Annotated in this window: 106 protein-coding genes, 2 tRNA genes and 1 pseudogene (1 of these 109 cut by a window edge); 43 read left to right on the top strand and 66 right to left on the bottom strand. The window is 70.7% G+C overall.

The annotated features are described in order from the left end of the window. Window positions 1-475: 475 nt before the first annotated feature. The gene (locus RH864_RS08155; RefSeq protein WP_310517034.1) at window positions 476-1,306 is read right to left on the bottom strand and encodes an aldo/keto reductase; all 831 of its coding nucleotides are present in this window, start codon (window positions 1,304-1,306) and stop codon (window positions 476-478) included. Between the two features lie 24 nt (window positions 1,307-1,330). On the opposite strand from RH864_RS08155, the gene hrpA reads away from it, so the two are divergent. The 8 genes from hrpA (at window position 1,331) to RH864_RS08115 (ending at window position 12,077) form a co-directional block, all read left to right on the top strand. Next, window positions 1,331-5,440, top strand: coding sequence for an ATP-dependent RNA helicase HrpA (gene hrpA, locus RH864_RS08150; RefSeq protein ID WP_449224132.1), 4,110 nt, complete (start codon window positions 1,331-1,333; stop codon window positions 5,438-5,440). 115 nt (window positions 5,441-5,555) lie between these two features. After that, window positions 5,556-6,764, top strand: coding sequence for an MFS transporter (locus tag RH864_RS08145; protein WP_310517032.1), 1,209 nt, complete (start codon window positions 5,556-5,558; stop codon window positions 6,762-6,764). Window positions 6,765-6,818: 54 nt separating this feature from the next. Continuing rightward, on the top strand, window positions 6,819-7,646 hold the full coding sequence (locus tag RH864_RS08140; RefSeq protein WP_310517031.1) for an aldo/keto reductase: 828 nt from the start codon (window positions 6,819-6,821) through the stop codon (window positions 7,644-7,646). A 148-nt stretch (window positions 7,647-7,794) separates the two neighbouring features. After that, window positions 7,795-8,814, top strand: coding sequence for a DUF4349 domain-containing protein (locus tag RH864_RS08135; protein WP_310517030.1), 1,020 nt, complete (start codon window positions 7,795-7,797; stop codon window positions 8,812-8,814). Between the two features lie 76 nt (window positions 8,815-8,890). After that, window positions 8,891-10,048 (top strand): acyl-CoA dehydrogenase family protein, encoded by a 1,158-nt coding sequence (locus RH864_RS08130; RefSeq protein WP_310517029.1) that lies wholly within the window; start codon window positions 8,891-8,893, stop codon window positions 10,046-10,048. A 111-nt stretch (window positions 10,049-10,159) separates the two neighbouring features. Continuing rightward, window positions 10,160-10,336 (top strand): hypothetical protein, encoded by a 177-nt coding sequence (locus tag RH864_RS08125; protein WP_310517028.1) that lies wholly within the window; start codon window positions 10,160-10,162, stop codon window positions 10,334-10,336. A gap of 42 nt (window positions 10,337-10,378) precedes the next feature. Continuing rightward, window positions 10,379-10,873, top strand: a complete 495-nt coding sequence (locus RH864_RS08120) for a cation:proton antiporter regulatory subunit (RefSeq protein ID WP_310517027.1) — start codon at window positions 10,379-10,381, stop codon at window positions 10,871-10,873. A 13-nt stretch (window positions 10,874-10,886) separates the two neighbouring features. Next, complete coding sequence (locus RH864_RS08115) at window positions 10,887-12,077, top strand: cation:proton antiporter (RefSeq protein ID WP_310517026.1); 1,191 nt, start codon at window positions 10,887-10,889, stop codon at window positions 12,075-12,077. Window positions 12,078-12,138: 61 nt separating this feature from the next. Here the strand turns inward: RH864_RS08115 and RH864_RS08110 are convergent, their stop codons facing one another. Continuing rightward, window positions 12,139-13,191, bottom strand: coding sequence for an LLM class flavin-dependent oxidoreductase (locus tag RH864_RS08110; RefSeq protein WP_310517025.1), 1,053 nt, complete (start codon window positions 13,189-13,191; stop codon window positions 12,139-12,141). 231 nt (window positions 13,192-13,422) lie between these two features. Between RH864_RS08110 and RH864_RS08105 the strand changes: the two genes are divergently transcribed. From RH864_RS08105 to RH864_RS08095, 3 genes are all read left to right on the top strand, one after another. Next, the gene (locus RH864_RS08105) at window positions 13,423-14,076 is read left to right on the top strand and encodes an NADPH-dependent F420 reductase (protein ID WP_310517024.1); all 654 of its coding nucleotides are present in this window, start codon (window positions 13,423-13,425) and stop codon (window positions 14,074-14,076) included. A gap of 111 nt (window positions 14,077-14,187) precedes the next feature. Next, the gene (locus RH864_RS08100; protein WP_310517023.1) at window positions 14,188-15,552 is read left to right on the top strand and encodes a M20/M25/M40 family metallo-hydrolase; all 1,365 of its coding nucleotides are present in this window, start codon (window positions 14,188-14,190) and stop codon (window positions 15,550-15,552) included. Between the two features lie 419 nt (window positions 15,553-15,971). Further along, window positions 15,972-17,456, top strand: a complete 1,485-nt coding sequence (locus RH864_RS08095) for an MFS transporter (protein ID WP_310517022.1) — start codon at window positions 15,972-15,974, stop codon at window positions 17,454-17,456. A 43-nt stretch (window positions 17,457-17,499) separates the two neighbouring features. Here RH864_RS08095 and RH864_RS08090 read toward each other — a convergent pair whose 3' ends face one another. After that, window positions 17,500-20,304, bottom strand: coding sequence for an RHS repeat-associated core domain-containing protein (locus RH864_RS08090; RefSeq protein ID WP_310517021.1), 2,805 nt, complete (start codon window positions 20,302-20,304; stop codon window positions 17,500-17,502). Window positions 20,305-20,537: 233 nt separating this feature from the next. Continuing rightward, the gene (locus RH864_RS08085) at window positions 20,538-22,010 is read right to left on the bottom strand and encodes an MFS transporter (RefSeq protein ID WP_310517020.1); all 1,473 of its coding nucleotides are present in this window, start codon (window positions 22,008-22,010) and stop codon (window positions 20,538-20,540) included. A gap of 240 nt (window positions 22,011-22,250) precedes the next feature. On the opposite strand from RH864_RS08085, the gene RH864_RS08080 reads away from it, so the two are divergent. Beyond that, complete coding sequence (locus tag RH864_RS08080) at window positions 22,251-23,231, top strand: 1-phosphofructokinase family hexose kinase (RefSeq protein ID WP_310517019.1); 981 nt, start codon at window positions 22,251-22,253, stop codon at window positions 23,229-23,231. Next, the gene (gene surE / locus RH864_RS08075; protein WP_310517018.1) at window positions 23,228-24,019 is read left to right on the top strand and encodes a 5'/3'-nucleotidase SurE; all 792 of its coding nucleotides are present in this window, start codon (window positions 23,228-23,230) and stop codon (window positions 24,017-24,019) included. The genes RH864_RS08080 and surE overlap by 4 nt, the downstream gene beginning before the upstream one ends. A gap of 185 nt (window positions 24,020-24,204) precedes the next feature. Here the strand turns inward: surE and RH864_RS08070 are convergent, their stop codons facing one another. Continuing rightward, on the bottom strand, window positions 24,205-24,555 hold the full coding sequence (locus RH864_RS08070) for a Fic family protein (RefSeq protein WP_310517017.1): 351 nt from the start codon (window positions 24,553-24,555) through the stop codon (window positions 24,205-24,207). Window positions 24,556-24,794: 239 nt separating this feature from the next. After that, entirely contained in the window at window positions 24,795-24,989 is a 195-nt protein-coding gene (locus RH864_RS08065; RefSeq protein WP_310517016.1) for an antitoxin VbhA family protein, read from the bottom strand. A 214-nt stretch (window positions 24,990-25,203) separates the two neighbouring features. Here RH864_RS08065 and RH864_RS19205 point away from each other — a divergent pair. Next, window positions 25,204-25,380: pseudogene (locus RH864_RS19205) on the top strand (helix-turn-helix domain-containing protein); the annotation flags it as partial. A gap of 58 nt (window positions 25,381-25,438) precedes the next feature. On the opposite strand, the gene RH864_RS08060 reads toward RH864_RS19205, so the two are convergent. The 4 genes from RH864_RS08060 to galU form a co-directional block, all read right to left on the bottom strand. Continuing rightward, window positions 25,439-25,514 (bottom strand) — tRNA-Ala (locus RH864_RS08060). Window positions 25,515-25,575: 61 nt separating this feature from the next. After that, window positions 25,576-26,565, bottom strand: coding sequence for a hypothetical protein (locus RH864_RS08055; RefSeq protein WP_310517015.1), 990 nt, complete (start codon window positions 26,563-26,565; stop codon window positions 25,576-25,578). 92 nt (window positions 26,566-26,657) lie between these two features. Next, window positions 26,658-27,323 carry a GNAT family N-acetyltransferase gene (locus RH864_RS08050; RefSeq protein WP_310517014.1) on the bottom strand — a complete coding sequence of 222 codons (666 nt, stop codon included), beginning with the start codon at window positions 27,321-27,323 and terminating at the stop codon, window positions 26,658-26,660. A 2-nt stretch (window positions 27,324-27,325) separates the two neighbouring features. Beyond that, window positions 27,326-28,240, bottom strand: coding sequence for a UTP--glucose-1-phosphate uridylyltransferase GalU (gene galU, locus RH864_RS08045; RefSeq protein ID WP_310517013.1), 915 nt, complete (start codon window positions 28,238-28,240; stop codon window positions 27,326-27,328). 55 nt (window positions 28,241-28,295) lie between these two features. Between galU and RH864_RS08040 the strand changes: the two genes are divergently transcribed. From RH864_RS08040 to mscL, 3 genes are read left to right on the top strand one after another with little or no spacing between them, the layout of a single operon-like run. After that, window positions 28,296-28,877, top strand: a complete 582-nt coding sequence (locus RH864_RS08040) for a 5-formyltetrahydrofolate cyclo-ligase (protein ID WP_310517012.1) — start codon at window positions 28,296-28,298, stop codon at window positions 28,875-28,877. 50 nt (window positions 28,878-28,927) lie between these two features. Then, window positions 28,928-29,257, top strand: coding sequence for an FmdB family zinc ribbon protein (locus tag RH864_RS08035; protein WP_310517011.1), 330 nt, complete (start codon window positions 28,928-28,930; stop codon window positions 29,255-29,257). Window positions 29,258-29,306: 49 nt separating this feature from the next. Beyond that, a complete protein-coding gene (gene mscL, locus RH864_RS08030) occupies window positions 29,307-29,813 on the top strand; it encodes a large conductance mechanosensitive channel protein MscL (RefSeq protein WP_310517010.1) in 507 nt (168 codons plus the stop codon). Window positions 29,814-29,985: 172 nt separating this feature from the next. Here the strand turns inward: mscL and RH864_RS08025 are convergent, their stop codons facing one another. Together RH864_RS08025 and RH864_RS08020 are read right to left on the bottom strand one after the other, a co-directional pair. Next, window positions 29,986-30,324 carry a hypothetical protein gene (locus tag RH864_RS08025; RefSeq protein WP_310517009.1) on the bottom strand — a complete coding sequence of 113 codons (339 nt, stop codon included), beginning with the start codon at window positions 30,322-30,324 and terminating at the stop codon, window positions 29,986-29,988. Continuing rightward, the gene (locus RH864_RS08020) at window positions 30,321-33,989 is read right to left on the bottom strand and encodes an AAA family ATPase (RefSeq protein ID WP_310517044.1); all 3,669 of its coding nucleotides are present in this window, start codon (window positions 33,987-33,989) and stop codon (window positions 30,321-30,323) included. Before RH864_RS08020 ends, RH864_RS08025 begins: the two co-directional genes overlap by 4 nt. 184 nt (window positions 33,990-34,173) lie before the next feature. Between RH864_RS08020 and RH864_RS08015 the strand changes: the two genes are divergently transcribed. Next, window positions 34,174-34,497, top strand: coding sequence for a rhodanese-like domain-containing protein (locus RH864_RS08015; RefSeq protein ID WP_310517008.1), 324 nt, complete (start codon window positions 34,174-34,176; stop codon window positions 34,495-34,497). A gap of 118 nt (window positions 34,498-34,615) precedes the next feature. Here the strand turns inward: RH864_RS08015 and ald are convergent, their stop codons facing one another. After that, complete coding sequence (ald, locus tag RH864_RS08010; protein ID WP_310517007.1) at window positions 34,616-35,713, bottom strand: alanine dehydrogenase; 1,098 nt, start codon at window positions 35,711-35,713, stop codon at window positions 34,616-34,618. A 131-nt stretch (window positions 35,714-35,844) separates the two neighbouring features. On the opposite strand from ald, the gene RH864_RS08005 reads away from it, so the two are divergent. Next, a complete protein-coding gene (locus tag RH864_RS08005; protein ID WP_310517006.1) occupies window positions 35,845-36,396 on the top strand; it encodes an Lrp/AsnC family transcriptional regulator in 552 nt (183 codons plus the stop codon). On the opposite strand, the gene RH864_RS08000 is transcribed toward RH864_RS08005, so the two are convergent. Continuing rightward, window positions 36,393-37,472, bottom strand: a complete 1,080-nt coding sequence (locus RH864_RS08000) for an ATP-dependent DNA ligase (RefSeq protein WP_310517005.1) — start codon at window positions 37,470-37,472, stop codon at window positions 36,393-36,395. The two genes, RH864_RS08005 and RH864_RS08000, sit on opposite strands and share 4 nt — an antisense overlap. A 124-nt stretch (window positions 37,473-37,596) precedes the next feature. On the opposite strand from RH864_RS08000, the gene RH864_RS07995 reads away from it, so the two are divergent. The 4 genes from RH864_RS07995 (at window position 37,597) to RH864_RS07980 (ending at window position 39,650) form a co-directional block, all read left to right on the top strand. Next, complete coding sequence (locus RH864_RS07995; RefSeq protein ID WP_310517004.1) at window positions 37,597-37,761, top strand: hypothetical protein; 165 nt, start codon at window positions 37,597-37,599, stop codon at window positions 37,759-37,761. Next, the gene (locus tag RH864_RS07990; RefSeq protein WP_310517003.1) at window positions 37,758-38,024 is read left to right on the top strand and encodes a hypothetical protein; all 267 of its coding nucleotides are present in this window, start codon (window positions 37,758-37,760) and stop codon (window positions 38,022-38,024) included. The genes RH864_RS07995 and RH864_RS07990 overlap by 4 nt, the downstream gene beginning before the upstream one ends. Before the next feature lie 101 nt (window positions 38,025-38,125). Then, complete coding sequence (locus RH864_RS07985) at window positions 38,126-38,815, top strand: TMEM175 family protein (protein ID WP_310517002.1); 690 nt, start codon at window positions 38,126-38,128, stop codon at window positions 38,813-38,815. A gap of 91 nt (window positions 38,816-38,906) precedes the next feature. Then, window positions 38,907-39,650: an SDR family NAD(P)-dependent oxidoreductase gene (locus RH864_RS07980; protein ID WP_310517001.1), complete on the top strand. Its 744-nt coding sequence runs from the start codon at window positions 38,907-38,909 to the stop codon at window positions 39,648-39,650. 37 nt (window positions 39,651-39,687) lie between these two features. On the opposite strand, the gene RH864_RS07975 is transcribed toward RH864_RS07980, so the two are convergent. Further along, window positions 39,688-40,617: an NAD-dependent epimerase/dehydratase family protein gene (locus RH864_RS07975; protein WP_310517000.1), complete on the bottom strand. Its 930-nt coding sequence runs from the start codon at window positions 40,615-40,617 to the stop codon at window positions 39,688-39,690. 137 nt (window positions 40,618-40,754) lie between these two features. On the opposite strand from RH864_RS07975, the gene RH864_RS07970 reads away from it, so the two are divergent. Continuing rightward, entirely contained in the window at window positions 40,755-41,699 is a 945-nt protein-coding gene (locus RH864_RS07970) for an AvrD family protein (RefSeq protein ID WP_310516999.1), read from the top strand. A 42-nt stretch (window positions 41,700-41,741) separates the two neighbouring features. Here the strand turns inward: RH864_RS07970 and RH864_RS07965 are convergent, their stop codons facing one another. From RH864_RS07965 to RH864_RS07910, 12 genes are all read right to left on the bottom strand, one after another. Next, window positions 41,742-42,416 carry a ScbR family autoregulator-binding transcription factor gene (locus tag RH864_RS07965; protein WP_310516998.1) on the bottom strand — a complete coding sequence of 225 codons (675 nt, stop codon included), beginning with the start codon at window positions 42,414-42,416 and terminating at the stop codon, window positions 41,742-41,744. Window positions 42,417-42,523: 107 nt separating this feature from the next. Further along, complete coding sequence (locus RH864_RS07960) at window positions 42,524-43,276, bottom strand: GntR family transcriptional regulator (RefSeq protein ID WP_310516997.1); 753 nt, start codon at window positions 43,274-43,276, stop codon at window positions 42,524-42,526. 37 nt (window positions 43,277-43,313) lie between these two features. Beyond that, on the bottom strand, window positions 43,314-43,886 hold the full coding sequence (locus RH864_RS07955; RefSeq protein ID WP_310516996.1) for a GntR family transcriptional regulator: 573 nt from the start codon (window positions 43,884-43,886) through the stop codon (window positions 43,314-43,316). 167 nt (window positions 43,887-44,053) lie between these two features. Then, a complete protein-coding gene (locus tag RH864_RS07950; protein ID WP_310516995.1) occupies window positions 44,054-44,782 on the bottom strand; it encodes an SDR family NAD(P)-dependent oxidoreductase in 729 nt (242 codons plus the stop codon). Continuing rightward, window positions 44,779-45,507, bottom strand: a complete 729-nt coding sequence (locus RH864_RS07945; protein WP_310516994.1) for an ABC transporter ATP-binding protein — start codon at window positions 45,505-45,507, stop codon at window positions 44,779-44,781. The genes RH864_RS07950 and RH864_RS07945 overlap by 4 nt, the downstream gene beginning before the upstream one ends. Beyond that, a complete protein-coding gene (locus tag RH864_RS07940) occupies window positions 45,479-46,258 on the bottom strand; it encodes an ABC transporter ATP-binding protein (protein ID WP_310516993.1) in 780 nt (259 codons plus the stop codon). The genes RH864_RS07945 and RH864_RS07940 overlap by 29 nt, the downstream gene beginning before the upstream one ends. Continuing rightward, a complete protein-coding gene (locus tag RH864_RS07935; RefSeq protein WP_310516992.1) occupies window positions 46,255-47,166 on the bottom strand; it encodes a branched-chain amino acid ABC transporter permease in 912 nt (303 codons plus the stop codon). The genes RH864_RS07940 and RH864_RS07935 overlap by 4 nt, the downstream gene beginning before the upstream one ends. A 2-nt stretch (window positions 47,167-47,168) precedes the next feature. Beyond that, window positions 47,169-48,068, bottom strand: coding sequence for a branched-chain amino acid ABC transporter permease (locus RH864_RS07930; protein ID WP_310516991.1), 900 nt, complete (start codon window positions 48,066-48,068; stop codon window positions 47,169-47,171). Window positions 48,069-48,171: 103 nt separating this feature from the next. Continuing rightward, window positions 48,172-49,335 (bottom strand): ABC transporter substrate-binding protein, encoded by a 1,164-nt coding sequence (locus RH864_RS07925; RefSeq protein ID WP_310516990.1) that lies wholly within the window; start codon window positions 49,333-49,335, stop codon window positions 48,172-48,174. Between the two features lie 137 nt (window positions 49,336-49,472). After that, complete coding sequence (locus RH864_RS07920; RefSeq protein ID WP_310516989.1) at window positions 49,473-51,098, bottom strand: class I adenylate-forming enzyme family protein; 1,626 nt, start codon at window positions 51,096-51,098, stop codon at window positions 49,473-49,475. Between the two features lie 59 nt (window positions 51,099-51,157). Beyond that, window positions 51,158-53,128: an oxidoreductase gene (locus tag RH864_RS07915; RefSeq protein WP_310516988.1), complete on the bottom strand. Its 1,971-nt coding sequence runs from the start codon at window positions 53,126-53,128 to the stop codon at window positions 51,158-51,160. An 85-nt stretch (window positions 53,129-53,213) separates the two neighbouring features. Further along, entirely contained in the window at window positions 53,214-54,002 is a 789-nt protein-coding gene (locus tag RH864_RS07910) for an ester cyclase (protein ID WP_310516987.1), read from the bottom strand. A gap of 94 nt (window positions 54,003-54,096) precedes the next feature. Here RH864_RS07910 and RH864_RS07905 point away from each other — a divergent pair, with 94 nt between their 5' ends. Together RH864_RS07905 and RH864_RS07900 are read left to right on the top strand one after the other, a co-directional pair. Then, window positions 54,097-54,534 carry a hypothetical protein gene (locus RH864_RS07905; protein ID WP_310516986.1) on the top strand — a complete coding sequence of 146 codons (438 nt, stop codon included), beginning with the start codon at window positions 54,097-54,099 and terminating at the stop codon, window positions 54,532-54,534. After that, window positions 54,531-54,920, top strand: coding sequence for a MaoC family dehydratase (locus RH864_RS07900; RefSeq protein WP_310516985.1), 390 nt, complete (start codon window positions 54,531-54,533; stop codon window positions 54,918-54,920). Before RH864_RS07905 ends, RH864_RS07900 begins: the two co-directional genes overlap by 4 nt. Here the strand turns inward: RH864_RS07900 and RH864_RS07895 are convergent, their stop codons facing one another. The 9 genes from RH864_RS07895 to fabG all read right to left on the bottom strand — a co-directional run bounded on the left by RH864_RS07895 (window position 54,921) and on the right by fabG (window position 63,962). After that, window positions 54,921-55,964 (bottom strand): MBL fold metallo-hydrolase, encoded by a 1,044-nt coding sequence (locus tag RH864_RS07895; protein ID WP_310516984.1) that lies wholly within the window; start codon window positions 55,962-55,964, stop codon window positions 54,921-54,923. It lies immediately after the preceding gene. Between the two features lie 2 nt (window positions 55,965-55,966). Continuing rightward, window positions 55,967-57,130 carry an acyl-CoA dehydrogenase family protein gene (locus RH864_RS07890; protein ID WP_310516983.1) on the bottom strand — a complete coding sequence of 388 codons (1,164 nt, stop codon included), beginning with the start codon at window positions 57,128-57,130 and terminating at the stop codon, window positions 55,967-55,969. Window positions 57,131-57,156: 26 nt separating this feature from the next. Then, window positions 57,157-58,131, bottom strand: a complete 975-nt coding sequence (locus RH864_RS07885) for a zinc-binding dehydrogenase (RefSeq protein WP_310516982.1) — start codon at window positions 58,129-58,131, stop codon at window positions 57,157-57,159. 88 nt (window positions 58,132-58,219) lie between these two features. Further along, complete coding sequence (locus RH864_RS07880; RefSeq protein WP_310516981.1) at window positions 58,220-58,969, bottom strand: enoyl-CoA hydratase/isomerase family protein; 750 nt, start codon at window positions 58,967-58,969, stop codon at window positions 58,220-58,222. 5 nt (window positions 58,970-58,974) lie between these two features. Beyond that, on the bottom strand, window positions 58,975-60,147 hold the full coding sequence (locus RH864_RS07875) for a thiolase family protein (RefSeq protein ID WP_310516980.1): 1,173 nt from the start codon (window positions 60,145-60,147) through the stop codon (window positions 58,975-58,977). Beyond that, a complete protein-coding gene (locus tag RH864_RS07870; RefSeq protein ID WP_310516979.1) occupies window positions 60,140-61,213 on the bottom strand; it encodes a CaiB/BaiF CoA transferase family protein in 1,074 nt (357 codons plus the stop codon). The genes RH864_RS07875 and RH864_RS07870 overlap by 8 nt, the downstream gene beginning before the upstream one ends. Beyond that, the gene (locus RH864_RS07865; protein ID WP_310516978.1) at window positions 61,210-62,340 is read right to left on the bottom strand and encodes an acyl-CoA dehydrogenase family protein; all 1,131 of its coding nucleotides are present in this window, start codon (window positions 62,338-62,340) and stop codon (window positions 61,210-61,212) included. Before RH864_RS07865 ends, RH864_RS07870 begins: the two co-directional genes overlap by 4 nt. Window positions 62,341-62,344: 4 nt before the next feature. Next, a complete protein-coding gene (locus tag RH864_RS07860; protein WP_310516977.1) occupies window positions 62,345-63,109 on the bottom strand; it encodes an SDR family NAD(P)-dependent oxidoreductase in 765 nt (254 codons plus the stop codon). A 94-nt stretch (window positions 63,110-63,203) separates the two neighbouring features. Next, a complete protein-coding gene (fabG, locus tag RH864_RS07855) occupies window positions 63,204-63,962 on the bottom strand; it encodes a 3-oxoacyl-ACP reductase FabG (RefSeq protein WP_310516976.1) in 759 nt (252 codons plus the stop codon). 144 nt (window positions 63,963-64,106) lie between these two features. On the opposite strand from fabG, the gene RH864_RS07850 reads away from it, so the two are divergent. The 5 genes from RH864_RS07850 to RH864_RS07830 all read left to right on the top strand — a co-directional run bounded on the left by RH864_RS07850 (window position 64,107) and on the right by RH864_RS07830 (window position 67,277). Beyond that, window positions 64,107-64,898, top strand: a complete 792-nt coding sequence (locus tag RH864_RS07850) for an SDR family NAD(P)-dependent oxidoreductase (RefSeq protein ID WP_310516975.1) — start codon at window positions 64,107-64,109, stop codon at window positions 64,896-64,898. Window positions 64,899-64,963: 65 nt separating this feature from the next. Beyond that, window positions 64,964-65,593 carry a TetR/AcrR family transcriptional regulator gene (locus RH864_RS07845; protein WP_310516974.1) on the top strand — a complete coding sequence of 210 codons (630 nt, stop codon included), beginning with the start codon at window positions 64,964-64,966 and terminating at the stop codon, window positions 65,591-65,593. Next, window positions 65,590-66,399, top strand: coding sequence for a nuclear transport factor 2 family protein (locus tag RH864_RS07840; protein WP_310516973.1), 810 nt, complete (start codon window positions 65,590-65,592; stop codon window positions 66,397-66,399). The genes RH864_RS07845 and RH864_RS07840 overlap by 4 nt, the downstream gene beginning before the upstream one ends. A 126-nt stretch (window positions 66,400-66,525) precedes the next feature. Next, window positions 66,526-66,954: a nucleotidyltransferase family protein gene (locus RH864_RS07835; RefSeq protein ID WP_310516972.1), complete on the top strand. Its 429-nt coding sequence runs from the start codon at window positions 66,526-66,528 to the stop codon at window positions 66,952-66,954. Further along, the gene (locus RH864_RS07830; RefSeq protein WP_310516971.1) at window positions 66,951-67,277 is read left to right on the top strand and encodes a HepT-like ribonuclease domain-containing protein; all 327 of its coding nucleotides are present in this window, start codon (window positions 66,951-66,953) and stop codon (window positions 67,275-67,277) included. The genes RH864_RS07835 and RH864_RS07830 overlap by 4 nt, the downstream gene beginning before the upstream one ends. Here RH864_RS07830 and RH864_RS07825 read toward each other — a convergent pair. From RH864_RS07825 to RH864_RS07790, 8 genes are all read right to left on the bottom strand, one after another. Further along, window positions 67,230-68,639 carry an NtaA/DmoA family FMN-dependent monooxygenase gene (locus RH864_RS07825; RefSeq protein WP_310516970.1) on the bottom strand — a complete coding sequence of 470 codons (1,410 nt, stop codon included), beginning with the start codon at window positions 68,637-68,639 and terminating at the stop codon, window positions 67,230-67,232. The two genes, RH864_RS07830 and RH864_RS07825, sit on opposite strands and share 48 nt — an antisense overlap. Continuing rightward, window positions 68,636-69,853 (bottom strand): acyl-CoA dehydrogenase family protein, encoded by a 1,218-nt coding sequence (locus RH864_RS07820; RefSeq protein WP_310516969.1) that lies wholly within the window; start codon window positions 69,851-69,853, stop codon window positions 68,636-68,638. The genes RH864_RS07825 and RH864_RS07820 overlap by 4 nt, the downstream gene beginning before the upstream one ends. A gap of 80 nt (window positions 69,854-69,933) precedes the next feature. Then, a complete protein-coding gene (locus RH864_RS07815) occupies window positions 69,934-70,761 on the bottom strand; it encodes a carbohydrate ABC transporter permease (RefSeq protein WP_310516968.1) in 828 nt (275 codons plus the stop codon). After that, a complete protein-coding gene (locus RH864_RS07810) occupies window positions 70,758-71,726 on the bottom strand; it encodes a carbohydrate ABC transporter permease (RefSeq protein WP_310516967.1) in 969 nt (322 codons plus the stop codon). The genes RH864_RS07815 and RH864_RS07810 overlap by 4 nt, the downstream gene beginning before the upstream one ends. Continuing rightward, window positions 71,723-72,982 (bottom strand): ABC transporter substrate-binding protein, encoded by a 1,260-nt coding sequence (locus RH864_RS07805; RefSeq protein WP_310516966.1) that lies wholly within the window; start codon window positions 72,980-72,982, stop codon window positions 71,723-71,725. The genes RH864_RS07810 and RH864_RS07805 overlap by 4 nt, the downstream gene beginning before the upstream one ends. Before the next feature lie 247 nt (window positions 72,983-73,229). Further along, the gene (locus RH864_RS07800; RefSeq protein ID WP_310516965.1) at window positions 73,230-73,565 is read right to left on the bottom strand and encodes a HepT-like ribonuclease domain-containing protein; all 336 of its coding nucleotides are present in this window, start codon (window positions 73,563-73,565) and stop codon (window positions 73,230-73,232) included. Between the two features lie 13 nt (window positions 73,566-73,578). After that, entirely contained in the window at window positions 73,579-74,040 is a 462-nt protein-coding gene (locus RH864_RS07795) for a helix-turn-helix domain-containing protein (RefSeq protein ID WP_310516964.1), read from the bottom strand. Window positions 74,041-74,072: 32 nt separating this feature from the next. Then, window positions 74,073-74,144: transfer RNA gene (locus RH864_RS07790), tRNA-Arg, on the bottom strand. A 78-nt stretch (window positions 74,145-74,222) separates the two neighbouring features. On the opposite strand from RH864_RS07790, the gene RH864_RS07785 reads away from it, so the two are divergent. After that, window positions 74,223-75,236, top strand: a complete 1,014-nt coding sequence (locus RH864_RS07785) for a lactonase family protein (RefSeq protein WP_310516963.1) — start codon at window positions 74,223-74,225, stop codon at window positions 75,234-75,236. Between the two features lie 13 nt (window positions 75,237-75,249). On the opposite strand, the gene RH864_RS07780 is transcribed toward RH864_RS07785, so the two are convergent. Beyond that, window positions 75,250-76,113 (bottom strand): CHAP domain-containing protein, encoded by an 864-nt coding sequence (locus RH864_RS07780; RefSeq protein WP_310516962.1) that lies wholly within the window; start codon window positions 76,111-76,113, stop codon window positions 75,250-75,252. Between the two features lie 300 nt (window positions 76,114-76,413). Continuing rightward, window positions 76,414-81,447 carry a GDSL-type esterase/lipase family protein gene (locus RH864_RS07775; protein ID WP_310516961.1) on the bottom strand — a complete coding sequence of 1,678 codons (5,034 nt, stop codon included), beginning with the start codon at window positions 81,445-81,447 and terminating at the stop codon, window positions 76,414-76,416. A gap of 137 nt (window positions 81,448-81,584) precedes the next feature. Here RH864_RS07775 and RH864_RS07770 point away from each other — a divergent pair, with 137 nt between their 5' ends. Continuing rightward, on the top strand, window positions 81,585-82,616 hold the full coding sequence (locus RH864_RS07770; RefSeq protein ID WP_310516960.1) for a LacI family DNA-binding transcriptional regulator: 1,032 nt from the start codon (window positions 81,585-81,587) through the stop codon (window positions 82,614-82,616). Here RH864_RS07770 and RH864_RS07765 read toward each other — a convergent pair. From RH864_RS07765 to RH864_RS07730, 8 genes are all read right to left on the bottom strand, one after another. Further along, a complete protein-coding gene (locus RH864_RS07765) occupies window positions 82,613-83,527 on the bottom strand; it encodes a glycoside hydrolase family protein (protein ID WP_310516959.1) in 915 nt (304 codons plus the stop codon). The two genes, RH864_RS07770 and RH864_RS07765, sit on opposite strands and share 4 nt — an antisense overlap. Further along, window positions 83,514-84,992, bottom strand: a complete 1,479-nt coding sequence (locus RH864_RS07760) for an alpha-N-arabinofuranosidase (protein ID WP_310516958.1) — start codon at window positions 84,990-84,992, stop codon at window positions 83,514-83,516. The genes RH864_RS07765 and RH864_RS07760 overlap by 14 nt, the downstream gene beginning before the upstream one ends. Before the next feature lie 20 nt (window positions 84,993-85,012). Further along, a complete protein-coding gene (locus tag RH864_RS07755) occupies window positions 85,013-85,882 on the bottom strand; it encodes a carbohydrate ABC transporter permease (RefSeq protein WP_310516957.1) in 870 nt (289 codons plus the stop codon). Beyond that, the gene (locus RH864_RS07750; protein ID WP_310516956.1) at window positions 85,872-86,810 is read right to left on the bottom strand and encodes a carbohydrate ABC transporter permease; all 939 of its coding nucleotides are present in this window, start codon (window positions 86,808-86,810) and stop codon (window positions 85,872-85,874) included. Before RH864_RS07750 ends, RH864_RS07755 begins: the two co-directional genes overlap by 11 nt. Window positions 86,811-86,891: 81 nt before the next feature. Further along, on the bottom strand, window positions 86,892-88,124 hold the full coding sequence (locus RH864_RS07745; protein WP_310516955.1) for an ABC transporter substrate-binding protein: 1,233 nt from the start codon (window positions 88,122-88,124) through the stop codon (window positions 86,892-86,894). Window positions 88,125-88,368: 244 nt separating this feature from the next. After that, window positions 88,369-88,863, bottom strand: coding sequence for an HNH endonuclease (locus RH864_RS07740; RefSeq protein ID WP_310516954.1), 495 nt, complete (start codon window positions 88,861-88,863; stop codon window positions 88,369-88,371). A 362-nt stretch (window positions 88,864-89,225) separates the two neighbouring features. Then, window positions 89,226-90,065, bottom strand: coding sequence for a C40 family peptidase (locus tag RH864_RS07735; RefSeq protein WP_310516953.1), 840 nt, complete (start codon window positions 90,063-90,065; stop codon window positions 89,226-89,228). Window positions 90,066-90,358: 293 nt separating this feature from the next. After that, window positions 90,359-91,051, bottom strand: a complete 693-nt coding sequence (locus RH864_RS07730; RefSeq protein WP_310516952.1) for a metal-dependent transcriptional regulator — start codon at window positions 91,049-91,051, stop codon at window positions 90,359-90,361. A 103-nt stretch (window positions 91,052-91,154) separates the two neighbouring features. Between RH864_RS07730 and serC the strand changes: the two genes are divergently transcribed. Both serC and RH864_RS07720 read left to right on the top strand, forming a co-directional pair. Beyond that, window positions 91,155-92,270 carry a phosphoserine transaminase gene (serC, locus tag RH864_RS07725; RefSeq protein WP_310516951.1) on the top strand — a complete coding sequence of 372 codons (1,116 nt, stop codon included), beginning with the start codon at window positions 91,155-91,157 and terminating at the stop codon, window positions 92,268-92,270. Between the two features lie 5 nt (window positions 92,271-92,275). After that, the gene (locus RH864_RS07720; protein WP_310516950.1) at window positions 92,276-92,539 is read left to right on the top strand and encodes a DUF2530 domain-containing protein; all 264 of its coding nucleotides are present in this window, start codon (window positions 92,276-92,278) and stop codon (window positions 92,537-92,539) included. A gap of 12 nt (window positions 92,540-92,551) precedes the next feature. Here the strand turns inward: RH864_RS07720 and RH864_RS07715 are convergent, their stop codons facing one another. The 3 genes from RH864_RS07715 to RH864_RS07705 all read right to left on the bottom strand — a co-directional run bounded on the left by RH864_RS07715 (window position 92,552) and on the right by RH864_RS07705 (window position 97,103). Then, window positions 92,552-95,536 (bottom strand): RHS repeat domain-containing protein, encoded by a 2,985-nt coding sequence (locus RH864_RS07715; protein WP_310516949.1) that lies wholly within the window; start codon window positions 95,534-95,536, stop codon window positions 92,552-92,554. Window positions 95,537-95,926: 390 nt separating this feature from the next. Continuing rightward, a complete protein-coding gene (locus RH864_RS07710) occupies window positions 95,927-96,730 on the bottom strand; it encodes a DUF3027 domain-containing protein (protein WP_310516948.1) in 804 nt (267 codons plus the stop codon). Beyond that, window positions 96,723-97,103, bottom strand: coding sequence for a cold-shock protein (locus RH864_RS07705; RefSeq protein WP_308799078.1), 381 nt, complete (start codon window positions 97,101-97,103; stop codon window positions 96,723-96,725). Before RH864_RS07705 ends, RH864_RS07710 begins: the two co-directional genes overlap by 8 nt. 105 nt (window positions 97,104-97,208) lie before the next feature. Here RH864_RS07705 and RH864_RS07700 point away from each other — a divergent pair, with 105 nt between their 5' ends. From RH864_RS07700 to RH864_RS07690, 3 genes are read left to right on the top strand one after another with little or no spacing between them, the layout of a single operon-like run. Further along, window positions 97,209-97,484 (top strand): multidrug ABC transporter ATPase, encoded by a 276-nt coding sequence (locus RH864_RS07700; RefSeq protein ID WP_310516947.1) that lies wholly within the window; start codon window positions 97,209-97,211, stop codon window positions 97,482-97,484. A 39-nt stretch (window positions 97,485-97,523) separates the two neighbouring features. Further along, a complete protein-coding gene (locus RH864_RS07695) occupies window positions 97,524-99,356 on the top strand; it encodes a helicase-associated domain-containing protein (RefSeq protein ID WP_310516946.1) in 1,833 nt (610 codons plus the stop codon). Between the two features lie 47 nt (window positions 99,357-99,403). After that, window positions 99,404-101,050 carry a DNA repair helicase XPB gene (locus RH864_RS07690; RefSeq protein ID WP_310516945.1) on the top strand — a complete coding sequence of 549 codons (1,647 nt, stop codon included), beginning with the start codon at window positions 99,404-99,406 and terminating at the stop codon, window positions 101,048-101,050. Between the two features lie 15 nt (window positions 101,051-101,065). Here RH864_RS07690 and RH864_RS07685 read toward each other — a convergent pair whose 3' ends face one another. From RH864_RS07685 to folP, 3 genes are read right to left on the bottom strand one after another with little or no spacing between them, the layout of a single operon-like run. After that, window positions 101,066-101,434 (bottom strand): hypothetical protein, encoded by a 369-nt coding sequence (locus RH864_RS07685; protein ID WP_310516944.1) that lies wholly within the window; start codon window positions 101,432-101,434, stop codon window positions 101,066-101,068. 59 nt (window positions 101,435-101,493) lie between these two features. Further along, window positions 101,494-102,204 (bottom strand): pyrimidine reductase family protein, encoded by a 711-nt coding sequence (locus RH864_RS07680; protein WP_310516943.1) that lies wholly within the window; start codon window positions 102,202-102,204, stop codon window positions 101,494-101,496. Window positions 102,205-102,218: 14 nt separating this feature from the next. After that, window positions 102,219-103,106 (bottom strand): dihydropteroate synthase, encoded by an 888-nt coding sequence (gene folP, locus RH864_RS07675; RefSeq protein WP_310516942.1) that lies wholly within the window; start codon window positions 103,104-103,106, stop codon window positions 102,219-102,221. A gap of 117 nt (window positions 103,107-103,223) precedes the next feature. Between folP and RH864_RS07670 the strand changes: the two genes are divergently transcribed. The 3 genes from RH864_RS07670 (at window position 103,224) to RH864_RS07660 (ending at window position 106,435) form a co-directional block, all read left to right on the top strand. Continuing rightward, window positions 103,224-103,916 (top strand): response regulator transcription factor, encoded by a 693-nt coding sequence (locus RH864_RS07670; protein WP_308799071.1) that lies wholly within the window; start codon window positions 103,224-103,226, stop codon window positions 103,914-103,916. A gap of 74 nt (window positions 103,917-103,990) precedes the next feature. Continuing rightward, complete coding sequence (locus RH864_RS07665; protein ID WP_310516941.1) at window positions 103,991-105,769, top strand: sensor histidine kinase; 1,779 nt, start codon at window positions 103,991-103,993, stop codon at window positions 105,767-105,769. Between the two features lie 375 nt (window positions 105,770-106,144). After that, window positions 106,145-106,435, top strand: a complete 291-nt coding sequence (locus RH864_RS07660; RefSeq protein WP_310516940.1) for a WXG100 family type VII secretion target — start codon at window positions 106,145-106,147, stop codon at window positions 106,433-106,435. 224 nt (window positions 106,436-106,659) lie between these two features. Here RH864_RS07660 and groL read toward each other — a convergent pair whose 3' ends face one another. The 5 genes from groL to RH864_RS07635 all read right to left on the bottom strand — a co-directional run bounded on the left by groL (window position 106,660) and on the right by RH864_RS07635 (window position 110,979). After that, window positions 106,660-108,279, bottom strand: a complete 1,620-nt coding sequence (gene groL, locus RH864_RS07655; protein WP_310516939.1) for a chaperonin GroEL — start codon at window positions 108,277-108,279, stop codon at window positions 106,660-106,662. 155 nt (window positions 108,280-108,434) lie between these two features. Beyond that, a complete protein-coding gene (locus RH864_RS07650; protein ID WP_310516938.1) occupies window positions 108,435-109,481 on the bottom strand; it encodes a DUF3048 domain-containing protein in 1,047 nt (348 codons plus the stop codon). Window positions 109,482-109,583: 102 nt separating this feature from the next. Continuing rightward, window positions 109,584-109,787 (bottom strand): cold-shock protein, encoded by a 204-nt coding sequence (locus RH864_RS07645; RefSeq protein WP_310516937.1) that lies wholly within the window; start codon window positions 109,785-109,787, stop codon window positions 109,584-109,586. Window positions 109,788-110,073: 286 nt separating this feature from the next. Then, a complete protein-coding gene (locus RH864_RS07640; RefSeq protein ID WP_310516936.1) occupies window positions 110,074-110,619 on the bottom strand; it encodes a LytR C-terminal domain-containing protein in 546 nt (181 codons plus the stop codon). A 27-nt stretch (window positions 110,620-110,646) separates the two neighbouring features. Continuing rightward, window positions 110,647-110,979, bottom strand: coding sequence for a DUF3263 domain-containing protein (locus RH864_RS07635; protein WP_310516935.1), 333 nt, complete (start codon window positions 110,977-110,979; stop codon window positions 110,647-110,649). A 266-nt stretch (window positions 110,980-111,245) separates the two neighbouring features. Between RH864_RS07635 and msrB the strand changes: the two genes are divergently transcribed. Together msrB and RH864_RS07625 are read left to right on the top strand one after the other, a co-directional pair. Continuing rightward, on the top strand, window positions 111,246-111,707 hold the full coding sequence (gene msrB / locus RH864_RS07630; RefSeq protein ID WP_310516934.1) for a peptide-methionine (R)-S-oxide reductase MsrB: 462 nt from the start codon (window positions 111,246-111,248) through the stop codon (window positions 111,705-111,707). Between the two features lie 3 nt (window positions 111,708-111,710). After that, window positions 111,711-112,256 (top strand): nitroreductase family protein, encoded by a 546-nt coding sequence (locus RH864_RS07625; protein ID WP_310516933.1) that lies wholly within the window; start codon window positions 111,711-111,713, stop codon window positions 112,254-112,256. A gap of 6 nt (window positions 112,257-112,262) precedes the next feature. Here the strand turns inward: RH864_RS07625 and RH864_RS07620 are convergent, their stop codons facing one another. Continuing rightward, window positions 112,263-113,153, bottom strand: the 3' portion of a protein-coding gene (locus RH864_RS07620; RefSeq protein WP_310516932.1) for a DMT family transporter. 243 nt of this gene lie beyond the right edge of the window; the window shows 891 of its 1,134 coding nt (coding positions 244-1,134); its start codon lies beyond the right edge, outside the window; the stop codon is at window positions 112,263-112,265.

Genomic DNA, 113,153 nt, shown 5'->3' with positions numbered 1-113,153 from the left:
TCAAAAATTGGCATTGAACATAGTGCACGCTGTTGAGTTCTCAAGAAACGGACGCACCCGAGTTTCAGCCTCGCGGCCTGCCCTCAGGGCAACCTGTCTACCGTACCACAACCGAGTGGACTCACGACCGAGGGCCGAGGTTCAGAACCCCGACGAGCGGAGTTCTCGCACGACCCGAGGGCCATGCTCACTGATGAGGTGGATTTTCCATCTTAGGCTTGAAATCACCGAGTCGCAATGAGCTCATACGAGCGCTGCGCCTTCGAGGTTATTTGGCTAAGATCGTCATTCCCGTCGGCCCGTTTCGCTTTTCGCTTTCCGGCCCGCCGCGGCGACATGTATGAATTTACGTGGATGTCACGTCCGCACCAAATTCGGCTCGCATCCCGGGCGTGTCGCGTGCTCCCCCGGGTACGGCAAAGGGCCTCCAGCGAACGCCGAAGGCCCTGGTCACCGCGGTTTCCGATCAGTCCGATCAGTTGATCTCGTCGGGGTTTCCGCCGACGCGGCCTTCGCGCTCGAGACCCGTGATCGCGTCCATCTCGTCGTCGGTGAGCGCGAAGTCGAAGACGTCGAAGTTCTCCGCCATGCGCTCACGACGGTTCGACTTCGGGATCACGATGTTGCCGCGCTGCAGATGCCAGCGCAGCACGACCTGCGCAGGCGACTTCCCGTGCGCCTCCGCGGCCGCCGTCACCTCGGGCAGCTCGAACAGCGGGTACTTGCCCTGCCCCAGCGGACCCCAGGCCTCGATGCGGATCTGGTGCTCATCGGCGAACGCCGCGGTCGCCGGCTGCTGGTGGTACGGGTGCAGCTCGATCTGGTCGACCGCGGGCACCACGTCCGTCTCCGTCACCACGCGCTCGAGGTGGTGGGCGAGGAAGTTCGAGACACCGATCGAGCGCACGCGCCCCGACTCGCGCAACTCCACGAGCGCCCGCCAGCTCTCGATGTACCGATCGTTGGCCGGGGTCGGCCAGTGGATCAGGTACAGGTCGACGTAGTCGAGCCCGAGCCGCTCGAGACTCTGCTCGAACGCGGCGGGCGCGGTGTCGGCGCCCTGGTCGTCGTTCCACAGCTTCGTGGTGAGGTACAGCTCCTCGCGCGGGATGCCGGAGGCGGCGATCGCACGCCCCACGCCCTCTTCGTTGCCGTAGATGCGCGCCGTGTCGATGTGACGGTAGCCGGTCTCGAGCGCATCGGTCACGATGCGTTCGGTCTCGGCCGGGTCCACCTTGAAGACCCCGAACCCGAGCTGCGGGATGGAGTGGCCGTCATTGAGCTGAATGCGGGGAACACGCGTCATAGGCCTTATCCCATCACGACCGACGTGACCAATCCGCGTGCGTTCGCCCGCCGCGATCAGGTCCCTCGAAATGGCGCATCCGACCGCGCCGTACGATACAAGGGCATGTTGGCGACCATCTCGTACCCCCCTGAGCTGCCGGTCTCGGCGCAGCGCGACGAGATCGCACGCGCCATCCGCGACCACCAGGTCGTCATCGTGGCCGGCGCGACCGGCTCCGGGAAGACGACGCAGCTGCCGAAGATCTGCCTCGAGCTCGGACGCGAGTCGATCGCGCACACCCAGCCCCGCCGCATCGCGGCACGCACGATCGCCGAGCGCATCGCCGAGGAGCTCGGCAGCGAGGTCGGCGACCTCGTGGGCTACCAGGTGCGGTTCACCGACCGGGTGAGCGACTCCACGCGCGTGAAGATCATGACCGACGGGATCCTGCTCAACGAGATCCACCGCGATCGCGAACTCCGCCGCTACGACACGATCATCATCGACGAGGCGCACGAGCGCAGCCTCAACATCGACTTCCTGCTGGGGTACCTGAAGCAGCTGCTCCCGCGCCGGCCCGATCTGCGCGTCATCGTCACGAGCGCGACCATCGATCCCGAGAGCTTCGCCACACACTTCGCGGATGCCTCGGACGAGCCCGCACCGGTGATCGAGGTGTCCGGGCGCACGTACCCGGTCGAGGTGCGGTACCGGCCGATCGGCGAGGCGGCCGCGAACCCCGAGACCCGAGAGACGAGCGACGACGAGGGCGCCTCCGCCGACGACCGGGACGTGCAGCGCGGCATCATCGACGCGCTCGACGAGCTCGACCGTGAGGCCCCGGGCGACGTGCTCGTGTTCCTCTCGGGCGAGGGCGAGATCCGCGATGCCGAGCAGGCGGTGCGCGCGCACACCGCGAAGCGCGGTGCCGCCGGAGTGACCGAGGTGCTCCCCCTGTACGGGCGGCTCTCGGCGGCCGATCAGCACCGCGTCTTCGAACGCTCGAAGGTCGCCGGGCTCCGCCGCCGCGTCGTGCTCGCGACGAACGTGGCCGAGACGAGTCTCACGGTGCCCGGCATCCGATACGTCGTCGACGCGGGCACGGCGCGCATCAGCCGGTACTCCGCGAGGTCGAAGGTGCAGCGACTGCCGATCGAGCCGATCTCGCAGGCCTCGGCGAACCAGCGGTCCGGGCGATCCGGCCGCACGAGCGACGGCATCGCGATCCGGCTGTACGCGGAGGACGACTTCGAACGCCGTCCCGAGTTCACCGATCCCGAGATCCTGCGCACCAATCTCGCGGCGGTGATCCTGCAGATGGCCTCGCTCGGGCTCGGTCCGGTCGAGGAGTTCCCGTTCCTCACGCCGCCGGACAGCCGTGGCATCCGCGACGGGCTCGACCTGCTGCGCGAGCTGGGCGCGCTCGAGGATCTCGATACGCGTCCTCCTTCGTCGGGCGAGACCTCGATACGCTCCGCTCCCCGATCGGCGGATGCGCGCGGCCCGCGTCTCACGCGCATCGGCCGCCAGCTCGCTCGGCTGCCGATCGAGCCGCGCTTCGCGCGCATGGTGCTGGAGTCGAAGGCGCAGGGCGTGTCGCGCGACGTGATCGCGATCGTCGCGGGCCTGACGATCCAGGATCCGCGTGAGCGCCCGCTCGAGCGTCGCGAGCTCGCGGACGCCGCGCATGCCAGGTTCGCCGACCCGACCAGCGACTTCCTGTCCCTGCTGAACCTCTGGAACCACCTCGAGCAGCAGCAGCGCGAGCTCGGCAGCAGCGCGTTCCGGCGCCTCTGCAAGGCCGAGTTCCTGAACTACCTCCGGGTGCGCGAGTGGCAGGATCTCGTCCGGCAGCTGGTCCGGCTCGCCAAGCCGCTCGGCCTGCACGTGGCGGGCGAGCCCGGCTCCCCGAACCCTGACGGCATCCATCGCGCGCTGCTGTCGGGTCTGCTGTCGCACATCGGCCTGCGCGACGACTCGCGGACCTCGACCGGCCGCGGCGGCGCCGGGCAGGCGCGCGACGCCGAGCGAAAGGGCCGCCGTCAGCAGGCCGAGTTCCTCGGGGCGCGCGGCGCGCGCTTCGTGGTGTTCCCGGGTTCCGCGCTCGCGAAGAAGCCGCCCGAGGCGATCATGAGCGCCGAGCTGGTCGAGACGAGCCGGCTGTTCGCACGCATGAACGCGGCCATCGATCCGGCGTGGGCCGAGCCGCTCGCGGGCTCGCTCGTCACGCGGACGTGGAGCGCCCCGCGCTGGGAGCGCCGGCAGGGCGCGGCGGTCGCCGATGAGAAGGTCACGCTGTTCGGCGTGCCGATCGTGCCGAAGCGGCGGATCCAGCTCGCACGCATCGACCGCTCGCTCGCGCGTGAGCTGTTCGTACGGCACGCGCTCGTCGAGGAGGACTGGGACGTCAGCCGGCTCGACAAGCGGGTCTTCGGGTTCGTCCGGCGGAACCGCGAGCTGAGGCGCGAGCTCGGCGAGCTCGAGGAGCGGACGCGCCGTCGCGACATCCTCGCGGGCGACGAGGCCGTGTTCGGGTTCTACGACGCTCGCGTCCCGGCCGACGTGACCGATGTGCGCGGGTTCGAGCGGTGGTGGCGCGACGCGCACCGCGCGGAGCCCGAGCTGCTGACGATGACCTCGGCCGACCTCGTCGAGGAGGAGGCGGGCACCCCCGACGCGGGGTTCCCGGATCGCTGGCGGCAGGGCGACCAGACGCTGCGATTGCGCTATCGCTTCGAGCCCGGTGCCGACGACGACGGCGTCACCGTGGTCGTCCCGCTCGTGTTGCTGCCGCGCCTCGAGCCGACCGGGTTCGACTGGCAGGTCCCGGGGCTTCGCGACGAGCTCATCACGGCGATGCTGCGGACGCTGCCGAAGGTCCTGCGCCGTCAGGTCGTGCCCGCGGCCGAGTGGGCCGCCAAGATCTCCGCCGAGCTGCCCGCGGGACCGGAGTCGGGCACGGCACGCGAGCCGTTCGCCGAGGTGGTCGCCGCGACGATCAAGCGGCTCACGTTCGCGCCGGTGACGGCGGGCGACTTCGACCTCGAGCGCGTGCCGCCGCATCTGCGGGTCACGTTCCGCGCGGTCGACGACCGCGGCAAGGTCGCGGGCCGCGACAAGGATCTCGCGGCGCTGCAGGCGCGGCTCGCCGACCGCGCGGGGCGCGCGGTCGCGTCGACGTTCGGTGGCGCGGATGCCTCGGGCGGCGCGCGCGGCACGGATGCCTCGGGCGGGGCCCGTCCGGGCCCCGGCACCGCCGCAGCTGCGGACGTCCCGCCCGAGTTCGCCGAGCGCAGCGGCCTCACGAACTGGGAATGGGACCGCGTGCCCGCCCACGTCGACACCCGGCAGGCCGGCAATGTGATCCGCGCCTACCCGGCGCTCGTCGACGACGGCGGTTCAGTGTCGCTCAGGTTGCTGCCCACGGCGGAGGATCGCGATCGGGCATCGCGCCGAGGCATCCGCCGTCTGCTCGTCTTGGCGACCCCGTCGCCGGTGGCGTATGTGCAGGAGCACCTGTCGAACGAGGAGAAGCTGCAGCTCGCGGCGAGCGCGTACCCGGGGCCGCGCGCGCTCCTCGACGACGTGCTCGCTGCGGTGGTCGAGGCCGAGCTCGTGGCGAGGCATCCGAGCGGGTTGATCGCGACGCGGGCGGAGTTCGAGTCGGTCCGCGACGCGATCGGCGCGACCGTGATGGAGCGCATGTTCGAGACCGTGGGACTCGTCGCGCGCATCCTCCGCCTCGCGCGCGAGGCGGACAAGGCGATCTCGAAGGCCGCGAGCCTCGCGCTCATGTCGCCGCTCGCCGACGCGCGGGCCCAGCTCGAGGCGCTCGTGCCCGCGGGGTTCGTCTCGGCGACGGGGATCGACCGCCTCCGCCACCTGCCGCGCTACCTCGAGGGCATCGTGCTGCGGGTGCGCAAGCTGCAGGACGATCCCGGACGCGATCGCCGGTTCATGACCGAGTTCGAGACCGCCTTCGCGACCTATGCGCGCGCGGGCGGCACCGTGCCGATCGACGCCGAGGCCGGCGCGCACCTGGTGCGCGCACGGTGGCTTCTCGAGGAGCTGCGGATCGGCCTGTTCGCGCAGGAGTTGCGTGCTGCGGAGCCGGTGTCGCCGCAGCGGATCGCCAAGGCCCTCGCGGGCTGACGCGGCCGGTCGCGAGCCGACCAGCGGGCGTCTTGACACCGCGTCGAATCGCGTGCCGGTGAATGGCCGCCGCGTCGGGTCGCCGGCCGTCCGCACGCGGCTAGCATGGCGTCTCGTGGCCAGCTACTCCGATCTCCTGAAGACGCCGGGCGTCGCGCGCATCATCGCGGCGCAACTGACGGCGCGCTTCCCGTCGGGCATGCTCTCGCTGGCCTTCCTGCTGCACGTCGAACGCGAGACCGGCTCGTACGGCGCCGCGGGGCTCGTGCTCGCGGCGACGTCGCTCGGTCAGGCGGTCGCGGGGCCGATGACGAGCCGGCTGATGGGCCGGTTCGGGATGCGGCCCGTGCTCATCACGACGCTCGTGATCTGCGTGACCGCGGTCGTCGCGGTCGGTGTGCTGCCGCTCACGGTTCCGGCCTACATGGGCGTCGGCCTCATCGCGGGACTCGCGAACCCGCCCGTGCAGCCGGCCGTGCGGACGATCTACCCGAAGATGGTGAACTCGCGGCAGCTCACGCCGCTGTTCTCGCTCGACGCGTCGGCGCAGGAGATCATCTGGGTCGTCGGGCCGGTCGTCACGACGTTCGTGTCGACGCAGATCGGCACGGTCTGGGGCATCCTGCTCGCGGCCGCGCTCATGGTGGTCGGCGGGGTCTGGTTCATCTCATCGCCAGAGCTCGGGCGCGTGCGCATCCCGCGTTCGAAGCGGCGGTTCGGCGTCGTGCTGGGCCGGCCCGCCGTGCTGCTCGCGACCGTGGTCGGGTTCTTGCTCATCGGCGCGGTCGCCGCGATCGAGGCCGGTGTGGTCGCCGTGTTCGGGCACGACGGGGCCGAGGCCGGCATCGTCCTCGCGATCTTCGCGCTCGGCTCGCTCGCGGGCGGGCTCGGGCTCGGCCACGTGCCGATCGGACCGTGGTCGACCGCGCGACGCACGCTCATCGTGTTCGTCGGCATCGCGCTCGCGGCCGTCGCCATGGACTTCTGGTGGCTCGCGGCCACGCTGTTCATCGCGGGGCTCGGCATCGCCCCCGCGCTCGCGGTGCTGTTCGCAATCGTCTCGGCGAGCGTGAAGTTCTCCGACACCGCCGAGGCGTACGGCTGGGTCGGCACCGGCCAGCTGATCGGGGCGGCCATGGGGTCGGCGCTCGCGGGGTTCCTGATCGACGGCGCGGGCGCGCAGGGCGCATTCTGGGTGGCCGCGGTGCTCGCGCTGGCCGGCGTGCTGGTCGCGTCGTTCGGCAGTCGCTGGCATCCTGATCTGCGGGGCCGTGACGCGAGCCCCATGCCGGACACCGAACCGGTGCCCGTCACGCCGAGCTGACCCGGCGGCGGCCCGCACGGCCGGCATCCCGGGCACGTCAAGGAGAGGACCCGCATGTCCGAGCTCACCGCCCCTCGCCTGCCGCTCACGGACGGCGCCGCCATCCCGCAGGTCGGGTACGGGCTCTACAAGGTGCCGGCCGCCGACGCGCGGCGACTCATGCTCGAGGCGATCGACGTCGGGTACCGGCACCTCGACACCGCGGCCTTCTACGGCAATGAGCGGGAGGTCGGCGAGGCGGTGCGCGATGCGCCCGTGGCGCGCGACGAGCTCTTCGTGACGAGCAAGGTCTGGAAGTCCGACAACGGGTTCGACGAGACGCTGCGCGCATTCGACGAGTCGATGGACCGCTTCGGGCTCGAGCAGCTCGACCTCTATCTCATCCACTGGCCCGTGCCGTCGACCGACCGCTACGTGGACACGTGGCGCGCGCTCATCCGGCTGCAGCAGGAACGCCGGGTCCGCTCGATCGGCGTCGCCAACTTCCACGCGCACCACATCCGGCGGATCGTGGACGAGACCGGCGTCTGGCCGGTCGTGAACCAGGTCGAGCTGCACCCCTGGCTGCCGCAGACCGAACTGCGCGAGTTCGACGACGAGCACGAGATCCGGACCGAGGCGTGGTCGCCGCTCGCGCGCGGACGCGTGCTCGACGACACCACGCTCGCCGCCATCGGCGCCAAGCACGCCCGCACACCGGCGCAGATCGTCCTGCGCTGGCACGTGCAGCTCGGCAATGTCGTCATCCCGAAGGCCTCGTCGGCCGCGCGCCTCCGCGAGAACCTCGACGTGTTCGGCTTCACGCTCGATGCCGAGGACCTCGCCGCGATCGCGGCCCTCGAGAGCGGCGAACGCACGGGCCGCGACCCCGACCTCGATTGAGCCGCAGCGGTCCTCGAAGACCGTAACGAGCCGTGACGCCCCGGCGTTGTGGCCGCCAAACGACTCTCAGGGAACCGCAATTCGATCGTGATCCGACTCCCAGGGCGCATCCAGACATGCGGATCACGCTTCGCCCTAGCCTGAGCGCATGTCTCGACTTCCGCGCCCCCGGTCCGTCCGAAGCCGTCACCTGACCCGGTTCACCGCCGCCGCCGGCGCGGTCGCGATCGCCGCGCTGGTGTTCGCCGGCTGCACCGCCCAGCCCGGTGCGCACACCGGAACCTCGGCACCCATGATGCCGAACGAGCTCGCGACGCCCGACGGGCCGGTCGAGATGCTGCCGAGCGAGGTGCTCCCCGGCGATGCGGCGAGCGGCGAGATGGGCCGAGACCTGGCCAGCGGCGAGGCATCCGATCGCAGCGTGATCACGACGGGGCACGTCGCCGTGACCGTCGACGACCCGATCGCGACCGCCGAGGACGTCGCCGGACTCGCGACCGCCGCGGGCGGTCGCGTCGACAACCGGACCGAGACGCCCGGCACCGACACCCAGCCCGCGAGCGCCCAGCTCATGCTGCGCGTGCCGGCCGACCAGCTCGACGCCGTGATCGAGGACCTGCGCGGGCTCGGCACGGTCACGTCGGTCTCGCTCAACGCATCGGATGTCACGCAGCAGCGCCAAGACCTCGACGCGCGCATCGACGTGCTGACCGCGTCGATCGCCCGGCTCACCGAGCTCCTCGCCCAGGCGACCTCGACCACCGACCTGATCGCGATCGAGTCGGAGCTCACCACCCGGCAGGCCGAGCTCGATAGTCTCACCCAGCAGCGCGACTGGCTCGTCGACCAGGTCGACTTCTCGACGCTCACGGTAGACCTCGCGACCGAGGCGACCGCACCGGAGGCGCGGCCCGACGACTTCTGGGGCGGCGTCGTCGCGGGCTGGAACGGGCTGCTGAGCTTCCTCTCGGGTCTCGTGGTCGTGTTCGGGGTGGCGGTGCCGTGGATCGTGGCACTCGCTGTGGTCGCCGCGATCGTGCTCGTCGTGGTACTTCTCGCGACCCGCGGGGCACGCCGCCGGGCCGCGAAGTCCGCGCCCGCTTCGCCCGACTCCGCTTCGGCCGAATCCGCTTCGCCCGAGGCCGCTTCGCCCGAGTCCGCCGAGTAGCCCCGCCTCCCCGTCTCCACCCCTCCCCGTCTCCACCCCTCCTCCCCCTCCCCGGAGCGGGGCGTAGGCTGGCGCCGTGACCCCAGAGACGCTGCTCAGCGACGACCTCATCGAACGCATCAGGGAACGCGCCGCCGGTTACGACGAGCACAACGCGTTCTTCGACGAGGACCTCGCCGAGCTCGCCGAGGCCGGGTACCTGCGGGCGCTCGTCCCCACCGAGCTCGGCGGCCTCGGCTGGTCGCTCGACGACGCGGTCCGTGCACAGATCCGGCTCGGCGGCGCGGCGCCGGCCACCGCGCTCGCCGTGAACATGCACCTCGTGTGGACCGGCGTGGCGAAGGTGCTCCGCGACCGCGGCGACGACTCGCTGGACTTCGTGCTGCGCGAGGCCGCGGCGGGCGAGGTCTTCGGCTTCGGCATCAGCGAGGCCGGCAACGACCTCATGCTGTTCGGGTCGCGGACGGTCGCCGAGCCGCTCCCCGCCGGCGGGTACCGCTACACCGGGCGCAAGATCTTCACCTCGCTGTCGCCGGCCTGGACCAGGCTCGGCACCATGGGCCTCGACTCCGCCTCCGACGACGCGCCGAAGCTCGTGTACGGATTCATCGATCGCGACGACCCCGACGTCCGGATCCTCGACGACTGGGACACCATGGGCATGCGCGCGAGCCAGAGCCGCACGACCGTGCTCGACGGCGCGTTCGCCGCGGCCGACCGCATCGTGCGCCGGCTCGACCCCGGTCCGAACGCCGACCCGTTCGTCTTCGGCATCTTCGCGTGCTTCCAACTCCTGCTGGGCGCCGTCTACACGGGCATCGGCGGGCGCGCGCTCGAGCTCGCGATCGCGGCGGCGCGCCGGCGCACGTCGATGAAGCACGACGGCCGTCCGCTCGCCGACGACCCCGACGTGCGCTGGCGCATCGCCGACGCGGCGCTCGCCTACGACGCGATCGAGCCGCAGCTCGTGGGGCTCGCGCGCGACGTCGACGCGAAAGTCGATCACGGCGCGTTCTGGTACGCCAAGCTCTCGGGCGTCAAGGTGCGCGCGACCGAGACCGCGAAGCACGTCGTCGATCAGGCGGTCCGGGTCGCGGGCGGCTCGAGCTACTTCGCGGGCAGCGAGCTCGGCCGGCTCTACCGGGACGTGCTCGCGGGGGTGTTCCACCCGTCCGACGACGAGTCGGCGCACGCGACCATCGCGAACGCCTGGATCGGCCCGGTGGGCGGCTGAGCGCGGCCGGGCGCGCCGCCCGCGCGGCCGGATGCGCCGCCCCCGATAGACTGACCCGAGATCGCGCCGCCGCTTCGCGGCAGCACTCGCTCGCGCCGCAGGAGGTTTTTCGTGAACGGCATTCTGTTCATCATCGCCATGGGGATCTTCCTCTTCGGCATGTGGCTCATGGGCAATGCCTCGCACATGGCCGGGATCGAGTCGCTCGTGTTCGTCGGCGGCATCCTCTGCATCGCGATCGCCCTCGCCATCCCGACGAGCCTGCTCGGCCGCGGCAACGGCGCCTGACCACGGTCGGCGCCGCGGCGCCCGAGGTCTAGCATGTCGAGCGTGGGAGCACGCATCGAGAAGGTCGACCTGCCGGGCATCGGCCATCGGCACGACCTCGTGACCGAACAGGGGCGCCGCATCAGCGTGGTGTCGCATCGCGACGGCGAGCGAGACCTGGCCATCTTCGACGCCGACGACCCCGACGCCAGCCGCGACTCCATCCCGTTGAACGAAGACGAGGCCGCGGCACTCGCGGACGTGCTCGGCGTCTCGGTGATGCTGTCGCGGCTCACGAGCCTCTCCGAGGCGACGGCCGGGCTTTATACCGAACAGATCGCGCTGCCCACGGGTTCGCCCTACTTGAATCACCCGCTCGGCGACACCAGGGCGCGCACCCGCACGCACGCGTCGATCGTCGCGATCGTGAGAGACGGTGCGGTCATCGCCTCGCCGACCCCGTCAGAGCCGCTCCGTGCCGGCGACGTGATCGTCGTCGTCGGCACGCGTGAGGGGCTCGACGGGGTCGCCCGGCTGCTGTCCAGCGATCCGGACTGACCCCGGGGGCGGCATGCACGAGACCACGCTGCTGCTCGTCGAAGCCGGCGCGCTCCTTCTCGGCATGAGCTTCGCCGGCCGTCTCGCCGGCCTCATCGGCATCTCGCCGATCCCGTTCTACCTGCTGATCGGGCTCGCCTTCGGCAACGGCGGCATCTTCCCGTTCGATGCCAGCGCGGAGTTCTTCGAGGCCGGGTCCGAGATCGGGGTGCTGCTGCTGCTCGCGCTCCTCGGGCTCGAGTACACCGCGTCCGAGCTGTTCGGCAGCCTGAGGTCGGCGCGCACGGCCGGCATCGTGGACGCGCTGCTGAACGCGGTGCCGGGGGCGCTGCTCGCGCTGGCGCTCGGCTGGGGCCCGATCGCCGCGGTCGCGCTCGCGGGCGTGACCTGGGTGTCGTCGTCGGGGGTCGTGGCGAAGCTGCTGCGCGACCTCGGGCGCCTGTCGAACCGCGAGACGCCCGGCATCCTCGCGGTCCTCGTGCTCGAAGACCTGGCGATGGCGTTCTACCTGCCGATCCTGTCGGCGCTCGTGGTCGGCGTGAGCCTGGTGCAGGGCGCCGTGTCGGTCGCCGTGGCGGTCGCGGTCGTGAGCCTCATCCTGTTCGTCGCACTCCGACACGGATCGCTCGTGTCGAGACTGTTCACCGCTGATCAGTACGAGCCGCTGCTGCTCGGCGTGCTCGGGCTCACGATGCTCGTCGCCGGTCTCGCCGCCGAGGTGAACGTGTCGTCCGCGGTCGGCGCGTTCCTCGTCGGCATCGCCCTGTCGGGCCGGGTCGCCGAGAATGCCAGCCAGGTGCTCACGCCGCTGCGCGACCTGTTCGCGGCGATCTTCTTCCTCTTCTTCGGGCTCGCGACCGACTCGTCCGCGCTGCCGTCGATGCTGCTGCCGGCGCTCGCCCTCGCGCTCGTGACCATCCTCACGAAGCTCGCGACGGGCGTGTTCACGGCACGCCGCGCCGGCGTCGGCACCCTGGGTCAGTGGCGCGCAGGGTTCGCGCTCGTCCCGCGCGGCGAGTTCTCGATCGTGATCGCGGGGCTCGCGGTGGGCGCGGGCGTGAACCCGCAGCTCGCGCCGCTCGCGACCGCGTATGTGCTCATCACGATCATCGCGGGCACGTTCCTCGCGCGCGTGCCCGACGCGGGCTGGTTCCGTGCCGCGGTCAAGCGCCGCCGCGCGGCCCAACCCCCGCTGGTCGAGTAGCGAGCGACGAAGGAGCACGCGTATCGAGACCCGCGTCGGGCCTCGATACGTCGCTTCGCTCCTACTCGACCGACGAGGGAGCCTCGGCGAGCAGCTCGCGCACGCGCGGGACGACCTCGGTCGCGTAGCGCTCGATGCTGGCCGTCATGGCCTCGTGCGGCAGTGTGCCGTTGGAGTACTTCAGGTCGAATCGGCTGGCGCCGACCGCCTGCACGGCGTCCGCGATCTTGCGCGCGACCGTCTCGGGTGCACCGGCGTAGAGCGCTCCCTGCGCGGCCTCGTGCTCGAAGTGGTCGCGCGTGATCGGGCCCCAGCCGCGCTCGCGGCCGATGCGGTCCATGATCGTGCGGTAGTGCGGCCAGAGGGTGTCGAGTGCCTCCTCGTCGGTCGCGGCGACGAAGCCGGGCGAGTGCATCGCGATGGGCTGCTGGGCGTGGCCGAACTGCTCGAGCGCCTTGCGGTACAGGTTCGCGAGCGGTGCGAAGCGGGCGGCGGAGCCGCCGATGATGGCGAGCACGAGCGGCAGTCCGTACTTCGCCGCACGCACGACGGACTCGGGGCTTCCGCCGACGCCGACCCAGGTCTTCAGCCGGCCGTGCTCGACCTGCGGGTACACCAGCTGGTCGGTGAGGGCGGGTCGCAGCGCGCCCTGCCAGGTGACCGGTTCCTGCGGCAGCAGCGCGGCGAACAGCTCGAGCTTCTCTTCGAACAGCTCCTGGTACTGGCTCAGGTCGTAGCCGAACAGCGGGAACGACTCGATGAACGAGCCCCGCCCGAGGATGACCTCGGCGCGCCCGTTCGAGAGCCCGTCGAGGGTCGCGAAGCGTTGGAAGACGCGCACCGGGTCGTCCGAGCTCAGCACGGTCACCGCCGAGCCGAGGTGGATGCGCTCGGTCCGCGACGCGATCGCCGCGAGCACGACCTCGGGCGCCGAGACCGCGAACTCGTGGCGGTGGTGCTCGCCCACGCCGAAGAAGTCGAGGCCGAGCGAGTCCGCGAGCACGGCCTGCTCGACGAGGTTGCGGAGGACCTGCGCGTGCGGCAGCGGCTCACCATCCGGGCCGAGCGTGACGTCGCCGAAGGTGTCGAGTCCGAATTCGACCTGCTGGGCCATGTGCGCGTTCCCTCCTCAGCCCGGGCGCTCGCCCGGGACATCCGATATAGATGCGTACGCATCAAAATGTCGAACCTTCGCTGTCTCGACCCTATTCCCGCGCACGCCAGACCCCCGAGTCACCGCGTTCGACGCCGTCAACGGGAATGCGGCGAGCGCGTCGCCGTGTTATGCCGGTAATGGCACAAGGCGCCACAACGGATGCCACGGCGGAGGGAAGTTCGGACCGGCATGACGAATCGACCGGTGATCGGGATCTTCGGTGCAGGCAAGGTCGGCACCGCGCTCGCGCGACTCCTCGTGGCAGGCGGCTACGACGTCCGCATCGCCGGATCTCCCAGGCAGACCGCGCTCGAGCTGCTCGTCGAGGTCGTCGCCCCAGGCGCACGCGTGTCGTCGCCCGACGCGCTCATCGACGCGGCCGACGTCATCATCGTCGCGGTGCCGTTCGGCAAGGCGCCCACCGTGCCGTGGCCCCGGTTCGACGGCAAGATCGTCGTCGACGCGATGAACTACTGGCCGCCCATCGACGGCGTGATCGCCGAGGTCGAGTCCGACCCCCGGTCGACCGCCGAGCTGAACCAGGCGCGGAACCCCGCCGCCCGCCTCGTGAAGAGCCTCAACCACCTCGGGTACCACGAGATGGAGGACGACAGCATGCCGCCCGGCGCCCCGCTGCGGCGGGCCCTCGCGGTCGTCGGCGACGACGCCGAGGCACGCGCGGTCGTCGCGCGGATCATCGACGACCTGGGGTTCGACCCGGTCGACGGCGGATCGCTCGACCGAGGCCGCGCGCTCGAGCCCGGCCACCCGGCCTTCGGTCGTGAGCTCTCGGCCGCCGAGCTCGGCGCCCTGCTCACCCCGGGCGCGCACCTCGCGGCCTGACCGCGCGCACCCCAGCCGCACCATCGAACGGTCGCGGATGGCGGGTGTTGCACGGCTCAACCCACCATCTGCGACCGTTCGCCGACCGTGGTCGGTTCTAGGCTGGCGGACATGAGTGGTCACGAGGGCGAGGCGCACGAATCGGATGTCCCGGTGCGGGCGGGTGCCGCGGAGCGGCTCTCCCGCATGGTGCAGCTGCCGACCGTCTCGGCCGAGCTCGAGACGCGCGGCCTCGACGACTTCGAACGGTTCCGTGAGCTCATCGACGAGCTCTACCCGCTCGTCGCCGCACGGCTCGAGCTCGAACGGGTCGGCGATCTCGGGCTGCTGTACCACTGGCGCGGCGGCGGCGCGGGCGACCCGGTCGTCCTCATGGCGCATTTCGACGTCGTGCCGGCCGCATCGCGCGACGGGTGGCGCATCCCGCCGTTCGAGGGTCGCATCGAGGACGGCAGGGTCTGGGGCCGCGGTGCGCTCGACGACAAGGGTCCGCTGCTCGTCGTGCTCGAGGCCGTCGAGAACCTGCTCGCCGTCGACTTCATCCCCGCACGTGACGTCTACCTCTCATTCGGCGGCGACGAGGAGAGCTACGGCCGGGCGGCGCGCGCGATCTCCGACCTCTTCCAGGAGCGCGGCATCACGCCCTGGCTCGTGATCGACGAGGGCGGCGCGGTCGTGGACGCCCCGCTGCCGTTCGTCAAGGTGCCCACGGCCATGGTGGGCGTCGGCGAGAAGGGCGTGCTGACCGTGCGGCTCCGCGCCGTGAGCGACGGCGGGCACGCCTCAGCTCCCCCGAAGCTCACCGCCACGGCCCGTGTCGGCCGGGCGGTCGCGCGGCTCACGCCGTCGACGTTTCCCGCGCGCACGCCGGCGTCGACGCGCGCCATGCTCGCCGCCTTCACGCCGCACACGCGCGGCGGCGCGCGTGCCCTGCTGCGCCTGCTCACGGCCTGGCCCTGGCTCACCGCCCGGGTCTTCGCGCGCCTCGGCGGCGAGCCCGCGGCGCTCGTCCGCACCACGGTCGCCCCGACCATGCTCGAGGGCGGCAGCGCGCACAATGTGCTGCCCTCAGAGGCATCCGCCATCGTGAACCTGCGCATCGCGATCGGCGAGACGATCGCGACCACCGTCAAGCGGCTGCGCCGCGCCGTCGGCGACCCGCACGTCGCGGTCGAGATCGTCGAGGGCAGCGAGCCGTCGGCCGAGTCGCCCGTCGACGATGCCCGGTTCGCCCACATCGCCGACGCGGTCGCGGCCGCCTACCCGGAGGCGATCACGGCCCCGTACCTCATGATGGCCGCGACCGACTCACGCTGGTTCCACCGGTTCTCGCCGGCCGTGTACCGGTTCGCACCGCTCGCGATGACGGCCGCGCAGCGCGCGACCATCCACGGCGTCGACGAACACGTCACGATCGACAGCCTCGAGCGCGGCGAGCGCTTCCACCGCGCCCTGCTCACCGCCCTCCCCCGCTGACCCCCGCGCCCGCCACCCCGCCCACCCGCACCCGCCACCTGCACCCCGCGCCCGCCACCCCGCGCCCGGCACCCCACAGCGGGGTCGCACTTGGTCGCTCGGCGCCGCCGCAAGCGACCATTCGCGACCCCGCAACGCGTGTGTCGTGCCGCGCGGGCACTCGCGTGCGAGCCGTCCGCGGGTACTCGCGCGCGGCGCCGTGTGCGGGCCCGTGCGCGGCGCTGTGTGCGGGCCCGCGCGCGGCACCGTGTGCGCTCCCGTGCGCGGGGATGAGCGCGCGGCCCATCGCGCCGGCCCGAGCGCACGGCCCATCGCGCCGGCCCGAGTGCGCGGGCGCTGGCGCGCGTCCCCGTGCGCGGGGGACTAGGGTGTGATCACCCCGCCAGCGGCTCGTCGAGCCGACCCCGCAAGGAGCACCGATGCCCCGTGCCACCGCCCGACCCGCACGCCTCCGTCTCGGCCCGCTTGCGACGATCGTCGGCTTCCTCGCGTTCGTCGAGTTCACGAGCGGCATCCTGCAGGGCTACTACACGCCCATGCTCACCGACATCGCCCGCCATCTCGGCATCCACGACGCCGATGTGAACTGGCTCGAGGGCTCGCAGCTCGCGCTCTCGGCGCTCGTGGTGCCCGCGCTCGCGAAGCTCGGCGATATGGTCGGGCACAAGCGCATCCTGCTGTGGTCGACCGCGATCACGGCGGCCGCGTCGCTCGTGCTGCCGTTCACGGACTCGTTCGCGGTGTTCCTCGTCGCGTGGGCGTTGCAGGGCTTCTACGTGGTGTGGCTGCCGCTCGAGATCGCGCTCATCTGGTCGCGCGCGCGCGCGGCCGGGCACTCGGCCGCGGTCACCGCGAAGGCCGCGGGCCTGCTCGTCGCGGCGCTCGAGGTGGGTGCGATCACCGGCGCCCTGGTCGGCGGCGCGCTGATCGACACGCTGCCGCTCACCGTCGTACTGCTGATCCCCGCGCTTGCGGTCGTCGCGTGCTTCGTCGTGATCGCGTTCGGGGTGCGCGAGTCGCCCGATCTCGCGCCGGGCCGCCTCGACACCGTCGGCCTGATCCTGGTGTCGCTCTCGCTCATCGCGCTCACGGGCGGACTGAGCTTCCTGCGCCTGAACGGCGTGGGCGACCTGCTCTCGTGGGGGCTGATCGCCGCGGGCGTGCTCCTGCTCGTGCCGTTCGCGCGGTGGGAGCTGCGGCACCCCGACCCGCTCATCGACGTGCGCCTGTTCCGTTCGCCGTCGCTGTGGCCGGTGTTCGTCACGGCCGGGCTGTTCGGCGTGAGCGTGCTGGGCGCGCAGGCGCCGCTGTCGACATTCGCGCGCACCGATCCGAGCGAGGTCGGGTACGGGCTCGGCACATCCGGGTTCCAGACCTCGCTCATCATCGGCGTCTACCTGATCGCGATGGTCGTGGGCGCGCTGACCTACCCGGCGGTCGCACGCCGGATCACGCCGCGGGTCACGCTCATGGTCGCGGCCTCGCTCGTGGCCATCGGATACCTGCTGTTCCTGCCGTTCCACCACACGTATGCGCAGACGCTGACCAACATGGTGGTCGCGGGCGTCGGCTCGGGCGCCCTGGTCGCCGCGCTGCCCGCGTCAGCGGCGGCGGCCGCTCCGCGGCATCAGACGGGCGTCGCGACCGGACTCACGAACTCGGTGAAGACGGTCGGCGGCGCGATTTCATCCTGCGTGTTCGGCATCGCGCTGGCCGGGCAGCTGGCCGCGGGCGCGGCCGACGCTGCGCCCGAGAGCACGGCCGGCTCCTTCGCGGGGTACGTCACGGTGTGGCTGGTCTGCGGACTCACGGCCGCGGCTGCCGCGGTGCTGCTCGCGTTCGTGCCGCGTCAGGCGTTCACGGATGCCTCGGCCGCAGCCGAGGCATCCGTGACGCCGCGCTGATCGGGTGGACCGGTGGCGGGGTGTGCGAACGCAGATCCTGCCGTCACTTCGCTGTGATGATCGCGTCGATCGTCGGCGTCGTGAACGCATCGTCACGCGTGGCCCACCTTTGGAGCATCGTTGTCCTCTCCGGGCCCCAATCTGCCGTCTGCAAGGACACCGCGCTGGTGACGTTGTCCTGGACGGCCTTGAACTTCGTGACGTGCCTTCGCACAAAGGCATCGATCACGTCGGGCGGCGGGGTGTCGCCGAAGAACTTGGTGGAGAACGCTCGCCAATACGCGGCCTTCAGTTGGTCGAGCTGCGCGTGAGCAGTGCTGAGTTTGACCACGGGGTGAAAGCTGTAGTCGAGGCCAGACTTCAGGTAGACGTCCGCTTTACGCTGGTAGCCATCCAATGGCTCGGTTCCGTTCAGCCGTTTGAGCACCCCCTTGTACCCGCGGATGAACTTCGAGGCGTCATCGGTGGAGTTTTTCAGCAAGCTCTTCAGCGCAATGTGCTCGACGTCAGACAGGACCGAGTCGTCATCCGGGCTGAATCTGATGGCGAGCTTGGCCAGGGTCTTGGGGGCGAAGACGTAGCTGCCGATCGCGGTGAGGGCGCCGAAGCCCATGAGGGCGTACTCGGAGTACTCGAGACGCTGATCGGTCTCCTCGTCGAGGAACTTCGTGACGTGGTCGTCGACGTATCTGAACGCCGCGATCGCGGCGCCCGCTCCGCCCGCGAACAGGGTGAGCCCGCTGAAGGCGATCGACCCCGCGTTCGTGGCGATCGTTCCCAGCAGGGTGCCACCGGCAGCCAGGCCGATCCCGCCCGCGATCGCACCGTAGACGCTGGCCGCGGCGAGCACGACACCGATGACGAGGCCGTTGACGAGGTCGGGCATGGCGAAGTGACCGGAGGGGTCGATGTGGGTGATCGGGTTGGCGTTGGCGTAGCCGTACCGGGTGTGCAGGGGGAGGGTGTCGCGGGTGGTGAACTGCATGCTCGCGGGGGCGAAGGTGCGGGCGGCGAGGTGCTGCGTGCCGGTGGGGTTGGTGTATTCGCCGGCGTAGAGGAATGGGTAGCGGGATGCCTCGGGGGTGGTGGGTTCGGTATCGGAGGCTTCGATCGGGGTGGTGGTGCCGTAGTCGGTGTAGGTGTAGCGGGTGGTCTGGGTGCCGTCTTCGGTGGTGAGTTCGGTGGTGTTGCCGTGGCGGTCGTGGGTGGCGTAGACGGTGTGGGGTCTCGATACGCGTGCTCTTTCGTCGCTCGCTACTCGACCAACGGAGCGGGATTCGCGGGTGAGGGCGGTGAGGTAGCTTGCCGTCTCGGTTGAAGCTGCGGTGGTGTGGGTGTCGTTGAGGAGGGTGCCGTCGTCCCAGTAGAACCCGGTTGTATGGGTGGCGGTGGTGAGGGTGGCGCGGTCGCCGGTGGGCCAGTACGTCGTGCTGATGGTCGCGCCCTCGGGAGTGGTCTCCTGGGCGGGCTGGTTGGCGGCGTTGTAGGTGTATCTGGTGCCGTCGGCGGTCAGGGTCACCCGGCCGTACGTGTCGAACACGAACCCCTCAGCCACGGTCCTCGTCTGGCCGGCGTCGTTGGTGAAGGTCAGCTCGATCCCGGTCGGCCGGCCCATCCGACCCGGCACGTCACCGTCCTCGTCGGGGTGGCTGAACGCCTGCCGCTGCAGCACCCGCTCGCCCGACGGCAATAGCGTCGACGTCTCCCTGGCGGTCATCAGCTGTGCCCCGTCGTAGGCCGACACGACCCGGTTCATCCCGTCAGTGACCACTGTCTCAAACCCCGGCCCGGCGCTGGCCTGCGCCCCGGCACCACCCTGCGTGAATGCCCCGGCATCCGATACCGCGGGCCACCCGGACGCCAGCCCACCGGTCGCTTCCCACCGCCGCTCCAGGACCTGCTCCCCGGTCACCGGGTCGGTCACCACCACCCGGTCCACCGCAGCCGTCCCGTCCGGCAGCGGCTGCCAGGTCAGGTTCGTCACCGCACCACTGGCCGAACCCACGCTGCCCACCAACCCCGACGGCCCGTATGCCACCGTGGTGCGTGCCCCCGTGGCATCCGTCACCGCGGCCACCCGACCACCCGACAACTCGATCGCACCGACCGGGCGCGGCGCACCGCCGCCGGCCCAGGCCGACACCACGACGCGGTCCGGATCCGACCATTCCAGCGAGGTCACCACCCCCGTCTCGGTCACGACCTGGGCGAGCCGGTGCCCGGGCTCCCACGTCCAGTCCACCCGGCCGCCGTGCGCGTCGAGCTTCGCGACCGGGTCACCATTCGCGTCGAAGTACGACACCAGGCCGCCCAGCTCCCGCAACACGAACGCATACGCCCGCTCACCCAGCACCCCATCAGCCCGGGCCGGCAACACCCCCGCCGTCTGCGAGAACCGCACCTCATCACCCTCATACCCCGCCAACCCCGACGGCACCGAATCCGACGCCTCGAACACCCCCCGCACCCCCTGCACCCCACGAGCCGGCACCACCCGCACCCCACCCTCCGTGTCGACGAACCCGACCCCGGACACCGACCAGCGCGGACCGAACCCGAACCGGCCCGAATCAGCCCCGGGTCCCCGCGAATCCCACCCCAACGTCACGCCGCCCAACGGCACCTCGAACGAGAACGCCCCCGACCGCTCATCTACGGTGCCCTGCACCCCGGCACCCATGCCGAACGCCCCCACCACCGGCGAACCCGCCCCGGCACCCTCGGATGCAGCCGCCCACGACGGTGACACCCCACCCAGCACCAGGCCCGCACTCACCACACCACCCAGCGCGACACCCCACCACGAACGCACCGAACCACCACGACGCACAGCGATTTCCTCGGACACCGGCACTCCTCACGACGCACACGCCACGGCAGCAGCGCGCCCAATGAGGATACCACTACTGGAATATCAGAATCCCATTACCTGGCGCCCGTGCAGATCGCTCGCGGGGCAACTCGCGTGACCCCGAGGCATCCGTCACCAGCTGACGCGTCCCCGGCGCGCGCGAGGCGCACTCAGACAGTCGGGATCAACCGAGTCGCACCCGGTCAATCCGTCCAGCCCCCGCCGCACCCTCAGCCCAGCCCGCGCCGCTGCCGCCGGCGCGAGCCGAGGTCGGCGAACCCGATCGCCAGCGCGACCGCGAGGAACAGCGCGACCGCGAGCATCCCGTACCCGTACGCGTGGTGGTAGACCTCGAGGTCGGCGCCGTTGCCGCCCGCCTCGCGCCAGATGGTCGCGTAGAACAGCGACAGCCCGACCGCGGTGCCGACCGCCGTGCCGACCCGCTGCCCGAGCTGCCCGACGGAGCCCGCGAGCCCGCCCTGCTTGACGGGGATGTCGGCGAGCGCGAGCGTCTGATTGGGCGAGATCACGAACCCGCCGCCGAAGCCCGCGACAGCCATCGTGCCGGCCATGGCCCAGGGCGCGACCTCGGGCGGCGTGAACAGGGCGACGAGGACGAGCCCGCTGATGCCGACGAGCAGGATCACGATGCCCCACACGACGAGCGGCCGTCCGAGCCGGTTGACGAGGTTGCCGCCCCACCACGAGGCGATCGCGCTCGTGAGGGCGAATCCGATCGTCACCATGCCCGCGTAGACCGGTTCGAGGCCGAGCCCCTGCTGCAGGTAGAGGGTCGTGAGCAGGAACGTGGGCGGCATGGCCGAGAAGAACGCGGTCGCGAGCGCAGTGCCGTTGCGGTACGAGCTGATGCCGAACAGCGACAGCGGCACGAGCGGGTGCCGGCCCGTGCGGGCGTAGTGGCGTTCCCACGCGATGAACGCCGTGAGTCCGAGCACGAACACGATGAGGGTCCACCAGCGGGCCGGGTTGTCGTCGGGTGAGCCGGTCGTGAAGAGGAACGGCCACATCAGCGACACGACCGTGATCGCGAACAGCAGCAGGCCGAACGGGTCGAGCTCGAGCCGCCGCGCGGGGCGGTCCGGCGGCCCGGGCAGCAGCTTGACCGCGAACACGATGGCGATCACGACGAGCGGCACGTTCATCCAGAAGATCCAGCGCCAGCCGTCGGTGGCGCCGCCGACCGCGATCAGGAATCCGCCGAGCGTCGGCCCGAACGCGGTCGCGAGCCCGATGGTCGCCCCGAACAGCCCGAACGCGCGCCCGCGCTCCTCGCCCTGGAACAGCTGCTGCACGAGGCCGAGCACCTGGGGCATCTGGATGCCGGCGGCGACGCCCTGCAGCAGCCGGGCGATGAGCAGCACCGTGACGTTCGGCGCGAGCGCGCAGAGCGCGCTGGTGACGAGGAACGCGCTCAGGCCGATGACGAACAGCGCTTTGCGCGAACGCTGGTCGCCGATCCGGCCGGCGGGCACCAGTGTGAGGCCGAACGCGAGCACGTAGCCCGAGACGATGAGCTGCAGCTCGGTCGATCCTGCGGCGAACGCCTCCTCGATCGACGGCAGCGCGACGTTCACCTTGGTGAGGTCGAGGATGGTGAGGCCGGCGACCGCGACGCACACCCAGTAGGCCCGCCACCGCTGGGCCGGGGCAAGTGGGATGGACTGCGTGTCGGGGGTCGCCACTGCCCCAGCCTATGGCCACGGCGCGAGCCCGACGGTCAGGCGCGGGCGCGCGCAGGCCGCCGCCGAGGCATCCGCTGACCGGCGCGACCGTCGCGACCGTCGCGACCGCCCATCCTAGGCGGACGCGCCGCCCGGCCGGTACCGGGTGACACGGCGCAGACCGCCGACCTATGGTCGAAGCGGACGCCGACCGGGCCCAGCCCGGGCCGTCGGCGCACGCCGACCCGGAAGGAGCCGCACTTGGCGCACGTCGTGATCTTCGCCCCCTCCCCGCTCGTCACGGTCACCATCGAGGATGACGCCGACGGTCCTGATCTGCACGTGCATGCGGGCGGGCAGGGCGTGTGGCAGGCGCGCATGCTGCGCACGCTCGGCGCCGAGGTGACGCTCTGCGCGACGCTCACGGGCGAGCTCGGCGAGATCGCGGGGCACATCCTCGAGGACGACGGGATCCGGGTCGCCGCGATCCGGCGTGGCGGACGCGGCGCGGGATACGTGCACGATCGGCGCACTGGTGAGCGCACGAGCATCCTGGAGCAGGAGGGCGACGCGCTCTCGCGCCACGACCTCGACGACCTGTACGCGCTGACGCTGCGTGAGGCGATGGCCGCCGATCTCGTGCTGCTGAGCGGGCCGGCGGACGACGCGACGCTGCCCGACGACGTGTACCGCCGGCTCGCGTCCGACGTGCGTGCGGCGGGCGGGCGCGTGATCGTCGATCTCGCGGGGTCGCGGCTGGACGCCGCGGTCGAGGGCGGCGTGCTGCTCGCGAAGGCGAGCGACGAGGAGCTGCTCGAGTCGGGTCACGCGGCGGATGCCTCGGTGGAGGCGTTCATCGACGCGGCGCGTGTGCTCCGCGATGCGGGCGCCGAGCACGTGCTCGTGACGCGCGCGGACCATCCGAGCCTGCTGGTCACGAGCGAGGGCGCGTTCAGCATCCATGTGCCCCGTATGGAGGCGGTCGACGCGCGCGGCGCCGGCGACTCGTTCACGGCCGCGACCACCGCGGCGCTGCTCGACGGCGATGAGGTCGCCGACGCCGTGCAATTGGGGGCCGCCGCGGCCGCGCTGAACGTCACCCGGCACGGGCTCGCCTCGGGGGATGCCGAGGCCATCAGACGCCTGCGGGCCGAGGTCGGGATCGAGCCGGTGCGCGGCGACGGCGCCGGGCAGGTGTCACCCGCCGAGCTCGCGGGTCGAGTCGAGGAGGTCAACCCATGAACGGGGTCGCGCTCAAGGGGGTCGCGCTCAACGGGGTCGCGCTCATCACGAACGACGACGGTATCGACTCGCCCGGGTTGCACGCGCTGGCGCGCACCGCGCTCGACGCGGGGCTCGAGGTCATCGTGGCCGCACCGTGGTCGGAGGCCAGCGGCAGCAGCGCCGCGATCACGGGCGCCGACCCCGACGGTCGGGTGCGCATGGAGCGCCGCGAGATCGAGGGGCTCGACGGCGCCACGATCTTCGCCGTGCAGGCGGCACCCGCGATGATCGCGCTGCTCGCGGCGCACGGCGCCTTCGGCGCGACCCCCGACGTGGTGCTCTCGGGCATCAACCGGGGCGCCAACGTCGGGCACGTGGTGCTGCACTCGGGCACGGTCGGCGCAGCACTCACCGCGGGTGCGAGCGGACTGCGCGGGCTCGCGGTGTCGCTCGACGTCGGGCTCGACCCCGACGCGCACCACTGGCAGACCGCGGCGACGGTGGCCGCCCCGCTCATCGCGCCGCTCCTCGAAAGCCCCCAGGGCACCGTGCTGAACGTGAACGTGCCCAACCGGGCCGAGCTCGACGGGCGGCCGCGCTCCGCGCGCCTGGCGGAGTTCGGCGTCGTGCAGACCACGGCCGCGGTGCCCGGCGAGGGCGAGGTCAGGCTCACCGTCGCCGACCTCTCCGGCGAGTTCGACCCCGAGAGCGATGCGGTGCTGCTGCAGGCGGGACATCCGACGCTCACCGCGCTCTCGGGCGTGGGCGAGGCGGCGCTGCCGCCGGGGTTCGTCATGTCGCGTTGAGCCGCGCCTCGATACCCGGCACGCGAGCGCGGCCCCTCGACCTCGACCCGCGACGCCTCACCCCTGCATGCAGCGAGCGCACGAGCCACCGTCCCCAGGATCTCTGGAACCAGTCGTGAGAAGTTGCCGGCGCATCGCGTTTGAACGTGTCGGGCAGGCCTGAAGCCGGCGCGCCCTGCTCGGAACTACAACGGGACGACGATCTGGTCGAGCATCGCGATCAATAGCTGTAGGTCACGCTCCTCGGCTGCGGCCCGGGATGCCGCGTCGTTGACCGCACCGGTGACGCCGAGCCAGTTCAGCCGCCAGCCTGCATCGCGCGCGATCCGGTCCCACATCCATCGCTGAGCGCGGCCGTTGCCCTCGCGGAACGGGTGGATGTAGTTGAACTGGTCGTAGTGGTGCGCGAGCCGGGCGACGAACATCGCTCGGTCCATGCCGCGCAGGTACTCGTCCGCCCGTAACTCGTCGGCGGCGAATCCGGCGGCGCGCTCGGTCATGGAGACCGGCACGAAGTAGCCGGCGCCGTCGACCATTCTTGCGGATATCGACCGTGCGCAGCTCCCCAGCCCAGTCGTAGATCGGACTGAACAGGAAGCGGTGGATCGCACGCAGTTCGACGAGGTCGCCGGTCGGCTCCGGCGGCTCGGCCGCCAGACGCAGCGCGCGGATCGGCACGAGGTCACCTTCGACCGCATCCAGCTCGGCCTGCGTTGCCGCGCCGACGAGGTTCTTCAGGATCCCCGTCACCGGATCGAGGTAGGGGTCGACGAAGTCAGGCAATCCCGTAGCGGGTGCGCACCCGGGCCTCGAGCTCGGCGAGGTCGATCTCGCCCGCGACGTACTTGTCGGCGTCGGCCTTGGTCGCCTCGCTGGTGGGCAGCCCTTCCATCTCACCGGAGTGGATGGCCTCGGCGACCTGGCGCTCGCGCTCGGCACGCTGAGCGGTGGTGATGGTCGTGATCGACATGATGCAACTCCTTCCGCCAGCGGCACCCACAAATTTACCGGCCAGGTCCGTGCGGCGGCCAGGTTTCCACAGCACTCATCGTGCTGAGCGCGCTCAATCCATCAGACGATGTCCGTCATCGCTCCATACGCACTGTGTCCTATGTCTGAGTTCAGGACATAGGTCACAGGAGATATGTCCCTCATGTCTCGCGACCTAGGTCACAGTCGGGGCCATGTCGAAGCACCGGGTCGTGGTCATGAAGATCGTCACCAGGCAGTTGACCGTCGCGGAAGCCTCCGAACGATACGGACTGTCTCGGAGACAGCTGCACCGGCTCCTCGCCCGCTACCGAGACGGCGGGATCGATGCCGTCGACCCGGAGAAACGAACTCCAACCACCCGGCTGATGGCCCCCGAAATGACAGATGTCTCGCGACATGCGAGACACATGTCGCGAGACATCACACTGGTGGACCCAGGGGGATTCGAACCCCCGACCTTCTCATTGCGAACGAGACGCGCTACCAACTGCGCCATGGGCCCAAGCCGTGAACGACTCTATCATCCCGCGCGGGGTCGTTCTGACCACACGCACGCGTTCGACTCAGACGGCCTCGCGACGACGGCGGAGCACCGCGTCGAGGCTTTCGAAGCCGGGCGCCGTGTCGTCGACGACACCCATGCGCGCGTACGGGTTCACGGGCGCGCTTGCGTCGGCAGCTGCGGCACGCGCGGCGGGCGCCGATCGCGGGGTGAGCTTCGGCAGCTGGGGCTCGAGCTTCGCCGCGCGCTCCGCGATCGCGGCTCCCGCGGCGGCGCGGCGCAGCCCCTCGGCCGCCTCGACCGAGGCCATGGCCGCGGCAGCGATCGTGCCGCGAGACAGATGCAGCGGCTTCGGCAGCGGCTGCGGCGTCCAGCTGGTCGTGGGGGCGGCGACGGGCGCGGGAAGATCGATCGGTTCGAAGCGTGGCGCGGTCACGGGTGCCGCGACCACCGGCGCGACCGCGACGGTCACGCGGCGACGCGCGAGCACCGCGATCCCCGCGAAGCCGGCCCCGGCTCCGGCGATGCCGGCCATCGCGACGAGCGGCGACAGGCCGAATGGCAGGCCGACCGCGCCCACGATCACGACGATGACGGAGATGAGCACGCCGAGCGTGCAGGCCGCCCGACGACGACGCAGGGCCCGTCGGGCTGCGACCGGGTCGGGCGCGATCACGGCGGCGGATGCCTCGGCGCGCCGTTTGGCCGCGAGCGCCCGTTCGGCCTTCTCACGCGCGACGGCCGCACGCTGTTCGGCCGCGGCGCGCTCGGCGATCGCGAGCTGCTCGGCGGCCTCGGCCTCGAGGCGGGCCTGCTCACTCCGCTGCGCGAGGATGCGCTGCTGCGCGGCGACGTCGCGAGCCGTCGCCTCGACCCTGACCTCTTCGGGCGTTTCAGCCGTCTCGGCGAGGATGCGGAGCGTCTGCTGCAACCGCACCGCATTGCGCTCGGTCGCGAGGTACTGCCCGCGCCGGAACCAGGTCGGCAGCAGATACGCCACCCAGAGTGCAGCGGCGACGGCCACGAGCACTCCCCCGCCGATCGCGTCCATGCGTCAACGCTAGGGGACGCGAGGCATCCGTGACCGCGCGTCGCGCGGGCGTGTCAGCGATCGATCGGCGACTTCCCAGCCGATCGCGCCGATCAGCGTCGATTCGGCAGGTGCAGCGGCACCGCCGCGGCATCCAGGTCCGCCTGAGGCACCCGCGCGGCGCCCTCGGGCACCCGGCCGTCGTGCCACCTGGCGAGCACGCCGCCCGGCACCTCCTCCGCCACGAGCGCGAACGAGAAGTGGTCGCGCCAGTCGCCGTCGATGTGGATGAACCGGCGTCTGAGCCCCTCGTACCTGAAGCCGAGCTTCTCGACCACGCGCAGCGACGGCGCGTTCTCGGGCCTGATGCAGATCTCCATGCGGTGCAGCCGCAGCGTGGTGAAGCAGTAGTCCGTCGCGAGCGCGACCGCCGTCGGGGTCACGCCGCGGCCCGCGGTCTCCTGCGCGACCCAGTAGCCGATCGTCGCCGACGACAGCGAGCCGTACGCGATCGATGAGACGTTGAGCTGGCCGACGAGCGCGCCGTCGACCTCGATGATGAACGGCAGCCCGTTGCCGGCCCGCGCGTGCGCGGTCAGGCTGCGGATGCTCGCGCGGGTGTCGATGACCGAGCCGCCGCCCGGGTAGGTCGCCTCCCACCGGCGGAGCCAGGTGCGGTTGTCGAGCAGCACCCGCTCCAGCGGCCGCGCATCCTTCGCACGGATCGGCCGGAGGGTGACCTCGCCGTCGCGGAGCGTCGGCAGGAGGGCGGCGGACATGATCAGACGGCGTCGCGGGACGCACCGCCGGCGGCGACGAAGCCGCCGAGCCATTCGCGCAGGTCGGGACCGATATCGTCGCGGTCGACCGCGAGCTGGACGACGGCCTTGATGTAGTCGAGCTTGTCGCCCGTGTCGTACCGGCGCCCCCGGAACACGACGCCGTACACGCCGCCGGTGCCCTCGACGTCGTCGGCCATCTCCATGAGCGCGTCGGTGAGCTGGATCTCGCCGCCCTTGCCGGGCTTGGTGCGCTCGAGCACGTCGAACACCTCGGGCTTCAGCACGTACCGGCCGATCACCGCATAGTTCGAGGGCGCGACCTCCTTGGCCGGCTTCTCGACGAGCCCCGTGACCCGCACGACGTCGGGGTCGTCGGTCGCCTCGACCTCGGCGGCGCCGTACATGTGGATCTGGTCGGGGTCGACCTCGAGCAGCGCGATCACCGTCGCGTCGCGCGCGTCGTGCTCGTCGAGCATGCGCGTGAGCAGCACGTCGCGCGCGTCGATGAGGTCGTCGCCGAGGAGCACCGCGAACGACTCGTGACCCACGTGCTTCCGCGCGCGGAGCACCGCGTGGCCGAGCCCCTTGGGGTCGCCCTGCCGCACGAAGTGCACGTCGGCGAGGTCGCTCGACTCCTTGACCCGCTCGAGCTTCGACTCGTCGCCCTTGTCTTCAAGGGTCTGCTCGAGCTCGGTGACGCGGTCGAAGTGGTTCGCGAGGGCGTTCTTGTTCCGCCCGATGATCATGAGCACGTCGTCGAGCCCCGCGGCGACCGCCTCTTCCACGACGTACTGGATCGCGGGCTTGTCGACGACCGGGAGCATCTCTTTCGGCATCGCTTTCGTCGCCGGGAGGAACCGCGTGCCGAGCCCTGCCGCCGGGATGACTGCCTTCGTGATGCGCTTCGTCGTCATGCGGTTCAGCGTAGCGGGCGACGGTGGCCCGGCGAGGGACGCCTAGGATTGTGCTATGCCCGCCGACGCCCCCGACGTGGTCAAGCGCATCCTCCGCGCCGAGCTGCGTGAGCGCCGCCAGAACATGCCGGCCCACGAGCGCGAGCTCGCCAACGACGGATTGACCGCCCGACTGCAGGAGCTCGTCGCCGAGACCGGCGCGACCTCCCTCTCCTGTTATCTCTCGATGCCCGCCGAGCCCGATACCCGTCCATTCGTGAACTGGGCCGAGGCCCGGGGCATCCGGGTCCTCTTCCCGATCACCCGCGAAGACGGACTGCTCGACTGGACCGTCGGCGAAGACGAGACCGAGCGACTGGGCCTCGCGGGCGTGCCCGAGGCCGAGGGCGAGCTGCTCGGCCCGATGGCCATCAACGACGTCGACCTCATCATCGTTCCGGCCGCCGCGATCGACCGCACCGGCATGCGGCTCGGCTGGGGCCGAGGCTATTTCGACAAGACCCTCGGTTCGATGGGAAAATGTCCCCCGGTGTACGCCGTCGTCTACGAGCGCGAGTTCGTCGAGTCGGTGCCGCGCGAGCTGCACGACCAGCCGGTGAACGGCGTCGTGACGCCGACGCGCATCATCGCCTTCTGAGCCGGACCCGGTTCGCCCCCAGCCGAAAGGCTCTCAGCCGAAAGACCGCCATGCCCACCTATTCCTACCGCTGCACCGAGTGCGACAACGCCTTCGACATCCACCAGGCGTTCACCGACGACGCGCTGACCACGTGCGAGGTCTGTGGCGGCCGCCTCCGCAAACTCTTCAACACCATCGGCGTCACGTTCAACGGGTCGGGCTTCTACCGCACCGACTCGCGCGCGGGCGGCGACAAGGGCGGGGCGGATGCCTCGTCGGGCGGCTCGTCCACGAGCGGCGGCTCCTCGGAGTCGAAGCCGGCGGCCTCGTCGAGCACCGCCGGCTCGTCGAGCTCGTCGAGCTCGTCGAGCTCGTCCGGTTCGTCGAGCTCCTCGTAATCTCCCGCGACCGTCCCCACCCGTCCCCTACCGACGACAGGAGAACAGCGTGCTCAAGGGCTTCAAGGAATTCATCCTCCGCGGCAATGTGATCGAGCTGGCCGTCGCGGTCGTGATCGGCGCCGCGTTCACCGCGGTCGTGAACTCGATCGTGAACAACCTCATCAACCCGCTCATCGGGGTGCTGTTCCAGGCGGACAGCCTCGATGACGCACTCAAGCTGCCGATCCCGACCTTGACGGGCGGGGTCGCCGAGGTGAGGTTCGGTGCCGTCCTCGGCGCCATCATCACGTTCGTCGTGGTCGCCGCGGTCGTCTACTTCGTGTTCGTGCTCCCCATGAACACAATGAAGGAGCGTGCCGAGGCGCGGCGCAAGGTCGGCGAGCCCGCCGCAGAAGACCCCGAGACCGAGCTCACGCTGCTCACCGAGATCCGCGATCTGCTCGCGGCCGAGCGCGGCGCGACGCACACCCCCGCGAGCGGCACCGCAAGCGGCGCAGTCCCGACGCAGCCCGCGCCGAGCCCCGACGGCACCCACGGCAAGCACGCCCAGTAGCCCCTCACCCTGCCCCCTCCTCGGTCCTCTCCCTGAGCGGGGTCGCGAATCGTCGCTCGGCGCGAACTGGGGCGACCATTCGCGACCCCGCTCGATGAGTGGCTTGGCGGAACACGTCACCGGGTCTCGATACGCGTGCTCGTTCCTCGCTCGCTACTCGACCGACGATGGGTCACCAGTGCGGTGGGCGCTCGCGCGTGATGCGGTCGTCGTCGGATGTCCCGCCCGGGGCGGGCTCGTCGCGGACCGGCTTCTCGGGCGACACGTCGGTGTCGGGCGCGGGCGTCAGGCGTGCGCGGCGGCGGCCCGTGCGTTCCACGCGCTGACGGGCCGGCCCCGCGTCAGCGGCATCCGAAGCACCCGGCTCACCCGCGGCATCCGCCCCGCCCGAAGCACCCGGCTCGCCCGAGGCATCCGCTGCCCGAGAGGCGCTCACGTCAGAGACATCCGTCGCACCCGGGACATCCGGCTCGCTCGACCCGCTCGCGCCGTCGGCCGGCGCGGCGGTCATGACGCGGCCTGCGCCGAGCGTTCCGTCTTGCCGAGCAGGTTCGCGACGCGGTTGGCCACGGCCTCGGGGTCACCGAACAGCTCGAAGCTGTGCACGCGCAGGTAGTGCCAGCCGAGGCGGCGCAGCACGTCGGGGCGCAGCCGCAGCGACTCACGCAAGCTCTGGCCCGCGAGTGAGGCATCCGTCTCGACCACGACGGCCTTGCCGGCGTGCGCGGCGGCAAGCGCGAGCCGCTCGCGGTAGTCGAGCTTCACCCGGATGCCTCGCCGCTCGAGCCGCGCCGCGAGGTCGGCGAGCATGACGTCGGGTGCGCTGCCCGCCGGGTCCTGCGCCTGGCGCTCCTCGGTCTGGCTCAGCACCTGTGCGAGCGCGAGCACGCCGTTCGACTGCCGTTCGGCGTCGATGTGCTCGGGGCGGAACGCCGACACGAGGTCCATCGAGCGGCGCGCGCGGGTCATGCCGACCGCGAGCAGCCGGTCGCCGCCGGGCTCGCCGAGCGCACCGAAGTTCGACAGCAGGCGCCCGTGCGGCGTGCGCCCGAACCCGACCGAGAACACGACCCGGTCGCGGCTCTGCGCGACGGACTGCTCGAGCGTGAGCACCGTGAACGGCTCGGCGCGGTCCTTCAAGATGAAGTCCGACAGGTCGCGGCGCTTCGCGAACGCGGCGAGCACCGCCTGGTGCACCCGGCCCGCGTGCCGCGGGCTCGCGGTGATGACCATGAGCGACTCGCGCGGGCGCTTGACCGCGTGGTCCATGACCAGCTCGACGACCTTCGCGACCTCGGCGTCGAGACTCTCGACCGTGCCCGTGAGCGGGTCGGGCAGCCCGTTGTCGTTCACGTAGTGCAGGCGCAGGCTACCGTGACCCAGGAAACTACCGGCCCACGGCAGCGACGAGATACGCCCGCCGTAGAACCGCCGGTTCACGAGCTCGGCGAGGTCTTCGCCGCCCGCCCGGTAGCTGCGCGTCAGCGTCATCGTGGGCAGCAGCTCGCCGAGCCGCGCGAGCGCCGAGTCGGCGTGCATCGCGTCGACGCCGTGCTCGGCGGCGTCGGTCGAGCCGGGCTCGCCGTCGTCGATGCCGGTCTCGAAGTCGGTGGGCGTCTGCGTGACCGGGTCGCCGAAGGCGACCACCTGCTTGGCACGGCGGATCGCGCCGAGGTTCTCGGCGATGGTCGTCGCGCCTGCATCGACGAGGATGACGGTGTCGAACGTGATCGCATCGTCGATCGCGGACACCTCGTACGGCGAGGACAACCACACGGGTGCGAGCAGCTTGAACAGGTGCGGTGCGCCGGCCTGCAGCGCCGCAGGCTGCACCCGGTCGGCGCGCAGCATGCGCTTCAGCCGGTCGGCCTCCTCGGGGTGGTCGACCAGTGCGACCTTCCAGTTCTCGGCGAGCCTCCACGCGAGCATCGGGCCGCCGGCCGACGCGTGCGCCTCGTCGACGAGGCGGAAGTCCGCCTCGAGCCGGTCGAGCACCTGCGTGTTGGCGCCGAGCAGCGCCTTGTCGTGCGCGAGCACGCTCTCGAGCATGGACTGCCACCACGCGAGCTCGAGCTCGTCGGCGACCCGCTGCTCGGGGACGTGACGCCGGGTGAGGTCGACGAGCAGCGGATCGAGCCCGAGGTCGCGGAGCCGGCCGAGCAGCGCCGTGCGCTCCTGCAGGTTCTGCAGCACCTCGGAGTCGGCCGCGAGGCCCGCGAGCATGCTCGTGAGCTCCCGGAGCGGACGCGCACCCAGCTGCCGTGCCGTGCCGAGGACGCCGAGCGGCGCGTCGAGGGACTGCAGGTCGGTCGCGACCGTCTGGTAGGCGACGTGCACGTCGTCGAGCCCCACGGGCACGCCGGGGGTCGCACCGGCCTCGGAGTAGCGCTGCCAGAGGGTGCGCTGCTGCTGGATGCCCCGGAGCGCGGCGTTGAGATCGGACACGTGCACGCCCGGCCGGACGTACTCGAGCGCGAGGCGGCGCAGCCGCCGGCGGTTGGCGCCGGTCATGCCGGGCTCGTCGCGGCGCGAGCTCGTCGCGGCGATGAGCTCGCCGAGCGGGCGGTCGAACACCGTGGGCCGGAAGCGGTCGAGCGTGTCGCGCACGTCGAGCAGCAGGCGCAGGAACACGCCGAGCTCGGCGATCGACTCGAACTGGCGCAGGCGGGTCTGGGCGATGAGCGACCGCCCCCGCTCGAGCAGACGCGGCACCTCGAGCTGGTGCAGGCGTTTGGCCAGCGCGTGCGCCGCCTCGGACTCGCCGGCGGACTCGAACGTCGCGCCGTACCAGGGCGAGTCTCCCGGGCCGTACTTGAACTCGCCGAGCGCCGCGGCGCGCACGAGATCGCGCGCGACCTCGGGCCTGCGGCCGGCGATCGCGACCAGGCAGGCGTGGTCCAGTCGCGCCGTCGTCTGCGGTGCCGGCCGGTTGCGGGCGAGCCGCGACAGCTCACCGAGCGCGTCGAGCACCGAGACCCCGAGCTCGGGGTCGGGGCGCGTCAGACCGCCGCGGTAGTCGAGCAGCACCTTGCGGAGGCGCACGAGCGCGTCGTCGACGTCGGCGACCCGCGGCCGTTCAGCCTTCTCATTGCGCGAGATGGACTGGATGAGCTCGCGCCGGAGGCCCGCGGTGGTCACCGCGGCGCCCGGGAGCCCGACCTGGCCGAGCCGGTGCGCGATGCCGTCGAGGCTCGCACGGCGCGAGCCCACGACGAGCACGCGCCGGTCGCGTGCGACGAGCGCGCCCACGGCGTTCACGATGGTCTGCGTGCCGCCGGTGCCCGGCAGCGTCTTCACGACGACGGATGCTCCGGCCTCGACCTCGGCGATGACGCGCTCCTGCTCGGGGTCGGCGTCGAGCAGCAGCCGGTCGCTCTGCGGCGGGCGCTGGTCCTGCGGCACGATCGTCGCGGGCTCGCCGCGGTTCGCGAGCACCGCCTTCGCGGCCGGATGGCCGGCGACGGCGTCGATGACGGGGTGCGCGAGGTCGGTCGCGTCGAGCGCCATGGCCGGGCCGACCTCGGCGAAGCTCGACACCACGAGCCGGGGCGCGACCCGGAACCAGGGCAGGTGCGTGGTGAGTCCGCGCAGCCGGTCGATGACGGGCTGCGGCTTGAACACGCCGTTCGTGATCGCGAGCGCGACGAACGCCTCGGCGTCGAGCGTGATCTGGAACTGGCGCTGCAGCTCGCGCGCGAGCGCGGGGTTCAGGAACGGCTGCCCCTTGAGCTTGAGCTCGAAGTCGCGTCCGTAGCGGCGGATCGCGAGCGGGCGGAGCAGCACGGGCGCGAGGAACTCCTGCCCCTCGTTGCGCCACGACGCGAGCCCGATCGCGAGGTGCACCGACTCGATGCCGCGGACCGAGCGCAGCTCGACGCCCTTCTGCGTGATCTCGGCCGCGGCCATCTTGGCGTTGCGCAGCGCGAGCTCGTCGCGGATCAGGCTCGACAGCAGCGTCGACTTGCCGGTGATGAACTGCGGCAGCCCGCCGGGGTGCGTCGTCGACAGCTCGATGCGCGTACGCGGCGTGTCGACGAACCGCACGAGCGGCGAACGTCCGCCGAGCGCGCTGAGCTCCGCGAGCCACCGCCGGCGCGCGGGATCGGTGACGTTGCCGGCGACCAGGGCCGGATCCCCCAGGCTGAGCCCTTCGGGGCTCGTGTGGTGCTCACGCATGGGTCCGGGAGTGAGCCGGTCGGCGGCGACGTCGGCTTCGCGCGGGAGGAGTTCCTCCCCGTCAGGATTCCGATTCAGCCACGGCACACGGAGAGGATATGTGCGAACGCGGCAGGAACCGCGCAATTCTCCCGGCGATGCGCGTGTTTTCGCTGCGAGGTCGGGCGCGGCGTAGCCTCGAGGTATGCACGGAACCGAGCCGAACCTGCCGACCGCGACCCCCGAGGAGGTGCACGCCGCCGAGGGCGCGTACGTGCTCGACGTCCGCGAGGCCTCCGAGCTCGAGCAGGCGCGCCTCGACGACGCGACGCACATCCCGCTCGGCGAGCTCGCCGCCCGGGTGGCCGAGGTCCCGCGCGACCGCCCGGTCTACGTGCTCTGCCACGTGGGCGGGCGCAGCGCCCAGGCCACCGCGTTCCTCACTCAGGAGGGCGTCGACGCGCGCAACATCGACGGCGGCATCGTCGCCTGGTACCGCGCGGGCCTGCCGGTGACCATGGGCGAGTGACCCGCTGGTCGAGGAGCGAGCGACGAAGGAGCACGCGTATCGAGACCCCGTGACGCGGCCTCGAGATCGGCCCGCGAAGTCTCGATACGCTGTGCTACTCGACCAGCGGGGAGGGGCGTCAGGCGTGGCTGAGCTCGAGGCCGTGGGCCTTGGCGACGCCCTCGTTCGTGAGCCGGCCGGCCGTGGCATTGAGGCCCTTGGCGAGTGCGGCGTCCTCGGCGAGCGCGGCCTGCCAGCCGAGGTCGGCGATCTTCGTCGCGTACGGCAGCGTCGCGTTGGTGAGCGCCGGGGTCGAGGTCGCGGGCACGGCACCCGGCATGTTGGCCACGCAGTAGAAGATGGCGTCGTGCACCGGGTAGGTCGGCTCGGCATGCGTGGTCGGGCGTGAGCCCTCGAAGCATCCGCCCTGGTCGATCGCGATGTCGACGAGGACCGCACCCGGCTTCATCGACGCGACCATCTCGTCGGTGACGACCTTGGGCGCTGCGGCGCCCGGCACGAGCACCGCACCGACGACGAGGTCGGCGTCCTTCACCTGGCGCGCGATCTCGTAGGGGCTCGACGCGAGTGTCTTGATGCGGTGCTCGTAGCGTGCGTCGAGCTCGCGCAGCTTCGGCAGTGAGATGTCGAACACCGTGACGTCGGCGCCCAGGCCGAGTGCGGTCGCGGCGGCCTGTTCGCCCGCGACGCCGCCGCCGATGACGACGACCTTGGCGGGTGCGGTGCCCGGCACGCCCGCGAGCAGCACGCCGCGACCGCCTTTCGAGGCGAGCAGCGACGCGGCGCCGACCTGGGGCGCGAGCCGGCCCGCGACCTCGCTCATGGGGGTGAGCAGCGGAAGCGAGCGGTCTGCGAGCTGCACGGTCTCATACGCGATCGCGGTCACGCCGGACTGCAGGATCGCGCGCGTGAGCGGCAGGTCGGCCGCGAGGTGCAGGTAGGTGAAGAGCGTGAGGTCCTCGCGGAGGAAGCCGTACTCGGACTCGATCGGCTCTTTGACCTTCAGGACGAGCTCGTTCGCCCACGCCGCCTCCGCGTTCGCGACGATCGTCGCGCCGGCCTCGCGGTACTCGGCGTCGGTGTACCCGGCGCCGGCACCCGCGCCCGCCTGGATCTCGACGGTGTGACCGCGCAGCGTGAGCGCGTGCGCGCCCGCGGGTGTCATCGCGACGCGGAACTCGTTGTTCTTGATCTCTGCCGGCACGCCGATGCGCATGATGAACCCCGAATCCTCCGTGGTGCGGACCCCTCCATGGTGACCGGTTGTTCGTCGCATCGGAATAGGTTCCGCAGCTTGTTCGGTAGAATGGCGCATATTCATGCTTCTGTTCGGGAGGGGGCGCATTCATGGCCGACGCACCGAAGATCAGCACGTCGGACGCCTCCCCCGGCGGCGCGGTCCGCACACCGCCGGGCGGGGCATCCGGCCCGCTCGCGCTCGACGAGGTCGACCGGCGCATCGTGGCGCTGCTGCACGAGAACGCACGCATCCCGAACGTCGAGCTCGCGCGTGCCGCAGGTGTCTCACCGTCGACGTGTCTCGCCCGAGTGCGCTCGCTGCGCGAGCGCGGTGTGATCCTCCGGTACACCGCGGAGATCAACCCCGCCGCGCTCGGCTACACGTTGCAGGCGCTCGTGAGCGTCCGCATCCGGCCGGGTGCCCGGCACCTCATGGAGCAGATCTCCGACGAGCTCCGCCGTGAGCCCGAGGTCGCACAGCTGTTCTTCCTCGGCGGCACGGAGGACTTCCTCATCCACGTGCGCGTGCGCGACAGCGAGCACGTGCGGCAGTTCGTGCTGAAGAACCTGTCGGCGAACCCGGCCGTCGCGCTCACCGAGACGAACCTCGTGTTCGAGCACCACTCGGCCGGGTCGGCCGGGCTGCGCGCGGTGCTCTAACTCCGCGCCGCCGGACCGAGCGGCAGGATGTCGCCGAGGTCGAGGTCGGTCGGCTGCTCGAGCTGCTCGTACGTGCACGTCGCCGGGTCGCGGTCGGTGCGCCACCTGCGGAACTGGGCGGTGTGCCGGAATCGGTCGCCCTCCATGTGGTCGTAGGCGACCTCGAGCACGCGCTCCGGCCGGAGCGGCACGAACGAGAGGTTCTTGCCCGCGCTCCAGCGGCTCACCGCGCCCGGCATGCGCGTCGACGCGTGCGCCTCCTGGTCGGCCCACTCGCCCCACGGGTGCGCCGAGAGATCGGTCGCGATGAGCGGTTCGAGCTCTTCGACGAGCGCTTTGCGCTTGGCCATGGGGAACGATGCGGCGACGCCCACATGATGCAGCCGGCCGTCGTCGCCGTACAGGCCGAGCAGGAGCGACCCGACCACGTCGCCCGATTTGTGCCACCGGAAGCCCGCGAGCACGCAGTCCGCGGTGCGCTCGTGCTTGATCTTGAACATGGTGCGCTTGTCGGGCTGGTAGGTGCCGTCGAGCGGTTTCGCGACGACGCCGTCGAGGCCCGCGCCCTCGAACCGCTCGAACCAGTCGGTCGCCTCGTCGAGGTCGGCGGTCGCCGGGGTCACGAAGACCGGGTCGGATGCCTCGGCCAGCGCCTCCTCGAGCCGGCGCCGCCGTTCGGCGAACGGGCGTCCCATCAGATCGTCGTCCCCGAGTGCGAGCAGGTCGAACGCGACGAACGAGGTCGGGGTCTCGCCGGCGAGCAGCCGAACCCGGCTCGCGGCCGGATGGATGCGCTGCTGCAGCGCGTCGAAGTCGAGCCGGCCGCCGCGGACGAGGATGATCTCGCCGTCGACGACGCAGCGATCGGGCAGGTTCCGGCGCAGCGACTCCACGAGCTCCGGGAAGTACCGGGTCATGGGCCGTTCGTTGCGGCTGCCGAGCTCGACCTCGTCGCCGTCCTTGAAGACGATCGTCCGGAAGCCGTCCCACTTCGGTTCGACGTGGCCGACGTCGGGGATCTCGCGGACCGATTTCGAGAGCATGGGCGCGATGGGCGGCATCACTGGCAAGTCCATGCCCCCTGGGTAGCAGTGCGGGACGGTTGGGTCAATCCCATCCCCCTTTGTGGTGACGGTGCGTACGGTCGAGAGTGGGCACGTCCGACGCTGTGCGTGTCCGAGCCGAACATGAGGAGTGACGATGACATCACCGGATCCCCAGGAACCCGGGGCCGCCGACGAGCTGGATGAGGCGGTCCAGGCATCGGAGCAGCACCGTCTCGCCGAAGAGCACGCCGACCCCGACGAAGAGGTCGTGGTCCGTGACCCGGAGTCGGGCGACCTGCACGAGGAGCGGGCGCAATGACCACGATCCTGGAGCCCCCTGCCCCTGAACGCCCCGTCCTCTGGTCGCTGCCGCCGATCGGCGTGTGGTGGCCCATGCTCGAGCGCCCGCTCCAGCGCGAGGTGCTCGAGAACCCGAACGCCCCGCTGCGCTCGTTCGTCGTGCGCCGCATCATGGAGCTGTGCGAGCTGGACGACCGGCCCATGCCGCGCGGCACGTTCCGGCTGAGCGAGAACGAGCGGGCCTATCTCGCGGGCTGGACCCACTCGGTCGACTGGGACTGACCCGCCGAACCTCGAAGCGCCGCCGACCGGACCCATCCGGACGCCGGCGCTTCGGCGCGTCGTGGCGGCGTCCGTGCGGAGACGGCGCCACACTCGGGATCGTGGACGAAACGAAGCCGGCCCCTTCGCACTATCACCGCGACAGCGTCGAGTTCGCGCGCGCGTTCACGTTCTTCGACGCGGTCTACGCGTTCGCGCTCACACTGCTGGTCGTGAACATCGACCCGCCCGAGGCATCCGAATGGGGCGACCTCTGGACCTGGCTCTCGGGCGGACTCGGCTGGCAGCTGTTCGGCTTCCTCGTCAGCTTCGTCGTGATCGCGGTGTTCTGGCGGACGAACCATCGTCTGAGCTCGGGGTTCGTCGCCATGAGCTCCGGCACGATGACCGCGAACATCGTCGCGCTCGTGTTCGTCGTCTTCATCCCGTTCTCGACCCAGGGCATCAGCGACCCCGAGACCGGCGACCAGCCGCTCGCGGTCGCGGTCTACGCCGTGAACATCGCGGCGGCGGTCATGGCGCAGTCGGCGATCTTCCTCGTCGCCCGCCGCGACGGCGTGATCGCGAACCCGCTCCCCCGCCGTGCCGACACCGTGCGCCTGCTCGACACGGCGACGACCCCGCTCGTCTTCCTGCTCTCGATCGTCGTCGCCTATGCCTGGGGAGCCGACTGGGGCCGGTGGACCTGGGCCCTGTTGCTGGTCATCGGTCCGCTCAGCGGGCGGTGGGCGGATCGCGTCATCGCACGCATCGTGGCCGAGGATCGCGGGAACGCGGCGTCATCCTCGTAAGGCCGCAGCTCTGGGAGCTCTTGCCAGTCCCGACAACCGACCGTATGGTAGAAATGAGGCGGGGCCGAGCCCGCCGCTCGGGGAGGCAAGCATGGAACTCGCTGGATCGGTCTGCGTGATCACGGGGTCCTCGTCCGGACTCGGCCGCGCCACCGCCGAGTACTTCGTCGATGCCGGCGCACAGGTCGTCGGCCTCGACCTCGCGATGCCCGCCGACCCGACCGGCGAGCGCTTCCGCACCATCGTGGTCGACATCACCGACGAGCCCGCGGTGGCCGCGGCGATGGACGAGATCGGCTCCGAGTTCGGAGGCATCCACGCCGTCGTGAACTGCGCGGGGATGATCCGCGGCGCGGCGTTCCTCGACGACGCCGGTGAGATCTTCCCGGTCGAGCTCTTCCGTCGCACCGTCGACGTGAACCTGACCGGCACCTATCTCGTGGCCGCGCACGGTGCGCGGTGGATGGCGAAGAACCCGCCGAACGCCGACGGCGAGCGCGGGGCGATCGTGAACACCGCCTCGATCGCCGCGTTGGACTCGAGCTCGAGCGTCGCGTACGCCGCGTCGAAGGGCGCCGTGGTGTCGTTCGGCCTCACCGCGGCCCGTCAGCTCGCCGGGCACGGGATCCGGGTCAACACGATCGCTCCGGGGTTCATGGACACCGAGATGTTCGCGGGCCTCCCGCCCGAGCGCGTCGACGAGCTGAGCAGCCTGACCGTCTTCCCGCGCCGGCTCGGTCAGCCGAACGAGTTCGCCCGCCTCGCCAAGGAGCTCGTGGAGAACCCCTACCTGAACGCCGCCCTGATCCGCGTCGACGCGGGCAGCCGGGTGTGAGCAGGCGGCACGTGCAGCACGATCAGCGAGCTCGCCGTCAGGCCAGCTCGGCAGCACAGGAGGTCAGGCACGCGGCGTAATAGTCGAGCGTGTCATCGTCGAGCTGAATTTCCGGCGCAGCTTGGAGGCCGGTGACCTTCCAGATCGCACCGCTGTTGAACCAGTTGTCCATCGCCACCATCGAGATCTGACGCCTCGAGAAGCCGGCCGCTCCCGCGACGCTCACCGCGTCCTCGAACGAAAGGAAACGCTCAGGGGCGCGCATCCCCGCGTGGTCGAAGAACGGCTGGATGAGGTCCCGGATCCGGACCGGGCGCGGATACGCCGCGTGGAGCACGCGCGGCAGCTCACGAGTGGAGACGAGCGCGGCGACCAGACGACCCAATGTGCCCACGTCGATCACCGAGACGAGCGCATCCGGGTCGGCGATCCACGCGTCGAGCCGAACCATCGCCGCCAAGAGCGGCGTGATCGTTCGGCGATCTCCGGCCCCGAAGACCAGGTTCGGCCGGACCACCGTCCCGCCTGCCTCGATGATCAGCGCATCGGCGGCCGCCCTCGAACGCGCAGAGGCCGAGCCAGGCCGCACCGAGATGGCACCCTCGGCATGGCCGGTCCCGAGCACGCCGCCGTAGACCCCGCTCGTACCTACGGCAACCAACCGCTGCACTCCGCTCGCGCACGCCGCCGCGACGAGATTGCGAGTGCCCTCGACATTGACCCGCCGCTGCTCCTCCACATCCGACCCCGCGTACGACGCGCAGTGAACGATCGCACCGGCACCCGCCACCACTGCCGTCAACCGATCCGCGTCGGTGAGATCCCCGACCACCACCCGGGCCCCACCTTGGACGCGAGAGAGCCGCCATGGTTGCAGTCCCCGCAGTTCCAGCGCAGAAACTACCCGGCTGCCGGCGAAGCCGAAGCCACCCGTGACTATGACTGCGCCCGCGAGCTTGGCTGACACGGTACCTCCGAAGGTGAACCTAGGGCGAATACTAGATTCTGGATTATGGATTTTAATACTGCGTCTTGGACTTCGAATGTTAGCCTACTGATCGTTGGGCACTCATTCGGTGACCTCCAACCCCCTTGGACTTCACGTTGGCGAGCAGTACCGGCTTCGAAGCGCTTCTCGGACCACCCCAGGACCGTTACTTCGGCGCGGGCTACCGCAAGACGGCGTACGAGCTCCGCGAACTTCGGCCTGACGCTTCGAATGGGAGCACGCTCGAGGGCATCGCGACCGTAAGGTACGCGGCGGACTGGTCGATAAGAGCAGGTGTTGTCCGGACCCCGCACCTCAGCACCGTCGATGTGATCGTCTTGACGTCGTGGATGGCGCAGGCGTATCTCTCGTCCCGCGGATTCTCGGACAGCGCGATCGCGCATGCATGGATCCCAGAGATCTTCCTCAGGGCAGGAGGCCGCCCCGTCAACGACCTTGACCGGGTCCGTGTTCAGGTGGACGTTACCGGGACCGGCCCCGCGATGCAAACAAACTGGGGCCGCAAACTTCTCAAGATCAATGTGGGAACGCTGTCGGCAACCGCGATCCTCGAACACGAGGCGGAACCGGCTCGGTGCCGGCCCTTGCGCACGCGGTCGATGCCGATCCCGGAGGTCTTCGGCGTGCTTTTCCGCAACACGGATCACCGTGTATGCATTACACAGGTCGATTCACAAGGCATGCGCTGCCGTATCGAGTTCACACCCCAGAACGCACGGCCAACCGGTCTTGCGGCAGCGTACTGGCCGTCAGCAACCTTCATGGATAGCGCGGCGATCGCCGGCCAGATGACGCAAATCGCGCTGATGTACAACTCGAAGCGGAGCCGTGAGGCATCCACGAACATGTGGATCCGAAAGATCCGCTTCCAAGCCTCGGAGCCCCGACACCCAACCGTCGGAAGCGCTTCATTGCAGGTGGCCCAGTTCGGCGTTATTCGACACGGAAACACCACCTACACCACGTGTGAGACCGAGATGTCGATCGCCGGAGTTCGCGTCGCTGCGTCCGTCGCCGAAGCCGACGCGTCCCCGACATGACCGCGGGCACGAGCATGGCGTGACGGAGAGCCAGAGAGAGCGCTACACGACAACAATCGACTCAGCACGGTGCATGTACTCCTCGAAGATCTCGCGAGCCTCTTTCAGCAACGCATCCTTGCGCTCCTCAGACGCGAACCCGGGGATGATGACCAAACATAGGTCACGAAACCGCTCGAGGAGATCGGCATTCTGATGCAGAATCTCCGACCCGAGACGAACACCCGAGCAAGCCGGACCAAAGAACTTTCCCAGCATGATCGGGTCGACATCCGGACGCACATCACCCTCATCGATCCCGCGTGCGAATAGATCGGTAACCGTCTCAATCCAATCCAGCCAGGGCTGACGATACACCTCCGGGAAAAGCAACGTCTCCGTGCTGAGCGCCATGCCAGCCCGAATCACCGGATCCTCGAGTATCGAATAGCCAATAGTGGCCAACAGATGATTCAGAGCAGCTATCGCAGGAAGCCCCTTTGCCATGACTGCGTCACCTCGGGCCCTCGCACGCCGATGCTGCTCCTCGACAAGGAAACTGGCGACCTGTTCCTTCGAACTGAAATGGAAATACACGGCGCCCGCCGTCACGCCGGCTCGCCCTGCGATATCCGAAATGGTCACCGATCGGTAACCGTCCACCGCGAACAACTCCGCTGCGGATCGCACGATCTCTGCTCGTGTTCGTCTCGACCGTTCCTGCATCACCGTAGACACCTGTCCCGTGTACGTCCGGAACATTACTACAGTCCCCGATGGGAATCATGCGTCGGTAGCGTTGGTACCTCGCGTCACGGCACTCTGCCGTGGCGGTCGCCAGGATTTCAGGCTCGGGTGGCGGCTTCCGTCCAGGCTTCGAACGCGGCCGGGAGGGTGCCAGGTGTGTTCCGCTGAAGAGCGGTGATCAGGTCGGTGTGCAGGGCCCGGTTGGCGTCGCCGAACGCGGGCAACTGTGGCTGGGCGAGCCTGAGCCGGTACGCGGCAGCGGTCGTGGCGAGCCGCACACTGAACAAGTCCGCACCCACACGCAGACGCGTGAAGAACGCGAAGCTCGCGGCGACCTCCCGAGTCGCGCCCACACTGCGGGCGCGGTTGCGCAACCGCCGAAGGTCAGCGACGAGCGCCTGGTCGGTCACACCGCACAGAGCACGGGTCAATGCGAGGTGCACCATCGCCCAACCTTGGGCCTCCTGACGCGCGGTCTCCGGCGTGAAGCTGGCGATGCGGGTGTACCTGGCCGCGGCGATATCGATGATTCCATGGCCCTCCAATCGCTTGATCGCCTCTCGGATCGGCGTGCGGGACACGTTGAGCCGCTCGGCCCATTCCATATCGTGCAGCGCCTCACCGGCGACGAGATCACCCTCGACGATCGCGGCGAGCAGCAGCTCATACACATGATCGACGACGGTACGGGTTCGCGAGACGATGCGGTCGGGCTGATTCAACAACGGGGCGGCCATGGTGGTACTCCAGAAAAAAGTTTGGATTATGCTTTTATTGTGCATACTAGTCGCCAGTGCGTCAACCCGTGAATTGAAGGGTCGCCCTTCCGCGATCGAGTGCCGATCGGTCAATCGAGTACCGCGAAGCCGCCGTGGCGGGGCCGGGACCTCAGGCTCGGGTGGCGGCTTCCGTCCAGGCGTCGAACGCGGGTTGGAGGGTGTCGGGCGTGTTGCGTTGGAGGGCGGTGACGATGCCGGCGCGCAGTGCGCGGTTCGCGTCGGCGTGGTCGGGCAGGTGCGGCTGTGCGAGCCGGAGCCGGTACGCGGAGGCGGTCGAGGCGAGCCGGATGCTGAAACCGCTCGCCTCGATACGCAGCCGGCCGAAGAAGGCGAAGTTCGCGGCGATCTCCCGGGTTGCGCCCGCCCGGCGGGCACGAACGCGCAAGCCCCGAAGCTCAGCCAGGAACGCCGGGTCGGGCGCACCGCACAGCGAGCCGACCAACGCCAGATGCACCATGGCCCAGCCTTGCGCCTCCTGACGTGCGGTCTCCGGCGTGAAGGTGGAGATGCGGGTGTATCTGGCCGCGGCGATGTCGATCATGCCCTGACCTTCCAGCCGTTTGATCGCCTCGCGGATCGGCGTGCGCGAGACATTCAGACGCCTGGCCCACTCCAGGTCGTGCAGAACCTCGCCCGCGACGAGCTCACCGTCGACGATCGCGGCGAGCAGCAGCTCGTGCACGTGGTCGACGACGGTACGACTTCGGGAGACGATCCGCCCGGGGAGGGCGGCGAGGGCGGTCGGGGTCATGTCAGCTCCAAAAAAAACATAGGCAATACTCTTATTTCAGTATGCATATTAGTCGCCAGCATTTCAACCCCTGACCCGAGGCCTCCCGACCGGCCCGCTCAGGTGTAGACGCCCCCGTTGACGCTCAGCACCCAGCCGGTGGTGTACCCGGCGTCCGGGGACACGAAGTACTCGACCGCGGCCGCGATCTCGTCGGGCGTGCCGAGCCTGCCGACGGGGTTGGCCGAGTACCGCTCGCGCGCCTCGCTGGTGAGCGCGCCCAGCATGGGGGTCTCGATCGCCCCCGGCGCAACGCAGTTGACGGTGATCCCGAGCGGCCCGACCTCCCTGGCCAGCGTCTTCGTGAACCCGATGATGCCCGCCTTGGACGCGGCGTAATGTGCGTGGCCGACGCTGCCCGAGTAGGCGCCGACCGAGGCCAGCGAGACGACGCGCCCGAAGCCGTTCGCGGCCATGATCGGCACCGCGGCCTGCGTGCACAGGAACACGCTCTTGAGGTTCACGTCGAGCATGCGGTCCCAGCCCGCCTCGGGGAGCTCGAGGAACGGGATGATCTGCGCCATCCCCGCGGCGTTCACCAGGACGTCGAGCCGGCCGTGCTCGCGCTCGACCCGCGCCATGCCGCGCAGCACGGCGTCGCGATCGGTGACGTCGACGACGTCGGCGGTCGCACCGGCCGGCTCGACCGCCCGCACGGCGGCGTCCAGTCCGGGGCCGCCGACGTCCCACAGCACGACGTCGTGACTCCTGCCGAGACGCCGGGCGATCGCCGAGCCGATGCCGCCCGCAGCGCCGGTGACCACGGCCACCGGCCGGGCGTCGGTCATCCGGCCGTCCCGAGGAAGGCCCGCATGACGCGTGGGTCGTCGCGGACCTCGTCGGGCTCGCCGCGCGTGACGACGACGCCCTGCTCGAGCACCGCGGCGTGGTCGGCGATGTCGAGCGCCGCCGCGTTCTGCTCGACCATGAGCACGCCGATGCCGCGACGCGCGATCTCCACCACGGAGTCGAGGATCCGGTCGACCATCACGGGCGCGAGACCCATGGACGGCTCGTCGAGCAGCATGAGCCGGGGCTCGGCCATGAGTGCGCGCCCGAACGCGAGCATCTGCTGCTGCCCGCCAGAGAGGAGGCCGCCCGCCGTGTTGCGATACTCGGCGAGCACGGGGAAGGTCTCGTAGACGGACTCCTCGAGCGCCTTGCGATCCGATCCGCGCCGGTTCGCGAACCCGCCGAGCCGCAGGTTCTCCTCCACGGTCAGCGGCCCGATGATCTGCCGGCCCTCGGGCACGAGCACGAGCCCGCTCTGCGCGATGCGCCAGGTCGCCGTGCGCGTCAGGTCCTTCCCGCGGAACACCACGCCGCCCGAGCGCACGGGCACGACGCCGGCGATGGCGTTCAGCGCCGACGACTTCCCGGCGCCGTTGGATCCCAGCAGTGCGTGGATCTCGCCCGCGCGGACGGTGAGGTCGAGCGACCTGAGGCCGACGACGTTCCCGTACGCGACCTGCAGATCGCTGACCTCAAGCAGCGTCGTGTCGTCCTCGACCAAGGTACGCCTCCCTCACCTGCGGTTCTTGCGTGACCGTCTTCGGGTCACCGTCGGCGATCACCTTGCCGAAGTCCATGACGACGAGATGATCCGTGATGGCGGTCACCAGGCCCAGATCGTGCTCGATCAGCAGCTGGGTCAGCCCCTCGGCCCGCAATCCGAGCAGCAGGTCGGCGATCTCGCCGCGCTCGGCCGAGCTCATGCCCGCGACCGGCTCGTCCAGGAGCAGCAGCCGGGGCTCGGAGGCGAGCGCACGTGCGATCTCGACGCGGCGCTGATGGCCGTACGGCAGGGCGCCGGGGTACTCGTTCGCCGCCGACGCGAGCCCGACCCGCTCGAGCGCGGCGAGCGCCGCCTCGCGCGATCGACGCTGCGCCCGCGCCGCGGTCAGCGGACGGAACAGCGACTGCAGCACGTGCTTGCCGTCGTCGGCCCCGAGCATGACGTTCTCGAGCGCGGTGAGCCGCGGCAGCAGCCGGATGGCCTGGAAGGTCCGCCGCACGCCCTGGCGCGCGCGCTCGGGTGCGGACAGCGCGCTCAGCGACTCCCCGCCCATGCGCACGTCGCCGGCCGTGGTGTGCACGAGCGCCGAGAGACTGTTCACGAGCGTCGTCTTCCCCGAGCCGTTCGGCCCGACCAGCCCGCACAGCGAGCCGGCCGCGATGGTGAACGAGACGCCGTCGACCGCGCGCACGCCGCCGAAGTGGACCTTGATGTCGTCGACCTCGATGAAGGCCGGCTGTGCGGTCATCGCGCCGCTCCTTCCGGGATCGTCGGCGAGTCCACCGCGGGTGGCTCGGCCGGTGGCGGCGAGGACCGGCCTTTCCGCCTCGCGATCTTGAGCCGGTCGATCAGCCCGAGCACGCCGCCGGGCGCGAAGACCATCATCACGACGACCACGAGGCCGTACACGAGGTCGCGCCACTCGGCCATGAAGCCGAGGAACTGCGGGAGCAGCGTGACGACGATCGCACCGATGACCGCGCCGACCCACGATGCCGAGCCGCCGATCACCACGATCGTGAGCCCCAGGACGATGAGCGAGAAGCCCGAGTCATCCGGACCGATCGTGCTGAACGTGAGCGCGTACATCGCGCCGGACACGGCGCCGAGGAACGCGCTGAACATGAACGTGACCATCCGCACGCGGACCGTCGAGATGCCCTGCGATCTCGCGAGCGGCTCGTCGACGTTCATCGCGTCGGCGAACCGGCCGGCCGCGCGCGAGTGGAACAGCGCCACCAGGACGACGCAGACGACGGTGATCACGAGCCCGATGGGCACGGTCATGAGCTGCGGGATCGCGTAGAGGCCGAGCGAGCCGCCCGTGACCTCGGTCCAGTTCTGCGCGACCGCGACGACCAGGAGCGCGAACGCGATGGTCGCCATGCCGAGGTACAGCCCGTTCAGCCGCCTGAGCAGCAGCGCGAGCAGCCCGGAGAGGACCAGGCTCACGGCCGGCCCGACGAGGAACGCCAGCCACGCGACGTCCGGGAAGGCCTTGGCGAGGATGGCCGTGAGGTACGCGCTCACACCCCAGAAGCCGGCGCTCGCGAGCGAGAACACCCCCGAGCGGAGCACGACCTGCAGGCTGAGGCCGAGCACGATGTAGATGAGGAGGGTCTTGATGAGGATGTCGTACTGTCCGAAGAAGTCCATGTCTACGCCCGCTTCCAAGCCTTCTCGCCGAACAGACCCGAGGGGCGGAGCACCAGCACGATCAGGATGAGTGCGAAGGCGATCGCCGAGCGGAGTCCGCCCGAGAGGTAGACGACGGTCGCGGTCTCCGCGATGGCGAGGACGAACGCCCCGATCGCGGCGCCCGGGATGCTCCCGACGCCACCCAGGATGATGACGGCGAACGCCTTGAGCAGCAGCCCGTCACCCATGTGCGCCTCGATCGCGTTCGCGTTCGCGGCGAGCAGGATGCCGGCGGCGCCCGCGAGCACGCCGCTCACGCACATCGTCAGCGCGGAGTAGCGCGCGACGGGGATGCCCAGCAGCTCTGCCGTCTTCGGGGCGACCGCGATGGTGCGCAACGCCCGCCCGCCCTGGCTCTTGGACACCCAGAGCCAGAGCGCCACGGTCGCCGCGACGGCGATCACGATGATCGAGATCTGCAGATCGGAGATCACGACGGGACCCCAGCGGTGGATCGTGGTCTGCGTGGACTGGAGCGGCAGGTTCACGACCTCGGCGGGCGACAGGTTCAACGCGATCGCGATGGGGATGAGGCTCGCCCCGATGCTGGCGATGAGCGTCGCCATCTCGGCCGCGTGGAGGTCGGTCGCACGGTTGAGGATGGGCCGGAACACGAGGACCTGCAGCAGCAGCGACAGCAGGCCGCCGACGACGGCCGCGAACAGCACGAGCAGCGGCAGCGGGATGTCGGCCCCGGCGTTCTGGGTGAGAAGGTACGCGCTGAAGGCTCCGAACATGAAGATCGAGCCGTGGGCGAGATTGAGGACCTTCAGGATGCCCCAGGAGAGCGTGAGGCCCAGGGAGAAGAGGAGGTAGATCGAGCCGAGGATGATGGCGTTGACGATCTGTCCGGTGAGCACGGTCGACAGCCCTTTCTGTCAGTCACGCGGCGTGGTGCGCTGGGCCGCGTGGCTTGCGGTGCGGGTGGGGCGCCTGATGCGGCGCCCCACCCGCGATGCGCGGTCAGTTGACGATGCGGGTCGCGCCGTCGCGCCACTCGAGCAGGAGACCCTCGACGCGAGCGTCGCGGTCCTCGAACTCGACGCGGCCGACCGCACCGTCGAAGCCCGCTTCGGTCGCCGCGACGATGCCCTCGCGGATCGCCTCGCGATCGGTCGTGTCCGAGGCTTCCGCGAGGCCCAGGGCGAAGAGCAGCACGGCGTCGAACGCCTGCGCCTGGAAGCTGCCCGGCGTCTCGCCGCCCCGGTCGGTGTAGAACTCGACGAACTCCTGCGTCGACTCCGCCGAGCCTTCGGCGTTGAAGTCGGTGGGCCAGGTGAAGCCGTTGGCCGACTCGCCGAGGGGCTCGAGCACGCCGTCGAAGCCCTGCGTGCCGCCGACGAAGCCGTCGTAGCCCTGCTGGATCAGCTGCGTCGCGACCGTCACGTTGGGCGTGCCCTGACCGAACAGGAAGACGATGTCGGGGTCGGCCGCGACGACCTTCGCCACGAGTGCGGCGAAGTCGAAGCCGTCGCCCTCGAACGACTCGGTCGCGACGACGTCGACACCGCCCTCTTCGAGCAGCGGCGGGTAGACGTCCTCGGCGAGCTCCACGAGCGTGGGGTTGTTGCTCTGGTAGACGATCGCCGCGGTCTCGATGCCCTCGGCCAGGTAGTGGTCGACCTGCCGGTAGTGGTACGTCGACTGGGGCGCCGTCGTGCGGAAGATGAACTCGCCGGCGTCGATCACCGCGGGCGTGCCCGACTGCATGGCGACCACGGGCAGTCCGCCGGACTGCGCGACGGGCGCGCTGGCCTGGCTGACGGCCGAGGCGCAGCCGATGACGACGCCCGACGCGTCGGAGGCGACGATCTTCGACATCTCGGTCGCGGCCTGCTGGGGGTTCGTCGCGGTGTCGTACTCGGCGCCGACGAGGGTCGCGTCGCCCGCGAGCCCGTTCTCGTTGACGTACTCGATGCCGGCTTTGAAGCCGTCGAGCGCGGAGGCTCCGCAGAACGCGGCGCCGCCGGTGATGTCACCGAGGAAGGCGAGCGTGACCTCGCTGCCCGAGCCGCCGGCGGGCTCGCCGGACGGCTCGCCGCTTCCGCTGGCGGGACTGCATGCCGCCAGAGAAGCAGCCAGTGCTCCTGCGGCCACGACGGCTAAGACGCGTGCCGAACGCTTCATCTTGCGACTCCTTTGTCTTCGATGGGAGGGGGTGAGGTAGACCGATCTACCAACCGTTCGATTATATCGTGAGCGAACGGCGCGGCATTGTCAAGCAGCGGATGCCTCGCGGCGAGCCGCGCGCGGTCCGCGGGGCGTCAGGAGGCGTTTGCGCGGACGGCGGGGGCGGTGTGCACGCCCGCGGCGTCGAGCTCGGCCTGCAGTCGCTCACGCAGCTCGAACTTCTTCACCTTCGTGCCCGACATGGGCCAGTCGCTGACGAAGCGCACGTAGCGCGGCACTTTGTAGGTCGCGATCTGGTCGAGGCAGAAGCCGATGAGCTCCTGTTCGGACAGCGCGGCGCCCTCCACGAGCTGGATGAACGCGGCGCCGACCTCTCCGTACTTCCCGTCCGCGACCGCGACGACCTGCGCGACCCGCACCGCGGGGTGCCGGATGAGGAAGTCCTCGACCTCGATGGCCGGCACGTTCTCACCGCCGACCTTGAACATGTCCTTGAGCCGGCCGCCGAACACGAGGTTCCCGTCGGCGCGGATGAGCGCCCGGTCACCCGTGTGGAAGTAGCCGTCCTCGTCGAAGTGCGCCTCGGTGGTCACCGGGTCCTTGAAGTAGCCGTCGAAGCACGAGTAGCCGCGGAAGCAGAGCTCGCCCATCTGGTCCGGACCCAGGATCTCGCCCGTCTCTGGGTCCACGATGCGGATCTCGAGGCCCTCGATGGGCTTGCCGAGGGTGTTGTGCCGGACCTCGGCCGAGTCATCCGGCAGGCTCACCGTGAGGTTCGTCGCGCCCTCGGTCGACCCGTAGGACGTGATCTGCGGCGCCCAGGGCAGGATCGCCTCGTACTGCGCCATGCGCTCGGGGGTCGCGATGCTCAGGATGACCCGGACGTGCCGGAACGTCTCGGGGTCGAAGTCGGGGTGCTCGAGGATCGGCAGCCAGATGGCCTCGAAGGCCGGGTACAGCACCGTGCAGTGCTCGCGCTGGATCGTCTCGATCGCCTGCTTCGGGTCGAAGTGCCCGGCGTGGCAGTACTTGGCGCCGACCGCGAAGCAGCCGAGCATCGGCACGATCCCGCCGCAGTGGAACAGCGGCAGCGGGTTCCAGTGCCCCTCCTCGGGCTGCAGCCCGAACCGCTGGCGCGCGACGTTCTCACCCTGGCGGGTGAGCGCCTCATGGGTGAGGAGGCACCCCTTCGGGTGCGCGGTCGTGCCCGAGGTGTACATCAGGATCGCCACGTCGCGCACGCGGACCCGGGCCTTCGCGAGCCGCAGCTCGTCGTCGGCGACGCCGTCGGCCGCGGCCTCGAACGCGGCACGGCCCAGGAACCCGTCACCTCCGGAGAGGTCGACGACGGTGCCGATGGTCTCGGCGGGCATGCCGTCGGCGATCACCTGGCGGACCAGGTCGGAGAAGTCGGTGCCGCCCTCACCGCGCCCGGTCAGCAGCACCGTGAGCTCGGCGTGCTCGAGCACGTATCCGGCCTCGGCCCGTTTGAACCGGCCGTTGATCGGCACGGCCACCGCGCCCGCTTTCGCGGCGCCCAGGATCGCGAGGACGTAGTCGACGCTGTTGGGCATCAGGATGCCGACGCGATCGCCGTACCCGACGCCGAGGCCCATGAGCGAGCGGGCGAAGTGATCGCTGCGCCGCGCGAGCTCGGCGTAGGTCAACGACTCGGACGGCATCACGAGAGCCTTCGCCTCGGGCCGGATCGAGGCCTGGATGTCGACGAGGTCCCCGACGGGACTCACTCGAGTGGTCATTTCTCTCCTTCGGTGCTGAACTTCGTTGTCGAGCAGAGCGCGGTCGGCGCGCGGCGGCGCTAGGCGGGCGCGGGCTCCCGTGGTCCGCCGACGAGGTCCCGGATGGCCGCGTTCGCGTCGTGCACCGCGTCGCCGATGCGCCCGATGTCGCGCGAGTCGCCGATGAGCACGCTCCGGATGCCTCGGGCCTCGAGCGCGCGGTGCAGTCCGTCGTCGCTGCGGCGGCCCTGGGCCATCACGACCATCGAGGCCGGGATCGTCGCCCCGCCCGCCGCGGACTCGACGATCACGACGTCGGGCTCGATGCGGACGAGGTGCGTCTCACTGAGGATCGTGACGCGGGGGTTCGCGGCCAGACGGCGCAGGAGCACCTTGCGGTACAGCGGCTCCGCCGCCCGCGCGAGCTGCTCGGCGGACGAGCGCGTGACGAGCGTGACGTCGATCCCGTGCTTGGCGAGCAGCTCGGCCGTCTCACACCCGGTCTCTCCTCCGCCGTAGACGAGCGCCGGCCCCGCCCACAGGTCCGGGCGCGGGTCGGCCTCCTGCAGCATGGCATACGCGGACCTGACGTGCGGAAGGCCGGCTCCCGGGACGTGCGGCTGGTGCTCCACCGCGCCCTGCGCATGGATCACCGCGAACGGGTCGAGCTCGCCGATCAGGTCGACGGATGCCTCGGTGCCGAGCCGTACGTCGACGCCCGAGCCGTGGGTGCGCCGCTCGAGATAGGTCCGGTACCAGTCGAGGTTGTCCTTGTGCGGCGGAGCCGCGGACGCGATGAGCCCGCCGCCGACGCGCTCCGCGCGCTCGAGGAGGGTGACCTCGAAGCCCACGGAGTCCGCCTGGAGTGCGGCCGCGAGGCCTCCAGGGCCGGCGCCGACGACCACGAGCCGGCGACCGCCGCCGGCGTCCCTGGCCATCGGCTCGACCAGCTCGCGACCCGTGCGCGGGTTCTCGGCGCACCCCGTCGGCTGATGCTTGAAGACCCGGTCCGCGCACCAGTTGCAGCTCGTGCAGGGGCGGATCGACTCGGGCTCGCCGCGGCGGGCGGGCGCCGCCCAGAAGGCGTCGGCGAGCAGGGGGCGCCCGAGGGCGATGAGGTCGGCCTTGGATTCGGCGAGCGCGGACTCGGCCGCGGCGGGCCACCGGCTTCCGATCGCCGCGACGGGGACCCCGGTCGCCTCGCGGATCCGCTCGGCCAGCTCGAAGCGCCAGCCCTCGACGGACATCGGGTCGATCGTGCGTTCGAGCGAGCCCGCGAGCGAGCCCGTCGAGATGTCGAGCGCGTCGGCGCCGGCTGCCACGAGCTTGGGCGCGATGCGCACCATGTCCTCGATGGTGAGACTTCCGGGAACGTAGTCCTCGGCCGAGAACCGGTAGAGCACAGGCCGACCGCCGGCCTCCGCCTTCACGGCCTCGATGACCGCACGCGGGAGGGCGAGACGGCGATCCTCGTCGCCGCCCCATTCGTCGTCCCGCCGGTTCATGGCTGGAGACATGAACGCGTGCAGGAGGTAGCCGTGCGCGCCGTGCAGCTCGATCGCCTCGTATCCCGCGGCGATCGCGCGGCGGGCCGCGGCGCGGAACGCCTCGACGATCTGCAGCACCTCGTCGCCCTCGAGCGCGCGAGCGCGCACGCGGCCCGAGCCGCGCGACACCACTTCGCTCGGAGCGACACGGAGCAGGCCGTCCTGCTCCATCGCGAACTGTCCGGGCATCTGGAGCTGGAGTGCCGGCACCGCTCCCTCGGCCTTGACCACGCGGACGAGCTCGGCGTGCCCGTCGACCGCCTCGTCGGTGTCGAGGACCACCTGGGTGGACTCCGAGATCCCGAAGCGGCGGTCCACGCACGCGAACTCCACGACGACGAGCCCGACGCCACCGCGGGCGCGCTCGCGGTAGTACGCGACCTGCGCGGGCGTGATCCTGCCGTCGGCATCGGCCAGGCCGGTCGACATGGCCGCCATCATGACGCGATTGGGCAGACGCAGCGAGCCCAGCTGCAGCTCGGAGAACAGATGCGGATACTTCATCGTCGGGCCTCCATCACCGAGTTCCCATAATCAATCTAACGTACGGTGGAATTCTGCGCTGCGCAAGCGTGCGGGTCGCCACGGCTCACGCGCGGAGTGCGCGCTGCACCGCGACCCGGTTGGAGACCCCGCGCACCGACGTCACCTCTCCGGCCTCGACGTCCGCGAAGACGCCGACGAACGTCCGCACGTGCGCGCCGATCCGATCGTCGAAGCCCGGCAACCCGCCGGCATAGCGGCCCGTGACGGTGAGGTTGGCCGCAACCGTCGGACCTTCGGCGACGATCGCGTTCACCCGCACCTCGGTCTCGGTGAGCACGGGCTGGGTCGAGGACGCCTGCCCGGGATCGAGCGTCGCCGCGGCCGGGGGCCATTGCCGGAGCCCCTCGGCCCACTCGCGGAACTCCGTCTCGGCAGCCGAGGCTTCCGATGACGCGGGCTCGCCCGGCCGGGAGGCGTCCCAGGGCGCGACCGCGACCGGCGGCAGCGGATCGCCGATCCCCGAGGCGAGCTGGGCCCGGCGACCGAAGTGATCCTGCTCGACCCAGCACTCGACGAGCCGGCCACCCTCGGCACGATAGATCGCCACGCCGATCCACGACGCCGCGACCTCCGGCGCTCGCAGCGACCGGCCGTGCTCGCTGAAACGGACGGCGGTGAGCGTGTCGGTGCCGATCAGCTCATGGATGGAGTACTCGAGTTGCGGAAACTGCGCGAACTGGTGGCGCACGGCCGGCAGATACACGTCGTCACGACCGCGCAGGGTGTCGCTGCCCATGTGCAGCGTGTACTGCTCGTGCATGATCGATGAGGGCACGTCGAAGTCGTGACTGTTGACGAACCCGTAGACATACCGCCGCATGAGCTCCCGCATGACCGCTCTCCTCGCGTGCTCGGCTTCCGCCGTCGGACGATGACGAACGGACCCCACGATACCGATTCAAACAATCATTCGGTATAGTTTCGTCATGACCTCCTCACTCGACGGCGCCACGCTCGCGCCGGGATCGATCACGGTCACCGCGGGTGAGGCGAACGCCCTCGCCCAGGTCCTGGGCTCCCCCGCGCCCGAGGGCGACCGGTTGCATCCGCTGTTCGCGTTCATCGCGGCGCAGCGCGGCATCGGCGTGAGCGTCGCCGAGCTGTGCGCACTCGCGGACTTCGACGTCGCCGACGGGCCGCTGCTCGGATCGCTCGAGATCGAGTGGGAACGCGACCTCGTCGCCGAGACGGAGTATGCGGTCGACGGCTCGGTGACCTCGATCGTCCGCAAGACCGGGCGGTCGGGGAGCTTCGACGTGTTCGACTTCACCGAGCGCCTCAACGACCGCGACGGCGTCGCGGCCACGGTGGGCGTCACGTTCATCCTGCCGAGGCCGGCGCAGACCGACGGAGGTGCGGCATGACCGCCGATCTGCGACCGCACCGCGTCGGGCCGATCGGCGCGCACGAGATGCGCGTGATGGCCGAGGTGCTCGCCGACCCGAACCCCATCCATCTCGACCCCGCCGCGGTCGCCGCGCTCGGGCTGGGCGACCGGCTCATCAATCAGGGCCCCACGAACCTGGGCTACGTGATCGACCTGGTGCGCGCCGGCTTCCCGGAGCACCGGCTCCGACGCATCCGTACGCGGTTCCTGGCCAACGTGCACGAGGGCGACGTCGTCCTGGCCGGGGGCCGGGTGGACGAGACGCATGCCGACGGCACCGTCGACTGCACCGTGTGGCTCGATGTCGAGGGCGGCGCGCGGGCGATCGAGGGGACGGCGACGCTCGAACCCCGCGGCCGGTAGCTACGCCGCCAGGTAGACGGGCGTCCCGTCCGCCTCTGGAGCCGCGGTCAGCTCGCCGCGATGCACGAGCAGTCGCAGGTGCGCGACCGTCTCGTTCAGCGCGAGCGCACGGTTGAACGGATCGAGGTCGTCGAACGGCGTGCCCCGGCGCGTCCAGCCGACGCGCCTGGCGACGGCGAGCGCGGACCGCTGCCCCGCCACCACCGCCGCCTGCATGTCCGAGAGGCGCCCGTCGTGGTAGCCGAGCAGCTCGCGCGACCGGTCGTGCAGCGAGAAGCCGACCGGGCCGTGCGCCGGCATCACCCGGAAGTCGGGCATGCGGAGCATGGCCTCGAGCGACTCGAGGAAGTCGCGCAGCGCGAGCTCGGCCGGGACCGGCTCGAACCCGACCGATGGCGTGATGTGCGGGAGCACGTGGTCGCCGCTGAAGACGATCCCCTCGGCCTCGTCGACGTACACGAGATGACCCGAGGTGTGGCCGGGCGTGGCCACGGCGCGGATCTCGTGCGACCCGGCCCCGATGGTCTCGCCATCGTGCAGCCAGCGGTCGGGAAGCTCGTAGTACTCCTCGGCGAGGCGGGACACCCGCGGATTGGCCGCACGCCAGCGACCGAACTCGCCGGCGAGCTCGCCGGCGCCCGCGTCGACGAGGCGCTGCTGCTGCACGTCGTAGCCCGAGTCCCAGTTCGCGATGACCGCGCGGATGCTCGCCTCCTCGCCCGCACCGATCGCGATCGATGTGCCGTGACGCTCCCTGACCTGCACCGCGAGCGAGTAGTGGTCGCCGTGCGCGTGCGTGATCACGAACTCGCGGATGTGTGCCGGCTGCGCGCCGATCGAGCCGAGCGCATCCCCCAGGCCGCTCATCGCCTCAGGGATGGCCCAGCCCGAGTCGACGAGCACGAGGTCGCGCCCCGAGCGCACGGCGTAGGCCGAGACGGCGCGCAGCCCGTTGGTCGGCATCGGCAAGGGAATGCGGAAGACGTCCTTGGCGACCTCGAACGCCCCCGGGCGCGCCCACTCGTGTCGCGGTGAGTCGGGCATCGTCAGAACGAGCGGGGCAGGCCGAGCCCCTCGGCGATCGTGTTGCGCGCCATCTCGTTGGTGATCGGGCCGATGCGGAACAGTCGCACGTCGCGCCAATAGCGCTGCATGTCGGTCTCGGCGCTGTACCCCATGCCGCCGAGGATCTGCAGGCCCAGATCGGCCACCTTCCCCGCGTGCTCGGAGGCGATGACCTTCGCCATGTTCGACTCCTGACCGTTCGGGATGCCCTGGCTCTGCATCCACGCCGCCCGGTAGATCATGAGCTCGGTCTGCGCCTGCGCCATGGCCATGTCGGCCACATAGTGCTGGAGCACCTGGAACCTGGCGATCGGGCCGCCGAACGCCTCGCGCTCGTGCATGTACCGCACCGAGTCCTCGAGCACGGCGTCGATCGCGCCGAGGCACAGGGCCGAGAGCACGATCCGCTCGTTGTTGAGCGTCGGCAGCAGCATGTACCACGCCTTGTTCGGCTCGCCCAGGACGTTGTCGTCGGGCACGAACACGTCGTCGAGGAAGACGTCGCACGACCCGAGCGCGCGCATGCCGAGCTTCGGGATCTCGCGGATCGTGACGCCCTCGGACTTCGCCGGGAGGATGAACAGCGTCAGGCCCTGGTGTCGCTTCTCCACGTTCTGGTCGGTGCGGGCGAGCAGCAGGATGTGGTCGGCGACGTGCGACATCGAGCTCCACGTCTTCTGCCCGTTGAGGACCCACCCGCCGTCGACCTTGCGCGCGGTCGTGCGCATCGCGCCCAGCACGTCGGTTCCGCCGCCCGGCTCGGTGAAGCCGATGGCCCACTTCTCCTCGCCGGCCGCGAGCTTGGGGAGGTAGCGCTCCTTCTGCTCGGGCGAGCCGTAGAGGCCCACGGACTTGGCCCCGGCGAACGAGGGGATGCCCCACACCCAGGCCAGCCCGCCCAGCGTGCGCGCGAGTCCGCGCGCGAGGATCACCTGCGTGATCACGTCTCCGCCCTGACCGCCGTACTCCTCGGGGATGCCGATGCCCATGAAGCCGGCCTCGGAGAGCTTGTCCCACAGCTCGTGCGGCCAGTCGTGCTCCTTGGCCTCGAGTTCGCGCGCCCACGACTTGGGCGCCTCCTTCTCGGTCCAGGCGCGGACGAAGTCCTGGAAGTCGGTCTGGTCCTCGGTCAGGGAGAAGTCCATGTGGTGAGTCCTTTGCTGGAAGTGGTTCAGACGGAGATGACGACTTTGCCGATCGCGTCTCCCGAGGCGAGTCGGGCCACGGCTGTTGCGGCGTCGTCGAGTGGATGGATGGAGTCGACCACGGGCTTCACGCCGGTCGTCCGGACCCAGCTCGCGAGTGCGCGCAGGTCGTCGACGGTGCCGAGCGACGATCCCAGGATCGACACGTGCTGGAGGAATACGCGGTTCAGGTCGAACGTGACCTCGCCACCGGTGGTCGCACCGGCCACGACGATCACGCCACCCGGTCGAACGGAGCGCATCGAGTGGCTCCAGGTCGCCGCGCCGACCGTCTCGATGACCGCGTCGACACGCTCGGGCAGCCGGGTTCCCGAGGGGAAGACGCGTTCGGCGCCGAGGCCGCTCGCGGCCTCGAGCCGCGAGGCATCCCGCCCGGTGACCCACACCCGCATGCCGGAATGGGCCGCGAGCGCGATGGCCGCCGTCGCGACGCCGCCGCCGGCCCCCTGGACCAGCACGGTCGAGCCGGGCGCGAGGCACGCCTTGCGGAAGAGCATGTGGTAGGCCGTGAGCCAGGCGGTGGGCAGGCCGGCGGCCTCCGCGAACGTCGTGTTCGCCGGCTTGTCGACGAGGTTCCGCGCCGGGACGAGCACGCGCTCGGCCGCTCCCCCGCCGGAGGCCTCGGCGAGCATGACCCGGCCGGGCGCGAGGAGCTCCCCACCGGCCGCGGCTGCACGATCGGGGTCGGTGACGAGCGAGTGCACGATGACCTCGCGTCCGTCGGCGGTCACGCCCGCGACGTCCGAGCCGAGGCCGAGCGGGAACGCGTCGGGCTCGACGCCGACCCCCTTGATGGCCCAGAGGTCGTGCTGGTTGAGCGAGGTGGCGCGCACCTCGACCTCGACCCAGCCGTCCTTCGGCGCCGGATCGTCGACCTCCTGCACGGCGATCACCGACTCCGGCGACTCGAGCGCGATCGACGTGGCGACAGCGCGTCTCATGTGTGACCTCCGGCAGCGTAGCTCGTCGACCCTCGTTCATTCACGCTAAATGAGCTGGGCATACTTGTCAATCGGTCGTTTGATAGATTTACCGTGCACCGGCCAGGAACGCGCGAAGGCCCTCGACGGTCCCGGGCGCGGACAGGCGCTCGACGAAGAGGTCGCGCTCGACCGCGAGCCCCGCGGGCTCGTCGAGCTCCAGCGCCGCGCGCAGGGCGCGCTTGGCCGCGGCCACCGCCGAGGCATCCAACCCGGCGATCCGGTCCGCGATCTCGTGCGCGCGCTCGAGCGCCGAGCCGCCGACCGCCTCGTTCACCAGACCGATCGCCGCCGCGCGCGTGCCGCCGATCAGGCCGCCGGTGAGGAGCAGCTCGGCCGCGTGGGTGCGCAGCACGCGTCTCGGCAGCCGCTGCGTGCCGCCCGCGCCCGGGATGAGCCCGAGCTTCACCTCGGGGAACCCGAGCCGCACGTGCTCGGCCGCGATGACCAGGTCGCAGGCGATCGCGAGCTCGAGCCCGCCGCCGACGGCGTGGCCGTCCAGGGCCGCGATCGTCGGGAACGGCAGCTCCGTCAGGCGCGCGAAGAGGCGGCCGGTGAGCCCCACGTGCTCCTCGATGGCCTCGCGGTCCCCCACAGCCTCGAGCAGCTCGTGCACGTCTCCCCCGGAGGCGAACGTCGTGCCGGAGCCCGTGAGCACGAGCACCCTCGTCCGATCGTCCGCGACGATCGCCTCGAGCTGCTCGTCGAGCTCCGCGAGCGTCGCCATCGAGAGCGTGTTCACGGGCGGATGGTCGATGGTGAGCGTGGCGACGACGCCGCCGGTGCGCGTGACCGCCATGCGCGTCAGCCCTCGACGAGCTCGAGCAGCGTCGCGTTGGCGAGCCCGCCGCCCTCGCAGATCGCCTGGACCCCGTACTTGATGCCGTGGTCGCGCATGTGGTGGACGAGCGTCGTCATCACGCGCGCTCCCGACGCCCCGAGCGGATGCCCCAGGGCGATCGCCCCGCCGTTGACGTTGAGCCGGTCGGGGTCGGCGCCGATCTCGTCCTCCCACGCGCCGATGACCGAGGCGAAGGCCTCGTTCACCTCGAACGCGCCGATGTCGTCGACCGAGAGCCCGGCACGGCTCAGCAGCTTCCTCGTGGCCGGGATCGGGCCGGTCAGCATCGTCACCGGGTCCACGCCGACGACGGCCGAGTGGGTGATCTTCACGATCGGGCGAAGCCCGAGCTCACGCGCCTTCTCGGGCGTCATGATCAACAGCGCCGAGGACCCGTCCGAGATCTGCGACGCGTTCCCCGCATGGATGACCCCGCCCTCGCGGAAGGGGCTCTGCAGCTCGGCGAGCGTCTCGAGCGAGGTCCCCGGCCGGACGCCGCTGTCGGTGTCGAACACCGTCGTCGAACCGTCCTCGCCCGGGATCTCGACCGGGACGATCTGCCCCGCGAACGCCCCGCTCTCGATCGCGGCGACCGCCCGCTCGTGCGAGCGCACCGCGATCGAGTCGACACGTTCCCGGCTGAGGCCCCACCGCTCGGCGATCATCTCGGCGCCGACGCCCTGCGGCACCAGCCGATCGCCGTAGCGCTCGACGATGCCGCGGGCCGAGTTCGGCTCGCCCGGGCCGTTCTCGACCGACGAGAACATGGGGACGCGGTCCATCGACTCGGTCCCGCCGGCGACGACCACGTCGTAGTGGCCCGCGATCACGCCCGCGGCCGCGAACATGGCCGCCTGCTGCGACGAGCCGCACTGCCGGTCCACGGTGGTCGCGGGCACCGACTCGGGCCAGCCCGCCCCCAGCACGGTGTACCGGCCGAGGTTCATCGACTGCTCGCCGACCTGGCTGACGCACCCCCAGATCACGTCGTCGACGACGGCCGGGTCGATTCCCGTCCGGTCGGCGAGCGCCGTGAGCACGGTCGCGCCGAGATCGATCGGATGGACCGCGGCGAGCGCGCCCTTCCGGCGCCCGATCGGGGTGCGCACGGCTTCGACGATGACTGCTTCACGCATGTGACTTCTCCCTGGTCGTCGGTTGCGGGGTCGGTGCTCCTGAGACGGCGAACGGCGGCGCGACCTGCCAGAGCGGGCCGGCGGCCGTCGCGCGCTGCTGGAGCGAGCCTCGATGCACGAGGTGCGGGTCGTCGAGCAGCTCGGCGCTGCTCCGGACGGGCGTCACGCACGTCTCGGCCGCGTCGAGCAGTCGCGACCACTCGTCGCGGCTGCGCTCGAGGAAGACCCGCTCGAGCTCGGGCACGAGCGCGGGGTCGTCCTGCCGCGACTCCCACTCCGGATGCTCCAGGAGCGCGACGACGTTCCGCCAGAACTTGGGCTCGATCGCGGCCACGGCGACGTATCGCCCGTCGGCGCAGCGGTAGGCGCGGTAGCACGGCGAGTTCCCGTCGAGCGGCGTCCCGACCGGTTCGTCGAGCGCGAGCGCGCCGAACTCCTCGGAGAGCGGCATCCCGACCGTGAACAGTGCGGCGTCCATGAGCGCGACGTCGACCTGGCGGCCTCGACCCGTGGCCCTGGCCTCTGCCGACCCCGCGGCGATCGCGAGCGCCGCGAGCATGCCGCCGGCCACGTCGGCGTGCATGGCGCGCGGCGGCGTCGGCCCCGCGAGACTCGCGAGCGCGGCGAAGTTCAGATCGTGACCGGCGAACTGGGCGCGCGGGCCGTCCTGCCCGTAGCCGGACAGCGAGACGTACACGAGGCGCTCGTTCACGGCGGACAGATCCCGGTAGCCGATGCCGAGGCGGTCGGCGACGCCCGGCCGGAAGCTCTCGATGACCGCGTCGGCCGAGCGGGCCAGCTCGACGACCTGCTCGCGCCCCTCGGCGGTCTTCAGGTCGATCCGGTGGGAGCGTTTGCCCCGGTCGAGGTACTGGTGCTGCGCCGAGGAGTCGTCGCCGATGGCCGGGCGGAGGCGCCGGGTGTCGTCACCGCTCGGGTGCTCGACCTTGTGCACGGTCGCCCCGAGGTCGGCGAGCAGCAGCGTCGCGGTCCCGCCTGGCAGCATGCGCGAGAGGTCGAGCACGACCAGGCCGTCGAGCGGACGCCACGCGCGATCCGCGCTCACGCGAAGACTCCCCGGCCGACGATCTCCTTCATGATCTCGTTCGCGCCGCCATAGATCCGCTGCACCCGGGCGTCGCGCCACATGCGCGCGATCGGGGTCTCCTCCATGAAACCGTACCCGCCGTGCAGCTGGACGATCCGGTCGATGACCTCGCCCTCGAGGTCGGTCGCGCGGTACTTCGCCGCGGCGGCCTCCTCGGGTGACAGCTCGCCGTCGTTCAGGGCGAGGATGCATCGGTCGATGTGGCTGCGGGCGAACTGCAGCTCGGTGTGCATCTCGGCGAAGGCGTGCAGCACGGTCTGATGCTGGTGCAGGGGGCGCCCGAACGTCTCGCGCTCCGTCGCGTAGCGACGGCCGATCGCGAACGCCCGTTCGGCCGAGGCGACGGCGGTGACCGCGATCGCGAGCCGCTCCTGGGGCAGGTTGCGCTTGACGAGCGCGAACGCACCCCCGCGCTCGCCGATCAGGTTCCCCACCGGCACGCGCACCTCGTCGAGCACGACCTCGGCGGTGTCCTGCGCGCGCCGCCCGACCTTGTGCATGGGCGCGGCCTGCGTCAGCCCTGGAGCGCCGCGCTCGACCGCGAGGAGGCTCATGCCCCGGTCGCCGGTCCTCGCGAGCACGAGCACCAGACCCGCCATGTGGCCGTTGGTGATGAAGGTCTTCGCGCCGGACACCACGAAGTGGCCGTCCTCTTCGCGTGCGGTGGTCGCGATCCGCGCGAGATCGGATCCCGCGCCGGGTTCGGTCATGGCGATCGCGGTGATGAGCTCGCCGTTCACGAAACCCGGCAGCCAGCGCTCGCGCTGCTCGGCGGTCGCGTACTCCGTCAGGTACGGCGCGACGATGTCGTTGTGCAGCGAGAACCCGTCGGTGGCGAGTCCGCACGAAGCGACCTCTTCGTCGATGACGGCGTTGAACCGGAAGTCGCGGATGCCGAGCCCGCCGTACTCCTCGGGGGCTTGGAAGCCGAGGAACCCGAGCTCGCCGGCGCGACGCCAGAAGTCGGGGCTCGTGTACCCCTGTCGCTCCCACTCCTCGTTCCGCGGGACCCCCTCCGTGAGGATGAAGTCGCGGAACGCGTCGCGGAAGTCCTGATGCTCGGCATCGAACAGTCGGCGCTTCATCGGCTCATCCCATCCGTGCGCCGGCGTCCAGGCGGACGACCTCGGCGTTGAGCAGCTCGACCTCCATGAAGGTGCGCACGAGGGTCGCGAAGTCCTGGGCGGTGCCGAGTCGCTTGGGGAAGAGGTGCAGGTCCATGAGCCGCTCACGGCGAGCCTCGTCGATCGAGGCGAGCATCGGCGTGTCCATAATCCCCGGCGCGATCGCCATCACCCGGATGCCGAACTCCGCGAGATCGCGTGCGAGCTGCAGGGTGAGCTGCGCCACGGCCCCCTTGGAGGCGGTGTACGCCGCCTGCCCCATCTGCCCCTCGAACGCCGCGACCGATGAGACGTTCACGATGAGACCGCGCTCGCCGTTGGCGCCGGGCTCGTTGCCGGTCATCGCCTTGGCCACGTGCCGGCTGACGTCGATCAGCCCGACGAGATTGACGTCCAGGGCCTTGCGGAACGTGTCGAGCGGGAACATCTCGCCGCGCCGGTTCACGAGACGGTGGGCGGGCGAGATCCCGGCGGCGTTCACGAGCACGTCGATCCGGCCGAACTCGGCGATCGCCGCGGCGACGCCCTGCTCGACCTGGGCCGGCTCGGTGATGTCGACCGGCACGAACAGTACTCGCTCGCCGAGCTCGGCGGCGAGCGGCTCCCCGCGCCCGGTCGGCAGGTCGAACAGGACCGCGCGGCCCCCCTCGGCGACGACCATCCTCGCGGTTCCCTCGCCGAGGCCGCTGGCCCCGCCGGTGATCGCTACCACGCTGTTGGCGACCTTCATCGGCTCCCCCTTTTCGGTGATCTGCGTTCGAGCATACGACAATTTACAACCGACTGATAGTTTGATTTTGTGATCAGCCCGGTCGACTGCCGACTCAGCTCACCGGCCCACCCGCGACGTAGAGCACCTGACCCGAGACGAACGATGCACGCGGTGAGGCGAAGAAGGCGACCGCGTCGGCGACGTCTTCGGGCGTGCCGACCCGCCGCACCGCGATCGCCTCGGCCGTGCGAGCCTGGAACTCCGCGACATCGACGCCGAGGCGGGCAGCCGTGGCCGCGGTCATCTCCGTCGCGATGAACCCGGGAGCCACGGCATTCACCGTGATCCCGAACGGCCCGAGCTCGAGGGCCAGGGACTTGGTGAAGCCCTGCACGCCGGCCTTGGCCGCGGCGTAGTTCGCCTGTCCCCGGTTGCCGACCGCCGACTGCGACGAGATGTTCACGATGCGCCCCGTGCGTGCGGCCACCATCGCGGCCTGGACGGCACGCGACATGAGGAACGCCCCGCGAAGATGCACGCCCATGACGGCGTCCCAATCGTCGTCGGACATCTTGAACAGGAGATTGTCGCGCGTGATGCCGGCATTGTTCACGAGGATCGTGGCCGGCCCGAGCCGATCGGCGACGCCGGCGACCACCGCCTCGACCTCCGCCGTGGACGAGACGTCCGCGCCGAACGCCGAGGCGACGCCACCGACGCCCTCGATCAGGCCCACCGTCTCGGTGCACGCCTCAGCGGTGAGGTCGACCGCGGCGACCCGCGCCCCCATGCCGGCGAGCTGCAGGCTGATCGCCCGGCCGAGCCCTCTCGCCGCCCCGGTGACGATGGCCGTCGTGTCCTGCAGGTCCATCCTGACTCCCCTTCGAGTGACCTCATCGTGATGCGACGCCGGCGCCGCGTGACCTCCTCGTCGAGGACGTCGCGGACAAGCCAGAGCGTCGAATTTCAATCGATCGGTTGGTAAATCCTTACGGCCGAAACTATACTCCAGCACATGTCAGACGCCCCCTCCTCGGCCGCACTCACCGGCCGGATCGCCCTCGTCACCGGCGCCTCGCGCGGAGTGGGACGTGCGATCGCGATGACCCTGGCCGCACGCGGCGCCACCGTCGCCGTGAACTACCACGCCAACGACGAGGCGGCCTCCGCCACGGTCGCCGCGATCCGCGACGCCGGCGGGCACGCGCTCGCCTGCCGAGCGCCGATCGGCGACGACGACGCCGTCTCGGGCATGCTCGACACGATCGGGCGGGAGCTCGGCGCGATCAGCATCGTCGTGAGCAACGCGGGCCGCGCCAGCAACGGCAAGAAGATCATCGCGACCGCGCCGCAGGAGTACACCGACATGCTCGAGGTGCACACCCTCGGCCCACTGCGACTCATCCGCGAGCTGCTGCCGCAGCTGCGCGAGCACGAGCGCAGCGACGTGATCTTCATCTCGAGCACGGTCACCCGAGCCTTCCCCAGCCATTCGGCGCCCTACACGATGGCCAAGGCCGCCACCGAGGCCGCCGCCCGGTCGCTCGCGTTCGAGGAGCGCGGCCACGGCATCAGGACCAACGTCGTGGCCCCGGGCCTGGTCGCGACCGACATGGGCGGCGACCTCGTCGGCGCGATGACGGGCAAGGACATCGCCGCACTGGACCGGGAGTCGCCCTACGGCCGGGTCTGCCGGCCGGAGGACGTCGCGCGGGTCGTCGCATTCCTCGCCTCGAGCGACGCCGACTACCTCAACGGCCAGCGCATCGCGGTCGACGGAGGCGGTCCGATCGGTGCGATCTACTGATCGCCGAGCCGGAACCGCTGATAATCTGACGTTCGATTGATTCACAGGCACTGAGACGAGGACCCATGGCCCAGGCGGGAACACGGGCGACGGATTCGCCGCGCACCTCGAAGGGGATCGAGCGCGAGCAGCAGATCCTCGCGATCGCGGAGAACCTCTTCCACAAGCGCGGCTACGCGCAGACCTCGGTCGGCGACATCGCCGAGGCGACCGGGCTGCTCAAGGGCAGCCTCTACTACTACATGGAGTCGAAGGAAGACCTCCTCTACCGCATCGTCAGCGAGGTGCACGAGGTCTCGCATCAGCAGCTCGCCGACGCGCTCAAAGACACCGGGACCCCGGCCCTCGAACGACTCGTCGACTTCACGCACGCGCAGCTGCTCTACAACGCGGAGCACCACACGCGCGTCGCGGTGTACCACCACGAGTGGCGGCGGCTCGAGGGCGCGCGCCTCAAGGACGTCCGCAGCCGCCGGCAGGAGTACGACCAGGAGCTGGCCTCGCTCATCGCCCAGGTGCGCGACGAGGGCGGCCTCCCGGCGGATGTCGACCTCCGCCTCGTGGCCAACAACATCCTCGCCGTCGTCTGCTGGCCGTACACGTGGTATCGCCCGGCCGACCTGACGCCCCGCGCGCTCGCCGACTTCGGCGCGGCCTTCGTGCGCAGCGCCCTCAGCGGCCTGTCTGCGACGTGACCGCGGCCGCTCCGGACGACGACGTCCCCCCGTTCAAGGCGCTCATGCGGCGGTACGCGTTCGCGTACACCGCGAGTCACGACTTCTCGGTCGCCGACGAGCTCATGGTCGACGACTACGTGCTCAGGATGGGCGAGCACGAGATCCGTGGCCGCGAACAGGCGTACAAGCCGGCGACCGCGCGGCAGTACCGCCAGTATCCCGGGCTCGGCTTCACGGTCCACGACCTCATCTCGAACGGCGATCGTGCGGCGATGCGGTTCACCGAGCACGGCCGCAGCATCCGCGCCGGCGTGTCGACGTCGTGGCGCGGGATCAGCCTGTACCGCTGGAACGGCCGGCGGCTGACCGAGTGCCGCGTCGAGCAGGACTACTGCGCGCGCACCGTCCAGGTGGAGACGGGGCGGTCGAACCCCGTCCCCGCTCCCGCGCTCGACCCGTGGTGCGTACCCGACGATGCCGAGCGCGCGGATGACGTCGCCCGCGTCCGCGAGTGGCTCGCCACCTCAGCGTGGCTCGACGACGATCGCATCGAGCTCGACGACGAGGCGCACGGCTCCCGCGCGCGAGTCTCCCTCGACGACCCCGCGACCGAGGTGCTCGACCTGTTCGGCGCGGGGCCGTCGGTCGCGTTCCACGTACGCACCGACGGGGTCTACCGCGGCGGCCTGCCGCTGGCCGACGACGACCTGCTCGGAGCGCGCGTCCAGCTCTTCGCGACCGGCATCGTGCAGGCGTCCGACGGCGTCGTCACGGGCCATGCGGTGACCGACCGCCTGAGCGTCGGCCGGCGCGTGCGCCGCTGACCCTCACGCGACGTCGGCGCGACGCGCCCGCCGAGCACCAGAAGCGCTTCCGGTGATAGCATTTCCTATATGCACGAGAGTCAACTGGAGGAAGTTCTTCGGGAGGCCGCTCGTCGGGCAGATGCCATGCACGAAGAGTCTCGGCGAATCCTGGTCGAGTCTGCGCGGGCGGGCGCGAGCGCCGGGCTCTCGCAACGTCAGATCGCCAAGGCGATCGGGCGCAGCCAGCCCGAGGTCTCGCGGCTCCTCCGATTCCACGGTCGGTCACCGCTGGCTCGTGCGCTCGAACGATACCGCTCGGCCATTCTCCGACGCCTCGCGCGATCCGGCGCACACCATGTGCGCGTCTTCGGCAGCGTCAGCAGGGGCCAAGATGGACCCACGTCCGACATCGATCTGCTGGTCGATTTCACCACTCCGCCGAGCCTCTTCGAACTCGCCGAGCTCGAGGCCGACCTGAGCGAACTCGTCGGCGCACAGGTCGATGTCGCGGTCGCGAGCGACCTCCGGGCCAACCTCGCGCCACGCGTCCTTGCGGAAGCGGTTCCCCTGTGAGTCGCAACGATGCCGAGCTGATCGGCGATGCGCTCGAGCACCTCGCCATTCTGCACCGGCACCTCGAACGCGCCGATCTCGACGACGGAACGGTCGCTGAGGCGGTGAGCCTGCGACTGGCTTCGGCGATCGAGGCGCTCGCCGGTACCTCCGATGAGGTGCGTGCACGAATCAGCGGAGGTCGATGGCATGCCATCTGGGCGACGCGAAACCGCATCGCGCACGGCTACGCCAGCATCGACTCCGCAATCATCCGGGCGACGGTCGAACGCGATCTACCGGTGCTCGAGGCTGCGCTCCAGCGGGAGATTCGGCAGCGCTGAGAAGACGCCGCCGCGGTAGGCGGCGGCGGGGTGCCGGTCGGGCAGCCGCGCGCCCTCGCCCATGATGCGCTCGCGGAGCGTCTCGCCCGGGACGTAGGCCTCGCGCAGGCGGCCGCGACGGCGCAGCTCGGGGGCGACCAGGTCGGCGAAGTCCTTCACGGTGTCGAACGAGTGGTACTGCTTGAGGTTGATGCCGTCGATGCCGTCCACGTCGAGCCAGTGCTCGATCCGGTCGGCGACCTGCGCGGGTGTGCCCACGGCGAGGAACCGCGAGTCCCACGCCTCGTCGGCCGCGTCGATGAACGCACCGACCGTGAGGTGCAGGGGAAGCCCGCCGGCCTCGATCACGTCGTGCCGGCCTTCACGTTCGAGCGCCTCGCGCACGGTGATCGCCGGGTCGTGCTCGAGCGGGTGGAACGGCACGCTCATGTGCACGAACAGGCCCTCGCGGTCGCGGAAGCTGCGGTAGCGCTCGTACTTCGCGCGCGCCTCCTCCTCGGTCCGGCCGACGATGATCGACGCCATGACGAGGTACCGGGTGTCCGAGGCGAGGCGGCCCGCGGCGACGGCGGCCTCGCGGATCGTCCGGATGTTCCGCTCGAGCGCGCCGGCCGGCCGGTCGGCCGTGAACAGCACCTCGGCGTGCCGTGCGGCGAACGCGATCCCGGCGGTCGAGGCCGACGCCTGGAACAGCAGTGGCACGCGCTGCGGCGACGGCTCCGAGAGGTGCGGCCCGGCCACCCGGAAGTACTCGCCGACATGATCGATGCGCCGCACCTTCGCGGGGTCGGCGTACAGGTCGCCGGCCTTGTCTACGAGGACCGCGTCGTCGTCCCACGAGCCCTCCCACAGCTTGTACAGCACGTCGACGTATTCCTCGGCGATCACATACCGCTGATCGTGCGGGACCTGGTCCTCGAGGCCGAAGTTCCGCGCCGCGTTCGGCAGGTAGGACGTGACGATGTTCCAGCCGATCCGGCCGCCGGTCAGGTGATCGAGCGTCGACATGCGCCGCGCGAACGCGAACGGCGGCTCATACGTGGTCGAGAATGTGATCCCGAAGCCGACGTGCTCGGTCACGGCGGCCATCGCGGGCACGACCAGCATCGGGTCGTTGTTCGGGATCTGCAGGCCGCGGCGGAGCGCGGGCGCGAAGTCGCCGTCGTACACGTCGTACGCGCCGACCACGTCGGCGAGGAAGATCGCGTCGAAGCCGCCGGCCTCGGCGTGCCGGGCGAGCTCGGTCCAGTAGTCGATGCTCGTGTACCGCTCGCGCTGGTTGTCGGGTTGCCGCCACAGTCCGTGTGTGATGTGGCCCGGCGTGTTCATCTCGAACAGGTTCACGATGAGCCGCTTGGTCATGCGTTCGCTCCGTCCCGCGTGCGCGCAGGAGCGTCCGCCGCGGCCTCGGCCGAGGCATCCGCTCGCCGTGCCCATTCGGGTGGCGTGCCGTTCAGCTCCCAGTCGCCGATCGCGCGCTGCCGGTGCACCGCCGGATTGTGCGTCGCGATCGTGCGCGCGTTGCGCCAGTGCCGGTCGAGCGCGAGCTCGGCGTCGACCGCCGACGCGCCGCCGACCTCGAACAGGCGCGACGCCGCGTCGATCACCGTCGGGAGGACCGTCTGCTGCGCCCGGTACACGTCGAGCTGCGCCCGGGTGAACTCGGCCGGGTCGCCACGCCCGTCCAGGTACGCATCGAGCGCGCGGTCGAGCGACCGCGCCGCCTCGAGCGTGATCGCGCGGGCCGAGAACGCGCCGGCCGACAGTTCGCCGACGATCGACTGGACGAGCGGATGCTCCCGCGGCAGCGCCTCGCCCGCGTAGCCGAAGATGCGGCGCCGCGGCTGCACGTAGGCGACCGCGTCGTCGACGACGGCCTGGCCAATGCCCGCGACCACGGCGAGGAGCACGAGCTGGAAAAACCCCATCAGGTACGGGTGCCGGAACCCGTCGTGGTCGGCCGAGTACGGCCGCACGTCAGCGGGGTCGACGGCGACGCCGTCGAAGGTGGTCGTCCCGCTGCCGGTGAGTCGCTGACCGAAGCCGCGCCAGTCGTCGACCGATTCGACGCCGGGTTCGCGGGTCGCGACGAGCACCTGCAGGTCTTCGTCACCGCGCCGCGCGGAGAGGTCGATCCAGTCGGCGTAGATGCTGCCGGTCGTGTAGAACTTGCGGCCGTTCAGGCGAAGCACGTCGCCGTCGTCCGTCAGCGTCGTCGCGAGGCCCGAGGTCGCGGTCAGCTCCGACTGCGCGTTGCCGACGAGCTCCCCGGCCAGCACACGCCGGTACCAGACGACTCGACGCGCCGGGTCGGGTTCGAAGAACTGCTGCTCGATCACCGCGAGGTGACCGCGGAAGACGTGCGCGATGTTCGAGTCGGCGGCCGCGAGCGTGATCAGCTCGTCGGTCAGCTCGGTCACCGAGACCCCGGCACCTCCCGCCGAGGCCGGGACCCGCGCGGCGGGCAGCCCCGTGGCGATCACCTCGGCGACGAGGTCGCGCGGCAGCTCGCGCGATCGGTCGCGCTCAGCGGCCCCGGCGCGGATCCGTTCGAGCAGTTCGGTCGAGAGGGGCACGTGGTCTCCTGGTTCGGTTCGGAGGTCTGATGCGGGCGGTGTGCGTCTGGCGGTGAGCGGTGCGGGCCCGTGCGGGCCCGTCATTTGACCGCGCCGAGCGCGAGCCCGCTGATGAGGCGCTTCTGCGAGATGAGGAACACGAGCAGGAGCGGGAGCGACGTGATCACGGCGAGCGCCATGAGGCTGTTCCACTCGGTCGAGTAGACCGAGCTCTGCTGGGCGAGCAGGCCGCTCACGGGGAGGACGACGCCCTGCGGCAGGAAGTTGATCGCGTACACGAACTCGCCCCAGACCGAGATGAAGACGATCGCGAGCACGGTCACGATGCCGTTCCCGAGCATCGGCACCGCGATCCGGCGGAAGGTCTGCCACCGACCGGCGCCGTCGAGCTCGGCCGCCTCGTAGACCGACGTCGGGATCGCGAGCACGAACGGGCGCAGCAGCATGATCGCGAACGGCAGCAGCAGCGCGATGTCGGCGAGGATCAGCCCGCCGAGCGACCCGAGCAGACCCCACGACGCGAGCACGCTGTACAGCGGGATCACGGTCATCGGCTGCGGCACCATCTGCAGCACGAGGAGCGCGGCGAGCACCACCGCGATGACGATGCTCCACCGCCGGCTGATCCGGCGGGCGAGCGCGAAGGCCGCGGGCACCGCGAGCAGGAGCACGACCGCGGTCACGACGACCGCGATCTGCAGCGACGTGAGGATCGCGCCGATGCCGTCCCCGACGACGTCGGCGTAGGTGTCGAGCGTGGGCGCGAAGATCACCCCGTTCGGGTCCTTCAGCACCTGCTGCTGCGTCTTGAGCGAGGTGAGCACGACCCACAGCAGCGGCACCAGGTAGACGAGGCCGAGGGCGATCGCGACGAGCCGGAACCAGCGTCGCGTACGACGCGAGATCACGAGGCGGCCTCCTCTCGGCGCACGGCGCGTACGTACGGCACCGCGAACAGTGCGACCGCGAGCATGGCGATCAGGGCGACGGTCGCCCCCTCGCTCATCTGGAAGTCGTTGAACGCGAGCTGGTACGACAGCACGGGCAGCGTCGTCGTGGTCGTCCCGGGCCCGCCCTGGGTGGTGACGTAGAAGAAGTCGAAGCTCTTGAACGCGTAGAGCACGGTCAGGATGGCGAGGATGCCGAGCGTCGGTCGCAGCAGCGGCAGCACGATCCGCACCTGGGTCCGCCAGAACCCCGCGCCGTCGAGCGCGGCCGCCTCGAGCAGCTCGGGCGAGACCGCGAGCAGACCGCCGCGGATCACGAGGATCGAGAACGGCAGCGCCGCCCACGCGATGATCGCGGCGACCGAGAACAGGGCGAGATCGGGCGAGCTGAGCCACGACACCGTCGGCAGGCCGAGCGCCGCGATCGCGGTGTTGATCGGCCCCGAGTCGTCGAGCAGGAACTTCCACGCGCTGCCCGAGACGATGGGCGGCAGCGCCCACACGAAGACCAGGAGCGCGAGCACCGCCTCGGTGACCCGGCCGCCCGCCGACAGCACCGACGCGGCCAGGAACCCGATCACGAAGTTCGACGCGAGCAGGACGAGCGCGACGACGAGGGTGCGCCAGACCGCGGCCCACAGCTCGGCGTCGCCGAGCGCGGCGGCGAAGTTCTCGAGGCCGACGGCCGGCCACTCGCCGATGATGTTGGACGGCCCGACATCGCTGAGGGACATCCGGACCAGGACGATGAGCGGGTAGATCGCGAGCCCCGCGAGCAGACCGGCGGCCGGCACGAGGAACCAGATCGGGGTCCTCGTCACCAGCCGCCGGACCGCGCCGGGTGTGCCCGGTCGCGCGGGCGGCGGCGCGGCCGGGCGCTCCGGGGAGGTCTGCCCGGTGGCGTCCTCGGTGAGCGCGAGCGTCACGAGCAGGTCCCGCCGCCGTCCTCGATCGCGGCCGCGATGTCGGCGACGGCCGTGGCGCTCGCGTCGGCGGCCGAGGTCTGCCCCGACCAGACGCTGCTGATCGCCTTGCCCAGCGCGGTCTGGATGCTCGCCGTGTTCTCATTGTTCGGCCAGGCCGCCGCGGTCTGCGCCGCCGCGACGAAGGGCTGCACCTCGGCGTTCTCCTGGATCACCGGCAGCTCCGAGACATCCGCCCGCACCGGGATGGAGCCGGCCGCCTCGAAGATCGCCTCGCCCGCACCCGAGCTGAGCACCGCCTGCTCCAGGAACTCCCACGCGAGGTCCTTGTGCGGCGACGCGGAGCCGATCGCGAACCCCTCGCCGCCGGGGTAGACGATGCTCTCGCCGCCGGCCGGTGCGGGGTACTGCGCGGTGCCCCACGCGAAGTCGGCCTCTGCCGCGTTGCCGAGGTTCCAGTTGCCGTTGATGCCGAACGCGAACTCACCGGTCGCGAACTGCTGCCAGGCATCGGTCTGATCCCAGGTCGCGGTCGCCTGCGGCGTCGAGCCCGCCTTGGCCCAGCTCTCGGCGCGGGCGAACGCGGCCTCGACCTCGGGGCCCTCGAAGTCGCAGTAGTCCACGCCGAGGCCGATCAGCTGCGGCGCGAACAGCCACGCCCCCTCGACGCTCGGCGCGCCCGAGAGCGCGAGCCCCTTGTACCGGCCGTCGGCGGCCACGGTCGCGAGATCCTCGGTCAGCTCGTCGAGCGTGGCGGGCGGACCGTCGATGCCGACCTCGGCGAGCACGTCGGCGTTGTAGTAGAGCCCGATCAGGTTCGTGAACGGCAGCAGGTTGTAGACCTGGCCGTCCGTGCGCCAGGCGGCCGCCTCCGGATACTGGCCGGCGTCGGCGTACTCGTCCCAGTACTCGGTGAGATCGGCCGTGACCTCGCCCGCGACGAGCGTCGGGTAGTCGACGACGATGTTGTTGATGAACAGGTCGGGCGTCGAGCCGGTCGCGACCGACGCGAGCAGCTTCTGGTCCTGCTGGTCGCCGACCGTCTGCACGATGTCGATCGTGACGTCCGGGTGCTCGGCCTCGAACTGCTCGACCTGCGCGGCGAGCCAGTCGGCCTGCGTGCCCGTGTAGTAGCTCCAGAACGTCAGGGTCGTGCGCTCGCCGTCGCCACCGCTCTGCGAACTGATCGCGCAGCCGCTGAGGACGAATGCGGCAGCGGCGCCTGCGGCGATGGTTCGGAGCGTGCGGGACGCGGGCATGGGGTTCCTCTCGATCACGGGCCGGGGGTTCGGCGCGTTCGAGGAGACTACGAGGGTCGCGTGGCCCGCGTTCGAGGCGGCGACACGCGTTGACCAGGTGCGTCACGCGACGCAACACTCGGCGCGATTCGAACGGATGCCGCGCGCTGCGCGCCGTCCGCCGCACGCCGTGTGACGCCGTGTGTCACGTTCGGGGCCGGGAGCTCGCGCGCTCCCGAGCGGGCCGAGCGGCGGCGGCGGCGGCGCGTCACTCGATGAGCGCCGCGACGATCTCAGGGAAACGGACGGCGATCGCCTGCCAGAGGATCTCTTCGTCGGTGCCGTCGTAGTCATGAGCGATGAAGTTGCGCACCGCACGGATGCCCCGCCAGTCCACGTCGGGGTGCGCGGCACGGAACGCCTCGGGCAGGCGATCGGCGGCGGCCGACAGATCGATGAGCAGGGATCTGGCGATGCGACGCTGATCGTCGTCCGCGGGGTCGACGAAGCGGTCATGGCCGCGATCGACGACGCGGCGAGCGGTGACCGCGAAACGCGCGATGTCCGAGAGGATCGCCGGTGTTCGGTCCAGGCTCTCGTTCATAGGGCGAGGCCGTTCACAGGGCCACCGCCTCGTCACGGATGCGGTCCATCGTCGGCCCCCTGCCACGATCGGAGACCACGTCGACGCCGACGCCGAGCAGCTCCTCGAGCTCCACCATGAACCCGGCGAGGTCGAACAGCGAGGTCTGGGGGCCGGGATGGACCAGCAGATCGACGTCGGATCCCGCACCTGCCTGGCCGCGGGCGACCGAACCGAACACCCGGACCTCGCTCAATCCGCGCCGAGCGGCAGCGCGAAGGATCGAGTCCTTGGCGGCACGGACCCGTTCGAAGGTCGGCACGCGCAGCACCGCTTCCAGCCGCTCGAGGGTCTCGGCGGCCGGCGCGCGTCGACCCGTCTCGTATGCGGCGATGTTCGGCTGCGGCACCCCCGCGCGCATGGCGAGCTCGCGCTGCGACAGGCCGGCCTCCAGGCGTCGGCGCCGCAGTGTCTCTCCCACGGTGGGATCGCCCATCCCCACATGATAGCGCCTCGCTATCGGCTCGGTGCCCCTGGAGGGACTCGAACCCCCAACCCTCTCCTTAGGACGGAGCTGCTCTTCCATTGAGCTACAGAGGCTGACCGGGGACGAGTCTACCGGCTCGCGATAGCCTGGTCGTCGGCGTGCACACGGCGTGTGGAGGGGTGACGTTGACGATGACAACGAGGTTCTGGATCGGCGCGTCGACGGTGGGCGAGCTGGGTTCGCCGGCGCGAGGCATCCGCCCCCTCGACGTGGACGCGGACGGCTCGGCCGTCCTCGGGGAGCCCGTGGATGTCGGCCCAAACCCCATGTTCCTCGCGCGCGACGCGCGCGGCCGGCTCGCGATCGCGCACGAGCTCGACGCGGGCGAGATCTCCACGTGGCGCATCGAGGGTGACACTCTGCACGCCGTCGCCCCGCGGTCCACGACGGGCTCGGCGGGCCCGTGCCATGTCGCGTTCGACGCCGACGGCGCCCGCATCTTCGCCGCCAACTACGGCGGCGGACGGCTCTCGGTGCACGACGCCGAGACCGGGGAGCTGCTGGGCGCGTTCGACTTCGAGGGCGACGGCCCCCGGTTCGATCGGCAGGAGTCGCCGCACGCGCACCAGGCGGTGGTCGACGGCGCGCGGTCGAGGCTGCTCGTGAGCGATCTGGGCTCGGACCGCATCCGCGTCATCCGCTTCGCGCCGACGGGCGAGCCGACGCACGAGCCCGCCGACGACCTCGTGCTGCACGCCGGCGCCGGCCCCCGGCACCTCGTCGTCGTGGACGACCTCGCGGTGGTCGCGAACGAGCTCGACCGGACCGCGAGCCTCGTCGACCTCGCCTCCGGCGAGGAGCTGCAGCGCATCCCGATCGGCTCGGAGGTCATGCCCCGAGGGCTCGGCGCATCCGCGATCCGGCTCACGCGCGCGGGCACGATCCTCATCGGCGATCGCGACCTCGACGGCGTTCAGGCACTGCGACTGGATGCCTCGCGGCGCAGCCTCTCGCACGTCGCATCGCTCGTCACGGGCGGGACGCACCCGCGCGACCTCGAGCTCACGCACGACGAACGGCACCTGATCGTCGCCGATCAGGCCTCCGACTCCCTCGCGGTCGTCGCGCTCGACGAGCAGGGCGTGCCGACGCATGTCGTCAGCACACTGGCCACGCCGGCGCCGACGTGCGTCGCGCGGGTGTAGCCGCCGTGCCCGCTCAGGCCGGCGGGTAGAGGAACAGGTTGACGCTGCTCGCCGGGATCGTACGCGTGTGGTACGCGTGGTCGTTGCCCCAGTTGTACTCCTCGAGCGTGACGGTGCCGTCGTCGTGCACGGCCTGCACGTAGGCGACGTGGTTGCCCGTGAACCAGGCGACGGCGCCGACGATCGGAACGTCGCTCGTCTGGCGGCCGCGGTCGGCCCACTCGGCGGCCCACCGGTGCGCGCTGCCCGAGGCGAGGTTCGCCCAGTCCCACTTCCACGGGCCGGACGTCACGCCCGCGTCGCGGTTGAGCCGCCAGGCGACGAAGTCGACGCACTCGCGGTAGTAGTACCGCAGCGGCGAGAGCCCGCCGCCCTGGTTGTCGGAGGCCTGGTCCCACCAGGGGTAGTCGTCGCCCTCGGCCTGCTGGGCGGGCGTCGAGTAGCTGCCCGGCCGGTTGCCGACGTTGCCGAGCGCCGCGGACCGTTCGGCCGCGGCGACACGTGCCGCCTCGGCGTCGATCTCGGCCTTGGTCTGCACGGCATAGGCGTCGTTCGAGCGCAGTGTGCCGCCCGCGAGCGCCGACACGTCCATGTTCTGCGCCTGAGCCTGCGTGAGGCTGAACTGGTCTGACGCGCCGAAGCCGGGCGCGCCGGGAACCATCGCGTACGCCGGCAGCGCGACGGTGCCGATGATCGCCGGGACGACGAGGACGGTCGCGGCGACGCGGGCCGTGCGGCGCACGGACCCGGTCGAGGGTGCGGGTGCCGCGATGGGTGCGGCGACCGGCGCATCGGCGGGCCGGATCGCCGGCGTGGTGTTCGCCGACGCCGCGTCGGCGCGGTGACGCAGCCGGCGCACCGCCGACGCGAGACTCACGGAGCGTCGAGTGGGTCGAGACGCGGCCTGTTCGGCGGCTCGGCGGGCTGCTCGCGTGGGCGGCAGCTCGCCGCGCGTCTCGTCACCACTCACGTATCGGACCTCCGGGACCACCGCGCCCAGGCACGGGCCGGCGGAAAGATCGACTCACTCGGAGCGGGGGTGGCGCCGAGCTTCCACCACCTTAGAGCAGCTCCTCCCGATTGTCACGATCCGGTCACGCGCGCCAACGATGGTGAACGCACGAGCGGATGGCTCGGGCTCACGTGCGCCCGAGCCATCCCCTCATCGATCCCCCGCTCAGTGCCCGAGCGGGATCGAGTTCGCAGTCGCGCCCAGCCCTCGCACCTCGATGCCGGTCCTCGTCTTCGTGGCGTACCCGGCGCCGCTCACGCTGACCGAGTACGTGTCGTCGCCAGGCACCGCGATGAGGTAGCGGCCCCTCGCGTCCGTGGTCGTGGTCCCGGCGCCGGGAACCGACACGCTCGCCCCGCTCACCGCCGCGAACGTCGACTCGTCGTACACGTAGCCCGAGATGACCGGGCCGCTCATCGAGGGCGCGACGGTCTCGAGTTCGATGATCGTGAACGAGTGTGCCGGGAACTCGTGGCCGAACGAGCTGCCCAGCCCGGTGAGCGCCGCACTCGTCGGCGCCACCGTGTCTGGATCGGCCCACGAGTTCACGTCGAGGAACGAATCCGAGTTCAGCTCGTGGACCGTCCCGGTCGAGGCGATCGACGTCGTGCCGTCGATCTCGATCGGCGCGGTGATCGCCGCACTCGGGTGCCGGTTGACCACCGAGACGTAGATGCGCGTGCCGTCGGCCGAGCGGGTCGTCGTGACGTCCAGGTAGGGCACCCCGACGCGGGCCGGCATGTTGCCCATCGCCGGCGCGTCGAACGTGTCGGACGTGACCTCGGTCGGGAGCAGGACGTCCCCGACGTGGTTCGCCTGCATGGACATCACGTGATGGGTCGCGGTCCGGTAGAGGCCGCGGTTGCCGATGCGGATCCCGCCGCCCTCCCAGAGGTTCACGAGACCCGAGATGTCGTTCACCTCGAGCAGGTCCGGCCGCCGCAGGAAGTAGTTCGTGTTGGCGGCCGTCTGCAGCGCTCCCTCGAGGCTCTGCGCGCGGCGCGTCGCATCGTTGAGGTAGTTCGCGCTGTACTCGGTCATCGCGACCTTCACATCCTCCGACGTGTACTGGACGATCGTCTGCTCGGTCACCGCGAGGATGTCCGCCAGATTGGCCGGCACGCCATTCGACGCCGCGAACACGAACCCGTCGTCGTAGTCGAGCGGCAAGGTCTGCGGTGCGTAGATGTGCGGTGCGAGGTGATCGACCTTGCCGGTGCCGAGAAGCGCGATGTTCCGCGCCTGAGCGGGTGTCGACCCGTCGTCGGCATCGGCGAACAACTCGATCTCGGGGTCGGCCGCGAGCATGGCGGTCGCGAAGTCGTCGTAGCTCGCGGCGAACGCGTTCGCATCCGGCGTCCAACCGGGCGTCCAGAAGCCCCAGGTCTCATTGCCGATCCCCCAGTTCCGGATGTCCCACGGCTCGGTGCGCCCGTTTGCGGCGCGGGTCGAAGAGGTCGGCGCGTTCACGTACTCGACCCAGTCGGCGGCCTGCTCTGGCGTTCCCCGACCCCAATTGACCTGAAGGTCGAGCTCGATCCCGAGCGCCTCGGCGAGGTCGAGGATCTCGTGCGTCCCGACGTCATTCGTGAGCCACTGCGCATCCCACTCGGCGTAGAACGTCGGCGCCCGCGCTTCACGCGGGCCGACGCCGTCCGCCCAGTCGTACCAATCGGCGATGATGCCGCCGGGCCATCGGACCGAGGACAGCTTCATCTCCTCGAGCGTCTCCACGAAGTCGGCGCGCCAGCCACCGAGCACCGCCTCCGACTCGTCGAGCGGCATGACGCTCACCATGTCGATGTCGAGCGTGCCCTCGCCCTCGGCGCCGATGAACAGCTTCGCAAGGACATCGGTGGTGTCCGGGGTGAGCACAGCGGTCGCCTTGGTCCAGCTGCCGGTCACCGCGGAGGTCGTGGTGCCGTCGTACTCGACGTACCCGGGTCCGTCGCCGACCGCCGGGCCGAGCTCGATGTCGACCGGCCCGACGTCACCGCGCAGGTAGGCCTCCACCCGGTACTCGTGACCGGCCTGCAGCGCGAGGCCGCGCTGACTGATGCCTTTTCGGCCGTCACCGGCCGCGATATCGACCCGCTGGAACCGGTCGCCGTTCAGCGCATCGCCACGGACCTGTTGGTACGCCGCACGGCTGGCATGGCCGTCCTCCTCCCACGCCGTCCCGAGCTTCGCGAACGTCTGGTGATCCCACGTCGTGGTGGTCGCGCCGTACCCGTACAGGAACGTGCGGAACTCGCCGCCCCCGAGCGCCGCACTGTCGTCGATGGAGTGCACGAGGCGGTCGTTGTAGAAGAAGTCGAGGTCACGGGCGCCGTCGCGCGGGGCGGAGACCTCCACCCGAAGCACGGCCGGTGTGACCGCCGCGCCACCGGTCCAGGGCGGTGCGCCTTCCTCGAACACCCGAAGCTGGCCACCCTCGATGCCGAACTCGACCGTCTTGCTGAAGTCGCCCTCGCCCGTGCCACCGTACAGGCTCAGCAGGCCGTTCGTCCCGCTGATCGAGTCGAGCTTCGCCTCGACGGCGTACCCGTAGAGGTCGCTCTCGTCGACGATCTTCGACAGCACGCCGAATCGGCTGTTCGGGGCTCCCGTGATCGTCACCCGGCCACCGCTCTGCGACGTCGAACCGTATCCGCCCTCGAGCGCGACCTGCGCCCAAAGGGAGTTGAGCCCGCCGTCGACGTCGTAGGTCGACGCGACGATGTCGTTCCAATGGCGCTGCTCGACCCGGACGTCGTCCCAGACCGACGTCGAGCTGCCATAGCCGTAGAGGAAGACCCGGAAGTCGTCCTCGGGCACGTCGGTGCTGTCCTGGATGGTGTGCACGACCGTTCCGTTCACGAGGAAGCGCAGGGTCCGGCCGTTCGCCCACGACGGGCCGACCTGCACCTCGAGCTCGGCCGGCAGCGAGACGGCGCCACCCGTGAAGCCGCCGGGACCGGAGGAGGTGAACACGCGCGCGACACCACCCTCGACGCCGAACTCGACGAAATCGTCGAGTCCTCCGTCGCCGCCGTAGATGCTCATGAGGGCGTTGGTGCCGCTCTGCGAGACCAGCGTGGTCGACACGCTCGTCCAGTCGACGGCGGAGTTCTCGAGGTGCGCCGACATGGCGCCGTAGCGGCTGGCCGGCGCGCCGGTGACCGTGAGCCGGCCGCCCGTCGTCGAGACGGTCCCGTCGTTCGCGCCCTCGAGACGGCTCGGCGTCCAGCGCGACGAGAGTGCGCCGTCGTTGAAGGCGTCGTACGTCGTGTCGGTCCAGGCGGCGATGCGGTCGAACGATGCGGTGCCGGTGTGGCCGTAGGCGAAGGCGCGGTACGGCGCGGGAAGGGCGCCGTATCCGGTGATCGTGTGGACGAGCGCATCGTCGACGAAGAAGTCGAGCGTCCTGGATGAGCCGGGTGTCGCCTCGATGCGGAAGTCGGCCGGGAGGTTCACGGCGGCTCCCGTCCACGGCGCCACTCCGTCGGCGAAGACGACCGCGGATCCGTTCTCGACGCCGAACTCGACATTGTGACTGAAGTCCCCGGCACCCTCGCCGCCGTACAGGCCGATCAGCGCATTCTGCCCCGAGGCCGCCGCGATCCGAGCCTCCACGGAGACCGTCGCCCGATCGGAGCGCTCGATGTCGCGCGAGAGCAGTCCGAACCGTCCGGGCTCTGCCGCGGTGACCTCGACGACGCCGTCGTCGACGACCACGGTGCCGGCATCGGCGTCGTCGAGACTCACCGGCGTCCAGAGCTCGGTGCGCAGCGCGGTGCCGCGGAATGCATCGTGCCAGCCGGCCGGACGATCGAGGTCGGACATCTCGATCGACCGGTTCAGTACGCGCTCGGCCCAGGCGCCGTTCATGTTGGGGTAGCCGGCCTCCATCATCTGCCCGAGCGTGGAGTGCGAGACGATGCCGTTCACGCCTGCGGCGTCGATCGAGATGGCGCCGGCCGGCGCACGGAGAAGCGTCAGGTCGATCGCCTCGGCCATGGCCGCATACCCGGCGTCGTTCGGGTGCACCCGGTCGCCGACCTCGTAGGCGGGGTTGAGCCAGTTCGCCGCGTCGGGCGAGCCGGGAGCCGGGTAGTCGGGGTCGGTGTTGCGCATCACAGCGTCGAAGTCGACGACCGCGTCGAACGCTCCGCTCGAGCGGATGGCCTCGTTGACCTCCGCCCGGACCGAGTCTTTGGCGGCGTCGTCGCCGCCCCAGCCGCCGTGTCGCGGAAGCAGGGTGCCACCGACGGCCCAGAGACCCGCCGCGCGGGCTTCGTCGGCGAGCGTCTCGAGCGCGCCGATCACCGTGGCGGCATCCGCGCCGCCCGCGATGTCATTGCTGCCGAGGAGCACGATCACGGTCCGCGCACCCGCCTGGGAGATCACGTCGCGATCGAAGCGATCGAGGCCGGTCGGTCCAGCGCCTCCGGCCAGGGTCAGTCGGTTGCCGCTGATGCCCGCGTTCACGACCGCGGCCGTGTGGTCGCCGCTCGCGAGGCGATCGGCGAGCAGGTCGGGCCACGTGGCGTACGCATCGACGCTCGCGCCGAACCCGTCGGTGATCGAGTCGCCGAAGGCGACGATCGCGCCGCCGGCATCGCCGACCTCCACCCCTGCCAGCCACGCGACGTTGGCGCCGTGTCCGGGCCATGCCGTCGTCGAGCCGTCTCCTACGCGGTTCCCGGCGGACCCGTCGAACGCCGTGCAGTGCTGCGTGACGTTGCCCTCGGCGTGGTTGGGGAACTGCGCGATCGCGCCCGCCACGTAGGTGCTCACCGCGATCTCGTCGCCGTGTGAGACCGGGAAGGCGATCGGATCGCTCGTGATGGTCTGACCGGAGGGAACGGTCACCGAGGCGGAGCCCCCGAAGGTGACCGGCTCGGTACTTCCGGCGGCGATGTCACCGCCGCCTGTGTGCGCGGCCACGGTGACCGCGTCGAAGGTCGTCGGCGCCGTGACGAACTCGTTGGAGAGGGTCACCCGGATTTCATCGCCGGCCGCGCTCGTCCGGGCGATATGACGGCACGTGAAGTCGCTCGCGACGAGGCTCGGCGCGTCCTGCATCGGAGCGGTCCACGCGCTCGTCCATTCGTCTGCGGCCGATGCTGGAGCGGCCGCGAGCGGAAACGCCTGCAGCGCGCTTGTGCCGACGAGGGCCGCGGCGACGAGTGCGGGAATGGCGATACGACGTGGCATGGGTCCTCCCTTGGACACAAGCTAACTCGATTTACCACGGAGCCTAGGAGTTCGACCTCCGGGCTGTCAACGATGAGCCGAATCCCGCTGGAGAATCGAGTGAGCGCTAGGATCGGATCGCACGAGAGGGGACCAGGTTGGCAGCTTCCGGGAAGGGTCGTCGCGGCGCACCCCCGACCATGCGCGACATCGCCGAGGCCGCGGGCGTGTCGCGCACGACGGTGTCGCTGATCCTCAACGAGAAGTCAGACGTGCGCATCCCCGAGCGCACCCGCGAGCTCGTCCGCGAGACGGCGCGTCAGCTCGACTACCGCCCCTCGGTGCTGGCGCGGGAGCTGCGGACCCAGACCTCGTCGATCGTCGGGTTCATCGGGGACGAGATCGCGAGTGGCCCGTTCGGCGGTGAGCTGATCGCGGGCGCACAGTCCGCGTTGTCGGAGTCGGGGCGCGTCCTCATGGTCGTCAACACCGGCGCCGAGGGCGACCTCGCGTCAGCGCCGCTCTCCGTGTTCAGCGATCGAGGAGTCGACTCGATCATCCTCGCCACCGTGCTCACCCGCGAGGTCGAGATCCCCGCGGACCTCTGGGACGGCTCGTCGGTCCTGCTCAACTGCTTCTCGCGGCTGCCCGAATCCCGCTCCATCCTGCCCGACGACTACGCGGGCGGGCGGGCGGCGGCGCGTCATCTCCTGGGCCTCGGTCACCGCAGCTTCGCCTACGTCGGCGGTGAGGCCGAGAGCCACCCGATCGCTCGACGACTCGCGGGCGTCCGAGACGAGCTGGCCACGCATGACCTCGGCCTGCCGGACTCGCATGTCGTGACGCGTGGCTGGCACGCCGACGCGGGGTATGACGGCATGGTCGAGCTCGACGCGCGCGACGCCCTGCCCACCGCGGTCGTCTGCGGCAACGACCGGGTCGCCCTCGGCGTGCTGGACTGGGCGAAGCACCGCTCGATCGACGTCCCCTCGCAGCTCTCGGTCGTCGGATTCGACGACCAGGAGGAGATCGCGGCATACACACATCCTCCATTGACGACGCTCCGACTCCCGTACCGAGAGATGGGGCGGGCGGCGATCGCGCTGCTCACGGGGCCGGCCGGCGAGAGCAGGACGCTCGACTGCCCGCTGATCGAGCGTGCTTCGACGGCGCCGCCGCCCGGGCGCTAGGCGGTCGGTGCCAGCGGGAGCGGATCGGTGAGCTCGCCCACGAACCGTCCATCGCGTTGGTCGGTGAAGCCGATCAGCCGTGGCGTTCCCCGGTCGAGAACGATCCTGGCGGCATAGAGCCCCGCCGGACCGACCGGCTGCGCATGCTCGATGTCATAGGGGCCGAGTGGCCCGGCCGCGTCGGCGAGGTAGACGTCTCCGCGCTCGTAGGCAGCGTCGCGTGCGGCACCGAGCTCGGCGGGGGCGCAGGAGAACAGCAGCACGTGTCTCCCGTCGACGACGGTGGTCTGGATGACCTCCAACTGCGCGAACCCTGCGGGTCCGCTGAGCGGCGGCCCCGCCGACCAGCGCCGGAGGTCGGGGCTCGTCGCATGCCCCACGACTCCCCGCTCCCGTGGATCGCCCGTCTTGGCTCGCGCGGTGAACAGCATGTGCCATCCGTCGCCGTCGGCGTCCGGGAAGACCCATGGGTCCCGCCAGGCGGTCTCCCGCCACACCGGATCGTCGACCTCGTACCAGCGTGGATCGGGCGAGAGCACCGGCGCGTCACCGACGCGTTGCCAGGACACGAGGTCGTCGGACACGGCCGCGCCGATCTGCTGCCACGCCGTGCCGCGCTCCTGCGAGATGCCGGTGTAGAAGAGATACCAGCGACCGTCGTCGCCCTGCACCGTCGATCCGGTCCAGATCGCCTGGTCATCCCATGCGGGTGCGTCCGCGGGGACGAGGGCGTCGGCCTCGAGCGTCCAGGTGCGCAGATCCTTCGACACGGCGTGCCCCACCGAGGCGCGGCCGTGTCGGCGTTCCGGATCGCCGAGCGCCCGAGACGCCCGGAGGAAGAACGCGTGATGCGTGCCCTCGCTCTCGGCGTACCAGCTGTCCCAGACCCAATGGTCCTCAAGCCGCAGCATCGTCGCCCACGTTCAGTCCGAACGAGCACATCGTCCACGAGGCAGGCGGCAGCTCCAGCGTCACGCGACCAGGGCGATCCATCTGGAGTGCCGCGGACTGCTCGCCTTCGGGCGTCAGGGTGACGACGTCCTGTGGCTCGACGTCCAGGTCGGCCAGCTCGAGCGCGACCTGGACCGACTCGTGCGGGTTCCGGTTCACGATCGACACGGTGAGCCCGGTCCGGTCGGCGGCCAGCACGACCGCACTGGCCACCTCGGGCAGCTCTCCGAACCGTTCCGACGGGAGTGCGCGGGTCGAGATCGCCGATTCCAGGACGACGCCGCCCACGGTCCTCGACAGCAGCGCGAACGGGCGGAAGATCGACTGCCTCGTCGCCTCGTCGCGCGTGGTCATGATCGGGGCGAGTACGTTGACCAGCTGCGCGAGCGCCGCGATGCGGACGCGATCGGCGTGCCGCAGCAGCGTCGTGATGAGATCGCCCACGACCACCGCGTCGAGTGCGTCGTACGCGCCCTCGATGATCGGCGAACCGGCGTCGACCCAGGCGTCAGGCTGCGGCGCGAACCTCGCGGGGTCGTAGATGTTCCACTCGTCGAACGCCAGCAGCATGGGCTTCGACTCGCCCAGGCGCGCTTTGACGGAGTCGGCGGTGGCGATGACGCCCTGGATGAACAGATCCATCGAGTGACCGGCCTCGAGGAGGCGCCACGGGTCGCCGGGATCGGGTTCGTAGTAGGCGTGCAGCGAGATGTAGTCGACGAACGGATAGGTCTCCTCGAGCACCTCACGTTCCCACTCGCCGAAGGTCGCCATCCGCTCGTGCGAGCTGCCGCAGGCGATCAGCCGCAGCTCGGGATCGATGGTCTTCATCGCCTTCGCCGTCTCGCGGGCGAGTCGCCCGTACTCACGCGCGGTCTTCTGCCCCGTCTGCCACGGGCCGTCCATCTCGTTGCCGAGGCACCAGTACCTGATGCCGAAGGGGTCCGGCGCACCGTGCTCGATCCGACGGTCCGCCCACTCCGTGCCAGGCTGCCCGTTGGCGTACTCCAGGAGCGCGCGCGCCGCATCGACACCGCGCGTGCCGAGGTTCAGCGCCATGATCGGCTCGACCCCGGCCTTCGCGCACCACCGCATGAACTCGTGCAGACCGAAGGTGTTGGGCTCGCGCGTCTTCCATGCGAGGTCGAGTCGGGCCGGTCGGTCGCCGACCGGCCCGACGCCATCCTCCCAGCGGTATCCCGAGACGAAGTTGCCGCCCGGATACCGCACGGCCGTCACGCCGAGCTCGCGAACGAGCTCGAGGACGTCGGTCCGGTCGCCGTCCGCGTCCGCCTTCGGCGACTCGGGGTCGAAGATGCCGCCGTAGACGCACCGGCCCATGTGCTCGACGAAGCTGCCGAACAGCTCCGAAGCGACGGTGCCGCGACGGAATGCGGAATGGATGGTGAGGCGTGCACTGCTCATGACTCTCGTTTCTCTGCGGTTCATTTCAGTCCGGACGTCGCGATGCCCTGCACGAAGTAGCGCTGAGCGAACAGGAAGACGGCGGCCAGTGGTGCGATGGAGATCGCCGCGCCGGCCATGAGCGCGGCATGGTCGACACTTGCGGTGGAGCTCGAGAAGAGGGTGAGCGCGGCGGGTAGCGTTCGCATCTCGAGGGAGGACGAGATGACGAGCGGCCAGAGGAAGTCGTTCCACAACGCGACGAACTGGATGATGAACAGCGACGCCAGCGCGGGCTTGCTGAGCGGCAGGATGACCCTGGTGAAGATCTGCCAGTTGTTGGCGCCGTCGATCCGGGCGGCCTCATCGAGCTCCATCGGCAGCGCCATGAAGAACTGGCGCATCATGAAGATGCCGAGCGCGCTCGCCATCCTCGGGATGATCAGCCCGTGGTAGGTGTTGAGCCAGCCGAGGTCGCTCTCGAGCAGGAAGACCGGGACGATCGCGGTCTGGAACGGCACCATGAGCGTGGCGATCACGACGAGGAAGAGCACGTTGCGCCCTCGGAACCGCAGGCGCGCGAACGCGAAGGCGGCCATCGAATCGAGCAGCACGAGCGCCACGGTGGCTCCGCCGGCGAAGACGACCGTGTTCACGATGAGCCTCAGGAACGGCAGGTCGGTCCAGATCGAGACGTAGCCCTCGACGCTCCACTCGCTCGGCCAGAGCCGGGTGGGGTCCGCGAAGAGGTCGGCCGGCGTCTTGAACGACACCCCGAGCATCCACAGGAAGGGCAGCAGCACGGCCAGCGCCGCGACCGCGAGGATCACGATGGCGAGGACCCGCAGGACGATGACGACCGTGCGCGCCGCGAGCCGGGGGCGTCGGCCGAGCACGATCTCAGTCGACATCCTGGTACCTCATCATGCGGAGTTGGACGAAGGAGATCGCCAGGATCACGACGAACAGCACCCAGGCGATCGCGCTCGCGTACCCCATGCGGAAGTCGATGAATCCGCGCTGGTACAGGTACATGACGACCGACTCGGTCGAGAAGAGCGGTCCGCCTCTCGTCATCACATAGGAGAGCTCGAACAGCTGGAGGCTCTGCACGGTCGCGATCACCGTCGCGAACGTCGTCGCGGGCCGCAGCAGGGGAAGGGTGATCGACCAGTACTGGCGCCATGGGCCCGCCCCGTCGATGCGGGCCGCCTCGTACAGCTCACCGGGAACGGACTGCAGCCCGGCGAGGATGATGATGAGCGTGAAGCCGAGCCCCTTCCAGATGCCGACCACGACGATTGCCGGGAGCGCGGTCGCCGGATCACGGAGGAAGTCTGGAGTGTCGATTCCCGCGGCCTGCAGCCACGTGTTGACGAGCCCGATCTGCGGATCGAGCAGGAACTGCCAGATGACACCGACGACCGCGAGGGACACGATCGTCGGGAAGTAGTACGCCGATCGCAGCAGAGCGGTGAACCAGCTGGTCTTCCGCAGCGCCTGCGCGATGGCGAGCGAGAGAGCGATCTGCACGATGACGACGACGACGGTGTAGGTGACCGTCACGCGCATGGCGTTCCAGAATCGTGAGTCGGCGGCGAGCTCCGCATAGTTGTCGAGCCCGATCCACGCCGACCGACCGCCGACGGACCAATCGTGGAGGCTCATCCACCCGGTGGCGATCAGCGGGTAGATCACGAATACGCCGAGCACCAGCCCGGCGGGCAGGAGGAAGAGGTAGGCGCTGTTGAATCGTGAGCGGCGCCGACCGCGGGCGCGAGCGGGACGTGGTGCGTCGGCCCCGGGGCGGACGTCACGCGCTGCACGATCTTCGATCATCGAGAGGGTCACTGAAGCTCCGATCGGGGCCGGGGTGGCGCGGTCCGCGCCACCCCGGCCTTCGGTGGATCCGGCCGCGGGCTATTCGCAGCCGGTCAGGGCGTTGATGGTCTGGCCGGCCTCGGCCGCCGCGGCGGCCGGGTCTTCGCCGCGACTGATCTTGCCGAGCATGGGCACGTAGGCGTCACTGGTGATCTGGGACGCCTCCGCGACGCCGGGGAGCACGAGTCGACCGGTCGGCAGCCCCTCGAGGAAGGGCGTCAGCAGCTCGTTGCCGTTCGCGACGTCCGGCATGTCGGTGCGCACGGGCGGGAAGCCCGAGTCGGTCACGAATTGTTCTTGCGCGGTCTGCCCGGTCCACCACTCGAGGAAGGTCGCCGCCTCCTCAGGATGCGCCGACTTCGCCGAGACCATGAACGGAACGGTGGAGATCGCGGTCACGGGGCCTGCCGATCCTTCGGGCATGGTCGTGATGCCGAAGTCGATGCCGGCGTTCGTGAAGGTCTGGACGAGCCACGGCCCGCCAACGATCATCGCCGCCTTGCCGGTCGAGAAGAGGTTCTCCGCGGCCGGCGCGTCGAGCCCGGCGGGGCTCACTCCGTCCTTCGAGATGAGCTCGCCCCAGGTCGTGAAGACCTCGAGGTTCTCCGGGGACTCCAGCGCTGAGCAGGAGTCCTCGTCGAGGATGTCGCCGCCGTTGGACCACTGGAGCACGGTCCAGCCCAGCGTGAATCCGTTGTCGGGGATCGCGAACCCTGAGACCGAGCCGTCGGCGGCCGTCAGCGTGCGCGCGGCCTCGGCGAGCTCCTCGGTGGTCGCCGGGACCTCGACGCCCGCTGCCTCGAGCAGCTCGACGTTGTAGAAGAGCGCCATGTCGGCCATGTTGGCCGGCACCGCGTACACCGCGCCTTCGCTCGTGAACGCGCTCGTCACCGCCTCCGGGAACGCGGTCATGTCGATGCCCGAGTCGTCGAGCGACAGCGCACTGCCGTTCTTGACGTACTGGAACATGACGTTCGGATCGTAGCTCGGCGTGGCGATGTCGGGCCCCTGCCCGCTCGCCCAGGCCGCGGGCAGGGTCTGCGCGATCGAATCCCACGGCTGGATGTCCATGACGACCTGGATCTCCGGGTGCGTGGCGTTGAACTCCTCGATCAGCGCTTCATAGGCCGGACGGTCGGAGCCGGTGAAGCCGGTGAGGACCGAGAGCTCCACGGGCCCGCCGTCGGCCCCGTCGTCGGATGTCGCGCAGCCTGCGAGCGCGACCGCCGCGAGTGCGGCCAGCCCCAGGCCGAGGGTCTTCTTGAGCGTCATTGCTGCCTCCGGTGCATTCGGATACGTTCGCGGGTAGACCTCGAAACCCCTTTGGTGAATCGAGTTATCAGGAAGGTATCCGCAGCTCGAGCAGCTTGTCAAGCGCGCCCCATCGCAGCCAGACCGGCCCGGCGGAGCCGCAGGCCGTTCACCGCGTGCAAGCGTGGTCGCGAATCACCGCGGCGGATCCGGCCGACAGGCTCGTGGAGGGCGCACGGCAAACGGCACCCGGAGGTGGGTCAGCTCACGCGGCCTGGAGGAACTCGCTCCACTGCGGCAGCGGTCGTTCGACCCCGCGCACGACCCAGTCGCGGCCACGAGGCATCCGCGGGGTGAATCGCAACTGCCAGCCCATCTCGGCCGGCGTGTGATCGCCCTTCACGTTGTTGCACCTGAGGCAGCAGGCGACGAGGTTCTCCCAGGTGTCGCGCCCGCCGCGCGAGCGCGGCAGCACGTGGTCGATCGTGGCGGCCGAGGCCGCACAGTAGGCGCATCGATGCTCGTCGCGGCGGAGCACGCCGCGCCGGCTCACGGGCACATGCTGCAGGCGCGGCGGCCGCACGTATCTCGTCAGGACGATCACGCTCGGCCGATCCCAGGTGCCGCTCGTTCCGATGACCGGGTGGGCCTCGTCGCGCAGGATCACCGTCGCCTTCTGGTGCATCACGAGGAGGAGGGCGCGTTTGAACGAGACGACGGCGAGCGGCTCATAGCCGGCATTGAGCACGAGCGTGCGCATAGGGCGCCTTTCGATCGGGGCTGGATGGCTTCCAGCCGCGTGTACGGATCGACGGCCCGCGCGATGGCGCGACGGCGCGCTGGAACTCCCCCGGAAACGAAGAACGGGCACTGCCAGGAAGACAGTGCCCGTCGGCGGCATGCGGCGCGCGGAGCTCACGGTGCCCGCGCGGCTGACTGCTGCGGCGCTGGTCGAATTGCGCGCGCGCACCCCTGGGAAGGATGCCTCGCGCCTCGGCCATGGCCACTCTCCGTTCCGGCTCGCGGATCGTCAGGAGACCAGGGTACGCGACGAACGGCGCACCGGGACCCCCCGGCGCGCCGTTCTCTGGCTCGCGTCACGCGCTGTTCACGCCTCGTTCGTCAGATCCCGATGCGCACGATCTGGTAGCTGCTGGTCCAGATGGGCTGTACGCGAACGGATGCCCCTTCGTACGGCGCGTGCAGGATCATCCCGTTGCCCGCATAGAAGCCGTCGTGGCCCGACATGATCACGAGGTCGCCCGGCACGGCCGCCGACTCGGCGATGGGCGTGCCCATCGCCCCCTGACCGGAGGACGAGTGCGGCATGGAGATGCCGAACTGCGCGAATACGTACATGACGAAGCCCGAGCAGTCGAAGCCCGCGGGCGTCGCGCCGCCGTAGACGTAGGGCACCCCGATGTACTGCGTCGCCACGTTGTAGACCGAGGCGAGGTCGAAGTTCGGGTACGGCGGGTTCGCGAGCAGCGACGACACCGACGGGCCGCTGGACGATGCCGCATAAGAGGCGAGCTGCGCCTGCGCGGCCTGGCGCGCGGCCTCGGCCGCCGCGGCGGCCGCCTCGGCCTCTTGCTGGGCGCGGATCTCTTCACCCGTGACCATCGCATAGGCGTCGGAGGACTTCGGGGCGGCGATCACGTCGGTGGGGACCTCGACCGACTGCGCGCCGGCCTCGGTGAGCTTCGCCTGGTCGGTGGCGCCGAACTGCGGGCCGACCGAGCCGGGCGCCATCGCATAGGCCGGGATCGCGAGGGTTCCGACGATGCCGGCGGAGACGGCCATCACGGTGAGGTTCGCGAGCCCGCCGCGGCGCAGGCGCCGGGTGGACGGCAGCGGACGCTCGGGGGTGTCGGGGGTCTGGGTGTCGGTGCGACGGGACACGGGGGCCGGTGCCGCCGGGGTGGGGTCGGCGTTCGAGCGACGCCGGATGGATCGAGCCAAATCGGGTACCTCCGTCGCCCACGACACGAGGCCGTCTCACCTGGGTTACGCGCGGGGGGCGCTTACGGATACCTCGATCGAGCGGTGAGCCGAAGGGGAGGCGACTCGATCTCAGGTTCCCAACGGCTGGCTGCTGCCGCGGGACCCGACCGACTGTACGCGAGGATCACGCGATTGTCACACTCTGATAACGGTTTCCCCAGGAAACTGTCAAATATGCGTGCGCATTTGCATTGCCGAACGCGGCTCGAGCTCGCCCGCGGAGCACTGCGCGGGCCGATCCGCAGGGCGGATCAGGCGCTGATGAACAGGTGCCCGGCCACCTCGGTCGGGAGCTCGAGCCCGCCGTCGACGCCGTCGATCCGCACCAGCACATACCCGCCGTTCATGGTGAAGCTCGCCGCCGCGCCCGGGACGATGCCGGCCTGCTTGAACTGGCCGAGCAGCTCGGGATCGAACTGCACGGGCTCGGCGAGCCGGCGGATGACACCCTGCACCGCTCCCCCGCTCTCGTCGAGCGCGACCAGCACGTTGCGCACGCCGCTCATGAACGGCTGCGCGGGTGGCAGCCCGAGCTCTTCGAGACCCGGAATGGGGTTGCCGTACGGGGACTCGGTCGGGCCGCCGAGGATCTCAATGAGCCGCCGCTCGACCTGCTCGCTCATGACGTGCTCCCAGCGGCACGCCTCGTCGTGCACGTACTCCCACTCGAGGCCGATCACGTCGGCGAGCAGTCGCTCGGCGAGCCGGTGCTTGCGCATGACGTGCACGGCCTTGCTGCGGCCGGTCGGCGTGAGCTCGAGGTGACGGTCGCCGGAGACCACGACGAGGCCGTCGCGCTCCATGCGCGCGACGGTCTGCGACACGGTGGGCCCGGAGTGCCCGAGCCGCTCGGAGATGCGTGCGCGCAACGGCACGATGTGCTCTTCCTCGAGATCGAGGATCGTGCGCAGGTACATCTCGGTCGTGTCGATGAGATCCGTCACCAGCGTCCCTCCCTGTCGGCACGGCTCGGCACGGCTCGCGGAACGCCGTGCGTGGCCCGCGATCCAGCCTAGCGTGAGGCCGCTCGTCGCTAGACTCGTGCGCATGCCCAGTCTCGTGATCCCCAGCGACCTCCTGCCCGCCGACGGACGTTTCGGCTGCGGACCGTCGAAGGTCCGTCCCGAGCAGCTGGCGCATCTCGCGGCCGAAGGGCCGCGCCTGCTCGGCACCTCGCACCGTCAGGCGCCCGTGAAGCAGCTCGTGGGGCGCGTGCGCACGGGGCTCGCCGAGCTCTTCTCGCTGCCCGACGGGTACGAGGTCGTACTCGGCAACGGCGGGTCGACCGCGTTCTGGGACATGGCCGCGTTCGGCCTGATCGAGCGCCGTGCGCAGCTCTGCTCGTTCGGCGAGTTCGGGGCGAAGTTCGCGAAGGCGGCCGGTGCACCGTGGCTCGAGGCACCCGACGTGCGCAAGGCCGAGCCCGGCACGGGCAGCGAGCCCGAGGCCGTCGAGGGCGTCGACGTCTACGGCTCGCCGCAGAACGAGACCTCGACGGGTGTCGCCGCGCCGGTGCGCCGGGTACAGGGCGACGCGGGTGCCCTCACCGTGATCGACGCGACGAGCGCGGCCGGCGGCATCATGGTCGACGCCGCAGAGTTCGACGCCTATTACTTCGCACCCCAGAAGAACTTCGCCTCCGACGGCGGCCTGTGGTTCGCGCTGCTCTCGCCAGCCGCGATCGAGCGCATCGAGCGTCTCGCGGCGAGCGACCGGTACATCCCCGATTTCCTCTCGCTCAAGCAGGCCGTCGACAACTCGCGCCTCGACCAGACCCTGAACACGCCCGCGCTCGCGACGCTGCTGCTCATGGAGAACCAGATCGAGTGGATGAACGCCTCGGGCGGCCTCGCCTGGGCCGACGCGCGCACGCGCGAGTCGTCGGGCGTGCTCTACGACTGGGCCGAGGCCTCCGCCGTGGCGACGCCGTTCGTCGCCGACCCGGCGCACCGTTCGCAGGTGGTCGTCACGATCGACTTCGACGAGCAGACCGACGCGGCCCGCATCGCGAAGGTGCTCCGCGAGAACGGCGTGGTCGACACCGAGCCGTACCGCAAGCTCGGCCGCAACCAGCTGCGCGTCGCGACGTTCACGGCGATCGAGCCCGACGACGTGCGTGCCCTGACGGCCTCGATCGACTACGTGCTCGAGCACCTGGGCTGAGCCTCATGCGCCTCTGGTTGAGCGAGGACGAGCGCCGGCCCGATCCGGCGCCCGCCCGCGCCGACGCCAGGAAGGCGCTCGTCGCGGGCACGGCGGCCTGGCTCGTCGCGCTCATCGTCTGCTGGTGGTTCCTCGAGCCGCTCGACGACGCCGGCTTCGGATGGCTCGTCCCCATGTCGGTCGTCGGCGTGGTGTTCGGCGTGGCCGGCGTGGTCGTGGTGCAGGTGCACCGCGCGCGGCACCGTGGAGCGTCCGACGGCACGACCTGACGCTCGGCGGGTTCAGTTGTACTTGCCCTGGTAGAAGGGCTTCGGCACGTACTTCTTGGAGAGCTGTTCAGCAAGCTCGAGACCTGCCTTGAACTCCTTGCTCGCATTGGGCACCCTGCTGGTGAGCTCTCGAACCTCAGCGAGACCCTCGTGGACCTTGATGAGGACACGGTTCGCCCCCTCCCGTTCGGCCCTCGAGAGGGTCGCGTCGGCCAACGGACGAACGTGACTCAGTGGCCGGCTCGAAACGTTCAAGTTGAGGTCCCAGATCTTCGTCGTGGCTTCCCCGATGACCCCGGTGGTCTTGTTGCCGAGTTGGCGCTGCCACAGCATGCTGGTCCGGTCCCAGACCTCCGACACGATGGCTTGCGGTGAGCCGGTCGCGTCGCTCGTGCTCCCGAGGAACTTCGAGACCTCCTTTCCATAGGCCACTTCCGTGAGGAAGTAGGTACGGATCTTCTTCTCCTGTGCCTGCTCCGCCTTCTCGTACTTGGAGAGCTTCCGGCTGGCCGGCGAAGGAGTCGTCGTGATGAACGGCGGCGGCGCCGGGGTCGTGGCCGGCTCGACGAATTGCGGGTTCGGTGTGAGGTCTTTGCGGCCGGCGTTGATGTGCACGCCGTCCGGGATGGCGGCCGTCGTGCGGCCTGAGAGCTTCCCGATGCCGGCCGCCACACCCAGGCCGAGCCCGGCGACGGCCAGGCCGACGCCGAGGCCGAGCGCGGCCTCGTCGGGCATGAACTTGGTGTCGGTGTGGATGGCGTACGTCTCCGCGGCGGTGAACACGGCGTCGGCCAGACTGAATGTGCGCGCTGCGATCCCGAGGACCGCCATGCCGAACGTGGCCGCCCCAGCGGTCCAGATCGCGCCGAGCACCCCACCGACGATCCCGACGATGTTCAGCGCGAGCGTGAGCGCGTCCATCTGCGACGCCCTGCCGGACGGGTCGACGAGCATGATCGGGTTCGCATTGGTGTACCCGTACAGGTCGTGGAGCGACTCCACGTCCTTGCTCGTGAACCCGAGCTGGGCCGGGTCGTAGGTGCGCTCGCGCAGGAACTGGGTCCCGTCGGCGTGCGTGTACTCCAGCGCGTACTGGAACGGGTTGTGCTCCAGCTGCCCGACCGCGCCCGGCACCTGCCGCATCGCCCCGGCAAGCTCATCACCCATCGCCACGACCCCGTAGTCGGAATAGGTGTAGCTGCCGACCTGGTTGCCGGTCTCGTCCGTCAGGCCGGTCACGTTCCCGTGCCGGTCGGTGCTGTAATACCGCGTGCCCGCCGCCGAATCCGTATCGGGGTGCGTGATCCGCGCGTGCCGCGACGCCCCCACGAGATACGACGCGACCCCGTCGGCCACGGTCTCGTCCACACTGGCATGGGCGTCGTTGAGCAGCGTCGTGTCGTCCCAGTAGAACGTCGTCGACCCGGCCGCGGTCACCCGGCTCTTCCGGGTGCCGTCGGCCCAGTACGCGGTATTGATCCGGGTGCCGTCGGTGAGGATCTGCCCGGTCTGCCGGTTCATCGCGTCCCACTCGTACCGGGTGCCGTCGGCCGCAGCGACCACCCGGCCGAGCACGTCACGCACCTCGGTCACCGAAACCCCATCCGGACCCGTGACCGTGACCTCATTCGCCTGCGCATACGACGTCGTCACCACCCGGCCCGCCGCATCCTCCGCCGACACCATCCGGCCCGCCTCGTCATACGTGTACGACTCCGTCCCGGCCCGCACCCCACCAGCCCCGTCCAAGAACCGCACCTCAGCCGCCACCGGCTTCCGGGACGCATCCCCCACCCCGACCGGGTCCGACTCCGGGTAGGTCAGCTCCTGCTCCTGAACCACCCGCTCACCCGCACCCGAAGACACCACCACCCGCTTCCCCGAAACCCGACCCCACTGATCGAACTCGGACACCACCCGCGTCTTCCCATCCGACACCTCCACCGAACGGGAACCACCAGTGGTCCCGTTCACGGCAGCCGGGTCTACGGCGGGCCACCCCGACGGCAACACCCCATCCACCTGCCGCCACGACCTCGCACTCAACTCCGTCCCATCCCGGTCAGCGACCCCGACCCGGTCCACCCGCGACACCCCATCCGCATCCGACCGCCACACCACGGTCGTGGTCGCACCAGACCCAGACACCACCCGATCCACCCGACCCGACCGATCAACCCCCACCAGGCTGCGACCGCCCACCGGATCCACCACCTCACCAACCCAGCCCTCGACCAACACCACCCGCCACACCCCAGCACCACCACCACCAGCGGACACGTTCACCCCGGGCCGGACCACCATCTGCCCCGGGTCCGACCAATCCAGCCCCGTCACCACCCCATCAACCCCCACCACCGACACCAACCGATGCCCACCACCAGCCGCCCACGTCCAGTCCGACCGGTCCCCACCAGCCGACACCCGCGCGACCGGGTCACCGGCCGCGTTGAAATACGTCACCACCCCACCCAGCTCATGCAACTCAAACGCGATCGGCTGCGCGCCCACCACCCCATCCACACGCCCCGACAACACCCCACCCGGCGTCTGCCGGAACACCACATCGCTGCCGGTGTACCCCAACAGGCCCGACGAAACCGACTCCGCCGCCTGAAACACCCCACCCGATGACGGACGCACCCACACCCCACCGGCAACATCCACCACCGCAAACCCGAACCCCCACCCCACCCCCAACCCATACCGATCCACCCCAACCCGCGAATCCCACCCCAACCCAAGACCCGCAACCGGCACACTCACCCCGAACGACCCATCACCCTCATTCACCACACCCTCAAGCCCATCCCCCACCCCAAACGACCCCAACTCCACCACCGAAGGCCCACCAGGCCCACCCGGCCCCGACGACTCACCCGCCCACACCGGCGACACCACACCCACCACCAACACCACACTCAGCACACCCACCACGCCACCACGAACACACCGAACCGACACCACACACTCCAACCACGAGAACGTGGTGAGCATATCAATATGTCAGGTCTGCCGCTCCTCGGCTGGGCACCGCTGTGGATAAGCCGCAACCGTCCGGCGCAGCCGGCCGACGGCGTGCGGCGCCATGCGTGTCAGCTCACCAGTGACGACGACGGACGACGTGCCCGGCGGGACGTGCAGGCCCGGCGGTCCCAGACCGACGCGATGCCTCGGGTCCGCCGGCCTCGGCGGTCGCGCATGCGTCGCCGGCGGGACACGTCCGGGCGAGACATCCGCCGCTGCTCTCAGGCCGGCGTCCGGTAATCGCGGGCGCGTTGACAACCGATCAGGACCGCGAGTCAGCGCGCGCCGGAGGCCCGACGCGCATCACATCAGGGCACGCACCAGCGCAGACGGCCGACTTCGTCGCCGCCGGCCTCCGCGTCAGCGACCCTCCCGGGACCCCTCGTCGTCGGAGCCCTCGTCGACAGAGCCCTCATCATCGGAGCCCTCGCCGTCAGAGCCCTCGTTATCGGAGCCCTCGTCATCGGAGCCCTCGTCATCGGAGCCCTCGTCGTCGGCCTCTTCGACGTCGACGTCGTCGTCGAACTCGTCGTCGACGCCGAAATCGTCCTCGTCGTCGGCCTCGTCATGCTCGTCGAGCTCGTCATCGTCGTCGAACTCGTCGGTGTCGAACTCGTCGGCGTCGCCGTCGAACTCGTCGTCCGAGGCATCCGTCTCACCCTCGGCGGACTCACCGGCGGCGCCACTCGCGGCCGCTTCGGCGGCCGCGCCCGCCTGCGCGGCGCGGTACTCCGCGAGCCGGTCCGACCAGGGGACCCACTCGGGCGCGAGCAGCGCGCCGTCACCCGGCATGAGCTCGGTCTCGAGCACGGTCGGCTCGGCGCCTTCCACCCGAGCGATGGTGGCCGCCCAGTGCCAGCCGCGGTAGCCGGGGACGTCCGCCGCGAAGAGCAGGGTCAGCACGTGCTCGCCCTCCACGACATGCCCGATCACCGAACCCACGGTCTCGGGCGCGGTCATCTCCAGCAGCGCGCGCTGCGCGAGCGCCGCGGACGCCAGCAGGACCTCGTCGGCGACGACCTCAGCCTCGGCGACGGCGTCAGGCTCGGCAACGGCGTCAGGCTCGGCAACGACCTCAGGCTCGGGCTGCGCCTCGCCCGAGGCATCCGCCGCATCGATCGACTCGCGCGACTCCTCGACCGGCATCTCCCGTTCGTCAGGCATCCAGGTCGTCCGCGACTCGACGGAGCACCGCCGCGACCGTGCGCGCCTTGCTCTTGTCGGGGTAGCGCCCGCGGCGCAGGTCGGCACCGACCGCGTCGAGCACCTTCACGAGGTCTTCGACGATGACCGCCATGTCATCGGCGGGCTTGCGGTGCATCTTGACCATGCTCGGCGGGGCGTCGATGACGCGGACCGAGAGCGCCTGCGCGCCGCGCTTGCCGTCGGCGATGCCGAACTCGAGCTTGGTGCCGGCCCGGACCGTCGCCCCCGCGGGAAGCGCGGACGCGTGCAGGAAGACCTCCTGGCCGTCATCGCTGCTGATGAAGCCGAAGCCCTTTTCCTCGTCGTAGAACTTGACCCTGCCGGTGGGCATCGATGAAACCTCGCTCGTGTCGTGCAGCCGCGCCGGGTTCGCGGCGGGCCTTCCATCTCTCAGTCTAGAGTCGCGAGCGCGCGGAGGGCGCCCTAAGCTTGGACGGTGACCAGCCAGCGACCCGTGATCGACCACCGTGCCGAGCGCATCCTCGCGTACATGGTCGCCGGCACGGTCGGCGCCTCGATCATCGCGTTCTTCGCGGTGATGATCGGCACCCTCGCCAACCAGGGCGACGCGGGCTGGGCCGATCAGGGCATCTGGCCCTTCGTGCTCGTCTTCCCGCTGATCGGCCTGCCGATCGGCTTCCTCCTCTTGGTGGCCCTGCTCATCGTCAACGGCGTCCGGCGTTCCCGCGCGTCCCGGCAGAGCTCGGACTGACGGCCGCCCATGCTCGAGCTCGCCGCACGGCTCCGCGCGATGTCGCGAGATGAGCTGGCGGCTGCGCTCCGCGGGCGCCAGTTCGACCCGAACGGCATCCGCGACCTCTTCGACCTCGCCGAAGCCCTGCTCGCGTCGGAGAGCCTCGACATTGCGATCAGCCGCCTCGACCGGCCGCACCTCGCCGTGCTCGCGGCCGCGTCGAGCATCGCCACAGCCGACGGCGGCTACGACGACGACGCACTGACGGCCGAGATCGACCGGCTCGACGCCGACGACTCGATCCGGCGCTCGCTCGGCGCGCTCGTCGCCGACCTCGAGAGCCAGCTGCTGATCGTGGCCGGCGAGCACCGCAGGCACGTGCCCGCGCCCGTCGCCGGCCGACTGGTCCCCCGCCTCGGCGCCGACCTGCCCGAGCCGGCCGAGCTCGCGGCCCCGGCCCCCCGCGTGCTCGAGCCGGTCGACCCTGTCGACCGCCGCCTGCTCGACCGGCTCGGCGCGGAAGCGGCCTACGCGACCATCGCGACCACCGCCGAGCTGATCGCCGCGCTCGGCGCTCAGCCCGCGCGCGAGCTCGCGAAGGGCGGGCTGTCCCTCCCCGACGCGAAACGGCTCGCCGAGGCGATCGGCATCGAGCTCGACCGCCTGCCCCGTGTGTTCCAGCGCGCGGTCGAGGCCGGACTCGTCGCCCGCGAGGGGGCCTACTGGCTCGAATCCGACCTCGGCGGGAGCTGGGTGCTCGAGCCGGCCGCGGGGCGCTGGCGCCGCCTGGCCGAATGCTGGCTCGACCGCATCCCGCCGACGCTTCGGGAGCTCGTCGCGCGTCGCAGCGACACGTTGTCGGCGACCGCGTTCCGCGACGACGTGCGCTGGCTCTACCCCGCGGGCGGCCGGTGGCTCGACGAGGGGCTCGAGCGGCTCGCCGACGACGCCGAGGCGCTCGGCCTCGCGGTGGGCGGCGAACCGGTCGACGCCGCCCGGCTCGTCGTCGCAGGTGCGCTCGACGAGGCGGCCGAGCAGCTCTCCGCCCGCTTCCCACCACAGGTCGACCGGGTGTACCTCCAGCACGACCTCTCGGTGGTCGCGCCCGGCCCGCTCGCGCCCGCGGTCGACGCCCGGCTGCGCGGGTTCGCCGACCTCGAGGCACGCGACCTCGCGGCGACGTACCGCGTGAGCGCCGCATCCGTCAACCGCGCGCTCGCGGCCGGCGAGTCGGCCGAGTCGATCCGCGACTTCCTCGAATCGATCTCGCTGACGGGTGTGCCGCAGCCGCTCGACTACCTGGTGCACGAGGCCGCGCGCCGGTTCGGCAGCGTGCGGGTCTCGGTCGCCCCCGAGACGGATGCTCCGGCCAAGACCTCGATCCGCAGCGACGACGCCGAGCTGATCACGACGCTCGAGGTCGACCAGGCGCTGTCCCCCATCGCGCTGCGGCGTGCGGGCGACCATCGCCTGCTCTCGCGGTTCGCGCCCGACGTCGTGTTCTGGGCGCTCTCGGATGCGCGGTATCCGGTCGCCGCCGAGGATGCCGAGGGCCGCATCGTCCGCCTGCAACGCCACCGACTCGTCCCGGCGCCGGCACCCGTCGAGAAGACCGACCCGGTCGACGAGCTGCTCGAACGCGTGCTCGACCACGGTGACGGCCCCGCGACCGAGCAGGCCTGGCTCGCGCGCCAGCTCGAGGCTGCGGCGCGCGCCAAGGAGACGCTGACGGTCACGGTGCACATGCCGGGCGGGCAGACCGCGGACTACCTGCTGGCCCCCGCGAGCGTCGCCAACGGCCGCCTGCGCGCCCGCGACCGCAAGGCCGACATCGAGCGCACGCTGCCGCTCTCCGCGATCGCGGCCGTCGGGCCGGCGCCGGCGGAGTAGCGACCCGTGGGGCGCGTTCGCGGCGAAGCAGCGTAGACTGGCGCGCTATGTCAGACGGCCCCCTGATCGTGCAGAGCGACCGAACCGTGCTGCTCGAGGTCGCGAACCCGCTCGCCGAGGATGCACGCCACGACCTCGCCGTGTTCGCCGAGCTCGAGCGTGCGCCCGAGCACGTGCACACGTATCGCATCACCCGGCTCGGCCTCTGGAATGCGCGCGCGGCCGGTCACACCGCAGAAGACATGCTCGGCACGCTCGAGCGGTACGCGAAGTTCCCGGTTCCGCAGACCGTGTCGGTCGACATGCGCGAGACCGTCGCGCGGTACGGCCGCCTCGTCATCGACCGCACCGACGACGGTGCGCTGCGTCTTCGGAGCTCCGATGCCGCGGTGCTCACCGAGGTCGCGGGCGCGAAGCGCATCGCACCCCTGCTGGCCGAGCGCATCGACGACGAGAGCTTCCTCGTCGCGGCCTGGGCCCGCGGTGCGCTCAAGCAGGAGCTCGTGAAGCTGGGCTGGCCCGCAGAAGACCTCGCGGGCTACACGCCCGGCACGCCGCACGACATCGGACTCCAGGAGAACGGCTGGCACCTGCGCGGCTATCAGCAGCAGGCCGTCGACAACTTCTTCGAGGGCGGTTCGGGCGTCGTGGTGCTGCCGTGCGGCGCCGGCAAGACGCTCGTCGGCGCGGGCGCCATGGCGACCGCGAAGACCACGACGCTGATCCTCGTGACGAACACGGTCTCGGCGCGCCAGTGGCGCGACGAGCTGCTGCGGCGCACGAGTCTCACCGAGGACGAGATCGGCGAGTACTCCGGCCAGGTCAAAGAGGTCAAGCCCGTCACGATCGCGACGTACCAGATCCTCACGGCGAAGCGGAAGGGCGAGTACGCCCACCTGTCGCTGCTCGACGCGCTCGACTGGGGGCTCATCGTCTACGACGAGGTGCACCTGCTGCCGGCGCCCGTGTTCAAGCTGACCGCCGAGCTGCAGGCCCGTCGCCGCCTGGGGCTCACGGCCACGCTCGTGCGCGAGGACGGACGCGAGAGCGACGTGTTCAGCCTCATCGGGCCCAAGCGGTTCGACGCCCCCTGGAAGGAGATCGAGGCGCAGGGCTTCATCTCGCCGGCCGCGTGCTTCGAGGTGCGCATCGACCTGCCGCAGAGCGAACGCCTGCAGTACGCGGCCGCTGCCGATGACGAGCGCTACCGGCTCGCTGCGACGGCGCCCGCGAAGCTCGGCGTCGTCCGCCAGCTCGTGGCACGACACCGGGGCGAGCGCATCCTCGTCATCGGCCAGTACCTCGACCAGATCGACGAGCTCGCCGAGGCGCTCGGCGCACCGCAGCTCACGGGGTCGACCCCGGTCGACGAGCGCGAGCGGCTCTTCCAGGAGTTCCGCGACGGCACGACGCCCGTGCTCGTCGTCTCGAAGGTCGCGAACTTCTCGGTCGACCTGCCCGAGGCGACGGTCGCGATCCAGGTCTCGGGTTCGTTCGGCTCACGGCAGGAGGAGGCGCAGCGCCTCGGCCGCCTGCTGCGGCCCAAGGAGTCGGGCCTGTCGGCCAACTTCTACACGCTCGTGTCGCGCGACACCGTCGATCAGGACTTCGCGCAGAACCGCCAGCGGTTCCTGGCCGAGCAGGGGTACTCGTACACGATCCTCGACGCGCACACGCTGGCGGCGGCGGCGTAGGTCACGAGCGGCGTGCTAACAGCCCTGGCCGTATGGCGGGATGGGCATTGTGCCGCAGATCGGGAGCTTTCCGCCCGTGCGGGGGTCGTACGTCCGCGGGGGCAGCACCCCATCATCCCCGTCCCCGGAAGTCTCGATGAACGGCGGGCTGACCACCGGCGGCTGTTCCACCACCGGCCGCCCCGACAAATCGGACGTCGCCGACAGCGGCACCACCTCGACGCTCACCACGCCGGCACCCTCATCGAAGCCTGCCGGTACGGCGGCCATCGCCGCGGTAGCCTGCAGACCGCCGACCGTGAGGAACGAGAGCGCGGTGGCTGCAACCAGACCGCGACCGAAACGCATGGACATACGAACCCCCTGAAGCGAGATGGAATGCACTCCAATATACTGAAACGCTTCCAATCCCGCAAGCCTTGGACCCGTCGTCTCCCCGACGCTCAGGCCCGCGCGTAGCGCAGTAGCAGCAGGTCCCCCGCCGGCATCGCGTGCACGAGGCGCATCCGCCGCGCCGCCTCGCCCGCCCCGCGCACGATGCGACCGGCCTCCCCACCGACGAGGGTCGGGCTCAGGCTGAGGCACAGCTCGTCGACCAGCCCCGCCTCGAGCAGCGCGCCGAACAGCCCCGGGCCGCCCTCGCACAGCACCTGGCGCAGCCCGTCTCGCGCGAGCCGGTCGAGCATGGCGTCGAGGTCGACGGCGCCGTCTCCGCAGACGAGCACGTCCGCGACCTCGGCGAGCGCGGCGCGCTTCGCCTCGGGGGATCCCGCGTGCGTCACGACCATCGGCCGGGTCACGGCCTCCGCGAACACCGGATGCCCCGGGTCGAGGTCGAGCCGGTTCGACACGATCGCTAGCCGGGGCTGCGGGGCCCATCCGCGCGACTCGCGCCACGAGGCATCCGTCTCGCTGACGCGCACCCCGCCGTACCCCTCGGCCCGCACCGTGCCGGCGCCGACGACGATGACGTCGGCGAGCGTGCGGATCGCCTGCATGGCCGCGCGGTCGCTCGCATCGCCGAGCCCGCCGCTCGTGCCGTCGACCGTGACGGCCCCGTCGAGGCTCATGATGAAGTTCATGCGGACGCGGGGCGTACCGCGGTCGGGCAGCGCGTAGGCCTCGAGGAGGGTCTCGCGATCCGGGACGGCCATGACTGCTCCTTCGGCTACCGGTTGTGCTCGAGGAACGCCGGCTCGCGCCATCCCTCGATCGCCTCGATCATGCGCATGGCGTCGACCGTCTCGCGCACATTGTGCACGCGCACGATGCGCGCACCCCTCGTGACCGCGTAGACGGCGGCCGCGATCGACCCCTCGACGCGTTGCCGCCGGTCGCGGCGGCCGAGGCTCTCGCCCACGAAGTCCTTGTTCGAGAGGGCCACGAGCGTCGGGTGTCCGAGCGCGACGACCTCGTCGAGGCGCCGGGTGAGCTCGAGCGAGTCGAGCGTGTGCTTGTTCAGGTCGTGGCCGGGATCGACGATGATGCGGTCGAACGCGACGCCCCTGGACTCGGCGAGGGCCACGCGCTCGCGCAGGAAGGCCACGACCTCGTGCACGACGTCGTCGTAGCGTGGCGACGGCAGCGGCTCACGCGGGCGTGCGGCGCTGTGCGTGATGACGACGCACGCGCCGGCCTCGGCGACGACATCGGCCATCGCCGGGTCGTGCAGTCCGGTCGTGTCGTTGATCACGTGTGCGCCCGCGACGAGCGCGGCCCGCGCGACCTCGGGCTGGAACGTGTCCACCGAGATCACCGCACCGGATGCGGCGAGCGCCGCGACGACCGGGACCACCCGGTCGATCTCCTCGGCGACGGGGACCGGCGGACCCGGCGCGAACTTCGCCCCGCCGATGTCGATCCAGTCGGCGCCGTCGGCGATCGCCGTCTCGGCGGCGGCGACCGCGAGATCGAACGCATCGGTGCGGCCCTGGTCGTAGAAGGAGTCGGGCGTGCGGTTCACGATCGCCATCACCGCGATGCGCCGGTCGAAGTCGAACTCGATCGGGCCGATGCGACGCGCGCCGTACCGGCTGCTCCGATCGTCTGTGCGCATGTGCCGAGTCTTGCACGGGGCATCCGCTCGGTGTCAGCGCGCCGCGCGACACACACATCGATCGCCACTCGAAAAACGTTCAGGAAAGATTCAGCCCACCCGCAGGAGAATGAAAACATGAGTGACGGACCTCGCATTCTCATCGTCGACGACGAACCCAACATCCGCGACCTGCTCACCACGAGCCTGCGGTTCGCGGGGTTCGCCGTCCGTGCCGTCGGCAACGGCGCCCAGACCATCTCCGCGGTCCTCGAGGAAGAGCCCGACCTCATCATCCTCGACGTCATGCTGCCCGATATGAACGGCTTCAGCGTCACCAAACGTCTGCGCTCGGCCGGGTACACCGCGCCGATCCTCTTCCTCACCGCGAAAGACGACACCGAGGACAAGATCACGGGCCTCACCGTGGGCGGCGACGACTACGTGACCAAGCCCTTCAGCCTCGACGAGATCGTCGCGCGCATCAAGGCGATCCTGCGCCGCACGATGCACGCCGAGGAAGACGCGGTCATCCGCACCGGCGAGCTGACCATGGACCAGGACACGCACGAGGTGCTCGTCGGCGACATCCCCGTCGAGCTCTCGCCCACCGAGTTCAAGCTGCTGCGCTACCTCATGCTGAACCCGAACCGGGTGCTGTCGAAGGCCCAGATCCTCGACCACGTCTGGGAGTACGACTTCAACGGCGACGCCGGCATCGTCGAGAGCTACATCTCGTACCTGCGCCGCAAGCTCGACCAGCACTCGGCCGAGCCGCTCATCCAGACCAAGCGCGGCTTCGGATACATGCTGAAGTCGTCCAAGGCCTAGTGCGCCTCCCCCGGCCCGCCCTGCGCGCCCCGGCACAGCGGCGCCCCAGGCTGGCTCCGTAGACTCGCGGCGCCATGCATCAGACTGTCTTCGAGCGGTGGAGCCGCGTCTCCCTGCGCACCAAGATCACCGGGGTCACGGTGCTCATGCTCACGCTCGGACTCCTGGTGTCGGGCATCGGCACCGCGGCCATGCTGCGCGGGTACGTCGACCAGCAGATGAAGGACAAGCTGCAGTCGATCGCGCAGAACGGGGTGGACCAGTACTTCGAGTCGCCCTCGCGAGGCAGCATGTACCTCGATCGGCTCGACTTCTCCGACCAGACCGAGGTGTTCGTCGCGCAATACGACGCCGCGGGCGAGTACCAGCGCAACAACTGGGAGGACCGGTCGCGCGACGAGCTGCCGAAGATCCCGCAGACGCTCCCGCCGACCTACGTCGACGCGATCAACGACGGCCACTACGCCATCCTCGAGCTCGAGGACATTCACGGCCAGAAGACGTTCCGCGGCATCGCGATCCTCGAGACCTCGGACGCGCATGGCACGTTCGTGCCGATCCTGATCGCGATCTCGACGAAGGACACCGAGCAGCTGCTCACCGCGTACCTCACGATCTTCCTCGGGTTCGGCTTCGGCGTCATCGTCGTGGGCGCCCTGCTGACCCGCATGCTCGTGACGACGACGTTCGCCCCCCTGCGCGAGGTCGAGCAGACCGCCGCGGCCATCGCCGACGGCGATTTCAGTCAGCGCCTCGGCGGAGCGACCCCGAACACCGAGGTCGGGCGTCTGAACCGTTCGCTGAACACCATGCTGAACCGCATCGACCGGGCGTTCCGCGATCGCGCGCGCACGATCGAGCAGATGCGCCGCTTCGTCGGCGACGCCTCGCATGAGCTGCGGACGCCACTGGTCTCGGTGCGTGGCTACGCCGAGCTCTACCGCATGGGCGCACTGCAGACGCCCGAAGAGGTCGGGCAGGCGATGGACCGCATCGAGAAGGAGGCCATCCGCATGGGTGGGCTCGTCGAGGACCTGCTCGCGCTCGCGCGCCTCGACGAGGCCAAGCCGCTCGTGCTCGCCGAGGTCGATCTCGTGCCGCTCGCGCGCGACGCCGCGCTCGACACCATGGCGGCGAACCCGGGCCGGGTCGTCACGGTCATCGCCCCGGAAGAGCGGGCGGCGGATGCCACGGGCACGGCGCCGATCCTCCAGGTCGAGCTCGAGCCGGGGCCGGTGAAGACCGCCCGCGGCACCACGACCGTGTCCTCGCTGGCCGGCGCGACCCTCGCACGGCTCCGGGGTCGCCGGGTGCGCGGGCACAAGGGCGTGGAGGAGCACGGTGCGGCGGCGAACGGGGCTGCGGCGAACGGGGCGAGCGCCGCTGCCGCTCCCGAGGGTTCGCGTGCGCCGTCGACCGAGACGGAGACCGGTCCGATCGCGGCCAAGCCGGTGCGTCGCGCGATCGTGCTCGCCGAAGAGAACAAGATCCGGCAGATCATCACGAACCTCATGGGCAACGCGGTGCGGTTCACCGCGGTCGACACGCCGATCGAGATCCGGGTGTCGGTCGACGACGAGGCCGAGCGTGCGCGCATCGAGGTCGTCGACCACGGCGAGGGCATCCCGCCGCAGATCCGCGAGAAGATCTTCCAGCGCTTCTGGCGTGCCGACACCTCGCGCACCCGCGAGACCGGAGGCTCCGGGCTGGGGCTCGCGATCGTGTCGTCGATCGTCGCGGCGCACAACGGCACGGTCGACGTCGTCGAGACGCCGGGCGGCGGCGCGACGTTCCGCGTCTCACTCCCGCTCGCGGGCTCGGCGGCTGCGCCGCAGCGCGTCGCCGACGCCTGAGCGCGCTGCTGTTCCCACCCGGTTCCCCCGCCCCGAACCGACCCCACCCCGTTCCCCCGGTCGAACCGACCCCACCCCGTTCCTTGCTCAGGAAGAACTGAGGCATCCGCGGCGTGTCGACCGCCGACACGCCGTAGTCGGGCACGAAATTCCTGAGCAAGGAATCACCCGCGATCAGGAGACCGCGATCAGGGGGACCGTTTCCGGGGACGCGTGGTGGAGCCGAACGACGAGGCGTACGCGGGCGCAGCAGTCGGGTTGCCGGTCCTGCACAGGGTCGCGTCGCGTGGCTTCCATCCACGGTTCCCGGTCGCACGGGTCAGGCCCGGCCTGGCGGCCCCTACGGTTGCGGCACATCCAACCGAAAGGATCGACATGTCCACATTCCAGGTCGACAGCGACCAGCTGCACACCGCCACCCAGGGCGCCCAGGCGACGATGGAGCGCATCCGCGCCGACGTCGGCGGGCTCATGGCCCAGCTCACCGGGCTGCAGGCCTCGTGGTCGGGTCAGGCCTCGGCCGCGTTCCAAGGGGCCGTCGCCCAGTGGCGCGCGACGCAGCTGCAGGTCGAGCAGTCGCTCGAGAGCCTCAACCAGGCGCTCGGCGTCTCGGCCTCGCAGTACCTCGAGGTCGAGCAGGCGAACGCGAGGCTCTTCGCGCGCTGACCGCGGTCGCTCGCGCGGTGACCACCGCGCGGATGACCGCCCGCGCGGCGGCCACCCGCGGCGTGGCCATCCGCGCAGCACCCCCGCTCAGCACTCCCCCGCGCAGCACCGCCCAGCGCAGCACCGCCCAGCGCAGCACGCCGCGGTACCGCCGGATACGACGAAGGGCGCCCCCTCGCGGGGACGCCCTTCGTGCGTGTGGTGCGTCGAGACGCGGCCGGACTTTAGAAGTCCATGCCACCCGTGGGGTCGCCGACCGGAGCCGGCGTCTTCTCGGGCTTGTCGGCGACGACGGCCTCGGTCGTGAGGAAGAGACCGGCGATCGACGCGGCGTTCTGCAGCGCCGAGCGGGTCACCTTGGCGGGGTCGATGATGCCCTGCGCGAGCAGGTCGCCGTACTCGCCGGTCGCGGCGTTGAGGCCGTGACCCGCGGGCAGCTCGGAGACCTTGTTCGCGACGACGCCCGGCTCGAGGCCGGCGTTCAGCGCGATCTGCTTGAGCGGCGCCTCGATCGCGACGCGGACGATGTTCGCACCCGTCGCCTCGTCGCCGTCGAGCTCGAGCGAGCCGAGCACTGCGGCGCCGGCCTGGATGAGGGCGACGCCACCACCGGCGACGATGCCCTCCTCGACGGCGGCCTTCGCGTTGCGGACGGCGTCCTCGATGCGGTGCTTGCGCTCCTTGAGCTCGACCTCGGTCGCCGCACCCGCCTTGATGACGGCGACGCCGCCGGCGAGCTTGGCGAGGCGCTCCTGCAGCTTCTCGCGGTCGTAGTCGGAGTCGGTGTTCTCGATCTCCTGGCGGATCTGCGCGACGCGGCCGGCGATCTGCTCGCCGTCGCCCGCACCCTCGACGATGGTCGTCTCGTCCTTGGTGATGACGACCTTGCGCGCCTGACCGAGCAGGTCGAGCGTGACGTTCTCGAGCTTGAGGCCGAGCTCTTCCGAGATGACCTGGCCGCCCGTGAGGATCGCGATGTCCTGGAGCTGCGCCTTGCGACGGTCGCCGAAGCCGGGGGCCTTGACGGCGACCGACTTGAAGATGCCGCGGACCTTGTTGACGATGAGCGTCGCGAGGGCCTCGCCGTCGACGTCTTCGGCGATGATGACGAGCTGCTTGCCCGTCTGGATCACCTTGTCGACGATCGGGAGCAGGTCCTTGATGTTCGAGACCTTCGAGTTCGCGATGAGGATGTACGGGTCCTCGAACACGACCTCCTGGCGCTCGGGGTCGGTCACGAAGTACGCCGACAGGTAGCCCTTGTCGAAGCGCATGCCCTCGGTGAGCTCGAGCTCGGTGCCGAACGTGTTCGACTCCTCGACCGTGACGACGCCTTCCTTGCCGACCTTGTCGATCGCCTCGGCGATGATCTCGCCGATCTGCTGGTCGGCGGCCGAGATGGACGCGGTGGCCGCGATCTCGTCCTTCGTCTCGATCTCTTTGGCGGTGTCGAGCAGCTGCGCGGAGACGGCCTCGACGGCCTTCTCGATGCCGCGCTTGAGGCTGATCGGGTCGGCGCCGGCCGCGACGTTGCGCAGGCCCTCGCGCACGAGCGCCTGAGCGAGCACGACCGAGGTCGTGGTGCCGTCACCGGCGACGTCGTCGGTCTTCTTGGCGACCTCCTTGACGAGCTCGGCGCCGATCTTCTCGTACGGGTCGTCGAGCTCGATCTCCTTGGCGATCGAAACGCCGTCGTTCGTGATGGTGGGAGCGCCCCACTTCTTCTCGAGCACGACGTTGCGGCCGCGCGGGCCGAGGGTCACCTTGACCGCGTCGGCGAGCGTGTTGAGGCCACGCTCGAGACCGCGACGGGCCTCCTCGTCGAAAGCGATGATCTTTGCCATGTGTTTCTCTCGTCCCTTCCCGGACGTCCGAAGAATGGTGGTTAGCACTCGAATCGAGCGAGTGCTAACACCGATTCTGGCACTCTCGATCCGAGAGTGCAAGCGAGCGTACGGCGTGAGACGCCCGGCACCGCGGCGGTGGGCGGAGGCCGGGATCAGGGCGTGAAGGTGACCGCGCCCTCGGGCGGCACGAGCTCGACCCACGTGGTCCCGGGCGCGAGGCGCAACGGTGTGCCGTCGTCGGCGGTGAGCGTGATCGGCGACTCCCGATCGGGCTTCGTCCACCGGCCGTGCGCGGTCCGGCCGGCCGCGGAGACCCACACCTCGCCCTCGCCGACGAGCACGGTCCGCGGGACCTCGCCGAGGCTCCAGTCCACGTCGACGCGCATGGTCACGACGTTCGTCGCCCGCACCCGGTCGCCGGATGCCTCGAAGTCGGGCCCGCCCTCCTGCGACCTGACCCATGTCGAGCTCTCCGCCTCCCATTCCCAGGTCGGGTAGCGGGCGTCGGAGAACACGAGGTCGATCCGGCCCGTCGGCGCCGCACCCGGCGCCGCGGCCAGCGGGTCCTGGGCGCCGTAGGCGAACTGCACGCCCGGCGCCGGACGGTCGGCGTGGCGCTGCACGGCCTCGGCGGCGGCGAGGATGACGTCGTGCGGCCCGGGCCGGTCGTCGGCGCGCCAGAACAGTCCCGTGTCGTCGTAGTCGAACACGAGGTTCACCACGGGCGTGTCCTGCATCATCGCGACGAACTGCTCCTGCCCGCCGGAGTAGGCCACGAGTCCGCCGAACGGCACGATGATGTCGGGGTCCATCGGTCGGATGGAGCGCACCGGGCCGAGCTCGTCCGGGACATCCGAATGCCAGACGGCCGCGTATCTGGTGATGCCGCCCTCGACGAGCTCCTCGAAGACGATGTCGGCGCGGTTCAGCGCGATCTGGGGCCTCGCGTCCGCGTGGTTGTCGATCTTCACCGCGAGCGACGGACGCGCGAGGACGGCCGAGTCGGTCAGCGTGCCGCGCAGCGGCGCGTAGGCGATCGACGAGGCCGCGGCGACGGCCTCGGGCGCCGGCCGGGTGATGACCGGCGCGACCTCGCCCGCAGGAGCTCCGGCCGCACAGCCGGCGAACGCGAGCACGAGCGCCCCGATCCCGATCGTGCGGGTGAATGGCGTCCGACTCCGCACGGGATCCCAGGGCATTCCGTCATCGTAGCCACGGCATCGCGCGCATCCGCGGCGACGCGCGGCACACACGAACGCGCCGCCCGGGCCACGGACGGCGCGTGTCGCAAGCGGCGCCGATCAGGCGGGACGGACCGATTCGGCCTGCGGGCCCTTCGACCCGGTGCCGACCTCGAAGACGACCTGCTGGCCCTCTTCGAGCACCTTGTAGCCGGCCATGTCGATGGCGGAGTAGTGGACGAACACGTCCTGGCCACCCTCATCGACCGTGATGAACCCGTATCCCTTTTCAGCGTTGAACCACTTGACGGTCCCGTTCGCCATGCGTTGCTCCCAATTGCCGTGTGTCATCAGCACGTGCCCTCGGCCTGTACCGGGCCGCCTGAACGTGCCGACGTGCATCTGGGGGATGCGGGGCGTGCTGCACGGGTTCGGACGACCAAACTCCACATTGCTGGGCTAAATCCGCCCGCACAAGGCTACTTTCGTTACGAATGGTCGCAGAATGACAACGATTCGGACCTCCGAATCCGAATCGCCGTTCAGCCGATGTTCAGTCGCTGCTCAGCTCGCGGAGCGGTCACGCGCGCCGCCGCCGACCGCCACGGGGTCAGCCGCCGGTCGCATCCGCGTAGTCCGATCCGAGCACGACGACCAGCGGGGTCCCCGTCTCGGCGAACTTCGCATCGAACCGGACCTCGGCCTCGGGCAGCGCCTGGGCGACCCCTCGGGCCGCGCCCTCGAGGTCTTCCGAGGCGTAGTACACGTACGTGACGGTGAGGTCGTCCTCGCTCGCGTTCGCGGTCGTGCCGACCGGGACGCCGGCCGCGCCGAGCGCCTCGGCCGCGCGCGCCGCCAGCCCGCTCGTCTGGGTGCCGTTGAGCACCGTGACCGGGACATCCGGCGCGATGGTCGCGGGCACCGTCTCGGCCGGCGCCGCGGTCGCGGTCGGCTGCGGCGCGTCGCCGAAGTCGAGCCGGTCGTTGAAGACCATGATCCCGATGATCCCGGCGGTCGCGAGCACGACGGTCGCGAGCGCGGCCCACGCGAACGTGATCCAGCCCTGGCCGCGGCGACGCGGCGCGCGATGCGCGCCGACCCGCTCGATGCCGTCGGGGATGCGGTCGAAGCGGTCGCGGGGGAACTTCTGCGCCATGGGATCCAGTCGGAGTCGGGGCCGGGCTCAGTCGAGCGCCCGGCCGAGGCTGAGGGAACGGCGGTCACGCGACGCAGCACGTGCATCACGCATGCGCTGCAGCCGCTTCACCAGCATGGGGTCGTGCCGCAATGCGGCCGGGGAGTCGATGAGCCCGGCGAGGAGGCGGTAGTACCGAGCGGCCGAGAGACCGAACTCCGCGCGCACCGCCTCGGCCTTGGCGCCGGGATGCCCGAACGACCGCGCCTCGAACGCGAGGATCCGGCGGGATCGTTCGTCGAGCGCGGACTCGGCTGCACTCGTGCCGCTCGCGGACGTGTCGGCTTCACCGGGACGCTCGGGGGCAGGCGCACCCGTCATGCTCGCCTCCCGTCGTGCCCGGCCCTCTACCGCGCTTGCCCCACATCCTAGGCAGTGCCGGGCTGGGAACCCGCCGAGCCGCGCGGCGTGCCCGCGCAGCCGCGTCCGCCCCGCACGAACCCGAACCCGCACCCGCACCCGCACCCGCACACCGACCCGCACCGCGCGGAACAGGATGACACACACCGACGTTGCACCTCATGCGGGATTAGGCTGAACCGCGCCCGCGAGCTTTCGGCCCTCCCGGCCGGACCTGAAGGAGAACCATGGAATACCGCGTCCAGAAGAGCGACGACCAGTGGCGTGCCGAGCTCGGCGACGAGCAGTACGCCGTGCTCCGCGAAGCCGCGACCGAACGTCCGTGGACCGGTGAGCTCCTCGACGAGGAACGCGCCGGCATCTACACCTGCGCGGCCTGCAATGCCGAGCTGTTCAAGAGCGGCACGAAGTTCGACTCGGGCTGCGGCTGGCCGAGCTTCTACGAGTCGGTGCGTCCCGAGGCCGTCGAGCTCATCGAGGACACCTCGCTCGGCATGGTGCGCACCGAGGTGCGTTGCGCGAACTGCGGCTCGCACCTGGGCCACGTCTTCCCCGACGGGTTCGGCACCCCCACGGGCGACCGCTACTGCATGAACTCGATCGCCCTGAACTTCGCCGCGGCAGGCGAGTCGGCCCCCGCCGACGAGACCGCGCCGGCGACGCCCGCCGCATCCGACGCGCAGGCCTGATCGGTGGCGTCGGTCCGCGACGCGGCACTCGCGCGGCGTTCGTCGCCCAAGGTGACGGATGCCTCGCCGGCCGACGCCGAGCTTCGTGAGCTGCTCGACGCCGCCGGCCGGGTCGCCGATCACGCGTCGCTCACCCCGTGGCGGGTGATCGCGCTCCGCGGCGACGCGCGGGTCCGCCTCGGCCGGGCGCTCGCCGAGGCATCCGAACTCGAAGGCGACCATGCGGAGAAGCTCGCCGCCAAGCCGCTCCGCGCCCCGCTGCTGCTCGCGATCGTGGCGACCGTGACCCCGCACCCGAAAGTGCCCGAGTGGGAGCAGGAGGCGGTGGCCGCGGGCGTCGCCCACGTGCTGAGCCTGCTCCTCGACGAGGCGGGCTGGGGCGTCATGTGGCGCACCGGGCCGCACACGAGACGGCCGGCCGTCGCGGCCATGCACGGCCTCGCGGCCAACGAGCGGCTGCTCGGCTGGCTGTACGTCGGCGGGCGCGCCGCGGACTCGAAGGCGCCGCGCGATCGCGCGCCGCGCGATCGCCTGACGATCCTGGACTGAGCCGGGTCAGCGCTCCGGCGCGGCCGCCTCAGGGCTAGCGGATGCCTCGGGCTGCGCGGATGCCTCGGGCTCCGCCGTCGCGTCGGGCTGCGCCGCTGCCTCGCCCGGATCCGCCGGCGCCGCGACATGCTTGTGCCGACTCCGCGACACGCTCGCGATGCCGACCGCGATGAGCGCGAGCACGGTGGCGCCGATCGTGGCGGTATCGACCACGCGTCCGTGGGCCGGGACCAACAGGTCGAGCGCGAGCGCCGCCGTGAGCTGGCCCGCGACGCCCGCGAGCGCGAGCACGAGCACGCCGATCACGCGCACGACCATCGCCTGCCCCGCGATGAAGAGACAGCCGAGCGCGCCGCCGAGGTAGAGCCACGGCTCGGTGGGCAACGCGGTGGGGAACCCTTCGAGCACGGCGTGCACGAGCATGACGACCACGAGCGCGGTCGTGCCGACGACGAAGTTCATGACCGTCGAGGTGAGCGCGCTCTCGGCTGCACCGCGGACCCGCCCGTTGACGGCCTGCTGCCAGGCGGCGCCGACGCCCGCGACGAACGGCAGCAGCATGAGCAGCACGGGCACGTCGTGGGCGAACTGGCCCGAGACGGCCCAGCCGATGGCGGCGAGCGCGAGCACCGCGCCGACGAGCCGGGTGACGCTGATCCGGCGGGGGCCGCCCGGCCCGAGCCCGATCAGGTCGAAGACGAGGCCACCGACGGTCTGGCCGGCGACGACCGCGACCGTGAACACCGCGACGCCGAGCACGCCCGCCGAAAGCCCCTGCGTCGTGACGAAGTAGGCGCCGCCGAGCCCGCCGAGCAGCATCCACCAGGCGATGCGACGATCGCGCAGCTGCCGGGTGAGCTTCGCGAACCCCGTTCGTCCGGGCTTCCAGAAGGCGAG

The organism is Agromyces aerolatus (assembly GCF_031432255.1).
Classification (GTDB): domain Bacteria; phylum Actinomycetota; class Actinomycetes; order Actinomycetales; family Microbacteriaceae; genus Agromyces.
The sequence above is the reverse complement of the archived record's forward strand: the minus strand, read 5'-3'. Positions and strand labels throughout refer to the sequence as shown.

Coding starts and splice junctions, on each gene's coding strand:
- RH864_RS07875 (WP_310516980.1), bottom strand. CDS start 60,147: ATGCGTGAAGCAGTCATCGTCGAAGCCGTGCGCACCCCGATCGGGCGC.
- RH864_RS07935 (WP_310516992.1), bottom strand. CDS start 47,166: ATGGACTTCTTCGGACAGTACGACATCCTCATCAAGACCCTCCTCATC.
- RH864_RS07695 (WP_310516946.1), top strand. CDS start 97,524: ATGTCGCGAGATGAGCTGGCGGCTGCGCTCCGCGGGCGCCAGTTCGAC.
- RH864_RS07895 (WP_310516984.1), bottom strand. CDS start 55,964: ATGCCCGACTCACCGCGACACGAGTGGGCGCGCCCGGGGGCGTTCGAG.
- folP (WP_310516942.1), bottom strand. CDS start 103,106: ATGCGCACAGACGATCGGAGCAGCCGGTACGGCGCGCGTCGCATCGGC.
- RH864_RS08005 (WP_310517006.1), top strand. CDS start 35,845: ATGGCCGACGCACCGAAGATCAGCACGTCGGACGCCTCCCCCGGCGGC.
- RH864_RS07995 (WP_310517004.1), top strand. CDS start 37,597: ATGACATCACCGGATCCCCAGGAACCCGGGGCCGCCGACGAGCTGGAT.
- RH864_RS07720 (WP_310516950.1), top strand. CDS start 92,276: ATGCGCCTCTGGTTGAGCGAGGACGAGCGCCGGCCCGATCCGGCGCCC.
- RH864_RS07740 (WP_310516954.1), bottom strand. CDS start 88,863: ATGCGCACGCTCGTGCTCAATGCCGGCTATGAGCCGCTCGCCGTCGTC.
- RH864_RS07680 (WP_310516943.1), bottom strand. CDS start 102,204: ATGGCCGTCCCGGATCGCGAGACCCTCCTCGAGGCCTACGCGCTGCCC.
- RH864_RS08015 (WP_310517008.1), top strand. CDS start 34,174: ATGCACGGAACCGAGCCGAACCTGCCGACCGCGACCCCCGAGGAGGTG.
- RH864_RS07885 (WP_310516982.1), bottom strand. CDS start 58,131: ATGAGACGCGCTGTCGCCACGTCGATCGCGCTCGAGTCGCCGGAGTCG.
- RH864_RS07905 (WP_310516986.1), top strand. CDS start 54,097: ATGACCTCCTCACTCGACGGCGCCACGCTCGCGCCGGGATCGATCACG.
- serC (WP_310516951.1), top strand. CDS start 91,155: ATGCCCAGTCTCGTGATCCCCAGCGACCTCCTGCCCGCCGACGGACGT.
- RH864_RS07920 (WP_310516989.1), bottom strand. CDS start 51,098: ATGACCACTCGAGTGAGTCCCGTCGGGGACCTCGTCGACATCCAGGCC.
- RH864_RS08050 (WP_310517014.1), bottom strand. CDS start 27,323: ATGTCCGCCGCCCTCCTGCCGACGCTCCGCGACGGCGAGGTCACCCTC.
- fabG (WP_310516976.1), bottom strand. CDS start 63,962: ATGGACCTGCAGGACACGACGGCCATCGTCACCGGGGCGGCGAGAGGG.
- RH864_RS07915 (WP_310516988.1), bottom strand. CDS start 53,128: ATGAAGTATCCGCATCTGTTCTCCGAGCTGCAGCTGGGCTCGCTGCGT.
- msrB (WP_310516934.1), top strand. CDS start 111,246: ATGGAATACCGCGTCCAGAAGAGCGACGACCAGTGGCGTGCCGAGCTC.
- RH864_RS07990 (WP_310517003.1), top strand. CDS start 37,758: ATGACCACGATCCTGGAGCCCCCTGCCCCTGAACGCCCCGTCCTCTGG.
- RH864_RS07715 (WP_310516949.1), bottom strand. CDS start 95,536: ATGCTCACCACGTTCTCGTGGTTGGAGTGTGTGGTGTCGGTTCGGTGT.
- RH864_RS07705 (WP_308799078.1), bottom strand. CDS start 97,103: ATGCCCACCGGCAGGGTCAAGTTCTACGACGAGGAAAAGGGCTTCGGC.
- RH864_RS08140 (WP_310517031.1), top strand. CDS start 6,819: ATGTCCGAGCTCACCGCCCCTCGCCTGCCGCTCACGGACGGCGCCGCC.
- RH864_RS07670 (WP_308799071.1), top strand. CDS start 103,224: ATGAGTGACGGACCTCGCATTCTCATCGTCGACGACGAACCCAACATC.
- RH864_RS07860 (WP_310516977.1), bottom strand. CDS start 63,109: ATGAAGGTCGCCAACAGCGTGGTAGCGATCACCGGCGGGGCCAGCGGC.
- RH864_RS07950 (WP_310516995.1), bottom strand. CDS start 44,782: ATGACCGACGCCCGGCCGGTGGCCGTGGTCACCGGCGCTGCGGGCGGC.
- RH864_RS07650 (WP_310516938.1), bottom strand. CDS start 109,481: ATGCCCTGGGATCCCGTGCGGAGTCGGACGCCATTCACCCGCACGATC.
- ald (WP_310517007.1), bottom strand. CDS start 35,713: ATGCGCATCGGCGTGCCGGCAGAGATCAAGAACAACGAGTTCCGCGTC.
- RH864_RS08070 (WP_310517017.1), bottom strand. CDS start 24,555: ATGGTCGACGGCGCCGGCTACTTCGTGCCGGTCTCCATGACCGAGCGC.
- RH864_RS07850 (WP_310516975.1), top strand. CDS start 64,107: ATGTCAGACGCCCCCTCCTCGGCCGCACTCACCGGCCGGATCGCCCTC.
- RH864_RS07800 (WP_310516965.1), bottom strand. CDS start 73,565: ATGAACGAGAGCCTGGACCGAACACCGGCGATCCTCTCGGACATCGCG.
- RH864_RS07795 (WP_310516964.1), bottom strand. CDS start 74,040: ATGGGCGATCCCACCGTGGGAGAGACACTGCGGCGCCGACGCCTGGAG.
- RH864_RS07845 (WP_310516974.1), top strand. CDS start 64,964: ATGGCCCAGGCGGGAACACGGGCGACGGATTCGCCGCGCACCTCGAAG.
- RH864_RS08055 (WP_310517015.1), bottom strand. CDS start 26,565: ATGGACGCGATCGGCGGGGGAGTGCTCGTGGCCGTCGCCGCTGCACTC.
- RH864_RS07665 (WP_310516941.1), top strand. CDS start 103,991: ATGCATCAGACTGTCTTCGAGCGGTGGAGCCGCGTCTCCCTGCGCACC.
- RH864_RS07745 (WP_310516955.1), bottom strand. CDS start 88,124: ATGACGCTCAAGAAGACCCTCGGCCTGGGGCTGGCCGCACTCGCGGCG.
- galU (WP_310517013.1), bottom strand. CDS start 28,240: ATGACGACGAAGCGCATCACGAAGGCAGTCATCCCGGCGGCAGGGCTC.
- RH864_RS07690 (WP_310516945.1), top strand. CDS start 99,404: ATGTCAGACGGCCCCCTGATCGTGCAGAGCGACCGAACCGTGCTGCTC.
- RH864_RS08020 (WP_310517044.1), bottom strand. CDS start 33,989: ATGCGTGAGCACCACACGAGCCCCGAAGGGCTCAGCCTGGGGGATCCG.
- RH864_RS07925 (WP_310516990.1), bottom strand. CDS start 49,335: ATGAAGCGTTCGGCACGCGTCTTAGCCGTCGTGGCCGCAGGAGCACTG.
- RH864_RS07750 (WP_310516956.1), bottom strand. CDS start 86,810: ATGATCGAAGATCGTGCAGCGCGTGACGTCCGCCCCGGGGCCGACGCA.
- RH864_RS07635 (WP_310516935.1), bottom strand. CDS start 110,979: ATGACGGGTGCGCCTGCCCCCGAGCGTCCCGGTGAAGCCGACACGTCC.
- RH864_RS07805 (WP_310516966.1), bottom strand. CDS start 72,982: ATGCCCGCGTCCCGCACGCTCCGAACCATCGCCGCAGGCGCCGCTGCC.
- RH864_RS07755 (WP_310516957.1), bottom strand. CDS start 85,882: ATGTCGACTGAGATCGTGCTCGGCCGACGCCCCCGGCTCGCGGCGCGC.
- RH864_RS08135 (WP_310517030.1), top strand. CDS start 7,795: ATGTCTCGACTTCCGCGCCCCCGGTCCGTCCGAAGCCGTCACCTGACC.
- surE (WP_310517018.1), top strand. CDS start 23,228: ATGAACGGGGTCGCGCTCAAGGGGGTCGCGCTCAACGGGGTCGCGCTC.
- RH864_RS08155 (WP_310517034.1), bottom strand. CDS start 1,306: ATGACGCGTGTTCCCCGCATTCAGCTCAATGACGGCCACTCCATCCCG.
- RH864_RS08100 (WP_310517023.1), top strand. CDS start 14,188: ATGAGTGGTCACGAGGGCGAGGCGCACGAATCGGATGTCCCGGTGCGG.
- RH864_RS07645 (WP_310516937.1), bottom strand. CDS start 109,787: ATGGCGAACGGGACCGTCAAGTGGTTCAACGCTGAAAAGGGATACGGG.
- RH864_RS07775 (WP_310516961.1), bottom strand. CDS start 81,447: ATGCCACGTCGTATCGCCATTCCCGCACTCGTCGCCGCGGCCCTCGTC.
- RH864_RS07640 (WP_310516936.1), bottom strand. CDS start 110,619: ATGGCGCAGAAGTTCCCCCGCGACCGCTTCGACCGCATCCCCGACGGC.
- RH864_RS07940 (WP_310516993.1), bottom strand. CDS start 46,258: ATGACCGCACAGCCGGCCTTCATCGAGGTCGACGACATCAAGGTCCAC.
- RH864_RS08065 (WP_310517016.1), bottom strand. CDS start 24,989: ATGTCGATCACGACCATCACCACCGCTCAGCGTGCCGAGCGCGAGCGC.
- RH864_RS07890 (WP_310516983.1), bottom strand. CDS start 57,130: ATGGACTTCTCCCTGACCGAGGACCAGACCGACTTCCAGGACTTCGTC.
- RH864_RS07825 (WP_310516970.1), bottom strand. CDS start 68,639: ATGACCAAGCGGCTCATCGTGAACCTGTTCGAGATGAACACGCCGGGC.
- RH864_RS07980 (WP_310517001.1), top strand. CDS start 38,907: ATGGAACTCGCTGGATCGGTCTGCGTGATCACGGGGTCCTCGTCCGGA.
- groL (WP_310516939.1), bottom strand. CDS start 108,279: ATGGCAAAGATCATCGCTTTCGACGAGGAGGCCCGTCGCGGTCTCGAG.
- RH864_RS08040 (WP_310517012.1), top strand. CDS start 28,296: ATGCCCGCCGACGCCCCCGACGTGGTCAAGCGCATCCTCCGCGCCGAG.
- RH864_RS07900 (WP_310516985.1), top strand. CDS start 54,531: ATGACCGCCGATCTGCGACCGCACCGCGTCGGGCCGATCGGCGCGCAC.
- RH864_RS07880 (WP_310516981.1), bottom strand. CDS start 58,969: ATGGCGGTCACGCGCACCGGCGGCGTCGTCGCCACGCTCACCATCGAC.
- RH864_RS07765 (WP_310516959.1), bottom strand. CDS start 83,527: ATGCTGCGGCTTGAGGACCATTGGGTCTGGGACAGCTGGTACGCCGAG.
- RH864_RS08035 (WP_310517011.1), top strand. CDS start 28,928: ATGCCCACCTATTCCTACCGCTGCACCGAGTGCGACAACGCCTTCGAC.
- RH864_RS08105 (WP_310517024.1), top strand. CDS start 13,423: ATGACGAATCGACCGGTGATCGGGATCTTCGGTGCAGGCAAGGTCGGC.
- RH864_RS07660 (WP_310516940.1), top strand. CDS start 106,145: ATGTCCACATTCCAGGTCGACAGCGACCAGCTGCACACCGCCACCCAG.
- RH864_RS07865 (WP_310516978.1), bottom strand. CDS start 62,340: ATGAAGCGCCGACTGTTCGATGCCGAGCATCAGGACTTCCGCGACGCG.
- RH864_RS08000 (WP_310517005.1), bottom strand. CDS start 37,472: ATGGACTTGCCAGTGATGCCGCCCATCGCGCCCATGCTCTCGAAATCG.
- RH864_RS07760 (WP_310516958.1), bottom strand. CDS start 84,992: ATGAGCAGTGCACGCCTCACCATCCATTCCGCATTCCGTCGCGGCACC.
- RH864_RS07910 (WP_310516987.1), bottom strand. CDS start 54,002: ATGCGGGAGCTCATGCGGCGGTATGTCTACGGGTTCGTCAACAGTCAC.
- RH864_RS07785 (WP_310516963.1), top strand. CDS start 74,223: ATGACAACGAGGTTCTGGATCGGCGCGTCGACGGTGGGCGAGCTGGGT.
- RH864_RS08025 (WP_310517009.1), bottom strand. CDS start 30,324: ATGACCGCCGCGCCGGCCGACGGCGCGAGCGGGTCGAGCGAGCCGGAT.
- RH864_RS08110 (WP_310517025.1), bottom strand. CDS start 13,191: ATGGCCCAGCAGGTCGAATTCGGACTCGACACCTTCGGCGACGTCACG.
- RH864_RS07710 (WP_310516948.1), bottom strand. CDS start 96,730: ATGCCTGACGAACGGGAGATGCCGGTCGAGGAGTCGCGCGAGTCGATC.
- RH864_RS07835 (WP_310516972.1), top strand. CDS start 66,526: ATGCACGAAGAGTCTCGGCGAATCCTGGTCGAGTCTGCGCGGGCGGGC.
- RH864_RS08095 (WP_310517022.1), top strand. CDS start 15,972: ATGCCCCGTGCCACCGCCCGACCCGCACGCCTCCGTCTCGGCCCGCTT.
- RH864_RS08115 (WP_310517026.1), top strand. CDS start 10,887: ATGCACGAGACCACGCTGCTGCTCGTCGAAGCCGGCGCGCTCCTTCTC.